Raw genomic sequence first — 111,830 nt, 5'->3', positions numbered from 1 at the left:
CCAGGCCCTGCGGCCGGCTCAGTGCGCGGCGACGTCCCAGTCGGACCCGTGGCCCACCTGCACCTCGAGCGGGACGCTCAGGTCGGCGGCACCCGCCATCCGGCCGCGGACGATCGCCTCGAGCGGCTCCTCCTCGCCGGGGGCGACGTCGAAGATCAGCTCGTCGTGCACCTGGAGGAGCATCCGAGAGCCGAGCCCCTGCTCGTCGAGGTCGGCCTGCACGCCGATCATCGCGCGCTTCATGATGTCGGCGGCCGAGCCCTGGATCGGCGAGTTGAGTGCCGCCCTCTCGGCGTTGTCGCGGAGGACGCGGTTCGCGCTCTGCAGGTCGGGGAACGGACGCCGGCGACCGAAGATCGTCTCGGTGTAGCCGGTCTCGCGGGCCTGCTCGACGACGCTGCGGAGGTAGTCCCTCACCGCGCCGAAGCGGACGAAGTAGTCGGTCATCAGCTGCTTGGCCTCGGCGCTCGAGATGCGCAGCTGCTTCGACAGGCCGAAGGCGCTCAGGCCGTAGGCGAGGCCGTACGACATCGCCTTGACCTTGTTGCGCATGGCCGAGGTGACGTCGCCCGGATCGACGCCGAAGATCCGCGACCCGACGAAGCGGTGCAGGTCCTCGCCGGAGTGGAAGGCCTCGATCAGCCCGGCGTCGCCGGAGAGGTGCGCCATGATCCGCATCTCGATCTGCGAGTAGTCGGCGGTGAGGAGGGTGCTCGCGTCCGCTCCGTGGACGAAGGCGGTGCGGATGCGGCGGCCCACCTCGCTGCGGACGGGGATGTTCTGCAGGTTCGGGTCGTTGGAGGAGATCCGGCCGGTGGCCGTGCCGGTCTGGTCGTAGCTGGTGTGGATCCGGCCGTCGGCGGTGACCGACTTCTCGAGCGTCTCGATGATCTGCTTGAGCTTGGTCGCGTCGCGGTGCTCGAGGAGCAGCCCGAGGAACGGGTGCGGGTGGGACTCCTGCAGGTCGGCGAGGGCGGAGGCGTCGGTGGTGTAGCCCGTCTTCGTGGCCCGGGTGCGCGGCATGTCGAGCTCCTCGAAGAGGACCTGCTGCAGCTGCTTGGGCGAGCCGAGGTTCATCTCGTGGCCGATCTCGGCGAACGCGCGGCTCGCGAGGTCGGCGGCCGAGACGGTCAGCTCGGCGCGGAGGCGCGCCAGCACGTCGGCGTCGATCGCGACGCCGGTGAGCTCCATCGTCGCGAGGACCTGGACGATCGGCAGCTCGATGTCGACGAGCACCGAGAGCATCCCCTCGCCCAGCCGCTCGCGCAGCGGAGCGACGAGCCGGTACGCGTACCAGGCCTCGGTGGCGGGCCCCATCGGCTCGACGGTGGGGACCAGCTGGTTCGGGTCGCCCTGCGCCATGGTCTCGTCGAGGTGCTGCGCGACCTGCGCCGCGAGCGTGGCCGGATGCCCGGTGGGCTGCACCAGCCAGGAGGCGACGCGGGTGTCGAACGCGAGCCCCGCGACGGGGAGTCCGGCCCTCCGCAGCGCCTTGATCTGGGGCTTCGCGTCGGCGAAGTACTTGGGGGCGGGCCCGGCCAGCCACTGCTCGAGCGCGGTGTAGTCGGGCCGCTCGGCGGCCCACGGGACGAACGCCGTCTCCTTCTCGACCGCGAGGCCCACACCCTCGAGCCCGCCGGCTCCGAGCAGGACCTGCACGGCAACCGGCGCGGTGCCCTTCGCCGACACGCGGTCGAGCCAGTGCGCGAGCTCCTCGTCGACCAGGGTGCGGACGGCGGGTGCGGAGGTCGTGACCACGTCGCCCGCCAGGGCCGCGGCAGCGCCGTCGACGCCCTCCTCCGCGGCGATCGTGAGGACCCGCTCCTGCAGGGTCTTGAACTCGAGGCGGCTGAAGATCTCGCGGACCGCGTCGGGATCGATCGGACGGCGCGTCAGATCGTGCGGCCCGAGGGGGAGCTCGACGTCCGTCACCAGCCGGTTGAGGCGGCGGTTGCGGAGCGCGTTCTCCTTCTGCTCGCGTAGCTTCTCGCCGACCACGCCCTTGATCTCGTCGGCGTGGGCGATGATGTCGGCGACCGTGCCGTACTGGTTGACCCACTTCGCGGCCGTCTTGGGGCCGACCTTGTCGACGCCGGGCAGGTTGTCGCTGGTCTCGCCGACGAGGGCGGCGATCTCGGGGTACTGGTGCGGCTCGACGCCGTACTTCTCGAACACCTTGTCGCGGTCGTAGCGGGTGAGCTGCGAGACGCCCTGGGTGGAGGGGTAGAGCAGGGTGACGTCCGGGGTCACCAGCTGGATGGTGTCGCGATCGCCCGAGACGACCAGCACGCGGAAGCCGGCCTCGGCCCCCTGGCGCGCGAGCGTCGCGAGGATGTCGTCGGCCTCGAAGTCCTCCTTCGAGACGGTCCGGATGTTCATGGCGTGCAGCGCCTCCTCGAGGAGGGGGACCTGGCCCTTGAACTCGGGCGGCGTCTCGCCGCGGGTGCCCTTGTACTCCGGGTACTCGCGCGTGCGGAACGAGTAGCGGGAGATGTCGAACGCGACGCCGAGGTGGGTCGGCTTCTCGTTCTTCAGCAGCAGGATCAGCATCGAGAGGAAGCCGTGGATGGCGTTCGTGTGCTGGCCCTCGCGGGTCTGGAAGCTGTCGACCGGGAGCGCGTAGAACGCCCGGAACGCCAGGGAATGGCCGTCGACGAGCAGGAGGGTAGGCTGTTCCGGATCTGACACAGGGCCAGACTACACAGCGCCTCCGACACCGGATCGGCCCGCTCGCGCCCGCCGGTCAGGGCCGCTCCGAGGCTCCAGCGCGAGGAGCGACGTGACCGAGCCGACCCCCACCACGACCGCCTGGATCCGCCCGCCCGCGCTCGACCTGGTCGCCGGGATCGGCCGCGGCATGGGCGAGCTCGCCGAGCGGATGGGGATCCTCTGGCACGAGCTCACCCCGCAGCACTCGGTGGCCTCGATGCCCGTCGAGGGCAACCGGCAGCCGGTCGGCATCCTGCACGGCGGCGCGCACGTCGTGCTCGCCGAGTCGATGGGCTCGATCGCGGCGAACGTGCACGCCGGCGCGGGCCGCCTGGCGATGGGCATCGAGCTGAACGCGAGCCACAGCCGGTCGGTCCACTCGGGCTTCGTGATCGCCACCTGCGACGCGATCCACCTGGGCTCCACCCTCACCACCCACGAGATCGTCGTGCGCGACCAGGAGGGGCGCCGCCTCTCCACCGTGCGGATCACCAACATCATCCGCGACGCCCGCTGACGGGAGCGGACGGGTCCCCCTCGCGGGAGCGGAGGGCGACGACCGCGCCCAGGACCGCGACCGCCGTCGGGACCGCCCGCGCCTGCGAGCGACGGGGGATCGACCGGTCGGCCGCGCCGCTCGGGGACCCGGCACCGCGGCGAGCGGCACTGTCAAGCGACGGCGCGCGACTGTGCCCGGTGGTGCCCGAAGGGCGACACTGAGCGGATGAGCCTTCGCCATCTCCTCAAGAGCCTCCCGTCCATGCCCTCCGAGCTGCCCTCGTTCGATGCGGAGGCGGCTCCGGCCGATCCTCTCGAGCTGTTCGCGCAGTGGCTCGAGGAGGCGAAGGACGCGGGCCAGCTCCTCCCCCACGGCGCCACGCTCTCCACCGCCTCCGACGACGGCACGGTCTCGGCGCGCGTGCTCGTGCTGCGCGAGATCGACGAGGCGGGCTGGGCGTTCTCCACCCATGCCACCAGCCCCAAGGGACGCGCCATGGAGGAGAACCCGCACGCCGCGCTGACCTTCTTCTGGCCGGTCCAGGGCCGTCAGGTCCGGGTCGAGGGCCGGGTCGAGCGCGCCTCCGCGCAGGAGTCGGCCGACGACTTCCGCCGCCGCTCCGAGGCCGCTCGCACCGCCCTGCTCGTCGGACGCCAGAGCGAGCCGATGCGCAGCGCGCAGGACTTCGGCCTCGTCACGCTCCAGACCAGCGTCGCCGTGGGCTGCTCGCCCGCGACGCTCGACCGGGAGTGGGCCGTCTACCGCGTCGTGCCCGAGCGCATCGAGTTCTGGCAGGGCTCGACCGCGCCGGAGCAGGATCACACCCGTCTCGAGTACCGCCCGGGAACGACGGAGGCGGGCGGCTCCCCGTGGGAGCGCACCCGCCTCTGGCCCTGAGGCCGTGGGCCCTCGGGCCCGGCCTCGCGCTAGGCCTTCTTCGTGCTCAGCTGCTCGATGATCGCCTGCGCGACGTCGTGCATGGTGAGCCGGCGGTCCATGGAGGCCTTCTGGATCCAGCGGAACGCCTCGGGCTCGGTGAGCCCCATCTTCTCGTTGAGCAGGCCCTTGGCGCGGTCGACGAGCTTGCGGGTCTCGAAGCGCTCGACCATGTCGGCGACCTCGGCCTCGAGGGTGAGGATCTGGGCGTACCGCGAGAGGGCGATCTCGATCGCGGGCAGCAGGTCGTTGGGCGTGAAGGGCTTCACGACGTAGGCGAGCGCTCCGGCCTCGCTGGCGCGCTCGACGAGCTCCTTCTGGCTGAAGGCGGTGAGCAGGACGACAGGCGCGATGTGCGCCTTCGAGAGGCGCTCGGCCGCCGAGATGCCGTCGAGCTGGGGCATCTTGACGTCCATGATGACGAGATCGGGGCGCAGCTCGGTGGCGAGGGCCACAGCGGTCTCTCCGTCGCCGGCCTCGCCGACGACCTCGAAGCCGTTGTCGCGGAGGATCTCCACGATGTCGAGGCGGATGAGGGATTCGTCTTCGGCGACGACGACCCGACGGGGTGCGGTCGACGAGGGTTCCTGGTCAGTCACGCCGATGAGCCTACGGTATTCTCGACGGGCTGGTGATGAGCCGGTGTGGCGGAATGGCAGACGCGGGGCACTCAAAATGCTCTGTCCGAGAGGGCTTGTGGGTTCGAGTCCCACCACCGGTACCCGCCTGGTCGCGCGGTGCGCGCCTCCGCTCGCTAGCGTCGTCTGATGAGCACCGACCCCTGGCCCCTGTTCTCGCTGGAGCTGCGCACGCCGCGGCTCGAGCTGCATCCGGTCCGCGACGCCGACCTCGGCCCTCTCGCCGAGGCAGCCCTCGCGGGCGTGCACGAGAGCGGCCGCTCGCCGTTCCCCTCCCCCTGGGCCGAGGCGCCGGCGGAGCGCCTGCCCGGCGAGCTCGCCCGCTTCCACTGGTCGCAGCGCGCGCAGACGACGCGGGAGTCGTGGCGCGTCGCGTTCGCCGTGGTCGAGGACGGCCGGGTCGTCGGCTGCCAGGACGTGGTCGCCGAGTCCTTCGCCGCCACCCGCACCCTGACCTCGGGCTCGTGGCTCACCCGCTCGGCGCAGGGCCGCGGCCTCGGGCAGGAGATGCGCGCCGCCGTGCTCCTCCTCGCCTTCGACCACCTCGGAGCCGAGGTCGCCGAGAGCGCCGCTCTCGCCTGGAACACCCGCTCGATCCGGGTCTCGGAGGCCCTCGGCTACCGGCCGAACGGGACGCACCGGATCGTCGGTCCGGACGGTGCGCCGGTCGAGGAGCTGCGGTTCCGCGTCACACCGGAGACCCTGGTGCGGCCGGAATGGACGCTGGAGGCCTCGGGGATCGACGCCGCACGAGCGGTCCTCGTCCAGGACCCGCTCGGTCCGCCCTCCCCCGTCTGATTCACCAGAACATCGTGCCCGGCGAGCCCTTGAACGGACCGACCACGCGCGAGGTGATCCAGCCGCCGTAGAAGTCGCCCGGCTGCGGCTGGACCGCCTCGCCGTCGACGGTGCAGGAGTCCATCCGGGCGGGGTAGAGGGCGACCGTGTCGACGAGGGCCTCGAAGCCGTCCATCGGCTCGGGGTACGTCCAGCCCGCCGCCTCCGCGACCGCTCCTCCTCCCCCGCGCACGGTGAGGTAGGAGGCCGCGCCCTTGAACTCGCAGATGCTGCGGCCGGGCGCGGGCTCGAGCGCCCCGGGCGCGAACGAGGACACGGGGAGGTAGTAGACGGGAGGGTGGCTCGTCTCGAGGACGCGGAGAGCGTCGCGGGTCTCGGCGACGACGACGCCGCCCAGCCGCACGACCACGTGCTCGGTGGTGGTCTCGACCCTCGGGGGTCGCGGGTAGTCCCAGACGGATTCCTGGCCCTCGGCGGGCGGCACGCGCTTCATCCCGCTCACGCTACGCGGCGGGGAGCGGTGCTCCGGCGCCTCCCAGAGGATGCCCGGGCGGACGCCGCGGCCCCGCGGATCGCCGCCGCCGGGACGCGCGAGGGCCCCGGTCGCGTAACGTCGTCCCTGCGGAGGAACCCCGAGCCCGCGCGCAGAAGGAATCCAGAGTGCCCACCGAATGCATCCACGGCCTCGACATCGCGCTCTGCGACGTCTGCACCCCGAAGAAGCTCCCCGAGCAGGTCGGCCGTGCCACCCGCGCCCCCGCGCGCGTGCCCGGGACCTCCCGTGCGGCCACCGCCCGTGCCGCCGCCCGCGGCACGGCGCGCGAGAAGCCCCTGCCGAAGGTCGACATCGCCGCGCAGCGGATCTACCACGTCACCCACCTCGACAACCTCGAGGCGATCGTCGCCGCCGGCGCGATCCTGGCGGACCAGCAGCTCCAGGAGCGCCCCGCGATCGACGTCAGCGCCGAGACCACCCGCGAGCACCGCCGTGCCGTGCAGGTGAAGGACGGCGTCAGCGTCGCCGGCTTCGTGCCCTTCTTCCTCTCCCCCGACGCCGCCCTCTGGGCCGACCTGCGCGGCGAGCGGGTCGCTCCGCACTGGTCGCCGAGCGCCCACGAGACCACCGCTTCGCAGTACGTCGTCCTGGTGGGCTCGCTCGCCTCCGCCCCGGTCCTGAGCGACGGCGACGCCTCCCACGTCCTCACGCGCTTCACCGAGGGCGACGCGCTCGTGCGCACCTTCGCGCGCCTCCTGGTCGACGAGCCGGCCCTGCGCAGCGCCGAGGCGCTCGTGCCCGAGCGCTTCCCGCTCGAGGGCGTCGCGACGGTCGGCGTGGCGTCGGTCGCCGCCCGCAACCGCGTCAAGGCTCTCTTCGAGGGCATCGACGCCTCTCCCCGCGTCGCCGTCTACCCGCCGTGGTTCCACCCGGTGGCCGAGGAGGAGTGACCCGGCGCTAGTCGGCCTCGAGGAGGTCGAGGCGGTCGGCCAGGTACCGGCGCAGCGGCATCAGTCCCTGCTCTCCCAGACCGGGCGCCCAGCGCACGAGCACCTCGGAGCCGTGCAGTGCCAGCGGCTCCTGGCCCGACTCGAGCGCTGCGGCGTCCAGTGCGAGGCGCCGGCAGCCGTAGTTGACGATCTCGCCCTCCTGGAACGGACCGTCGAAGGCGGCGCGCCGGATCTCGCGGCGCGCCTCCTGCGACTCGGACTGGTTGTTGGCGTGCAGCGGAGCGACGGCACGCGTGACAGAGCCCGTCGCGAGGAGCTCTCCCTCGCGTCCGAGGAGGAGCACGCCGAGGCGCCACGCGCGGGTCACCGGCGCCATCACCGGCTTGCGGTGGAAGCCGAGGATCGCGCGCGGCGTCCGCAGCTCGGCGACGGCCTGGTCGGCGATGCCGCGGGCGTCGAGCTCGGCGGAGACCTCGCGCAGGAGCGCAGCCAGATCGGCAGCGGCCTGCTCGGCCCCGGGTGCTGCGGGCATCGCTCCTCCTCGGCTCGTCCCGCCAGCCTACGGGCGCGAGGTGCACCGGCCACCCTGCTCCGCACCGCTAGCATCGCCTGACGACACCGAGGAGGACGAGCGATGCGCGTCATCATGATGGGCCCGCCCGGCGTGGGCAAGGGCACCCAGGCGGCCGTGCTGTCGCGCGAGCTGGGGGTGCCGGCGATCTCCACCGGCGATCTGTTCCGCGCGCACGTCGCCGACGGCACCGACCTCGGACGGCGTCTGCGGGCGCTCGTGGAGGCCGGCGAGTACGTGCCGGACGAGCTGACGAACGCCCTGGTCGCCGAGCGCATCGCCGAGGAGGACGCCCGGGACGGGTTCATCCTCGACGGCTACCCGCGCACGCTCGCCCAGGTGGACGCGCTGGCGGAGCTCCTCGAGGAGCGGGGTACACCGCTCTCGTGCGTCGTGCTGCTGACGGCCGACGTGGACGTGGTCGTCGAACGGCTGCACGTGCGGGCGCAGGAGCAGGACCGCGCCGACGACGACCCCGAGGTGGTGCGGAACCGGATCGAGGTCTACGAGCGCGAGACGGCTCCTCTGGCGGAGGTCTACGACGAGCGCGAGCTCCTGGTGCGGATCGACGGCTCCGCCTCGCAGGACGAGGTCGCCGCGAGGATCATCGCGGCGTGCCGGCCCGAGTGAGCCGACCCGCCGCGACGCGGGGTCAGATCGCCGAGGCGAGGACCTCGTCGAGCTTGGCCGAGGCCTCCTCGTCGGTGCCCTTCAGGGCGAGCGAGAGCTCCGACACGAGGATCTGACGCGCCTTGAGGAGCATCCGCTTCTCGCCGGCCGAGACGCCGCCCGCCTGCTCGCGGCGCCACAGGTCGCGGACGACCTCGCTGACGCGGTACACGCTGCCGCTGGCCATCTTCTCCTGGTTGGCCTTGAAGCGGCGGGACCAGTTGCTGGCCTCCTCCGCGACGTCGCTGCGCAGGACGTCGTAGACCGCCTGGACTCCGGCGTCGTCGATGATCTCGCGGACGCCGACGAGCTCGGCGTTCTCGACGGGGAGGGTGATGGTGAGCTCGCTGGTATGCACGTTCATCGTCATGAACGTCTTCTCGACGCCCTTGACCGAGCGCTTCTCGAGCCCGGTGATCGTCACCGCTCCGTGGTGCGGGTAGACCAGGGTCTCGCCGACCTCGAATGTCATCATGTCGTGCCTTTCGTCGTGGGGCGTGGTGGGAGTGAGGAGTCCAGGGGGCGCAGCGGCGCAGCGGCGAGCCAGGCCGGGAGCAGCGCGACGAGGTGCTCGACCAGCTCCTCGTCGGTGCCGTCGAGGGAGCCGGCGAGCCAGGCGCCGACCACGGAGAGGACGCCGCCGGCCGCGAAGACCGCGGTGAGCTCGGGGTCGACCGCTGCGGGGACGTCGACCCGGGCGAGCACCTCGCGGTGCAGGGCGAGCGCCGTGTCGAGCACGGCGTCGTCGGAGGCGACCCGGGCGGAGGCCCGCGCGCGGAGCCGGGCATGGAAGGCGTGGCGGTCGACCAGCCGCTCGACGAGCCGCGAGTAGCCGCGCTGCAGGGCGTCGGCTCCGGAGCGGTCGGCGGGATCGCCCTCGGCGACGTCGGCGACCACGAGGTCCTGGCGGAGCAGCGCGGAGGCGACTCCCGCCGCGTCGTCGAAGTGGGCGTAGAACGAGCTGCGGCTGATCCCGGCCTCGCGCACGATGTCGCTCACCGCGATGCCCTCGGCCCTCTCGCCGTCGCTCTGCATGACGAGCCGCTCGACCGCGTCGAACACGCGGCGGCGGGTGCGCCGGGCTCGCGGATCGGCGGAGCCGAGCGCCGAGGGGGACTCCGCCGCGGGCACGGAGGCGAGGCGGGCGGGAGTCATCGACGTCAGTCTACCACTTCCCGGACAGGTGTACGGGAAGAGCGTCAGGCGCCGGTGCGAACCTGGTCGAGGCCGGCGATGCGGTCGATCGCGGCCTGCTCGCTCGGCGAGACCCGGCCGAGATACCGGCCCAGGAACACGAACAGCAGGCGGTTCGCCGTGATCGCGGGCCACCACGGGCGCCGGAGGCCTAGGAGCCTCCGCACCTCGGGGCTGAGCGAGGCGACCGCGCCGGCGAACAGCAGCGGGTAGACCACGCCCGCCTCGCCCGGCAGCCGGATGTCGCGGAGGAACCCGACCGCCTCGTGCACGCGTGCGTCGGGCTTGAGCTCGCCCGCGAATCCGGCGAGCTGCGCGCGGAGCTCCGCGACGCTCTCGGGCGGATCCTGCACTCCGAGCAGCCGGCCGGAGGCGGCCCACTCGCGCACGTAGGCGTCGGGGCCGCCGGGGATCCGTCCGCCCCAGATCTCGTGGGCGCCGAGGAACGCGTCGGTGAAGGCGTCGTGCACCCAGAGCAGCAGGCGGGGGTCCTGCGCCGAGTAGGAGCGCTCACGCCCGCCGGCGTCCTCGTAGGAGCCGACGATCCGCTCGTGCACGCCGGTCACCCAGCGCGCCGCTCCGCTCGCCGCGGCGGTGTCGCCGAAGCTGGTGGTCAGGACCCAGCGGACCGTGTTGTCGAGGCGGCCCATCGGGTCCTCGCGGTAGCGGGAGTGGTCGTGCACACCGGCCATCGCTCCGGCATGGAGGGTCTGCATGAGCAGAGCCCGCACTCCGGCGATCATCGTGGGCAGGCCGCCGTTGACCGCCCAGACCGCGCTGCCCGGTCCGAAGAGCCCGGCGTCGTCGCCCTTCTCGAGGGCGACGATCCAGTCGGCGCGGGGGCGGGGGCGGCGGCGTCTCATCCGCTCAGTGTGCGCTCGGATCCTGGGCCGCGGCTGGCCGTTCTGTCACCCTTCGTGGGGCCGTGGTCACTCGGCCAGCAGTTCGCGGACGTCGTCGGCCGACAGCGCCCGGGCGAAGAGCTCGCCCTCGTCGAGCACCGCCGTGCTGAGGCGGCCCTTGCGCTCCTGGAGGCGCACGATCTTCTCCTCGATCGTGTCCGTCGCCACCAGCCGGTACACGTTCACCCGCCGCTCCTGGCCGATGCGGTGCGCGCGGTCGACGGCCTGCGCCTCGGCCGCCGGGTTCCACCACGGGTCGAGGATGAAGACGTGGTCGGCCTCGGTGAGGGTGAGCCCGGTGCCGCCCGCCTTCAGGCTGATCAGGAAGACGGGCGCGGCTCCCGAGCGGAACTCCTCGATCACTCCCGCGCGGTCCCGCGTGGAGCCGTCGAGCTGCACGAACGGGATGCCGCGCCGACGCAGCCGCTCCCCCGCCCGCTCCAGGTACGAGGTGAAGGTGCTGAAGACGAGGGCCCGACGGCCTTCCGCGATCACGTCGTCGAGCTGCTCGACGAGCACGTCGAGCTTCGCGGACGGGACGTGCCGGTAGGCCGGGTCGACCAGGGACGCGTCGAGCGCGAGCAGGCGCAGGAGCGTGAGCGATCGGAACACCGTGAAGCGCTGCCGGTCGAGGTCGTCGACCAGGCCCAGGAGCTTCCGCCGCTCGCGCTGGAGGTAGCCGTCGTAGAGCACCCTGTGGGCGGGCGTCAGCGCGACCTCGATCGTCTGCTCCTGCTTCTCGGGGAGCTCCGGCGCCACCGCCTCCTTGGTGCGGCGGAGCAGGAACGGACGCAGTCGCCGGCGCAGTCTCTCGAGGCGGCGGCGCGCGCCCTCGGTGTGGCTGACGGTCCGTCCCTCGGACAGATCGGGCGAACCGATGCCGACGGGCGCCTCCGCGTGCAGGATCGGCCGGGTGTACTCCTCGCGGAAGCGGCGCAGCGGCGGCAGGAGCCCGGGCGCCACCAGGGCGAGGACCGCCCAGAGCTCGTCGAGCGAGTTCTCCAGCGGTGTGCCGGTGAGCGCGAGCGTGACGGGCGCGCCGACCCCGCGGGCGGCCCGGTGCGTCTGTGAGGCGGGGTTCTTGACGAACTGGGCCTCGTCGAGGATCAGCGCCGACCACGTCCTCGACGCCCAGCGCTCGCCGCCGAGGCGCAGGACCGCGTAGCTGGTGAGGACCACGTCCGCGTCGCCCGGGATCGCGTCGAGCGCGCCCTCCCGCGAGCTCGCGACGACGTGGACGCGCAGGGCGGGCGCGAAGCGCTCGGCCTCCGAGCGCCAGCCCGGCACGACCGAGGTGGGGGCGACCACGAGGAACGGCGCGCGGCGGATCCCGGCGCGGCCCGCCTCCTCGACCGCGTCGAGCATCATGGCCAGCGCCTGCAGGGTCTTGCCGAGGCCCATGTCGTCGGCCAGGATCCCGCCGAGCCCGTGACGGAGGCGGTGGACGAGCCAGGCGTAGCCCGCCCGCTGGTACGGGCGCAGCCGGGCGGTCAGTCCCTCCGGCGGCTCCACGTCCTCCGGCGACCCGGCGGCCAGCGCGGAGTCGAGCACGGCGCGCCACGCGTCGGAGGGGACGCTCTCGTCGGCGAGCTCCTCCAGCTCGTTCCACAGCCCGGTCTGGTGCCGGCCGAGCCGCGGTCCCGTCTCCCACTCCACGAGCTCGTCCGCCCGGGTCAGCAGCTCCCGGAGCCGGTCGAGGCCGGGGTGCGCGAGCGAGAGGTAGGAGTGGTCGACCAGGCGGATGCGGTCGCCGCCCGCGGCCAGAGCGCGGAAGAGGGGCAGGAACGGCACGGTCGCGTCGCCGATGGTCACGACGACGCCGAGGTCGAACCAGTCGGCGCTCTCGGTGTCGACCGCGGTGATGGTGAGCGTGAGCGGTCCGGTCAGCAGGCGGTAGTCCGGGGCCGCGCCCTCGCGCTCGATCCGGACCCCGCCGATCCCCTCCAGCTGCGGGAGCTGCTCCACCACGAACACCGCCGCCTCGGCCCCGCGCAGGACCGCACTCGTCCCCGGCTCCGGCACGAGAGCGGACCCGGCCTCGCCGAGCACCGAGCGCACCCGGCGGAGCACCGCGCGCTCGAGAGCGGCGTCGGCCGTGCCGTCGAGCTCGCCCGCGCGATCGGCCGAGCGGCGCCAGTGCCAGCCCACGCTGACGGCGCGCCGCGGCTCGAACGAGACCGTGCAGACCAGGCGCGGGGGCTCCGGATCGTCCAGGACGAGGTCGACGCCCTCCTCGCGCACCGCGACGCGGCCGCGGAGGGCGGGGAGGTGCTCGCCGACGAACTCGGGCACGTCCTCCGCCGGGACCTCCGTCTCCTCGGGGTGGTCGAGGAGCCGCAGCTCCTCGTCGTCGAAGGGCAGGGACGCGGGCGCGAGCAGGAGCGAGGACGGATCGCCGCCCTCGACCGCGTAGACGCCGTGCCGGGCGACCGGACGCGCCGACTCGGGTGCGTGCTCCGCGCCGTCGATCCGCAGGACGGGCCGCAGCCGCAGGCCTCCCGCCTCCGCCGAGACCGTCACCGCCACATGGGCGGGACCGGCGAGGCGGACCGCGCCCTTCTCCGGGGCGAGCAGCGGGATCCCGACGGCCTGCGCCTGCTCGAGCAGCCGCCAGAGCAGCGGGCTCTCGTAGTCGTCGAGGTGGATCCAGTCGGGGTCCTGCCCCAGGTGGACGGTGCGCGTGGCGCGGTGCAGGGCCGCGAACTCGGCGAACCAGCGCTGGTGAGCGGGGTCGAGCGAGAGCCGGTGGGTCTGGAAGTTCAGCGACTTCCAGGTGAGGGTGGTGCGGTTCCAGGCGCCCCCGCGCCCGCGGACGACGGGGCGGGTGGCCAGACGGTGGTCGCGGCGCTCGGCGGCGTCGTAGGTCTTCGCCGTGACGCGCGCGCTCGCCGGCGCCCGCCAGGGATCGTCGGCCCGGCGCACCAGCCGGCGCAGCTCGAACTGCAGCCCGATCGGAGTGAGGACGGGCGGCGACTCGGCCTCGGCGGGTCCGCTGAGCTCGCCGACGCGGGCGCGCCAGGAGGAAGGGGTCGACTCGGGAGGCACCGCCCCATGCTGCCACGCGCCGCCGACACCCCCGCCCGCACCGCGTGACGGGCAGAATCGGAGGATGACCAGCAGCGACTCCCCCGCGCCCACCGTCCTCACCCTCGGCAGCGAGAGCCTGCGCCTCGCCTTGACGACCGCCGGGGCCGAGATGACGTCCCTCCGCGACGACGAGGGCCGCGAGTACCTGTGGCAGGCCGGCCCGGAGTGGCGCCGGCACGCTCCCGTCCTGTTCCCGATCATCGGCCGCCTCCCCGGCGACACGCTGCACCACGACGGCGCGGACCACCGGATGGGGCAGCACGGCTTCGCGCGGGACCGGGTCTTCGAGCTCGCGGGCGTCTCGGCGGACGAGGCGGTGTTCCGGCTCCGGAGCGACGACGCCACGCGCGCGGTGTTCCCCTTCGACTTGACGCTCCTCATCGCCTACGCCGTGACCGGCGCCTCGCTCCGGATCACCCAGACCGTCGAGAACAGGGGTCCCTCTCCGCTGGGCTTCTCGCTCGGCAACCACCCGGCCTTCGCGCTGCCGCTGCCCGAGGGCCGCGGCGAGCACCGCATCCGCTTCGCGCAGCCCGAGCCGGAGGGGTACCGCCGCGCTCCGGAGAACCTGCTGCTCGAGGCGCGCCACCCGGCGCCGCTCGAGGACGGGGTCCTGACAGTGGACGACGCGCACTTCGAGGAGGGCGTGATGATCTTCGACGAGCCGCGCCGGCGGACCCTCCGGCTCGAGGCCGACGGCGCCGCCCGCGCGATCGTCGTCGACACCGGGGACTTCGACGTGGTCGGCGTGTGGAAGCCCGTCGGGGCCCCGTTCGTCTGCCTCGAGCCGTGGCGGAGCGTCCCGACCCCCGAGGGCTGGGACGGCGACATCGTCGACAAGCCGCGCCAGGTCGTCCTCGAGCCGGGCGGCCGACGGTCGCTGTCCTACAGCATCGCGCTGAGCTGAACGTCCGCGCGCTGGATCTGCGCATCGAGCAGCTCGAAGCGGCGGATGATCAGCCCCTCGCGGGTGGCCCAGGGGCAGATCACCAGCGTCTCGATGCCGAGGGCGTCCATGGCCGCCTCCGCGACGAGAGCGCCCGCGAGCAGCTGCGGAGCCCGCAGAGCGGAGACGCCGGGCAGCGCTGAGCGATCGGCCGCGCCGATCGCGGCGAGGCGGGCGGACCACAGCCGGAGGTCGACCAGGTGCAGCTCGCGGCGCACCAGCGGACCGGCGGCGCTCGGAGCGGCGCCGGTGATCCGCGCCAGAGACCGGAAGGTCTTCGACGTGCCTGCGACCAGGTCGGGGCGCCCCAGGGCGAGGAAGCCGCGGACGGGCTCCGCGAGCACCTCGCGGGCGTGACGCCGGGCGGCCTTCACGCTCGTGGCCGAGGCGGGATCGCCGACCAGCAGGTCCCGCGTCACCCGCCCCGCTCCGAGCGGGACCGACACGGCGAGCTCGGGCACCTCGTCCACGCCCATCGAGAGCTCGAACGAGCCGCCGCCGATGTCGAGGTCCAGGATCGAGCCCGCGCCCCAGCCGAACCAGCGGCGCACGGCGAGGAAGGTGGCCGACGCCTCGGCCTCGCCGCCGAGCTCCTGGAGGTGCACGCCCGTCTCGGCGCGGACCCGGTCGAGGACCGCCGCGCCGTTGCCGGCCTCGCGGATCGCCGAGGTCGCGAACGCCAGCAGGTCCTCCGCGCGGTGCTCGCGGGCGACCTCGGCGGCCTCGGTCACGAACGCGATCAGCTCGCGCTGGCCACGCTCGGTGATCTCCCCCGCCTCATCGAGGTGCGCCACGAGAGCGAGGCTCCGCTTGTGCGAGCGGTAGGGCACCGGGCGGGCGCCGGGGTGCGCGTCGACGAGGAGCAGGTGGACCGTGTTGGAGCCGATGTCGAGCACGCCGAGTCGCATGGGTCCACGGTATCCGCCCGCGGAGGCGCGTCCCGCCACGCGGGCCGCCGGGGAACGCCGGAGGGCCCGGCCGCTCGCGCGACCGGGCCCTCCGGAGGGTGCTGGACTCAGTGGTCCCAGTTCTCGGCCCTGTCGGCCGAGCTGGACGAGCCGACGATGTGCACCCGCATGTCGTTCGTCGTGCCGGCGCGCCCGGGGGGCGATCCGGAGACGACGACCACGGTCTCGCCCGCCTGGGCGAGGCCCTCGCGGAGCAGCACCGCGTCCACCTGCGCGAACATCGCGTCGGTGTGGTTGACGCGCGGCGTGACGAAGGACTGGACGCCCCAGTTCAGCGCCATGCGGCGGCGGACGGCCGGCTCGGGGGTGAAGCCGATGATCGGGATGCCGTGGCGCAGGCGCGTCATGCGGCGGACCGAGTCGCCCGACTCCGTGAACACGCAGAGGAACTTCGCCTCGACGAACTCCGCGACCTCGGCGGCGGCCAGCGTGACGGATCCGCCCTGGGTGCGGGGCTTGCTCCCCAGCGGGGGGATGCGCTCCAGGCCGTGCTCCTCGGTGGACTCGACGATGCGGGCCATGGTCTGCACGGTGACGACGGGCCAGGCTCCGACGCTGGTCTCGCCCGAGAGCATGACCGCGTCCGCGCCGTCGAGGATGGCGTTCGCGACGTCCGAGGCCTCGGCCCGCGTGGGGCGGGGGCTCTCGATCATCGACTCGAGCATCTGGGTCGCGACGATGACCGGCTTCGCCCAGCGGCGGGCGAGCTCGACGGCGTGCTTCTGCACGATCGGCACCGCCTCGAGGGGCAGCTCGACGCCGAGGTCGCCGCGGGCGACCATGATGCCGTCGAAGACGTCGATGATCTCCTGCAGGTTGTCGACCGCCTGCGGCTTCTCGATCTTGGCGATGACGGGAGCCTTGCGGCCCTCCTCCGCCATGATCTCGTGCACGCGCTCGATGTCGCTGGCGTTGCGCACGAAGGAGAGGGCGATGATGTCGGCGCCGAGGCGGATCGCCCAGCGGAGGTCGTCCTCGTCCTTCTGGGAGAGGGCGGGGACGTTGACCGCGACACCGGGCAGGTTGATGCCCTTGTTGTTCGAGACGTTGCCGGGGACGACGACCTCGGTGACGACCCGGGGGCCCTCGACGGCGGTGACGCGGACAGCGACCTTGCCGTCGTCGATGAGGAGCATGTCGCCCGGGTTCACGTCGTCCGGGAGGCCCTTGAACGTGGTGCCCGAGAGCTCGCGCGTGCCGAGGACGTCCTCGGTGGTGATGGTGAAGACGTCGCCCTCGGCGAGGGCGTACGGGCCGCCCTCGAACTTGCCGAGGCGGATCTTCGGACCCTGCAGGTCGACGAGGATCGCGACCGCGCGCCCGGCGTCGTCCGCGGCCTTCCGCACGATGCGGTAGATGCCTTCGTGGACGTCGTAGCTTCCGTGACTGAGGTTCATGCGGGCCACGTCCACGCCGGCGTCGATGATCGCACGAATGGTCTCGTACGACGACGTTGCCGGGCCGAGGGTGGCGACGATTTTCGCTCGTCTCATTGAGGGGGTGCTCCGTTGTTCTGCGCCCGGAGGCGCGTCGTTAGCGGGGAGGGTGAGCTGATTGCTGGCGGGCCGAGACTATCGCGTCCCGGGGACTAGAGCGTGAAGCCCCGGTCGTTGGGGCCGACCGGCGCCGGCAGCTGGGTCGTGCCCTCGAGGTAGCGGTCGACCTCGGCCGCGACGGAGCGGCCCTCCGCGATCGCCCAGACGATCAGGGACTGGCCGCGCCCGGCGTCGCCGGCCACGAAGACGCCGGGGACGGTGGTCTCGAAGGCGTCGCCGCGCGCGACGTTGCCGCGCTCGGTGAAGGGGACGTCGAGCTGGCGGCCGAGGTGGTCCGCCTCCGGGCCGGTGAAGCCGAGGGCGAGCAGGACCAGGTCGGCCGGGATCTCGCGCTCGGTGCCCGCCTTGGGGACGCGGCGTCCGTCGAGGTACTCGGTCTCGGCCACGCGCACCGCGCGGACCTCGCCGCCCTCGTTCGCGAGGAACTCCACGGTCGACGCGAGGAACATGCGCTCCCCGCCCTCCTCGTGGGCGCTCGAGACCTCGAACACGGTCGGGTCCATCGGCCAGGGCTGGCTGTCCGGGCGCTGCGACGGCGGCTGCTGCCCGATCGCCAGGTTCGTGACCGACGCGGCCTTCTGGCGGTGGGCGGTGCCGATGCAGTCCGCTCCGGTGTCTCCTCCGCCCAGGACGACGACGTGCTTGCCCTCGGCCGAGATCTGCTCGAAGACGCGGTCGCCCGCGATCGCGCGGTTCGACTGCACGAGGTACTCCATGGCGAAGTGCACGCCGTCGAGGTCGCGACCCGGGATCGGCAGGTCGCGCGGCACGAGAGCACCGGTGGCGACCACGACCGCGTCGTAGCGCGCCCGCAGGTCGTCCCAGGTGATGTCGGAGCCGATGTCGACGCCCGCGCGGAACCGGGTGCCCTCGGCCTTCATCTGGTTCAGGCGGAGCTCGAGGTGCTTCTTCTCCATCTTGAAGTCCGGGATCCCGTAGCGCAGGAGACCGCCGATGCGGTCGTCGCGCTCGTAGACCGCGACGGTGTGCCCGGCGCGGGTGAGCTGCTGAGCGGCGGCGAGCCCCGCCGGGCCGGAGCCGACGACCGCGACGGTCTTGCCGGTCAGGCGCTCCGGCGGGTGCGGCTGCACCCAGTCGTTGCCGAAGGCCTGATCGATGATCGAGACCTCGATCTGCTTGATCGTGACGGCGGGCTGATTGATGCCGAGCACGCAGGACGACTCGCACGGCGCCGGGCAGAGCCGGCCCGTGAACTCCGGGAAGTTGTTCGTCGCGTGCAGGCGCTCGATCGCCTGGCGGCCCTCGCCGCGCCACATCAGGTCGTTCCACTCGGGGATGAGGTTCCCCAGCGGGCAGCCCTTGTGGCAGAACGGGATGCCGCAGTCCATGCAGCGGCCCGCCTGCCGGCGCAGCACGGCGGAGTCGCCCTGCTCGTAGACCTCTTTCCAGTCCATCAGGCGGACGGACACGGGACGCCGCTTGGGCAGCTCCCGGTCCTGCACCTTCAGGAACCCCTTGGGATCAGCCACCGGTCACCTCCAGAATCCGTCCCCAGACGACGTCGCCGTCGGGGTCGAGCCCCTCCTCCACAGCGGATGCGCGCGTCGCGAGCACCGCGGCGAAGTCGCGGGGCAGTACCTTGACGAAACGCGAGACCGTTCCGTCGAAATCGTCGAGCATCCCCTGGGCCAGGGTCGACTCGGTCTCCGCGACGTGCCGCTCGAGCAGGTCGCGCAGGATCTCCACGTCGGCGCTGCCGAGCTCGGAGAGGGTCAGCTCGCCGGAGGCGATCGCGTCGCGGTTCACGAGCTCGCGGCGCAGGCCGTGGATGTAGGCCGTGCCGCCCGACATGCCGGCGCCGAGGTTCCGCCCGGTCTCGCCGAGGATCACCGCCAGGCCGCCGGTCATGTACTCGAGCGCGTGGTCGCCCACTCCCTCGACCACCGCGGTGGCGCCGGAGTTGCGGACCAGGAAGCGCTCGCCGACCATCCCGCGGATGAACATCGTGCCCTGGGTCGCCCCGTAGCCGATCACATTGCCCGCGATCACGTTCGTCGAGGCGTCGAAGGTGCTGCGGCGGTCCGGCCGCACCACGATCTGGCCGCCCGAGAGGCCCTTGCCGACGTAGTCGTTGGAGTCGCCCTCGAGCCGCAGCGTGATGCCGGCGGGGAGGAACGCTCCGAGCGACTGCCCGGCCGAGCCGCGGAGCGACACGACGATGGAGTCGGCCGGCAGGCCGTTCTCGCCGAATCGGACGGTGACCTCGTGGCCCAGCATGGTGCCGACGGCGCGCTCGGTGTTCTTGATCTCGCGCTCGATCCGCACGGTGCCGCGGTGGTCGAGCACGTTCGCCGCGAGGCGGATCAGCTCGTTGTCGAAGTGGTGCTCGAGCTCGTGCTCCTGCGCGCGGCCGTGGCGGCGAGGCTCCTCCGCCGTGAAGACCGGTCCGACGAGGATCGGCGTCAGGTCGAGCCCGCTCGCCTTCCAGTGCTCGATCGCCTGGTCGACGTCGAGCAGCTCGCGGTGGCCGACGATCTCGTCGACGCTCCGGAAGCCGAGCTGCGCGAGGTACTCGCGCACCTCCTGGGCGATGAACTCGAAGAAGTTGACGACGAACTCGGGCTTGCCGGAGAACCGCTGGCGCAGCTCCGGGTTCTGCGTCGCGACGCCCACCGGGCAGGTGTCGAGGTGGCAGACGCGCATCATGATGCAGCCCTCGACGATCAGCGGAGCCGTCGCGAAGCCGAACTCCTCGGCTCCGAGCAGCGCGCCGATGACGACGTCGCGACCGGTCTTCATCTGGCCGTCGACCTGCACGACCACGCGGTCGCGCATGCCGTTGAGCATCAGCGTCTGCTGGGTCTCGGCCAGGCCGAGCTCCCAGGGCGTGCCCGCGTGCTTGAGCGAGTTCACCGGGCTCGCGCCGGTGCCGCCGTCGTGACCCGAGACGAGGATCACGTCGGCGAGGGCCTTCGCGGTGCCGGCGGCGACCGCTCCGATGCCCGACTGGCTGACCAGCTTCGCGTGGATGCGCGCCGACGGGTTCGCCCGCTTGAGGTCGAAGATCAGCTGCTTCAGGTCCTCGATCGAGTAGATGTCGTGGTGCGGCGGCGGCGAGATCAGGCCGACACCGGCGGTCGCGTGCCGGGTGCGCGCGATCCACGGGTACACCTTCGTGGGCGGCAGCTGACCGCCCTCGCCGGGCTTGGCGCCCTGGGCGAGCTTGATCTGGATGTCGTCGGCGTGGGTGAGGTACATGCTCGTGACGCCGAAGCGGCCCGAGGCGACCTGCTTGATCGCGGAGCGACGCTCCGGGTCGAGCAGCCGCTCGGTGTCCTCGCCGCCCTCGCCCGTGTTCGACTTGGCGCCGAGGCGGTTCATCGCGATGGCGAGCGTCTCGTGCGCCTCCGGCGAGATGGAGCCGTAGCTCATCGCGCCCGTCGAGAAGCGCTTCACGATCGCCTCGACCGGCTCGACCTCGTCGATCGGGATCGGCGTGCGCCCCGCGGTGTCGAGCTTGAACATGCCGCGGAGGGTCATCAGCGAGCTCGCCTGGTCGTCGACCATCTTCGTGTACTCGCGGAAGACGTCGTAGCGGCGGTTGCGCGTCGAGTGCTGCAGGCGGAACACCGTGTCCGGGTTGAACAGGTGCGGGGCGCCGTCGCGGCGCCACTGGTACTCGCCGCCGACCGCCAGGCGCTCATGCGCGACGATCGCGCCGTCCTCGGGGTACGCGGCGCGGTGACGCGCGGCGTTCTCCTCGGCGACGACGTCGATGCCGATGCCGCCGAGCTTCGAGACGGTGCCGGTGAAGTACTGGTCGACGAACGCCTGGCTGAGGCCGACGGCCTCGAAGGTCTGCGCCCCGGCGTAGCTCGACACGGTGGAGATGCCCATCTTGGACATGATCTTCAGCACGCCCTTGCCGAGCGCCTTGATCACGTTCTTCACGGCCTTCTCCGGCGAGACGTCCGACAGCATGCCGCTGCGGACGAGGTCCTCGCAGGTCTCCATCGCCAGGTACGGGTTGACCGCGGAGGCGCCGTAGCCGATGAGCGTCGCCACATGGTGCACCTCGCGGACGTCGCCCGCCTCGACCACGAGCCCCACTCGCATCCGGTTCTCGGTGCGGATGAGGTGGTGGTGCACGGCGGCGAGCATCAGCAGCGAGGGGATCGGCGCGAGGTCCTTGGTGGAGTCGCGGTCCGAGAGCACCAGGAACTGCGCTCCCGCGGCGATGGCCTCGTCGGCCTCGTCGCACATCTCGTCGATGCGGTCCTGCATCGCGCGGGGTCCCGCGTCGACGCGGTAGAGGCCGCGGATCGTCGTGGTGATGTGGCTCAGCGGGCGCGGCGCGATGTGCTGGATCTTCGCGAGCTCGTCGTTGTCGATGACCGGGAAGTCGAGGACGACCTGGCGCGCGTGCTCGGCACCGGCGGTCAGCAGGTTGCGCTCGGGGCCGAGGCCCAGGCGGAGCGAGGTCACGACCTCCTCGCGGATCGAGTCCAGCGGCGGGTTCGTCACCTGCGCGAAGGCCTGCGTGAAGTAGTCGAAGAGCAGGCGGGGGCGCTTGGACAGGACGGCCACGGGGGTGTCCGAGCCCATCGCTCCGAGCGGCTCCGCACCGGCGCGCGCCATCGGCAGCAGGAGGAGGCGGACCTCCTCCTCGGTGTAGCCGAAGGTGCGCTGGCGGCGGTTGACCGAGGCGGGCGTGTGCACGATGTGCTCGCGCTCGGGGAGGTCCTTGAGGTTGATGCGGCCCTTCTCGAGCCACTCCTCGAACGGACCGGAGGCGGCGAGCTGCCCCTTGATCTCCTCGTCCTCGACGATGCGGCCCTGCTCGGTGTCGACCAGGAACATGCGGCCGGGCTGCAGGCGTCCCTTGCGGACCACCTTCGCGGGGTCGATGTCGAGCACGCCGATCTCGCTGGCGAGCACCACGAGCCCGTCGTCGGTGACGACGTAGCGGCCGGGTCGGAGCCCGTTGCGGTCGAGGGTGGCGCCGACGAGCTCGCCGTCGGTGAAGACGATCGCGGCCGGGCCGTCCCACGGCTCCATGAGCATCGAGTGGTACTCGTAGAACGCGCGGCGCTTCGGGTCGAGCGCGCCGTCCTGGTTCTCCCAGGCCTCCGGCACCATCATCATGACCGCGTGCGGGAGCGACCGGCCGGCCAGATTGAGCAGCTCGACGGTCTCGTCGAACGAGGCGGAGTCGCTGCGGCCGGGCGAGACGATCGGGAACAGCGGGGCCAGGTCGCCCAGCTCGCGGCTCTTCAGCTGCGACTGGCGCGCGCGCATCCAGTTGCGGTTGCCCTGCACCGTGTTGATCTCGCCGTTGTGCGCGATCATCCGGAACGGCTGAGCGAGCGGCCACGAGGGGAAGGTGTTGGTGGAGTACCGGGAGTGCACCAGCGCGAGCTTCGACGCGAAGCGCTCGTCGGACAGGTCCGGGTAGAACGGCTCCAGCTGGAGCGTCGTCACCATGCCCTTGTAGACGAGCGTGCGGCTCGAGAGCGACATGAAGTAGACCTCGAGCTCGCGCTCGACGCGCTTGCGCAGGCGGAAGGTCAGGCGGTCGAGGCGCACGGAGGAGAGGGGCGTGCCGCTCTCGTCGGTCAGCTCGCTCCGGATGAACAGCTGCTCGATCGCCGGCATGGCGGCCCGGGCGAGCGTGCCGATCTCGTCGGGCTGCACGGGCACGGACCGCCAGCCGACCACGGCGAGGTTCTCCTCGCGGGCTATGTCGGCGATCGTCGACTTGACCCGCTCGCGCTCGAACACGTCCACCGGGAGGAAGGCGTTGCCCACCGCGTACTGGCCCAGCGGCGGGAGCTCGAAGGGAGCGACCGCGCGGAGGAACTCGTCCGGGATCTGCGTGATGATCCCCGCGCCGTCGCCCGTTCCCGCGTCGGAGCCGACGGCGCCGCGGTGCTCGAGGTTGCGCAGCGCGTTCAGCGCGGCGTCGATGATGTCGTGGCCGGCGGTGCCGCGCATGGTGGCGACCATCGCGAGACCGCACGCGTCCTTCTCGGCGGCCGGGTCGTACATCCCCTGCGCCGGCGGCATGCCCAGGAAGGGCACGGCGCGGGCCGGGGTCGAGGGCTGGGCGGAGGCCATGGGAACCGTCCTCACGGGGGTGATGGCTGATCGGGACGTCGCTGGCCCGCGGTGGTGGAGGAGGAGCGGCTCCCCGATCGGGAGGGCCGCAGGGTTCTGCCGTGGCGCGAGCGTCGCGCGCCGCCGGCGGTGCCTGCACGACGACCCGCCCGCGGCAGCGCTCGTGGCTGCGCCGCGATGGGGCGGTCGTGGAGGTGTCGGGCACCCGGGAGGCGGTCGCGGAGGCTCCGCGACCTCCGTCAGGTGCGGGAGACCGTCGGCTTCTCGGCGTCGGTGCCGGAAGCAGGGGTGGTGGTGTCGTCGGAGTCGGACTCGACGTCCTCGAATTCTACCGCAGCCGGGGCGGGCGTCCACTCGCGACCCGGCCGGTAGGCCGAGGGCTCGGCGCCCGGGTGCTCGCGCTTCTGGATCACCACGAGGACCAGGCCGATGACCACGGCGATGAGCGCGGCCCAGACGTTGGTGCGGATGCCCCAGAAGAACTCGCTCGGGTCGATCCGGATGGACTCGAACCAGACGCGGCCGATCCCGTACCAGATCAGGTAGGCGGCGAAGACGGTGCCCCACTGCAGCTTGAGACGGCGCTCGAGCAGGAGGATGACCGCGATGCCGACGACGTTCCAGAGGATCTCGTAGAGGAAGGTCGGGTGGAAGAGCGTGCCCGCCGGGAGGCCGACGGGGAAGGCCGGGTTGGTGGTCTCGATCTCGAGGCCCCAGGGCAGGGTCGTGGGCAGGCCGAAGAGCTCGTGGTTGAACCAGTTGCCCAGGCGCCCGAGCGCCTGAGCGGCGAGCATGCCGGGGGCGAGGGCGTCGGCGAAGGTCCAGAAGCGCACTCCTGTCCAGCGGCAGCCGATGAACGCGCCGACCGCGCCTCCGATGAGCCCGCCGAAGATGGCGTTGCCGCCGTTCCAGATGCGGACGACCTCCCACGGGTCGGCGCCGTCGTAGAAGTAGTCGCCGGGGTGGGTGAGCACGTGGTAGGCGCGGGCGCCGACGATGCCGAGCGGCACCGCCCAGATGATGATGTCGAGCACGACCCACGGCTCCGCGCCGCGGCGCTTGAGGCGCTGGTTCGTCATGATCGTCGCCACGATGATCCCCGCGAGGATGCAGAGCGCGTAGGTGTGGATCGCGAGCGTGAAGGTGCCGATCGTGAGGTCGTACTGACTCCACGCGTCGGGGGGGCTCGGAATGCTCAGCGGTACGGACACCGGTACTCGACCTTTCGAAGGAGGGGGTCCCCCGGGCGCGGCTCGGCCGCGCCCCGGTGGGCATCCCGATTGTAGCGGGAGGGTGTCAGCGCGCGGAGCGCAGGCGGGTGCCCTCGGCGAGGCCGCGGGAGGTCTCGGCGACCGCGTCGACCCCGCCGGACGCCAGCGCCCGCACCAGGGCGGATCCGACGATGGCGCCGTCCGCGTAGGCGAGGATCTCGGCGACCTGCTCGCCGGTCGAGATGCCCAGGCCGACGCACGCGCTCTCGGAGCCGGCGGCGCGGAGGCGGTCGACCAGGGTGCGGGCCGCGGAGTCGACATCGGTGCGCGCGCCGGTGATGCCCATCGTCGAGACCGCGTAGACGAATCCACGGCTCGAGTCGACGGCCTGGCGCAGGCGCGTGTCCGTCGAGGACGGTGCCGCGAGGAACACGCGGTCGAGTCCGAGCCGCTCGGAGACGGCGAGCCACTCGGCGCCCTCGTCCGGGATCAGGTCGGGCGTGATGAGGCCGGACCCGCCGGCCTCGGCCAGATCGGTGGCGAAGCGCTCGACCCCGTACTGCAGGACGGGGTTGTAGTAGGTCATCACCAGGACCGGCACGTCGACGCGCGCCCGGATCTCGCGGACGGCCTCGAAGCCGTGGCGGAGGCGGAAGCCGCCCGCGATGGCGGCCTGGGTCGCCTCCTGGATGACGGGTCCGTCCATCACCGGATCGGAGTAGGGCAGACCGAGCTCGATCGCGTCGACGCCGTTCTCGGCCATGGCCACGGCGGCGTCGATGCTGGTCGGCAGGTCGGGGAAGCCGACGGGGAGGTAGCCGATCAGGGCGCCCGCCGCCTCCTCGTTCCGGCGCCGGACGGTCTCGGCGACGCTCGGTCCGCGGCCGCTCACGACTGCACCGCGCCCTGGTCCATGAGGCCGAAGTAGTGCGCAGCGGTCGTCATGTCCTTGTCGCCGCGGCCCGAGAGGTTGACCAGGATGGTGGCCTCGGGGCCGAGCTCGCGCCCGAGCTCCAGCGTGCCGGCCAGCGCGTGCGCGGACTCGATCGCCGGGATGATCCCCTCGGTGCGGCTGAGCAGCATGAGCGCGTCCATCGCGGCCGAGTCGGTGACCGCGCGGTAGTCGGCGCGGCCGATGCTCGAGAGCCACGCGTGCTCCGGGCCGATGCCCGGGTAGTCGAGGCCGGCCGAGATCGAGTGCGACTCGACGGTCTGGCCGTCCTCGTCCTGGAGGAGGAAGCTGCGGGCGCCGTGCAGGACGCCGGGGCGGCCCTTGCTGATGGTCGCCGCGTGGCGGGGGGTCTCGATCCCGTCGCCGCCGGCCTCGAAGCCGACGAGGCGGACCTCGGGGTCGTCGAGGAAGGCGTGGAAGATCCCCATCGCGTTGGAGCCGCCGCCGACGCAGGCGGTGACCGCGGTGGGCAGCGAGCCGGTGAGCTCGAGGACCTGCTCGCGCGCCTCCTCGCCGATGATCTTCTGGAAGTCCCGGACGAGGGCCGGGAACGGGTGCGGGCCCGCGACGGTGCCGAAGATGTAGTTCGTGGTGCCCACGTTCGTCACCCAGTCGCGCATCGCGTCGTTGATCGCGTCCTTGAGGGTGCGCGAGCCGGTCGTCACGGGGATCACCTCGGCGCCGAGCAGGCGCATGCGGGCGACGTTGAGGGCCTGGCGCTCGGTGTCGACCTCCCCCATGTAGACCACGCAGTCGAGGCCGAACAGGGCGGCGGCCGTGGCGGTCGCGACGCCGTGCTGGCCCGCTCCCGTCTCGGCGATGACGCGGGTCTTGCCGATCCGCTTGGTGAGCAGCGCCTGGCCCAGCACGTTGTTGATCTTGTGCGAGCCGGTGTGGTTGAGGTCCTCGCGCTTGAGGATGATCCGCGCTCCGCCGGCGTGCTCGGCGAACCGCGGCACCTCGGTGATGATCGACGGACGGCCGGTGTAGCTGCGGTGCAGCTCCATCAGTTCTGCCGCGAACGCGGGGTCGACCTTCGTGCGCTCGTACTCGGCGCTCAGCTCGTCGAGGGCCTCGACGAGGGACTCGGGGACGTAGCGTCCGCCGAACTCGCCGAAGTAGGGGCCGAGTTCATCCCGGAGTGCCATGGGGGTACCGCCTATCGGAGTGGTCAGTGCGCCAGGAAGCCGGCGAGGGTGGAGACGGGGTCGCCGCCGGTGACGAGAGCCTCGCCCACGAGGACGACGTCGGCTCCGGCGCCGCGGTAGTGCGCGACGTCGTCGGCGGTGAGGACGGCCGACTCGGCCACCTTCACCGCGTCGTCGGGGAAGCGCTCGGAGAGGCGGCCGAAGAGGTCGCGGTCGAGCTGGAAGGTGGAGAGGTCGCGGGCGTTCACGCCGATGAGCCGCGCGCCGAGGTCGGCGGCCCGCTCGAGCTCGTCGGCCGAGTGCGTCTCGACGAGCGGGGTCATCCCCAGCTCGAGGACGAGGGCGTGCAGCTCGGCGAGCAGGGGCTGCTCGAGCGCGGCGACGATGAGGAGGACCAGGTCGGCTCCGGCCGCGCGGGCCTCGAGGACCTGGTACGGCTCGGCGACGAAGTCCTTGCGCAGGACGGGGATCGACACGCGCTCGCGGACCGCCTCGAGGTCCGCCAGGGACCCCTTGAAGCGGCGCTCCTCGGTGAGGACGCTGATCGCGCTCGCTCCCCCGAGCTCGTACTGTCCGGCCAGCTCGGCGGGGACGGGGATGTCGGCGAGGGCTCCGCGCGACGGGCTGGCGCGCTTCACCTCGGCGATGATCCTGACGCGCTCGGCGGGGGCCAGAGCGGCCAGGGCGTCGAGGGCGGGCGCCTGGGCGAGCGCGCGGCGCTCGACGGCTTCGAGCGGGGCGCTCTCGCGGCGCCGGGCCGCGTCGGCCAGGGCGCCGGCGGTGAGGTCGGCGAGCACCTAGGCGCGCGCCTTCGGGTTCGCCTTCGCGCCGTTGACGCCGTAGCCCGCCTTGGCCATGCCCATGCCCACGAGCAGACCCACCACGACCAGGCCGGCCGAGAGCCAGACCACCACGGGCACGTCGAACCAGAACGCGATCGTGCCGATCGTGAATCCGACCAGCATGATGACGACGGCCGTCCACGCTGCGGGCGAGTGGCCGTGGTTGTCGTCGTCGTGCTCGGTGCTCATGGGTCTCCTCCTGGGGGTGCATCGGGACCAGAGCAGTCTAGCGTGAGGCGCCTGAGCGCCCGGCCCCGGACTCGCCTGCGCAGCCCCTGCAGGAGGCGGGGATGCCGGACCGCCGGACACGTCCCCGGCCGGTGTCAGCGGCCCGAGGTGGGGTCGTCGCCGCGCGAGAGCTCGTCCCACGAGATGACCGGATCGATGTCGCCGTCGTCCGTCTGCACGGTCGACGCGCCGTGGCCGTAGCCGTCGGCGGGCTCGAAGCGGGACGCGCGCTTCCGCGCCGCTCCCGGCCAGCGGCGCGAGGTCGCGAGGACGCCGATCCCGAGCAACGCGGTGAGCACGCCGCAGACCAGGGCGACGACGGGCCAGGCCGTCGCGGAGGACGAGGCCACGAGCGCGGCGACGGACTGCTCCCCCGCGATGGCGGTCGCCTCGGTGACCAGCGAAGCGCCGGCGCGCGCGGGGTCGCCCAGTGCCGTCGCGGCCGTGAGCACCACCGAGGCGCCGAGGACGGCCTGCAGCAGACCGAGCACGATCCGGAAGACGGGGCCGGCGATGGCGAGGGCCGCGGCGAGAGCGAGGCCCGCGAGCGCCAGGGCGGAGAGCGCGGGCGCGGCGACGGTCCCGGCCACGTCGATCCGCTGGCCCTCCCCCTCGATCGCGGCCAGGGTCAGCGTGGACCAGGTCTGAGTGGAGGAGGTCAGCTCGAGCGCGGCGAGGAGCACGACCCCGAGGATCGCCGTGTACTTCAGCCGCCGTCCGCTCATGCTCACTCCGCCGGGCCGAGGCCGGTGAACGGCACGAGGGGGTCGACGTCGAAGCAGGCGTGCTCGCCCGTGTGGCAGGCTGCGCCGATCTGCTCGACCTGGACCAGCAGAGTGTCGGCGTCGCAGTCGAGGGCGGCACCCCGCACGTACTGCGCGTGCCCGGACGTGTCGCCCTTGCGCCAGTACTCCTGGCGCGAGCGCGACCAGAAGGTGACGCGGCCCTCGGTGAGGGTCCGCCGGAGCGCCTCGCGGTCCATCCAGCCCATCATGAGCACCTCGCGGGTGTCGTGCTGCTGGATGATCGCGGGCAGGAGCCCGGTCGGATCGAAGGCGGCGCGGTCCAGGACGGCGTCGAGCTCGGCGGGGGTCATCGGATCTCGATCCCGGAGGCCGCGAGCGAGCGCTTGACGTCGCCGATCGTCAGCTCGCGATTGTGGAAGACGGAGGCGGCGAGCACGGCGTCGGCCCCCGCGTCGACGGCCGGAGCGAAGTGCTCGACGGCGCCGGCGCCTCCAGAGGCGATGACGGGCACGGAGCTCAGCTCGCGCATCGCGGCGATCAGCTCGAGGTCGAAGCCTTGCTTGGTGCCGTCGGCGTCGATGGAGTTGACCAGGAGCTCCCCGGCGCCGCGCTCGACGGCCTCGGCCGCCCAGGCCAGGGCGTCGAGCTCGGTCTCGCGGCGTCCGCCGTGAGTGGTGACGACGAAGCCGGACGGCGTGGCGTCGCTCCGCTTGACGTCGAGCGAGAGCACGAGCACCTGCGCGCCGAAGACGTCGGCGATCTCGCCGAGGAGCTCGGGCCGGGCGATCGCGGCGGAGTTGACGCCCACCTTGTCGGCGCCGTGCGCGAGCAGTCGCGAGACGTCCTCGGCGCTGCGCACGCCTCCGCCGACCGTGAGCGGGATGAAGACCTGCTCGGCGGTCGCCCGCACCACGTCGTAGGTGGTCGAGCGGTCGTCGACCGTGGCGGTGACGTCGAGGAAGGTCAGCTCGTCGGCGCCCTGCTCGAAGTAGAGGCGGGCGAGCTCGACGGGGTCGCCCGCATCGCGCAGGTTCTGGAAGTTGACGCCCTTCACGACGCGGCCGGCGGCGACGTCGAGGCAGGGGATGACGCGGACGGCGAGACTCATCGGCTCCCCCTCTACAGGCGCGCGGCGTGGATGGAGGTGACCAGGATCGCGCGGGCGCCCAGGTCGTACAGGCGGTCCATCACCTGGTTCATGTCCGAGCGCGGCACCATCACGCGGACCGCCACCCACTCGGCGTCGTGCAGCGGCGAGACCGTCGGCGACTCGAAGCCCGGGGCGATCGCCGTGGCGCTCTCCAGGAGCGCGACGGGGCAGTCGTAGTCGAGCAGCACGTACTCGCGGGCGACCAGCACGCCCTGCAGGCGGCGCAACAGCACCGGGATGCCCTCGGGCTCCCCCGCGGCGGAGACCAGGACGGCGGTCGAGTCCAGGATGACCGGCCCGAAGATCTCGAGGCCGGCCTTGCGGAGCGTGGTGCCGGTCTCGACGACATCGGCGATGACGTCGGCGACGCCGAGCTGGATCGCGGACTCGACCGCGCCGTCGAGGCGGATCAGCGTCACCTCGACGCCGTGCTCCCGGAGGAAGCGGCCCACGAGGCCCGGGTAGCTGGTCGCCACGCGGAGGCCGTCGATCTGCGCGAGCTCGTCGTAGCGGCCTGCGGGCCCGGCGAAGCGGAAGGTGGAGTTCGCGAAGCCGAGGCTCGCGATCTCGCGCGCCTCGGAGCCGGAGTCGATCAGGAGGTCGCGGCCGGTGACCCCGACGTCGAGAGCGCCGGAGCCGACGTAGGTGGCGATGTCGCGCGGGCGCAGGTAGAAGAACTCGACCCCGTTGCGCTCGTCGACGACGTGCAGCTCCTTCGGGTCGCGGCGGCCGGTGTAGCCGGCCTCCGCGAGCATCTGACCGGCGGTCTCCGAGAGGGAGCCCTTGTTGGGGACGGCGACGCGCAGGAGCGCCGGGGCGGGGGTGGTGGTCACGGGACGTCCTTCATGACTCGACGGCTGTTCAGGGGGCGGCACGGCTCCTCGGGGAGCGTGCGGGCGCGACGGCGCGGAGCGGAGGCGCACCCCGGCGAGCGGGGCGGGGCTCACAGATGCCGGTAGACGTCGGCCGTCGTCAGTCCCTTGGCGAGCATGAGCACCTGCAGGTGGTAGAGCAGCTGCGAGATCTCCTCGGCGGTGCGCTCGTCGCCCTCGTACTCGGCGGCCATCCACACCTCGGCTGCCTCCTCGACGATCTTCTTGCCGATGAAGTGCACGCCGGCGTCGAGCTCGCGGACGGTGCCCGAACCCTCGGGACGGGCGGCGGCCTTCTCGCCCAGCTCAGCGAAGAGGTCGTCGAAAGTTTTCACCGGGGAAGTCTATACGGCGGCCGGGCGCGGGACGCCTCAGTGCCGGTGCAGGTGAGCGGTCGCCGTCTCGCGCAGCGACGCGATCGCGGCCTCCGGGTCGTCCGCGCCGAAGACCGCGGAGCCCGCGACGAAGGTGTCGGCTCCCGCCTCCGCTGCGATCTCGATCGTGCCGGGTGCGATCCCGCCGTCGACCTGGAGCCAGACGTCGAGCCCGGTGCGGTCCACCACGTTCCGGAGCGTGCGCAGCTTGGGCATCGTCTCCTGCATGAAGGACTGGCCCCCGAAGCCGGGCTCGACCGTCATCACGAGGACCTGGTCGAACTCGGGCAGGAGGTCGAGGTAGTCGTCCACCATCGTGCCCGGCTTGAGCGCGATCCCCGCCCGCGAGCCGATCCCGCGCAGGCGCCGCGCCAGGGCCACGGCGTCGCGCGCGGCCTCGGCGTGGAAGGTCACGGAGAAGGCGCCGGTCTCGGCGTAGTCGGGGGCCCACCGGTCGGGGTCGTCGATCATCAGGTGCAGGTCGAGCGGGCGGGGCGAGACGTCCTGGAGGCGCTGGACCATGTTCAGCCCGAAGGTGAGGTTCGGCACGAAGTGGTTGTCCATCACGTCGACGTGCACGAGGTCGGCCCCGGCGATGCGCTGCAGCTCGGCCTCGAAGTTCACGAAGTCGGCGGAGAGGATGCTGGGGTTGATCCGTGCGGGCATGCGTCCAGCCTAGATCGGAGCGTCCTCGGCGTCCGCCCGGCTGAGCACGCTCCCGCTCCGGAGGGGTCAGGCGTCTCCGGACGCCGCCTCGAGGGGCCGGCGGCGGCGGAGGAGCTGGACGAACATGGCGTCGGTGCCGTGCCGGTGCGGCCAGAGCTGCACGTGGAGGGGGCCGTCCGGCAGCGGGAGCGGGTCCGCCGTCACCGCGCGCAGCACGGCCGGCGTGTCGACGAGCTCGAGCTCGTGCCGCTCCTGCGCGAGGGCGAGCACGCGCCGGGTCTCGCCGAGGTGCGGCGAGCAGGTCACGTAGGCCAGCAGCCCGTCGGGAGCGAGAGCCCGGACCGCGGAGTCGAGCAGCTCGCCCTGGAGGGCGGCCAGCGGCTCCACGTCGGCCGCGGACTTGCGCCAGCGCGCCTCGGGCCGACGCCGCAGCGCACCGAGACCGGTGCACGGCGCGTCGAGGAGGACGCGGTCGAACGAGCCCGGCTGCTCGTCGCCCAGGTCGCGCCCGTCGCCGGTGCGCACCTCGACCGACGGGTCGACGGCGGCCAGCGCCTGCCGCACCAGGCCCGCGCGGCCCGGGACCACCTCGTTGGCGAGCAGCGCCGCCCCGCCTGCGCGCGCCTCCGCCGCGAGCAGCGCCGCCTTGCCGCCGGGTCCCGCGCACAGGTCGAGCCAGCGCTCGCCCGGGCGGACCGGCCGTGCCCGGGAGAGCGCCAGAGCGGCGAGCTGGGAGCCCTCGTCCTGCACGCGCACGCGGCCCTCGTGCACCGCGGGGACTGCCTCCGGGTCGCCGCCGGTGCTGGTCATGCCGACCGGCGAGAAGCGGTCGGATTCGGCGCCGGCGATCTCGCCGGGAGACGCCAGGCCCGGCAGAGCCACCAGGTTCACCCGCGGAGCCGCGTTGTCGGCGGCGAGCAGCGCGTCGAGCTCGTCGGCCGCCCCCTCCGCCGCCAGCGCCCGTCGCAGGGCGCGCACGATCCACACGGGGTGGGAGCTCAGCGCGGCGATCCGGTCGTCGCCGGAGACCGCGGCCGCGGAGACCCGCTCGCGCCACTCGCCGGCGCCCGAGCGCGAGACCGCGCGCAGCACGGCGTTGGCGAAGGCCACCGCTCCCCGCGAGGAGCCGGCCGCGACGAGCGCGACGCTCTCGTTCACCGCGGCGTGCGGGGCCACGCGGGTCGCGAGCAGCTGGTGCACGCCCAGGCGCAGCGCGTCGAGCACCGGCGCATCGATGCTCTCGACGGACCGGCCGGCCGCGAGGGCGATCACGCGGTCGTAGTAGCCGGACATCCGCAGAGTGCCGTAGCAGAGCTCGGTGGCCAGTCCCGCGTCGGCGGGCGAGAGGCCGGCGGCGCTGATCCGCGCGGGCAGGACCAGGTTGGCGTAGGCGTCCGACCCGCTCACCGCGAGCAGGACGTCGTAGGCGACCCGCCGGGCGGGAGCGGCCTCGCGACGGGCGCTCACGCGAGCACCGTGCTCTCGCGCAGGCCGCGGGCCCAGGCGGCGCCGGCCATCGGGGTCCTGCCGGCGGGCTGGACGGTGACCAGCTCGACCGCTCCGTCCGCGGTGCCGACGAGGGCGCGCCCCGAGTCGAGGCGGACGACGCCGGGAGCGAGGTCCCCCTCGGCCGCGCGGACCGCGAGCACCTTGAGGCGCGCGTCCCCCACCGCGGTCGAGGCTCCGGGCTCGGGAGTCGTTCCGCGCACGAGCGCGAGGACCCGCGCGGTCGGGAGGCTCCAGTCGATCCGGCCGTCGGCGGCGTCGAGCTTGGGAGCGGGGGTCGCCTCTCCGGCCTGCGGAGTCGCGACGGCCGTGCCCTCCTCCAGCGCGTCGACCACGCCGAGGGTGAGGCCGGCGCCGCTCGCGGCCAGCTCCGTCAGCAGCTCGCCCGCGGTGCGCTCCCCCGCGTCGACGGCGAGCTCGGCGTACACGTCACCGGCGTCGAGCTCGGCGACCAGCTGGAAGACGCTCGCGCCGATCCGCGTGTCGCCCGCCATCAGCGCCCGCTGGACGGGAGCCGCCCCGCGCCAGCGCGGCAGCAGGGAGAAGTGCAGGTTGATCCAGCCCAGGCGCGGCACCGCCAGCAGGCGCTGCCGGACGAGGCCGCCGTAGGCCACGATCACGCCGAGGTCGGGGGCGAGCTCCGCGATCCGGTCGGTCACGTCCTCGTCGAGGCGGTTCGCCCGGATCACCGGGATCCCCAGCTCCTCGGCCACGACGGCGACCGGCGAGGGGGTGAGCACGCGCTTGCGTCCCACCGGGGCGTCCTCCCGGGTGACCACGGCCACGACCTCGTGCGCGGAGGCGGCGAGGTCGCGGAGGGTCGGAACGGCGGCGGCGGGCGTGCCGGCGAAGACGAGGCGCACGGGGGTCTCCTGGGGAGTCAGAGGATGTCGGGGTCGTCGAGACGGACCCGGAGCCGGGGGGCCGGCCGGAAGCGGCCGGGCGTGGTCGGCGGGCGACGACGGCGCGTGGCGTTGCGGATCACGGCGGAGCGGAGGCGCGCGGCCACATCCGCACCGCGAGCGTAGTCGAACCGGACGATCGCCCGGACGGAGCCGTCCTCGAGCCCGACAGGACCGAGGACCTCGTGCCGGTCGTCCTCGTCGAGCGCCTCGAGCGCCTCCTCCACCGCGTGCGCGTCGCCGCTCACCGTGGCCAGGCGCACCGCGGGCGGGAAGCGCAGAGCGCGCCGCTCCTGGAGCTCGGCCCGGAGGTACTCGGCCTGCCGCCAGGTCGCCAGGGCGGTCGCGAGCCGGCCGCCGACCCCGACCAGGAGGACCGGCGCGCCCGGGCGGGCCAGCGCCGCGGCGTTCGACCAGGTGCGGAGCGCGTCGTCGGCGACCCGCAGGCTCTCGCGGGCCAGCATCCGCTCGCCGTCCAGCAGCAGGACGGCGTGGTAGCCGCCGTCGGCCCGCGGCTCCGCCCCGCGCGTGGCCACGACGAGCGCGGGCTCGTCGGGGAGGGTGAGCACGGGGCGCTGCCCGTCGGCGACGATCACCTTGGCACCCGGGAAGGCGCGTCCGAGCTCCTCCGCGGTGCGGCCCGCGCCGAGGGAGACGAGGCGCAGAGCCGTCGCCTCGCAGACGGAGCAGGTCCAGTCGGCCGCGATCAGGCCGCACCAGCCGCAGCTCGGCCGCCCGCCCTCGGAGTGCACGCCGAGCGGACCCTGGCAGCGGTTGCAGCGTGCGACGGTCCGGCAGCGGGCGCAGGCGACCACCGGCGCGTAGCCGGGGCGCGCGACCTGGACGAGCACGGGACCGGAGTCGAGGGCCTTCCGCGCCTCCCGCCAGGCGGAGGAGGGGATGCGCGCTGCCGCGTCGTGCTCGTCGGCCGCCCACTGCTGGGCGGTCGGCACGACGTGCGGGCGGCGGCTCGGCCGCGGCTCCACCTCGGTCGCGAAGCCGATCTCGACGAGCCGCTCGACCTCGACCGTGCGCGTGTTGCCGAGCAGGACGAGGCCGGCGCCGCTCTGCTCCTGCCGCACCAGGGCGACGTCGCGCGCGTGCGCGTAGGGCGCGAGCGGCTCGGCGAAGAGTGGATCGCCGTCGTCCCAGAGCCCGATCAGGCCGAGGGCGGAGGAGGGCGCGTAGAGGACGGAGCGGTTGCCGACGACGACCCGCGGCCCGGGATCGAGGCAGCGGACGAAGGCGGAGTAGCGCTCGGCGCCCTTCTGCCGCGCATCGAGGCGCACCACCGCCTCCGCGGGGACGAGGGCGGCGAGGGCCAGCTCCAGCTGCTCCTGGTCGCGGTAGTCGGGGACGGCCAGGATCGCGTCGCGGCCCGCGGCGAGCGTGTCCCGGGCGAGCTCGGCGAGCGTGACGGCCCAGCCGCCGACCCACGCGCCCGAGTCGAGCCTCACGGGAGCCGGCACGGCGCCGACCGCCAGCCGGGCCCCCTCGGCGAGTCCCGCGAAGGAGGCGTCGGGGTAGCCCGTCACGCCGCCCGCCTCGACCGCGGGCGCCGCAGGAGCGGGACCCGCGGCGAGTCGCGCCTTCTCGACGCGGACGTGGCGGCGCGGCACGGCCAGGCGCAGCACGTCGCTCGCGCCTCCGGAGGCGCGGTCGGCCACCCGGCGGGCGAGGGCCCAGACCTCCGGGGTCAGCACGACGAGCGGCGAGACCAGCTCCTCGATGCCGCTGAGCGCTCCGGCGTGCTCGGTCCCCTCCCCCGTCTCGACGACGAACGCGTCGGCGATCCGGCCTCCGGTCCGCAACGGCACCCGCACGCGCACGCCGGGGACCACCTCGCCGCGCAGCGCCTCCGGCACCGCGTAGTCCAGGAGCCGGTCGAGCTGCGGGAGGGGCGAGTCCAGGAGCACGCGCGCGACGGCTCCGCTCGTCGCCATCGCCGCCGCGCCCGCTACGAGAGGCCCGCGGCGGAGCGCAGGTCGTCGACCCGGTCGAGGCGCTCCCAGGTGAAGTCGGGCAGCTCCCGGCCGAAGTGGCCGTAGGCCGCGGTCTGCGCGTAGATCGGGCGGAGCAGGTCGAGTGCGTGGATGATCGCGGCCGGGCGCAGGTCGAAGACCGAGCGGATCGCCTCGGTGATCGTCTCGTCGGAGACGGTGCCGGTGCCGAAGGTCTCGACGTAGAGGCCGACCGGGGCCGCCTTGCCGATGGCGTAGGCGACCTGCACCTCCAGCCGCGAGGCGAGCCCCGCGGCGACCGCGTTCTTGGCGACCCACCGCATGGCGTAGGCGGCCGAGCGGTCCACCTTCGACGGGTCCTTGCCCGAGAACGCGCCGCCGCCGTGGCGGGACGCTCCGCCGTAGGTGTCGACGATGATCTTGCGGCCGGTGAGCCCGGCGTCGCCCTGAGGGCCGCCGATCTCGAAGCGGCCCGTCGGGTTGATCAGCAGGCGCACGGCGGAGGAGTCGAGGTCGACCGTCTCGAGGACGGGGCGGATGACGTGCGCCGCGATGTCCGCGTGGATCGTCTCGGTGCTGACGTGCTCTGCGTGCTGGGTGGACAGGACGACGGTGTCGATGGTGGACGGCGTCGTGCCGTCGTAGCCGATGGTGACCTGGGTCTTGCCGTCGGGTCGGAGGTAGTCGAGCTCGCCCGACTTGCGGACGGCGGCCAGGCGCTCGGCGAGGCGGTGCGAGAGCCAGCTCGGCAGCGGCATGTACTCGGGGGTCTCGTCGGTCGCGAAGCCGAACATCAGGCCCTGGTCGCCCGCGCCCTGGCGGTCGAAGGCGTCCTCGCCCGCCTCGGAGGAGCGGACCTCGAGCGCCGTGTCGACGCCCGCCGCGATCTCGGGCGACTGCTGGCCGATCGAGACCGAGACGCCGCAGGAGCGGCCGTCGAAGCCCTTCTCCGAGGAGTCGTAGCCGATCTCGACGATCGTGTCGCGCACGATCTTGGGGATCTCGACGTAGCCGCTCGTGGAGACCTCGCCCGCGACGTGCACGAGCCCCGTCGTGACCAGCGTCTCGACGGCGACCCGGCTGTGCGGGTCCTCGCGGAGCAGGGCGTCGAGGATGCGGTCCGAGATCTGGTCGCAGATCTTGTCCGGGTGGCCCTCGGTGACGGACTCGGAGGTGAACAGGCGGAGGGGACCGGAGGTCATGCTTCTCTTCTCGTCCCGGCTCGTGCGGACCGGGGTCGTTCGTACCGGGAGTGGCCTGGCGGGCGCGATGCCGGGCGGCAGGCGATCGGCGCCTGGGCGGGCGGACCGGCGGGGCTAGCGCACGACCGCGTCGAGGACGCGATCGGCCACCTCCGCCTTGCTGCCCGAGGCCTCGCCAACTATATCGCCGGCCCGATCGAGGACCACGACGGCGTTGCTGTCGCTCTGGAAACCCTCGGCCCAGCCCACCCTGTTGAGGACGAGCAGGTCGCAGCCCTTCCGGGCGATCTTGGCGCGGCCGAGGGCGAGCATCGCGTCCCGGTCCGGCTCGGTCTCCGCGGCGAAGCCGACGACGATCTGCCCCTCCCGCCGGGAGGCGGAGATCTCGGCGAGGACGTCCGGGTTCTTGACGAGATCGAGGACGAGACGGTCGCCCTGCTGCTCCTTCTTGATCTTCGCGTCGGCGACCGCGGCGGGCCGGTAGTCGGCGACGGCCGCGGCCATGATCACGACGTCCGCGCCGGGGGCCGCGGCGAGGGCGGCCTCGCGCAGCTCGAGCGCGGTGCCCACCGGGAGGACCGTGACGCCCTCCGGCGCCGGCACGTCGAGGTTCGCGGCGAGGAGGGTGACCTCCGCGCCCCGGGCCGCAGCGGCCAGCGCGAGCGCGACGCCCTGCCTGCCGCTGGAGCGGTTGCCGACGAAGCGCACCGGGTCGAGGGGCTCGCGGGTGCCGCCGGCGGTCACGAGGACGCGCACGCCCGCGAGGTCGCGGCGGGCGGAGGCGGAGCGGGCGTGGACGGCGAGGGCCTCCGCCACGATCGTCTCGGGCTCCTCCATGCGGCCGGGGCCCGAGTCGGCGCCGGTGAGGCGGCCGACCGCGGGGCCGACGACGTGCACGCCGCGGGAGCGGAGCACCGCCGTGTTCGCGACGGTGGCGGCGTTCGCCCACATCTCGGTGTGCATCGCGGGGGCGACCACGAGCGGGGCGGTGCTCGCGAGCACCGTGTTGCCGAGCAGGTCGTCGGCGAGGCCGGCAGCGAGTTTGGCGAGCGTGTGCGCCGTCGCGGGCGCGATCACTATGAGGTCGGCGGCCTGGCCGATGGCCACGTGCCGGACCTCGGCGACGCCCTCGTAGAGCTCGGTGTGCACCGGGTTCCGCGAGATGGCCTCGAGGGTGGGCTTCCCGACGAAGCGCAGCGCGGCCTCGGTCGCGACGACGTGCACGTCGTGCCCCGCGAGGACCAGCGCGCGGACGACTCCGACGGCCTTGTACGCGGCTATGCCGCCGGTAATGCCGACGACGACGTTGAGCCGTCGGCCGGCCTCGAGAGAGGAGCCCACCCGGAGGGGACTACTCGGCGAGGGGCTTGGCGACGAGCTTGTCCTCGTTGATCTCGTGCAGTGCGACCGAGAGGGGCTTGTCGTCGATGGTGGAGTCGACCAGCGGGCCGACGTTGTCGAACAGGCTGCCCTCGTGGAGGTCGGCGTAGTAGTCGTTGATCTGGCGGGCGCGCTTGGAGGCGAAGATCACCAGCGCGTACTTGGAGTCGACCTTCGAGAGGAGCTCGTCGATGGGCGGGTCGATGATGCCGAGGTTGTTGGCCATGGGTGTCTCCTTGCAGGCGCATCAGCGCCGATCTGCGGCTCCGGAGCAACACGGCGCGCGGGCTCCGAGGGGCGTGTGCCCGGTGGGACCCGGGGCGTCGGCCCGGAGGTGGTCGGTGGCCCGGTGTCAGCGGCCCGGGTCAGCGGGCGCGCCGTCGGCACGAGGCGACATCAATTCTACGACCTCGCGGGCCGCTTCGGGCACGGTGCTGTTGACGACGGCGAAATCGAACTCGTCCTGCGCGGCCAGCTCCACCTTCGCGGTGGCCAGACGGCGCTCCTGCTCCTCCGCGCTCTCGGTGCCGCGGCCGACCAGCCGGCGGACCAGCTCGTCCCAGCTCGGCGGCAGGAGGAAGACCAGCCGCGCGTCCGGCATCCGCTCGCGCACCTGGCGGGCACCCTGGATGTCGATCTCGAGCATCACCTGCCGGCCCTGCTCCAGCGCGGCGTCGATGGGGCCGCGGGGCGTGCCGTAGCGGTGAGCGTTGTGGACGACGGCGTACTCGAGGAACTCCCCCGCCGCGACCATCCGGTCGAACTCGGCGTCGTCGACGAAGTAGTAGCTGACGCCGTCCACCTCGCCCGGACGCGGGGCCCGGGTGGTGGCCGAGACCGAGAGCAGGACGTCCGGGTAGTTCTCGCGGATGTAGGTCGACACGGTGCCCTTGCCGACCGCGGTCGGACCGGCGAGGACGAGCAGGCGGTTGCGGCCGGGGCGGCGCTGCCGCGACTCCCGCTCCTCGAGGAACGACGCCAGGCCCTCGACCTGGCGCCGGCCGAGCCCGCCGAGGCGCTTCGACTCGGCGATCCGCAGCTGGTCCATCACCCGGGGCGTCTTCACCACGCCGAGTGCGGGCACGGCGCGGAGCAGCTCGCTGACGCGCATCCGCCCCTCGACTCCGAGCGGCTCGGCCTGGGCCGCCGCGAGCACGGCGGTCGCGGGGCGGCGTCCGGCGGCGACGGCCTTCTTGACGGCGGCGCGGGCACGGCGCGCCGCGATCGCGGCCTCGGAGGCGGCGCGCCGGTCGACCTCGGGCGGCGAGGGACGGCGCACGGCCTCCGGGCGCGAGGAGGCGCCGGGATCGGGGCTGACGGTTTCAGCGGACAAGGGTCTCCTGGATGTCGGTCGCGCGGCGGGTGATCTCGGCCGCGATCCCCGAGGGGCCGGCGCCGAGCACGCTGCGCGACTCGCTGACGATGGTGGCGGCGCTCAGCGCGCCGAACAGCCGCTGCGCGTCCGCGACGGCTGCGCCCTGGTGGCCGAAGCCGGGCGCGAGCACCGGAAGTGCGGGGTGCAGCGGCTCGTCGATGCCGATGCCGAAGTCGCCCAGGGCGACAGTGGCGCCGAGCACCACGCCGACCGAGCCGATCGACGCGCGAGCGTGAGCGTCGTTCCAGGATGCCACGTCCGCCACGACCGCGCGTGCCACGGTGGATCCCGCCCGGCCGCCGTCCTGCACGAGGGCGCGCTGCACGGGGCGGGCCTCGGGGTTGGAGGTGGCTGCGAGGACGAACACGCCCTTGCCCGCCTCCTCGGCGAGGGTCAGCATCCCCTCGAGGGAGCCGAGCCCCTGGTAGGCCGCCGCGGTCATGGCGTCCGCCTCGAGCGGCGAGCCGGGCCGGAGCCACGCCTCGGCGTAGGCGGTGACGCTCGTGCCGATGTCGCCGCGCTTGACGTCGGCGATCACCAGCAGTCCGGCCTCGCGGGCGTCGGCGAGCACGCGCTCGAGCGCGGCGTAGCCCGCCGAGCCGTGCCGCTCGAAGAACGCGATCTGCGGCTTCACCACGCCAGCACGGCCGGCCGCCGCCTCGACGACCGTTCGGCCGAAGCTCTCGAGCCCGGCCGCGTCGTCGGCGAGGCCCCACGCGTCGAGCAGGTACGCGTGCGGGTCGATCCCGACGCAGAGCCGGCCGTGCGCGGCGAACGCCGCCTCGAGGCGCGAGCCGAAGGAGGCGGTGCCCGCCGCGCCGCCGCTCACGCGGTGCGCTCCGCGCGGCGCAGGGCGTAGTCCTGCAGGCTCGTCACCTCGAAGGGCTCGTTCGCCGCGTCGAGCGAGGCGACCGCCGCCGCGAGCTGGGCGATCGTGGTGAACAGCGGCTTGTCCGCGGCGACCGCGGCGGCGCGGATCTCGTAGCCGTCGGCGCGGGTCGCTCCTCCGCTGGGCGTGTTGATCACCACGTCGACCTCGTCGCGGGCGATCAGCTCGACGATGGAGGGCGCGTCGCCCTCGGCGGTCTCGCTGTACTTGCGGACCACGCGGGCCTGGATCCCGTTGCGGTTCAGCACCTCGGCCGTGCCCTCGGTCGCGAGGATGTCGAAGCCGAGCTGACGCAGGCGCAGCGCGGGCAGGACGATCGAGCGCTTGTCGCGGTCGGCGACCGAGATGAAGACGGTCCCGCTCGCCGGCATGCCGCCGTACGCGGCGTCCTGGCTCTTCGCGAAGGCGCGCGGGAAGTCGCGGTCGATCCCCATGACCTCGCCAGTGGAGCGCATCTCGGGCCCGAGCAGCGAGTCGACGATCTGGCCCTCCTTGGTGCGGAAGCGCTTGAACGGCAGGACCGCCTCCTTCACCGCGATGGGAGAGTCCATCGGGACGTCGGAGCCGTCGCGCTCGGGCAGCAGGCCCTCGGCCTTCAGCGCGGCGATGGTCTCGCCCACCATCAGGCGCGACGCGGCCTTCGCGAGCGGGATGCCCAGCGCCTTCGACACGAACGGCACGGTGCGCGAGGCCCGGGGGTTCGCCTCGAGCACGTAGAGCACGCCCTGGCCGATCGCGAACTGGACGTTCAGCAGTCCTCGGACGCCGACGCCCTGCGCGATCGCGAGGGTCGCCTCCCGCACCTGGTCGATCTGGCGGCGGCCGAGCGTCACCGGCGGGAGCGTGCACGCCGAGTCGCCGGAGTGGATGCCGGCCTCCTCGATGTGCTCCATCACTCCTCCGATGTAGAGCTGCTCGCCGTCGAAGAGCGCGTCGACGTCGATCTCGATCGCGTCGTCGAGGAAGCGGTCCACCAGCAGCGGGTGCGCCTCGTCGATGATCCCCTCGCCGGCCATCCGCTCGAAGTAGTCCTCGAGCTGGGGCGTGCCGTAGACGATCTCCATGCCGCGCCCGCCGAGGACGAACGACGGACGGACGAGGACCGGGTAGCCGATCTCCACCGCGACCTCGCGGGCGCCGTCGAGGTCGGTCGCGGTGCCGTTGCGCGGAGCGAGAAGTCCCGCCTCGTCGAGGATCCGCGAGAACGCGCCGCGCTCCTCCGCGAGGTCGATGTTCGCGGGGGTGGTGCCGAGGATGGGCACGCCGGCCGCCTCGAGGCCCGCGGCGAGCCCGAGCGCCGTCTGGCCGCCCAGCTGCACGACGACGCCGACGAGCTCGCCGGACTGCGACTCCGCGTGGATGACCTCGAGCACGTCCTCGAGAGTCAGCGGCTCGAAGTAGAGGCGGTCCGAGGTGTCGTAGTCGGTCGAGACCGTCTCGGGATTGCAGTTGATCATGATCGTCTCGAAGCCCGCGTCCGAGAGCGCGAACGAGGCGTGCACGCAGGAGTAGTCGAACTCGACCCCCTGGCCGATGCGGTTGGGGCCGGAGCCCAGGATGACGACCTTGCGGCGGTCGGCGGCGACGACCTCCGTCTCCTCGTCGTACGAGGAGTAGTGGTACGGCGTGAGCGCCGGGAACTCGCCCGCGCAGGTGTCGACGGTCTTGTAGACCGGGCGCACGTCCAGCGCGTAGCGGGTGCGGCGGACCTCCGCCTCGTCGAGCCCGCGGAGCTCGGCGATCTGCGCGTCCGAGAAGCCGTGGTCCTTCGCCAGGCGGAGGAGTCCGGCGTCGAGGCCGTCGTGCTCGCGCACCAGGTCGGCGATCTCGTTGATCAGCACGATCTGGTCGAGGAACCAGGGGTCGATCTTCGTGGACTCGAACGCCTGCTCGACCGTGGCTCCCAGGCGCAGCGCCTGCTGCACGGTGACGATGCGGCCGTCGGTCGGGGTCCTCGCGATCTCGAGGAGCTCCTCGACCGAGCGCTCCTGCGCGCCCCAGTGGAACGACGAGCCGCGCTTCTCGAGCGAGCGGAGCGCCTTCTGCAGCGCCTGCGCGTAGTTGCGGCCGATCGCCATCGCCTCGCCCACCGACTTCATGGTCGTGGTCAGCGTCTTGTCGGCGGCCGGGAACTTCTCGAACGCGAACCGCGGGACCTTCACGACCACGTAGTCCAGCGTCGGCTCGAAGCTCGCCGGCGTCACCTTGGTGATGTCGTTCGGGATCTCGTCCAGGCGGTAGCCGATGGCGAGCTTCGCGGCGATCTTGGCGATCGGGAAGCCGGTCGCCTTGGAGGCGAGGGCGGAGGAGCGGGAGACGCGCGGGTTCATCTCGATCACGATGATCCGGCCGTCCGCCGGGTCGATCGCGAACTGGATGTTGCAGCCGCCGGTGTCCACGCCCACGTCGCGGATGATCCGGATGCCGATGTCGCGCAGCTTCTGGTACTCGCGGTCGGTGAGGGTCAGCGCCGGTGCGACGGTGATCGAGTCGCCCGTGTGCACGCCGACGGGGTCGACGTTCTCGATCGAGCAGACGACGACCGTGTTGTCGGCCGTGTCGCGCATCAGCTCGAGCTCGTACTCCTTCCAGCCGAGGATCGACTCCTCCAGGAGCACCTCGGTGGTGGGGCTCTGGTGCAGGCCGTCGCCGACCATCCGCACCAGCTCCTCGCGGGTGTAGGCGAAGCCGGAGCCCAGGCCGCCCATGGTGAACGACGGGCGGATGACGAGGGGATAGCCCAGGTCCTCGGCGTACTCGATCGCCTCGTCGACGGTGTGCGCGATGTAGGACTTCGCGACGTCGGCGCCCGCGTCCAGCACCAGCTGCTTGAAGATCTGCCGGTCCTCGCCGCGGTTGATCGCCTCGAAGCTCGCGCCGATGAGCTCGACGCCGTACTTCTCGAGGATCCCGAGGTCGTGCAGCTGGATGGCCGCGTTCAGGGCCGTCTGCCCGCCGAGGGTCGGCAGGATCGCGTCCGGCTTCTCCTTGGCGATGATCGCCTCGATCGCCTTGGGCGTGATCGGCTCCACGTAGGTGGCGTCGGCGAAGTCGGGATCGGTCATGATCGTCGCCGGGTTGGAGTTGACGAGGATCACGCGCACCCCCTCGGCGCGCAGCACGCGGCAGGCCTGGGTGCCGGAGTAGTCGAACTCGACGGCCTGTCCGATGACGATCGGGCCGGAGCCGATGACCAGGACGCTCTGGATGTCTTCCCTGCGCGGCATTACTTCTGCTCTCCGATGCTGCTGGTCGTGGGGATGTCGGTGGGCTCCGAGGCCCCGCGCCCGGCCGTGCGCTGCACGACCATCTCGCGGAAGCGGTCGAAGAGGTGGTTGGAGTCGTGCGGGCCGGCCGCCGCCTCCGGGTGGTACTGCACCGAGAAGGCGGGGATGTCGAGGCAGCGCAGGCCTTCCACGACCGAGTCGTTGAGGGAGTAGTGGCTGACCTCGACGCGGCCGAAGCCCTCGGGCGAGTCCAGCTCGCCCTCGATCGGCGCGTCCACGGCGAACCCGTGGTTCTGCGAGGTGATCTCCACGCGGCCGGTGAGCTTGTCGAGCACGGGCTGGTTGATCCCGCGGTGGCCGAACGGGAGCTTGTAGGTGCCGAAGCCGAGAGCGCGCCCCAGCAGCTGGTTGCCGAAGCAGATGCCGAAGAACGGCAGGTCGGCGCGCAGGGTGGTGCGCAGCAGCTCGACGTGGCGGTCCGAGGCCTCGGGGTCGCCGGGGCCGTTGGAGAAGAAGAGCGCGGACGGGTCGAGCGCGAGCACCTGCTCGGCGGTCACCGACTCGGGCAGCACGTGGACGTCGAAGCCGCGCTCCGCGAGGTAGTTGACCGTCGAGGTCTTCACCCCCAGGTCGATGACCGCGACCGAGCCGACGCGCTCGCCGCGGGCAGGCACCGTGTACTGCTCGTCGGTCGAGACCGAGGAGGAGAGGTTGAGCCCCTGCATCTGCCGGCCGCCGAGGACCAGCGCGAGCTGCTCCTCCTCGGGGAGGGCGAGGTCCTCGCCGGAGAACACGCCGGCGCGCATCGAGCCGGCCGAGCGGATGTGGCGGGTGATCGCCCGGGTGTCGACGCCGGAGATCCCGACGATGCCGTCGGTCTCCAGGTCGTCGCCGAGGGAGCGCTGCGCGCGGAAGTTGGAGACGACGCGGGAGGGGTCGCGGACGACGTAGCCGGCGACCCAGATGCGGCGCGACTCCATGTCCTCGTCGTTGGTCCCGGTGTTGCCGATGTGGGGCGCGGTCTGCACGACGATCTGGCCGGCGTAGCTCGGGTCGGTCAGCGTCTCCTGGTAGCCGGTCATGCCGGTGGCGAAGACGATCTCGCCCAGGGTGCGGCCTCGGGCGCCGTAGGCCTGTCCCCGGAATCGTCGTCCGTCCTCGAGGACGAGGACGGCGGTGGGTTCGGTGCTGAGGCGTGTCGTTGGCACGGACTAGGAGCCCTTCTGGGTCGTGTCGGGGCCGCCGTCGGCGGCTCCGGGGTGGGAGGGGGAGGAACGGGGGCCGGCGAGGCGCTGCAGCTCGGCGACCAGGTGCGCCCGGAGGGCGGGCTCGGCCACGCGGAGGTAGCTGTCGACGGTCTCGTCGCCGCGGGGCGACCAGGAGATCACGAGCAGGCCGCCCTCCTCGACGACGCGGTCGATCACGTAGCTGCCCTGGCCCGCTCCGCGCAGGAGGGAGGCCGGGATCACCGTCTCGCGCTCGCCGACGGGGGCGATCACGACGCCGCGCTCGTGGAGGCGCAGCACAGCGTTGCCGCGGAAGCCGAGCCCCGGCAGCACGACGCGCTCGAGCGGCTGCTCGAAGCGGGTCGTGGCCACGTACGGGAGGTCGACGCGCTCGACCTCGGCGCCCAGCGAGGACGCGGGCACGGGCTCCGGCGCGAGGGCGGCCGAGCGGCGGCGCCGCGCGCGCCAGGAGAGCAGCATGCCGACGAAGACGAGGACGACGACCGCGGCGATGACGATCGTGATCGCGGCCCTATCCACGGGAGGCCTTCGCGGAGGCGGCGACGACCGCCGCGTCGACGAGCTCGCCGTCCAGCACGGTCGGGAAGCCCCGGTGGAGGGTGGCGACGACGCGGCCCGGCAGCTCGCGACCGAGGTACGGGGAGTTGCCGCTGCGGCCGCGCAGGTCCTCGACGGAGAAGCGGCGTCGCGCCTCCGGGTCGTAGAGCACGACGTTCGCGGCGGCCCCGACGGCGAGGCCGCGGTCGTAGCCGTCGAGCCGGCCGATGCGGGCGGGGGCGGAGGAGAGCACGCGCGCGACGTCGGACCAGCTCATCCGCCCGTCCTCGACGACGGCGGCGTGCACCACGCTCAGCGCGCTCTCGAGGCCGACCATGCCGAACGCCGCGGCGTCCCACTCGCAGTCCTTCGCCTCGACCGGGTGCGGCGCGTGGTCGGTGGCGACGATGTCGATGGTGCCGTCGGCGAGGGCCTCGCGGAGGGCGAGCACGTCCTCGTCGCGGCGCAGCGGCGGGTTCACCTTGAAGCGGGCGTCGTAGCTCGGCCCGTCCTGGCCGGCGACGGCCTGCTCGGTGAGGAGCAGGTGGTGGGGGGTGACCTCGGCGGTCACGTCGATCCCCCGGGCCTTCGCCCAGCGGATGACGTCGACCGAGCCCGCGGTCGAGACGTGGCAGACGTGCAGGCGGGAGCCCACGTGCTCGGCGAGGAGCACGTCGCGGGCGATGATCGCCTCCTCGGCCACGGCGGGCCAGCCCTGCAGGCCGAGGGCGCTGGAGACGGCGCCCTCGTTCATCTGCGCGCCGACGGTGAGCCGCGGCTCCTGCGCGTGCTGGGCGACGACTCCGTCGAACGCCTTGACGTACTCGAGAGCGCGGCGCATCAGCAGCGCGTCCGAGACGCACTTCCCGTCGTCCGAGAAGACCCGCACGGCCGCGCGGCTGCGGGCCATCGCGCCGAGCTCGGCGAGCGACTCCCCCGCCAGACCCACGGTCACCGCGCCGATCGGGCGGACCGTCGCGTAGCCGGCGTCCTCGCCCAGGCTCTGCACCTGCTCGACCACGCCCGCGGTGTCCTGCACCGGCGAGGTGTTCGCCATCGCGAAGACGGCGGTGAAGCCTCCGGCAGCCGCAGCTCGCGTGCCGGTGAGGATCGTCTCGCTCTGCTCGAACCCCGGCTCGCGCAGGTGCGTGTGCAGGTCGACCAGGCCGGGTAGCGCCAGCAGGCCGTCGGCGTCGATCACGCGGGCCCCGCGCGAGTCGAGGTCGGCGCCGATCTCGACGATCACGCCCCCGTCGATCAGCAGGTCGGCGGTCGACTCGTCGGCGAGCGTCGCTCCCGAGATCAGGATCCGCTCCGGCGCCGTGCTCTGAAGCGGCTGGGCAGTGCTCATCAGTGGACCTCCCGTTCGCCGGACAGCAGCAGGTAGAGCGCGGCCATCCGGACGGACACTCCGTTCGTGACCTGTTCGAGCACCGTGGAGCGGCTCGAATCGGCGGCCGCCGAGGAGATCTCGACGCCCCTGTTCATGGGTCCGGGGTGCATGACGATGGTATCGGGACCCAGCCGGGCGAGCCGCTCGTCGTCGAGGCCCCAGATCCGCGCGTACTCCCGGCCGTTGGGGAAGAACCCGCTCGACATCCGCTCGAGCTGGATGCGCAGGAGCATCACGACGTCGGGGAGCCCGGTGTCGATCGCCTCGTCCAGATCGAAGCGGATGGTCGCGGGCCAGTCGCGCGTGTCGACCGGCACGAGGGTCGGCGGTGCGACCAGCGTCACCTCGGCGCCCAGCGCCGTCAGCAGCCAGACGTTCGAGCGCGCCACCCGCGAGTGCAGGACGTCGCCCACGATCGTGACCGCGACGCCGTCGAGGCTCTTGCCGCGGGACGCGGAGGCGCCGTGCAGGCGCCGGCGGATGGTGAACGCATCCAGGAGCGCCTGGGTCGGGTGCTCGTGGGTCCCGTCGCCGGCGTTGAGGATCGACGCGTCGATCCAGCCGCTCGCCGCCAGAACCGCGGGGGCTCCGGAGGCGCTGTGGCGGATGACCACGCCGTCGGCGCCCATCGCGGCGAGCGTCTGCGCGGTGTCCTTCAGGCTCTCGCCCTTGGAGACGCTGGAGCCCTTCGCGCTGAAGTTGATGACGTCGGCCGAGAGCCGCTTCGCCGCCGCCTCGAACGAGATCCGCGTGCGGGTGGAGTCCTCGAAGAAGAGATTGACCACGGTCTTCCCGCGCAGGGTCGGCAGCTTCTTGACCTCGCGGTTCTGCACGTCCGCCATGTCCTCGGCGATGTCGAGGAGTGCGATCGCGCTCGTGCGGTCGAGGTCCCGGGTCGAGAGCAGGTGCTTCACGGAGCCGTCTCCTCGCCGGTGGCCTGCGACTCGATCGCGACCAGGTCCTCACCGTCCGTCTCGACGAGCCGGACGTTGATCCGCTCGCTCAGGCTGCTCGGCAGGTTCTTGCCGACGAAGTCCGCCCGGATCGGGAGCTCGCGGTGTCCGCGGTCGACCAACGTGGCCAGCCGCACGGCTCGCGGACGGCCGATGTCGCTGAGGGCGTCCAGGGCGGCGCGGATGGTGCGGCCCGAGAAGAGGACGTCGTCGACGAGGACCACGGTTCGGCCGTCGATGCTCGCGGGGACGGCGGTGCGCGCGGGGGTGCGGACCGGGTGCCGGGAGAGGTCGTCGCGGTACATCGTCACGTCGAGGGAGCCGGCGAAGACGGGGGGCCCGTCCGGCTCGATCCGCGCGATCGTCTCGGCGATGCGCCTCGCGAGGGCGACGCCGCGCGTCGGGATGCCGAGGACGACCAGCGACTCGGGGCCGCGGTTCGACTCGAGGATCTCGTGGGCGATGCGCGTGAGCGCTCGCGTGATGTCAGCGCCGTTGAGCACGATTCGTGCCGTCACACCGACCTCCTTCCCCGCCTCACAGGACGGCTGTTAAAGGAAAAGCCGTGTCGAGTATAGGGGCCGTCACGCGGCCCGCCGGACGGGCAGCCCGGGAACGACTTCGGCCCGCCCGATCACGGGGATCCGGCGGGCCGAGCAGGTCTCCGGGGCGGGTCAGGCCGTCGTGCGGGACTCCGCGACGGAGGCGAGGAGCCCGTTGATGAAGCCCGCCGAGTCGTCGGTCGACAGCGACGTGGCGGCCTCGACGGCCTCCGAGATGGCGACGCCGTCGGGCACCGCGTCGTTGTGCAGGATCTCCCACACCCCGATCCGGAGGATCGCGCGGTCGACCAGCGGCATGCGCGAGAGTGTCCAGCCCTGGGCGAGCCGGGCGATCAGCTCGTCGATCTCGTCGGCGTGGTCGATGACCCCGTCGACGATCTCGCGGGCGTAGAGCCACGAGGCCTCACGGGCCGGCTCGTTCGCCGCTCGCTCGGCCTCGGCGCGCAGCGACTGGGCGAAGCTGATCTGCCGGACGTCGGCGTTGTAGAGGATGTCGAGGGCGCGCTTGCGCGCCTTCGTGCGAGCACTCACGGGAGGCCCGGCTCAGCTGACGCGGCCGAGGTAGTCGCCCGTGCGGGTGTCGACCTTGACCTTCGTGCCCTGCTCGAGGAAGAGCGGGACCTGGATCTGGTAGCCGGTCTCGACCGTCGCGGGCTTGGTGCCGCCGGTCGAGCGGTCGCCCTGGAGGCCCGGCTCCGTGTAGGTGATCTCGAGGACGACCGAGGCGGGGAGGTCGATGTAGAGCGGGTCGCCGTCGTGCAGGGCGAGGGTCACGTTCTGGTTCTCGAGCATGAAGTTCGCCGCGTCGCCGACGACCGCCTCGGGGACGGTGATCTGGTCGTAGTCGCTGGTGTCCATGAACACGAAGTCCGCGCCGTCTCGGTAGAGGTACTGGAAGTCGCGGCGGTCGACGTTGGCCGTGTCGATCTTGGCGCCCGCGTTGAAGGTCTTGTCGACGACCTTGCCCGTGAGGACGTTCTTCATCTTGGTGCGGACGAAGGCGCCGCCCTTGCCCGGCTTGACGTGCTGGAAGTCGATGACGTTCCAGAGCTGGCCGTCGATGCTGAGGACGGTGCCGTTCTTGATGTCGGTGGTAGAGGCCATGCGAAGGGGGATCCGTTTCGGTGGAAGTCTGCGCCGGCGAGCCCGGTACGCGGGCGCGGCGATATCGGCCGGTCCGGCTGACCCGTCGAGTGTAGTCGACGCGGCCCCGTCGGCAGAGGAGTCTGGACGCCGCATGCGAATCGCCCCAACGGCGCCGCCCGGGCTCAGCCGAGTCGGACCTACGATCCGATCTCCTGGTACGCCGCGAACAGCAGCGACGTCTCCGGCCCCTGCAGGATGCTCGGGCGGGCGATGTCGTCGAGGACCACGAAGCGGAGCATGCCCGCACGGGTCTTCTTGTCGCGCTGCATCGCGGCGAGGAGCGTCTCCCACCGTCCGAGCGGGTAGCTCGTCGGCAGGGTCAGCGACTCGAGGACCCGGCGCTGGCGGTCCACGACCGCGTCGCTGAGCGATCCGGTCAGGCGCGAGAGCTCGGCCGCGAACATCATCCCGACGGAGACGGCCGCGCCGTGGCGCCACTGGTAGCGCTCGGCGTGCTCGACCGCGTGCCCGAGGGTGTGCCCGTAGTTCAGGATCTCGCGCGGGCCCTTCTCGGTGAAGTCCTCGCCGACGACCCGCGCCTTGATCCCGATCGACAGTTCGACCAGGCTGCGGAACTCCTCCGACGTCGGGTCCGTGGCCAGGTCGATGTCGGACTCGATGATGTCGAGGATGCGCGGCTCGGCGATCATCCCGTACTTCACGATCTCGCCGAAGCCGGCCAGGATCTCGTTGCGCGGGAGGCTGGTCAGCACGTCGAGGTCGGCGACGACCGCCCGCGGCGCGTGGAAGGCGCCGACGAGGTTCTTGCCCTCGGCCGTGTTGATGCCGGTCTTCCCCCCGACGGCCGCGTCGACCATCCCGAGCACGGTGGTCGGCACCTGCACCAGGTCGACCCCGCGGAGCCAGGTGGCGGCGACGAAGCCGGCCAGGTCGGTGATCGCGCCGCCGCCGAAGCCGACGACCACATCCGTGCGGGTGAAGTCCGACTGCCCCATCACCTGCCAGCAGAAGGCCGCCACCTCCACGCGCTTCGCGGCCTCGGCGTCCGGGACCTCGGCGAGCAGCACCTCGTAGCGCTCGAGCAGGCTCTCGCGGATCTCGGCGGCGAGGACCGCGAGGGTCGGCGGGTGCACGATGAGCACCTTCGCGGCCCGGGGGCCGATCGCGTCGGCGAGGCCGTCGAGGAGTCCGCGCCCGACGTGGATGTCGTAGCCGTTCTCTCCGGCGACGGGGATGGCGGTGGTGCCGTCGTTCATGACTGTCTTCCGCTCGGGCGGCTCGTGGCCGCCGGGTCCGATGGTGCAGGGGTGGCGGAGGGGCGCTGCGCGCGCACCCACTCCGCGATCTCGGCGGCGATCAGGGTGATCGGCCGCCGGGAGGTGTCGACCACGGTGTCCGCGAGGGACTCGTAGACCGGGCGCCGCTCGTCGAAGATGCGGACCCAGTCGCCGACCCCGCCGCGCACCAGCGGGCGGGAGCCGGAGCCGAGCCGGTCGCGGACGGCCTCGGCCGTGGTGGTGAGGAGCACGACGGGCACGTCCGCGAGGTCGGCGCGCGTCGCGGGATCGAGCACCGCTCCCCCGCCGAGGCTCAGCACCACGTCGCGACGGACGGCGCGCTCGACGACACGGCGCTCCTCCCGGCGGAAGGCCGGCTCGCCGTGGGCGTCGAAGTAGGGGGCGATCGGGCCGTGGGTGCGCACGAACTCCGCGTCGGAGTCGACGAACCCGGCGCTCAGCGCCTTCGCGACCCGCTTGCCGATCGTCGTCTTGCCGGCGCCCATCGGGCCGATCAGGACGAGGCGGGCGCGGGCCGCGCCGGTATCGTGACCCGCCATCAGCGGGCCGCCGAGGACGCGGCCATCAGGCGAGCCCGAGAGCCGGGTCGCTCGCGGCGGCCGTGCGGAGCTCGTCGGGGATGGCGGCGAGGTAGCCCTGCAGGTTGCGGCGGGTCTCGGTGACGCTGTCGCCGCCGAACTTCTCGAGCACGGCGTTCGCGAGCACCAGGGCGACCATCGCCTCCGCGACGACACCGGACGCCGGCACCGCGCAGACGTCCGAGCGCTGGTGGTGGGCGCCGGCCGCCTCGCCGGTGGCGACGTCGACGGTGCGCAGCGCGTGCGGCACGGTCGCGATCGGCTTCATGCCGGCGCGGACCCGCAACACGGTCCCCGTGCTCATCCCGCCCTCGGTGCCGCCGGCCCGGTCGCTGGACCGGGAGATGCCGGCGTCGGACTGGAAGAGCTCGTCGTGCGCCTCCGAGCCGCGGCGGGTGGTGGTGAGGAAGCCGTCGCCGACCTCGACGCCCTTGATCGCCTGGATCCCCATCAGGGCCGCCGCGAGCTGGGAGTCGAGACGACGGTCCCAGTGCACGTAGGAGCCGAGTCCGGGCGGGAGATCGTACGCGAGGACCTCGACCACGCCGCCGAGGGTGTCGCCGTCGTCGTGGGCGCGGTCCACCTCGGCGACCATGAGGGCGCTGGTCGCGGCGTCGTGGCAGCGCAGCGGATCCGCGTCCAGGGCGGCGACGTCGGCCGGGCCGGGCAGCGGCGAGCCCTCGGGCACGCGGAGCGGCCCGATGGCGAGGGTGTGGCTGACGAGCGAGACGCCGAGCTCGCCGAGGAAGCGGCGGGCGACGGCACCGAGGGCGACGCGGGCCGCGGTCTCGCGGGCGGAGGCGCGCTCGAGCACGTTGCGGGACTCGGGGAAGCCGTACTTCTGCATCCCGACGAGGTCGGCGTGGCCCGGGCGGGGCCGTGTGAGCGCGGCGCCGCGGCCCTTGGGCAGGCTCTCGGGGTCGCGGGGCTCCGCCGACATGACGTCGACCCAGCGCGGCCACTCCGTGTTGCCGATGCGCAGGGCGATGGGGCTGCCCATCGTCGCTCCGTGCCGGACGCCGGAGGAGATCGTCAGCTCGTCCTGCTCGAAGTTCATCCGGGCTCCGCGGCCGTAGCCGAGCTTCCGGCGCGCCAGATCGGCGCGGATGTCGTCGAGGGAGACGGGGACGCCCGCCGGCAGTCCTTCGAGGACGGCGACGAGTTCGGGACCGTGGGATTCCCCGGCCGTGAGCCAACGGAGCATCCTCCGATTCTGGCACACGAGGTCAGTGCGCCGGACCCGCCGAGACGGCTCGGCGCATCGCAGCGAGCACCTCGTCCTCGCGATCGAGAGGCAGGACCGGGTCGCCGCCGACGAAGATCCGCACCTGCACGAGTGCCTGGTGGAGCAGCATCCCGAGCCCGGAGACGACCGGGGAGCCGCCCTGCTCCCAGCGCCGGGCGAGCGCGCTCGGCCACGGGGAGTACGCCACGTCGAACAGGGTCGAGCCCGCGACCGCCGCGTCGGGCACGTCGAGGCCGTCCGCCGCGCCGCCGGGGAGCGTCGAGATCACCAGTGGCGCTCCGGTGGACCAGTCGGCGAAGGAGCGGACCGAGAGCGGGACGCCGAGCGACTCCGCGAGCGGAGCGAGCTCGACGGCCCTCGACGCCGTCCGCAGGACGAGGTCGACCCGCGCCGCGCCGAGCTCGGCGGCGGCGGCCAGGGCGGAGGCGGCGGTCGCTCCCCCGCCGAGCACCTGGACGCGCTCCGCCGAGACGATGCCCGCCTCGGCGAGGGCGCGCACGATGCCCGCGACGTCGGTGTTGAACCCGCGGAGGCGGGGTGCCGGGCCGGAGCGGTCGACCAGCACCGTGTTGACCGCGCCGGTGACCCGGGCGACCGCGTCCTCCTCCGCCAGCAGCGGGCGCACCGCGTGCTTGAGCGGCATGGTCAGCGACAGTCCGTGCCAGGGCTCACCGGACACGACCTCGGAGAGGGTCGCCTCCGTCGTCTCGACGGCGCGGTAGCTCCAGTCGAGTCCGAGCACCCGGTAGGCGGCCGCGTGCAGCGCGGGCGACTTCGAGTGCGCGATCGGCGCGCCGAGGACCGCGAGGCGGTACCCGGCGGCCGTCACTGGTACTCCGGGTGGTCCCGCATCCAGGCCTGCCACTGGTCGACGGCCGCGTTGTGCTCGGCGTCGGTGGTGGAGTAGACCGTCTCGCCCGTCTCGAGGTTCACCGTGACGAAGTACATCCAGGTGCCGTCCGCGGGGTGCATGACCGCGTCGATCGCCACGTCGCCCGGGTTCGAGATCGGCGCGGGCGGCAGGCCGTCGCGCTGGTAGGTGTTGTAGACGTTGCCGGCGTCGTTCCGCTCGGCGTCCGTGGTCGAGACGCGGTCGGTCGCGCCGGTGCCGTACGCCACGGTCGCGTCCGACTGCAGGCGCCACCCCTGGTCGAGGCGGTTCTGGAACACGCGCGCGACCTTCGGGAAGTCCTCGGCGACGCGGGCCTCGCGCTGCACGAGGGACGCGAACACCACGACGCGGTAGCGGTCGTCCACCGGGACACCGGCCTGGTCGAGCGACTGGTACATCCGGTCGACCAGCGTCTTCAGGATGTCGTGCGCCGGCGTCGACGGGTCGATGTCGTACGTCGCGGGGAACAGGAACCCCTCGAGGCTCGTCGCCCCGGCCGGGAGCCCGAACGAGCCCCAGTCGGCGGCGGCCGCCTCGAGGTCCGTCAGCGCGACCCCGGTGCCGTCCGCGATGAGAGGCAGCGCCTCCTTGAGCGCCGTCCCCTCGGGGATGACGAAGGTGTTCGCGAGGCGCGTCGACTCGGAGTCGAGCAGCGCCGACAGTGCGGCCTTGGCGCTCATCTCGGCCTTGAGCGAGTACGCGCCGGGCTGGAAGACGGGCTCCGGGCTCTGAGCGAGGAGCAGGTCGTAGAAGGGGTCGTACGACTTGATGACCCCGTCCGAGACGAGGTTGTTGGCGATGTCGCTGCCGCCGTCGCCCTGGTGGATCGTGAACAGCACCTCGCTCGAGCCGGTGCCGGTGAAGTCGGTCGGCTCGGGCTCGGCGAACAGGCCGCGCACGGGCTCGAGGAAGATCGTCACGGCGATGGCGACGAGCGCGGCGAAGACGCCGAAGGCCAGAAACCCGCCGATGAGCCCGCGGCGGCTGCGGCGCTTCTTCGCGCCGCCCGTCGCGGGAGCCGCGCGGCGCCGCTTCGGGCGCGCGTCCGGGTCGAACGCGGCCGCGTCGTCGCGGCCGCGGGGCTCGGGCACGTCGGGCCCGGTGAAGAGGCGGCCCAGCGGATCGTGCGCCTCAGTCGGCGCGGGCTGCTGCTCCGGAGTCGGGTCGGGCGGAGTCGGCTGCGCCTGCTCGGCGGCGCGGGCGTCGCGGCGGCTCGGGGGGACGTCGGTCACGGGGAGGTCCTTCGTTCGGTTCGAGCAGGACTCCGGCCGGGGTGCCGGCCGAGCGCTCGGAATCGATGGCGTGCTGCAGGATCACCACGGCGGCGACCTGGTCGATCACGGCTCGGGAGCCGCGGGTGGTGCGTCCGGAGCGGTGCAGGGCGCTCTGAGCGGTGACCGTCGACAGCCGCTCGTCGACGAGCCGCACCGGAGCGGTGGGCACCGCCTCGGCGAGCAGTCGAGCGAATCCGCGCGCGTCCTCCGTCGAGGCCGTCTCGGCCCCCGACAGCGACAACGGCAGTCCGACGATGATCGCCTGGGCATCGTACTCGGCGGCGAGGTGCGCGATCCGGGAGACGTCCGAGGATCCGCCGTCAGTGCCCGCCCGCGCGACCGTCTCGACGGGCACCGCGAGCAGGCCGTCGGCGTCGCAGCGGGCGACCCCGATGCGGGCGCGGCCCACATCGATGCCGAGCCGGACGCCGAACCGGCCCATTCAGCTGGTCGCTTCCTGCACCACGGCCTCGAGCGCCGCGCCGATGGCGGAGACGTCGGAGCCGCCGCCCTGGGCGAGGTCGTCCTTGCCGCCTCCGCCGCCCCCGAGGATCCCGGCGGCGCGCCTGGCGAGCGCACCCGCGCGGCGGCCCTGGTCGCGGGCGGCCTGGTTGGTGGCGACGATCACCGCGGGCTTGCCCGAGACGTCGGCGGCCAGCGCGACGACGGCCGGCTCCTGGCCGAGCCGCTCACGGACGGAGGTCACGAGGGAGCGCAGCTCGTCGGTCGATCCCGCGGTGCCGATGCTCTCGGCGACGACGGTCGTGCCGCCCACCGTGCGACGGGTCGCGGCGAGGGCGGGCACCCGGTCGGCGAGGGCCTTGGCCTCGAACGCGGCGATCCGCTTCTCGGCGGCCTTGAGGCTCGCGACGAGCTCGCCGATCCGCTCGGGCAGCTGCTCGCGCGGGGTCTTCAGCGAGGACGAGATCGTGCTGACGAGGGCGCGCTCGGCGGCGAGCTCCTGGAAGGCCTCGCGGCCCACGAGCGACTCGACGCGGCGGTTGGTCGATCCGACCGAGGACTCGCTGACCAGGCTGATCACGCCGACCTCCGACGAGCGCCCGACGTGGGTGCCCGCGCAGAGCTCGCGCGACCAGGGCCCGCCGATGTCGACCACGCGGACGACGTCGCCGTACTTCTCGCCGAAGAGGGCCATCGCGCCGAGCGCCTTCGCCTCGTCGATCGGGAGCTCGCGCGTGACCACCTCGAGGTTGTCCCGGATCGCCGTGTTGGCGATCTCCTCGATCTCGCTGCGGGTCTCGAGCGAGAGGGCCTGGTTCCACGAGAAGTCCAGGCGCAGGTAGCCCGCCTTGTTGTAGGAGCCGGACTGGTGCGCCTGCGGGCCGAGCACCTGGCGCAGCGCGGCGTGGATGAGATGGGTGCCCGAGTGCGCCTGCGTGGCGCCCCGGCGCCAGTCGCGGTCGACGACGGAGGTGGCGGCGTCGCCCACTCCGACCTCGCCGCTGGCGACCTGGACCTTGTGGCTGATGAGACCCTTGACGGGCTTCTGCACGTCGAGGACCTCGAGATCGAAGCCGGAGCCGACGATGCGGCCGGCGTCGGCCTCCTGGCCGCCCGACTCCGCATAGAGGCTGGTCGCCTCGAGGATCACCTCGGCGATGTCGCCCGCGACCGCCTTCGTGACGGAGTGCCCGCCGACGATGAGGCCGAGGATGCGCGTCTCGGTGTCGAGCACGTCGTAGCCGGTGAACAGCGTCTCGCCGTGGGCGCGGAAGTCGGCGTAGACCGAGAGATCGGCCAGCGCCGACTTCTTCGATTTCGCGTCGGCCTTCGCACGCGTGCGCTGCGCGGTCATGAGGGAGTCGAACGCCTCGCGGTCGACCGTCAGACCCGACTCCTCGGCGATCTCGAGGGTGAGGTCGATCGGGAACCCGAAGGTGTCGTGCAGGAGGAACGCGGTGTCGCCCGGCAGCGTCGGCGACTCGGCCTTCTTCGTCTTCAGGACCGCGAGGTCGAGGATCTCGGTGCCGGCCGCGAGGGTGCGCAGGAACGCCTCCTCCTCGCCGTAGGCGCTGGTCGAGAGGCGCTCGAACTCCGTGGACACCTCGGGGTAGGCCGACGCCATCGCGTCGCGCGAGGCGGCGAAGAGCTCGGGGAACGTCGCGGTGTCCACTCCGAGCAGGCGCATTGCGCGCACCGTGCGGCGCATCAGGCGGCGGAGGATGTAGCCGCGCCCCTCGTTGGACGGCGTCACGCCGTCCGACAGCAGCATCAGCGAGGAGCGCACGTGGTCGGCGATGACGCGCATGCGGACGTCGTCCTCGTGGACGGCTCCGTAGCGGCGGCCCGAGAGCTCGGCGGCGCGATCGAGGACCGGACGGACCTGGTCGATCTCGTACATGTTCTCGACGCCCTGCTTGAGGAAGGCGACGCGCTCGAGGCCCATGCCGGTGTCGATGTTCTTGCGCGGCAGCTCGCCGAGGATGTCGAAGTCGACCTTGCTCGTGCCCTCGCCGCGGAGGTACTGCATGAAGACGAGGTTCCAGATCTCGACGTAGCGGTCGTCGTCCGTCGCCGGGCCGCCGTCGATCCCGTAGGCGGGTCCACGGTCGAAGAAGATCTCGGAGCAGGGGCCCGCGGGGCCGGGCTGGCCGGTCGACCAGTAGTTGGTGTCCTTGTCCAGGCGCTGGATGCGCTCGTCCGGCAGTCCCGCGATCGTCTTCCAGAGCGCGATCGCCTCGTCGTCGTCCTTGTAGACGGTGACCCAGAGGTCCTTCTCGTCGAAGCCCAGTCCCCCGTCGCTCTCGGCGCCGGTGAGCAGCTCCCAGGCGTAGCCGATCGCCCCCTCCTTGAAGTAGTCGCCGAAGGAGAAGTTGCCGTTCATCTGGAAGAAGGTGCCGTGACGAGGCGTCTTGCCGACCTCCTCGATGTCGTTGGTGCGGATGCACTTCTGCACGCTGGTGGCACGCGGGTAGGGCGCGGGGACCACTCCGGTGAGGTAGGGCACGAACGGCACCATGCCGGCGACGGTGAAGAGGAGGCTCGGGTCCTCGCTCACGAGGGAGGCGGAGGGGACCACGGTGTGGCCGCGGCTCCCGAAGAAGTCGAGCCAGCGGTTGCGGATGTCTGCGGTCTGCATGGGTTCCGTTACGGTTCGGTCGGTGACGACGCGGATGTCGGGCGGCGGGGCGTCAGCCCTCGCCGATGGCGGCCTTCAGTTCGGCCTCGCGCTGGTGGTAGCCCTCGGAGACGGCCTCGCCGAGCTCCTTCGCGGTGCGGTTGATGTCGGCGAAGAGCCGGGCGCCCGCCTCGGTGCGCGAGACCTGGTGGGCGACCGCGAATCCGAGGCCGATCCCGATGACGATCAGGAGGATGTTCTTCACGGGGTGTCCTTCCACAGCGGCGGGGCGGGCGCGACGGCGCGGCGACCCGTTCGATTCTAGGGCGCGGGCGCGGCGCTACTTCGAGCGCGGGCGCTTCGTGCGCTTCGCGGCGGAGCGGCCGACCGCGGCTCCGGCCTTGTCGGCCGTCCGTCCGGCGACGAGCACGGCGCGGACTCCGGCGGTGAAGCCGGCGAGCTTGATGAGCGGACCGCCGACGGTCGCGGCCGTGAGGGCGACGAGCGCGTTGACGTTGCCGGTGACCTCGGCGACGTCCTTGGTGATCGTGTCCACCCGCGCGAGCTGGTGGTTGGCCTCGCGGAGGGTGGAGGCCGACTCGTCGAGGATCGGCGTCAGTCCGTCGCTGGCCTGCTTGATGGCCTCGCTCGTGCTGTCGAAGACGCGTCCGAGCTTCCAGAGCGGGACGGCGGTGATCGCCACCAGGATCGCGAACACCCCCGCGGCGATGAGCCCTGCGATGTCTCCACCGGTCACGGTGACCTCCGTTCGATGCCGCCCAGCGCGGCACTCCAGCCTACCGACGGGCCGCGAGAGGGTCGGACGCGGGGACGGGCGCTCGGCTCGGGCGCGACGGCCGGATCGGGCGCAGCGCGGGACTCTCGGAGCGCGGCGGGCACTCCGGATCGCGACCCCGGGAACGGGAAAGGCCCCGGTGCGGACACCGGGGCCTTTCTCTGCGGGGCTGGACTCAGCGGGCCGCGTAGTACTCGACGACGAGCTGCACTTCGCAGGTCACGGGGACCTCGGCGCGCTTCGGGCGGCGCAGGAGCGTCGCCTGCAGCTTGTCGATCTCGACCTCGAGGTAGCCCGGGGTCTTGGGGAGGACGTCGACGTGTCCACCGGCGGCGGCGACCTGGAAGGGCTCGGTGCCCTCGGAGCGGGTCTTGACGTGGATGACCTGGCCCGGCTTCACGCGGAAGGAGGGGCGGTCGACCGTCTTGCCGTCCACCATGATGTGGCGGTGGGTGACGAACTGGCGGGCCTGCGCGGTGGTACGGGCGAAGCCCGAGCGCAGGACGAGGGCGTCGAGGCGCATCTCGAGGAGCTCGACCAGGTTCTCACCGGTCAGGCCCTGGGTGCGGCGCGCCTCCTGGAAGGCGATGCGGAGCTGCTTCTCGCGGATGCCGTACTGGGCGCGCAGACGCTGCTTCTCACGCAGGCGGACCGCGTAGTCGGAGTCGGCCTTGCGCTTCGAGCGGCCGTGCTCGCCGGGAGCGTAGGGACGCTTCTCGAGGTAGCGGGCGGCCTTCGGGGTCAGGGGGATGCCGAGGGCGCGCGAGAGGCGCGTCTTCGAGCGGGTACGGGACGTGGTCGACACAGTGGTCCTTCCAAGGTCTGAGAGGTTCGGTCGCAGCTCTCGACCGCCGGCTCCGGGAGGAGGGCGGACGCCGCGGTCGTGTCCTCCGCGGGTGCGGGGGAAGGGTGACCGCAGTGGCGGGCTGCGCGATTCAGAGGGATGCGCTGCTCCGCTCGGCTACAGAGCGGTGGGCAACCTCGCAAGACTATCAGGCCACGGCCTCCCGTGCGGGTCGCGCGAGTTCGCGGTCGGCGCGGTCAGCCCCGGTCGCCGCGGATGATGCGCAGGAGCTTCGCCAGTCGTGCGGAGACGTCGCGCTCGTTGCCGTGCTCGGTGGGCCGGTAGTACCGCGCGCCCTGGAGCGGGTCCGGGAGGTACTGCTGCTCGAGGACGCCGAGGTCGGCGTCGTGCGGGTACCGGTAGCCCTTCCCGTGGCCGAGCTTCTTGGCGCCGGGGTAGTGCGCGTCGCGCAGGTGCGCCGGCACCCGGCCCGCGCGGCCAGCGCGCACGTCCGCGATGGCCGCGTCGATGGCGGAGTAGGACGCGTTCGACTTCGGGGCGGTCGCCAGGTGCACGACCGCCTGGGCGAGCGGGATGCGCCCCTCCGGCATGCCGATGAACTGCACGGCGTCGGCCGCGGCGATCGCGACGACGAGCGCCTGCGGGTCGGCCATGCCGATGTCCTCGGACGCGGAGACGATGATGCGGCGGGCGATGAACCGCGGATCCTCCCCCGCCTCGATCATCCGGGCCAGGTAGTGCAGCGCCGCGTCGACGTCCGAGCCCCGGATGGACTTGATGAAGGCGCTGATGACGTCGTAGTGCTCGTCGCCGTTGCGGTCGTAGCGCAGCAGGGCTCGGTCGACGGCGCGCGCGACGACCTCGGTCGTGATCACGGGGAGCGCGGGCTCCTCGGCGGCGGCCTCGACGGGAGCGCCCTCGTCGTCCTCGTCCTCCTCGTCCGGGTCCTCCGCGGCGGCGGCGCGGGCGGCCCGGTCGGCCTCGCGGGCCTCCGAGCGGGCGGAGGTGGCGGCGGCCTCGAGCGCGGTCAGCGCCCGCCGGGCGTCTCCGGAGGCGAGCCGCACGATGCTCGCCCGGGCCTCCTCCTCCAGCGTCACCGAGTCGCGCAGACCCCGCTCGTCGTGCAGGGCGCGGTCGACCAGGACGCCCAGGTCGTCGTCGCTGAGCGGCTCGAGGGTCAGCAGGAGCGAGCGCGAGAGCAGCGGCGCGATCACCGAGAACGAGGGGTTCTCGGTCGTGGCCGCGATGAGGATGACCCACCCGTTCTCGACCCCGGGCAGCAGTGCGTCCTGCTGCGCCTTGGTGAAGCGGTGGATCTCGTCGAGGAAGAGCACGGTGGACGTGCCGTAGAGGTCGCGGGTGGAGAGCGCCTCCTCCATCACCTGCCGCACGTCCTTCACGCCCGCCGTGACGGCGGAGAGCTCGACGAAGCGGCGGCCGCTGGAGTGGGCCACCGCCTGCGCGAGCGTGGTCTTGCCCGTGCCGGGAGGGCCCCAGAGGATCACGGACACCGCTCCCCGCTCCCCCGTCGTGTCGGCGGCGAGGGCGACCAGGGGCGAGCCGGGCGTCAGGAGGTGGCGCTGGCCGGCGACCTCCTCGAGGCTGCGCGGCCGCATCCGCACGGCGAGCGGAGTCGCCCCGGAGCGGAGTCCGGCCTGCTGCATGGTCATGCCCCCAGCGTAACGACGGCCTCCGACAGAGCCCCGGCCCGACTGCCCGGCGCGACGGAGCGGCGTTTGTCGCGCCTCCGGCGGTTCTCGTAGGCTCGACGCGGCCTGCGTGCGCGGGCCGCCGCGCCGAAGCCGCGCGGACGAGGACGTCGGAGGAACACGTGGCCCAGGGCAAGTCGAACGACCGCGAGGCGCGCACCCGGCTCCGGGCCTACCAGGCCCGTCAGAGCCTCCACCGCTCGAGGCAGAAGCGGCGCGTGCGCGACAACGTGATCGCGGCGATCGCCGCCGTCGTCGTGATCGGGCTCGCGGTCGTCGCCCAGATCCTCTACTTCTCCGGCGGCCCCGGCACCCCGGTCGCCGAGCCGACCTCCTCCTCCTCCGCGACCCCGACGCCCGAGGCGACGGGGGCGAACACCGGCGACGTCCCCTCCTCCGACATCGCCGAGGGCCGCGACTGGACGGGCACGCTCACGATCGGCGAGGACCCGCTGGGCATCACGCTCGCCGGCGCCGCTGCCCCGCAGGCGGTGTCCTCCTTCATCTCGCTGACGCAGTCCGGCTTCTACGACGGCGTCTCCTGCCACCGCCTCACCACGGAGGGCCTCTACGTCCTCCAGTGCGGCGACCCGGACGGCGACGGCACCGGCGGCCCCGGCTACAGCTACGGTCCCGTCGAGAACGCGCCCGAGGACGGCGTCTACCCGGCCGGGACCATCGCGATGGCCCGGCAGGGCGGCAACGGCTACAGCCAGGGAAGCCAGTTCTTCGTCGTCTACCAGGACACGACCCTGCCCGCCGACGCGGCCGGCGGGTACACCGTGCTCGGGCAGGTCACCTCGGGACTCGACGCCCTCGTCAGCGACGTCGTGTCGAAGGGCACGGCCGACGGATCGGGTGACGGCGCCCCCGCCGAGCCCGTGACCATCACCTCCGTCTCCGTCCAGTAGCCGCACCCGCGGCGTCGTCACGGTCCGCCCGCGCGGGGAGTGCAATAGGCTTGTCGTCACTGCCCGTTCGCGGCCGAGCGCGGTCTTCGGCCCTCCGGCCGTCGAGCCCCACCGGCCGACGACGCGACGGGCACCGAGAAGCACGACATCGAACAGCAAGGTGAGGCTCCGAGCGATGAGTGACCAGCAGCCGTGGGGACGGGTCGGCGACGACGGGACGGTCTACGTCCGCGTCGGCGACGGGGAGCGAGAGGTCGGCCAGTACCCCGATGCGACTCCCGAGGAGGCGCTCGCCTACTACGAGCGCAAGTACACGGAGCTCGCCGGGCAGGTCTCCCTGCTCGAGCAGCGCGCCAAGCGGGGCGCGCCCGCCGGAGACGTCGCCCGCACGGTGCAGTCGCTGTCCGCGGCCATCGCGCAGGCGAACGCCGTCGGCGACCTCGAGTCGCTGCAGACCCGGGTCGACGCGCTGAGCGGCTCCGTCGAGGATCTGACCGAGCAGCAGGCGGCCGAGTCGAAGGCCGCGCTGTCCGAGGCCCTCGCCCACCGCGAGGCCATCGTCGCCGAGGCCGAGGCCCTGGCGGCGGTCGACCCGGCGAAGACGCAGTGGAAGCAGGCCAGCGCCGCGATCGACGACCTCTTCGCCCGCTGGCAGAACCACCAGCAGCAGGGCCCGCGCCTTCCCAAGAACGACGCGAACGAGCTGTGGCGCCGGTTCCGCGGAGCGCGCACCACGATCGAGCAGAACCGCAAGGCGTTCTTCGCCGACCTCGACTCCGCGCACCGCGAGGCCAAGCAGGCCAAGCAGGCGCTCATCGACCAGGCCGAGGCGCTGGTGCCGCAGGGCGCCGATGCCATCCCGGACTACCGCGCGCTCCTGGAGCGCTGGCGGGTCGCAGGCCGCGCAGGCAAGCGGTTCGACGACGCGCTCTGGGCGCGCTTCAAGGCCGCCGGCGACGCGATCTACGGCGCCAAGGCCGAGATCGTCGCGCAGGAGAGCGTCGAGTACACCGAGAACCTCGACCTCAAGCTCGCCCTCCTCGAGGAGGCGGAGCCGCTCCTGCAGGAGCAGGACCGCGAGAAGGCCAAGCGGGTGCTGCTCTCGATCCAGGAGCGCTGGGACGCCGTCGGCCGCGTGCCGCGCGAGCAGGTGCGCACCGTCGAGGACCGCCTCCGCAAGGTCGAGGCGCACGTCCGCAAGCTCGACGAGGAGCACTGGAACCGCAGCAACCCGGAGCGCAAGGCCCGCTCCGAGGGTCTCGCCTCGCAGCTGACCGCCGCGATCCAGAAGCTCCAGGACGAGCTCGACGAGGCGAAGGCGCGCGGCGACCGCGACGCGATCGCCCAGGCTCAGGAGGCGCTCGACGCCCGCAAGGTCTGGCTCGACGCGATCGGCTAGACCCGCGCCGGCGGATCCCTCCACAGATCCGCTCGCGACGCTCCGGAGGGGAGGCGCATCGGCCAGCATGGCCGGATGCGCCTCCCCTCCGTGCTCCTCCCCGGGCACCTCCCTCTCGCGGAGCTGTGCGCCGCCCGCCTCGACGGCGAGCTGGTCGCGCTCGACGAGGGCTTCCTCGTCGCGGACCTGCCCCTGGGGGCGTCCGAGCGGGCCGCCTCCCTGCGCTCGTTGCTCCCCCGCGGCGCCGTCGCCGATCGTCTCTCCGCCGCATGGGTGCACGGGGCGACGCACGGCCCGCCGCCGGTGCACAGCGCCTCGATCGACCGGCGGAAGCGCCGACAGGCGCCGTCGAACCCCCGCCTGCGCTGCCACGAGGTCCTGCTCGACGAGGACGACGTCGTCCTCCTCGGCGGCGCGCCGGTCACGTCGCCTGCTCGCACGCTGATCGACCTCGCCCGGACGGAGGACGCGGGCGCGATCCTCCGGGCGCTCTCTCGGAGCACCCGGACCGGCCTCGACGCCGTCCTCGCGAGGCTGGAGGAGGGCAGCGCCGTCGCCGGACGGAGGATCGTCGGACGACGGCTGCGGGCGGCGCTCGGCGAGGCGCCGCCCGGGGATCAGCCCGCGTTCACCCGGTAGACGTCGTAGACGGCGTCGATCCGGCGCACGGCGTTCAGCACGCGGTCCAGGTGGGTGGTGTCGCCCATCTCGAAGACGAACCGGCTGATCGCCAGCCGGTCGCTCGAGGTGGAGACCGTCGCCGAGAGGATGTTGACGTGGTGCTCCGAGAGCACGCGCGTCACGTCGCTCAGCAGGCCCGAGCGGTCCAGCGCCTCGACCTGGATCTGCACGAGGAAGATGCTCTTGGAGGACGGCGCCCACTCGACGTCGACGATCCGCTCCGGCTCCTTCAGCAGCTCCTGCACGTTGTGGCAGTTCGCCTGGTGCACGGAGACGCCGGCTCCCCGCGTCACGAATCCGACGATCTGATCGCCCGGAACCGGAGTGCAGCACTTCGCGAGCTTCACGAGGATGTCCGGCGCGCCCTTCACGAGGACGCCCGACTCGCTGCTCCGGCTCCGCGGCCGGGGCGAGCGAGGGAGGGTGACCTCGTTCTCGTCCGACTCCGGATCGCCCTGGATGGAGGAGACGACCTTCTCGAGCACCGACTGGGTCGAGACGTGGCCCTCGCCGACGGCCGCGTAGAGCGCCTCGACGTCGTTGTAGCGCAGCTGGCTGGCCACCTCGGTGAAGGTGTCCTGGCTCATCAGCTTCTGCAGCGGCAGGTTCTGCTTCCGCATCGCCCGGGCGATGGAGTCCTTGCCCTGCTCGATCGCCTCGTCGCGCCGCTCCTTGGTGAACCACTGCCGGATCTTGTTGCGGGCCCGCGGGCTCTGCACGAAGTGGAGCCAGTCCTGGCTCGGTCCCGAGTCGGGGTTCTTCGAGGTGAAGACCTCGACCACGTCGCCCGTCGTCAGAGCCGACTCCAGCGGCACGAGGCGCCCGTTGACCTTGGCGCCCATCGTCCGGTGCCCGACCTCGGTGTGCACCGCGTAGGCGAAGTCGACCGGGGTCGCACCGGTCGGCAGGCCGATCACGCGTCCCTTCGGGGTGAAGACGTAGACCTCCTTGGCGCCGATCTCGAAGCGGAGGGAGTCGAGGAACTCGTTCGGGTCTGTGGTCTCCGACTGCCAGTCCGAGAGGTGCGCGAGCCAGGCGAGGTCGGTGTCGTTCGATCCGGAGGTGGGCACCTTGCCGGTGGCCATCTGCTCCTTGTACTTCCAGTGCGCCGCGATGCCGAACTCCGCGTGCTGGTGCATCTCGTTGGTGCGGATCTGGATCTCGACCGCACGCCCCTTCGGCCCGACGACCGTCGTGTGCAGCGACTGGTAGAGGTTGAACTTCGGAGTGGCGATGTAGTCCTTGAACCGGCCCGGCATCGGCGTCCAGCGGGCGTGGATCGAGCCGAGCACGGCGTAGCAGTCGCGCACCGAGTTCACGAGGACGCGGATGCCGACCAGGTCGTAGATCTCGTCGAACTCGCGACCGCGGACGACCATCTTCTGGTAGATCGAGTAGTACTGCTTCGGCCGGCCGACGACACGACCGCGGATCCGCCCGGCCCGCAGGTCCTCGCTGATCAGGTCGATGACGTTCTGCACGAACTCCTCGCGCTGCGGCGTCCGCCGCTTCACCAGGCTCTCGATCTCGTTGTAGATCTTGGGGTAGAGCACCGCGAAGGACAGGTCCTCGAGCTCCCACTTGATCGCCTGGATGCCGAGGCGGTGCGCCAGCGGCGCGTAGATCTCGAGAGTCTCGGTGGCCTTGCGGGCCGCGGACTCGGCGGGGACGAAGCCCCAGGTCCGCGCGTTGTGAAGGCGGTCGGCGAGCTTGATGATCAGGACGCGGATGTCCTTCGACATCGCCACGATCATCTTGCGGACGGTCTCGGCCTGCGCGCTGTCGCCGTACTTGACCTTGTCGAGCTTGGTGACGCCGTCGACGAGCATCGCGACCTCGTCGCCGAAGTCCGCGCGGAGCTCGTCGAGCTGGTAGTCGGTGTCCTCGACGGTGTCGTGCAGCAGCGCGGCGGCGATCGTCTTCGAGCCGATGCCGAGGTCGGCGAGGATCTGCGCGACGGCCAGCGGATGAGTGATGTAGGGCTCGCCGCTGCGGCGCTTCTGGTTCGCGTGCGCCCGCTCCGCGACCGAGTACGCGCGCTCGATCAGCGCGATGTCGCTCTTCGGATGGTGCATCCGGACGGTGCGGACGAGGGTGTCGACAGCACCGGAGGGCTGCGCGCGCGAGAAGATCCGCGGGACCAGTCTGCGCAGGGCAGCGGTCGAGGACGTCGTCGTCGTTTCCGTCACGCGAGGATCTCCATCGCCCCATTATCGCCCGTGCGGACGGCGCCGATGACCGTTCCGCCCGGGGCGGACGGCGCCGGCGTCAGCCGATGCGTCCCGGGCGCCCCTCGCCGTCGACCACGTCGCCGCCCGCCGCGGCCCAGGCGGTCATGCCGGCGTCGACGTTGGCGACCTCGTATCCGGCGCCCTCGAGGGCCTGCGTCACCATCGCGGAGCGGACTCCGGAGTGGCAGACCACCAGGATCGCCGTGTCGGCCGGGAGCTCGTCCTGCCGGGCGCCGATCTCCCCCATCGGGATGTGATGGGCGGCCGGAGCATGCCCCGCCGCCCACTCGTGCGGCTCCCGGACGTCGAGCAGCCAGACCTCGTCGCGCTCTACGAGTCCGACGGCGTCGGCCGCCGTGACCTGGGCGTAGTCGGCCACGGCTCAGCCCTGCACGGCCGGCGCGGCCGGAGCGGTCGCCTTCGCCCGGGCCGACTCCACGCGCTTGTCATGCTTGGAGATCTCGGGCTCCCGGCTGCGCAGCTGGGCGTACAGCGGCGCCGCGACGAAGATCGTCGAGTACGTGCCGACGATGATGCCGATCAGCAGGGCGAGGGAGATGTCGCGGAGAGTGCCCGCGCCGAGGACGAACGCGCCGATCACGAGGATCGCGGCCACCGGGAGGGCGGCGACGATCGAGGTGTTGATGGAGCGCACGAGAGTCTGGTTCTCGGCCAGGTTCACCGTCTCGGAGAAGGTGCGGGTCGTGCTGCCGAGCGCCTCCACGGTGTTCTCGCGGATCTTGTCGAAGACCACGACCGTGTCGTAGAGCGAGTAGCCGAGGATCGTCAGCAGTCCGATCACCGCCGCCGGCGACACCTCGGTGCCGGTGATGCCGTAGACGCCCGCCACGATCACGAGGTCGTGCAGGAGCGCGACGATCGCCGCGAGCGACATCTTCCAGGTGCGGAAGTACGCCCACATGGCCAGGGCCGCGAGGACCACGAAGATCACCAGGCCGCGCAGGGCCTGCTGAGTCACGTCGTTGCCCCACGCCGCTCCGATGAAGGAGGAGGCGACCTGGTCGGTGGGCACGTCGTACGCCTCCGACAGGGCGTTCCGCACCGCGGTCGACTCGTCGGTCGAGAGCTGGCCGGTCTGCACGCGGATGGAGTCGTCGCCGACGATGGACACTCGCGGCACGGTCTCGGGAGCGACCGAGGTCACCGCATCCGTCGCCGTCGCCTGCTCGAGGCTCGACGGCGAGGACACCGTGAACTGCGAGCCGCCGGTGAACTCGATGCCGAAGTTGAAGCCGCCGCGGGCGACCGTCCCGAGCAGCGTGATCAGGATCAGGGCGAGCGAGACGAGGTACCACGTGCGGCGCCGGCCGACGAAGTCGATCGATCGCGCACCGGTGTAGAGGTCGTTTCCGAACTGCGAGAAGCTGGCCATCACGCGTCCTTCCCGTTCGAGTCGTTGGAGTCGCGCAGGCCGGCCGCCTCGGCGGCCTTCCGCTCGGCGATGGTCTGGCGCTTGGCCGCCTCGCGGGACGCGGAGGCGCGCTTGCCGGCGACCACCTGGTCCTGCGGACGGAAGGCGGCACGGCCGCGGTAGACGGCCCCGAGCGCCCGGGGATCCAGGCCCGAGGCCTTGTGCCCCTCGGCGAAGAACGGTCTCGTGGCCATCAGCTGCAGGATCGGGTGGGTGAACAGCGCCACCACGATCAGGTCGATGATCGTCGTGATCCCGAGGGTGAGCGCGAAGCCGCGGACACTGCCGACGGCGAGGAGGAAGAGGACCACCGCGGCGAGCAGGTTCACCATGTCGGACGCGAAGATGGTGCGCAGCGCGCGCCGCCAGCCGGACTCGACGGCGGACTCGAGGCCGCGTCCGTCACGGAGCTCGTCGCGGATGCGCTCGAAGTACACGATGAACGAGTCGGCCGTGATGCCGATCGCGACGATGAGACCCGCGACTCCTGCGAGCGAGAGGCGCAGTCCCTCCCGCCAGGACAGCAGCGTGACGACGAGGTAGGTGACGATCGCCGCGACGAGCAGCGAGGCGATCGTGACGGCTCCGAGAACGCGGTACTGCGCGATGGAGTAGACGATGACGAGGATCAGGCCGATGAGGCCGGCGAGCAGGCCGCTGGCGAGCTGGGCGGAGCCGAGCGTCGCCGAGATGCTGTCCGAGCTCTGGACCTGGAAGCCGATCGGCAGCGCGCCGTACTTGAGCTGGTCGGCGAGCGTCTTCGACGACTCCTGGGTGAAGGAGCCCGAGATCTGCGCGTTGCCGTCGGTGATGGCGGCGTTCGTCGACGGGGCCGAGATGACCCGGCCGTCGAGGACGATCGCGAACTGGTTCTGCGCACCCTGCAGCGCCACGAGGCGCGAGGTCACGTCGCCGAAGGCCTGCGTGCCCTGGTCGTCGAACGAGAGGTTGACGGCCCAGGTGCCGGTGCTGGCGCCGGAGGAGGTCGTCATCAGGCCGTTCGAGGCGTCCGAGATGTCCTCGCCGGTGATCTCCACCGGGCCGAGGACGTACTTCACCGTCCCGCTGTCGTCGCAGGTGATGAGCGGCTGGTCGGCCGGGGCGAGGTTCGGGTCCTGGCCGTTGAGGAACGCGCAGTCGAACGAGGTGTACTGGGCCTCGAGCGCCGGCGTGAGGTAGGCGAGGTCGCTCGCGTTCGTCGGCGAGGCGGTCGGCTCCGTCGCGAGCGACGGGTCGACGGGCGTCGGCGTGGGCGAGGACGTCGCGTCGCCGCCGACCGAGCTGTTGGTGGCCTGGCTCGCGACGAGGACCGGGCGGAAGTCGAGCTTCGCCGAGGCCTCGATGCGCTGGAGCGTCTCGTCGTCGGGCGTGCCCGGGATCGAGACGACGATGTTGCTCGAGCCCTGGGTCGTGATCTCGGCCTCGGAGACGCCGGACGCGTCGATGCGCTGGCGGATGATCGAGACGGCCTGCGTCAGCTGCTCCGACGAGACGGTGTCGCCGTCGTTCAGCTGCGGCTGCAGGACGATCTGCGTGCCGCCCTCGAGGTCGAGGGCGAGCTTCGGCGTCCAGGAGCCGCCGCCCCAGAGGACGGCCGCCGTGTTGAGTCCGACGAGAGCGAGGATCAGGACACCGAGCCAGCTCAGGGAGCGGCGGGCCTTCCGGACGGGGGTTGATGCGGCCACCCAGGGCTCAGCTTTCTCTTCGGTCGACGGTGATCGGCCCGGGGTCGCCCGGGCGTGGAGAAGGGCGGGCGGGCGCCGATGCGCCCGGCCCGACCAGGAGACTACTGCGCGTCGGGGCGGCGGTCGCGCTCGACCGGGTCCACCAGCGGGTCGCGGTGCGCGGAGTCGCGCTCGCCGAACTCGGGCGATCCGGTCGCGGTCAGCGGGTCGGCCTCGTCCTCGGTGTCGACGGCGACGGCGTTCTCGCTCGGGTCGATGAGGCGGGCGATCGCCTGACGGTGGATGGTCAGCAGCGTGCCGGGGGTCGACTCGATGACGATCTTGTTCGCCTCGTCGTCGATCGACACGACGGTGCCGAAGAGGCCGGAGCCGGTCATGAGCTCCACCCCCGGCTGGAGGTTGTTCTTCATGCTCTCCGCGTCGCGCTGGCGCTTCTTGTTGTTGCGGAACATGAAGATGATCATCACGGCGAGCAGCAGGACGAGCAGGATGATCGTCGGATCCATGGGTGGGCCTTCCGGAGTGGATGGGCGATCCGCCGCGCGGCCTCAGGTCGAGGCGGAGCGGATCGAGCGGCCCGTCGGGCCTAGAGAATCATAGATCATCGGGGAACAGGGGCGGCTGAGCCGCCGTCCCCCGGGGGTCGATGCCGAAGTGGCGGTAGGCGGCGGGGGTCGCCACGCGGCCGCGCGGCGTCCGGGTCAGCAATCCGATCCGCACGAGGAACGGCTCGACGACGGCCTCGACCGTCTCCGCCTCCTCCCCCACCGACACGGCGAGGGTGTTCAGGCCGACCGGCCCGCCGTCGAAGCGGGTCAGCACGATCTCCATCACCGCGCGGTCGAGCCGGTCGAGTCCGAGCGCGTCGACGTCGTAGAGCTCCAGCGCCGCGCGGACGGCGGTCACGTCGGCCCGTCCGCCGTGGACCAGGGCGAAGTCCCGCACCCGCCGGAGCAGGCGGTTGGCGATGCGCGGGGTGCCTCGGCAGCGGCCGGCGATCTCGGCGATCGCGTCCGCGTCGATGTCGAGCTCGAGCAGCCGTGCCGCCCGGGCGAGCACCTGCCGCAGCTCGTCCTCCGCGTAGAACTCGAGGTGCGCGGTGAAGCCGAAGCGGTCGCGGAGCGGATTGGGCAGCAGGCCGGAGCGGGTCGTGGCGCCGACGAGCGTGAACGGGGCGAGATCCAGCGGGACGGACGTCGCTCCCGCCCCCTTGCCGACCATGATGTCGATCCGGAAGTCCTCCATCGCGAGGTAGAGCATCTCCTCCGCGGAGCGCGCCATGCGGTGGATCTCGTCGATGAAGAGGATCTCGCCGGGCAGCAGCGAGGAGAGGACGGCGGCGAGGTCGCCCGCGTGCTGGATCGCGGGGCCGCTGGAGAGCCGCAGGGGCGAGGAGCTCTCCTCCGCCACGATCATCGCGAGGGTCGTCTTGCCGAGACCGGGCGGGCCCGCCAGGAGGATGTGGTCCGGGGTCCGGCCCTGCATGGCCGCGGCCTTGAGCAGCAGCTCGAGCTGGCCGCGCACCTTGCGCTGGCCGACGAACTCGCTGAGGTTCCTGGGCCGCAGAGCGCCCTCGAAGGCGACCTCGGCCTCCGATGCGACCTCGGCGCCCAGCACCTCGTCGCTCACGAGCGGGCCGCCGGACCGAGGCGGGCGAGGGCGAGCCGGAGCAGCGCCTGCACGTTCGCGGCGTCGGAGGCCTGCGCGTCGAGCAGGATCTCGTCGACCACATCGGCCGCGGTGCGCTCGGGCCAGCCCAGGCCGACGAGCGCCGCGAGCACGTTCTGCGCGGCGGTGGCGGCGGGACCGGAGCCGCGGGCGGCGCGCGGACGGACGGTCACCTTGCCGGCGAGCGACAGGATGATCAGCTTGGCCGTCTTCGGGCCGATGCCGCTGACCTTCCGGAACACCCCGTCGTCCTCGTCGGCGACCGCCTGCGCGATCCGGTCCGGCTCGACCGCGCCGAGCACGCCGAGGGCGGACTTCGGGCCGACGCCGGTCACGCCGATCAGCAGCTCGAAGATCTCGAGCTGCTCCTCGTCGGGGAAGCCGTAGAGGGTGAGCGAGTCCTCGCGGACGACGAGCACGGTGCTGACCGTGGTCTCGTCGCCGACGCGCATCTCGAGCGCGTGCTGCGGGGTCACGTTCACCGCGTAGCCGACGCCGTGGACGTCGAGGACGGCGAGGCTCCCGCGGGCGGAGAGGACGGTGCCGCGGAGGGAGGATATCACCGCGTCAGTCTAGATGCTCGAACAGGCGTTCGACTCGCGGCCTCGGCGGCGCGCCACGCCCGCTGCGCTGCTGTGCCGCCCGCCGCTCCGTCGGCACCGGCTCCCGCCGACCCGGAGGACGACGTGAGAGGGGCCCGCCAGGCGTGGCAGACGGCCAGGGCGAGAGCGTCGGCCGCGTCGGCCGGCCGCGGCGGGGCGTCGAGCCGGAGGACGCGCTGGATCATCGCGGTGACCTGGCGCTTGTCCGCGGCTCCGTAGCCGGTGACGGCGGCCTTCACCTCGCTCGGCGTGTGCATCCCGACCGGGAGCCCGCGCCGGGCCGCCGCGACGAGGGCGATGCCGCTGATCTGCGCGATGCCCATCACGGTGCTGACGTTGTTCTGCGCGAAGACCCGCTCGATCGCGACGGCGTCGGGGCGGTGCTCGTCGAGCAGCGCCTCGAGCCCGTCGCCCAGGGCCAGCAGGCGGCGCTCCAGCGCGTTGTCGGGCGGTGTCCGGAGGACCGTCACGTGCACGAGGGTCGCGCGGCGGTCGCGCGAGACGTCGACGATGCCGACGCCGCAGCGGGTGAGCCCGGGGTCGATCCCGAGGACGCGCATCAGGCCGCCCTCCGGGATCGGGCCGGGCTCACCGCGTCACTCCTCGTTCTCGAGCTCGGCGCGCACCTCGGCCGTGATGTCGAGGTTGGTGTAGACGTTCTGCACGTCGTCCGAGTCCTCGAGCGCGTCGATCAGGCGGAAGACCTTGCGGGCCGTCTCGGCGTCGGCCTCGACCTGGAGGGAGGCGACGAACTCGATGTCGGCGGAGTCGTAGTCGATGCCCGCCTCCTGCAGGGCCGAGCGGGCCGGGACGAGCTCGCTCGGCTCGACGCGGACCTCGAAGCTCTCGCCGTGGTCGAGCACGTCGTCGACGCCGAAGTCGAGGACCGCGCCGAGCACGTCGTCCTCGGTGACGCTCTCTCCGTGGGGCACAGAGATGACGCCCTTGCGCGCGAAGTTGTAGGCGACGCTGCCCGGGTCGGCCATGGTGCCGCCGTTGCGGGTCATCGCGGTGCGGACGTCCGCCGCGGCGCGGTTCTTGTTGTCGGTGAGGCACTCGACGAGCAGCGCGATGCCGTTAGGGCCATAGGCCTCGTACATGATCGTCGTGTAGTCGATGACCTCGCCGGTGAGGCCGGCGCCGCGCTTGATCGCGCGGTCGATGTTGTCGTTCGGCACCGAGGTCTTCTTCGCCTTCTGCACGGCGTCGACGAGCGTCGGGTTGCCGGAGAGGTCGGCGCCGCCGATCTTGGCGGCCACCTCGATGTTCTTGATCAGCTTGGCGAAGGACTTCGCGCGGCGCGAGTCCTTGATCGCCTTCTGGTGCTTGGTCGTGGCCCACTTGGAATGCCCGGACACGGTGCTCCCTCGGAAATCTCGTTGCGTGCGGCCCCCGAGGGCGCCGCTGATGGCAGGGGCCAGTCTATTCGAGAGCCGGTCCGCGCCCGTCTCGGCCCGAGCACCGAGCCTTCCGCGCCCTCCTCGCCGGAGACGAGCCGCCGTCTCGGCAGCCCCCGCACCGCCGAACCAGTGATCCGCGTGCCAGCGGATCGCTGTAGGCGGACGCGACCCGCTCCACCCGCCCCGCCAACTCCGAGAGCCGACCGCGGCGAGCCGGGCAGGGACCGGCTCCCACAAGCACCGCCGAACGCACGATCCGCGTCCCAGCGGATCGCGCTAGGCGGACGCGACCCGCTCCACCCACCCAGCCACCCCCGAGAGCCGACCGCGGCGAGCGGGGCAGGGACCGGCTCGCCACAAGCACAGCCGAACCAGTGATCCGCGTGCCAGCGGACCGCTGTAGGCGGACGCGACCCGCTCCACCCGCCCCGCCATCTCCGGAAGCCGACCGCGGCGAGCCGGGCGAGGACCGGCTCGCCACAAGCACAGCCGAACCAGTGATCCGCGTGCCAGCGGATCGCTGTAGGCGAACGCGACCCGCTCCACCCGCCCCGCCATCTCCGAAAGCCGACCGCGGCGAGCCGGGCAGGGACCGGCTCGCTACTTGATCAGCCGCGACAGCAGCCGGTCGGCGAGGATCCTGCCGTCGGTCTGGCAGGTGGGGCAGTACTGGAGCGTGGAGTCGTGGAAGACCACCTGGCGGATCGTGTCGCCGCAGACGGGGCACGCCTCTCCTGTGCGGCCGTGGACGCGCATGCCGAGCTTCTTCTCGCGCTTGAGGTCGGCCGCGTGCAGGCCCTCGGCGCGGGCGAGCGCCTCCTCGAGTGTGTAGCGGAGGGCCGCATAGAGGCGGTCCAGCTCGTCGGCGGTGAGCGCGGCGGGCTTGAAGGGCGACATGCGCGCCACGTGGAGGATCTCGTCGGAGTAGGCGTTGCCGATGCCGGCGATGCGGGACTGGTCGCGGAGGACGCCCTTCACCTGCGCCCTGCCCGCCGTGGCGAGGATCGCGCCGAGGATCTCCTCGGTGAACTCCGGGTCCAGCGGATCGGGACCCAGCCGGGCGACGCCCGGGACGTCGAGCGGATCGGCGACGATCGAGAGCGCGAGGCTCTTCTTGGTGCCGGCCTCCGTCACGTCGAACCCCGACCCGTCGTCGAGGACGAGCCGCGCGGCGAGCGGTCCCCGGCCGGGCTTCGCCGGCGCCGTCGGCCGCTCGGGCCGCCAGCGGACCCAGCCGGCGCGGGCGAGGTGCAGGAGGACGTGGGCTTCGCCGACTGCGATGTCGAGGAACTTGCCGTGCCGCGATACTCCGTGGACGGTCTCGCCGGACAGAGCCGACGGCGGGATGGCGACGGTCTTGAGCGCGGAGATCGCGAACACGTCGAGCCGCTCGAGGACGCGTCCGCCCAGGCGCGCGTCGAGATCGAGGGCGAGGGCCTGGACCTCGGGGAGTTCGGGCATGCGACCACCCTGGCCCGCGGGTCCCGCACCGTCCACCCCTGGCGGAGGGGACGGCAGCGGGTCAGTCGCCGAAGCGCGTCGCCGCGACCTTCCGCAGGAACAGCTCGTGGAACCGGTAGTCGCCGGTGATCTCGGGATGGAACGCCGTCCCGAGGAGGTTGCCCTGCTCGACCGCGACCACCCGCCCGTCGGCGACACTGGCGAGCGCGGTCGCCCGCTCGCCCAGCTCCTCCACGACCGGTGCGCGGATGAAGACCGCGTGCACCGGCGGATCGCCGATGGCCGGCACGTCGAGATCGGTCTCGAAGGAGTCGAGCTGGTTGCCGAACGCGTTCCTCCGGACCGACACGTCCAGGCCGCCGAAGCTGCTCTGGCCGTCGATGCGGTCGAGGACCCGGTCGGCGAGCATGATCAGCCCGGCGCAGGTCCCGTAGACGGGCATCCCCGCACTGATCGCCTCGACGACCGGCTCCGCGAGGCCGAAGAGGCGCGACAGCTTGTCCATCACCGTGGACTCGCCGCCCGGGATGACCAGCCCCGCGACGGTGGCGAGCTCCTCCGGGCGTCGCACCAGCACCACCTCGGCGCCCAGCTCGCGCAGGACGTGCGCGTGCTCGCGGAAGTCGCCCTGCAGCGCGAGGACCCCGACGCGGAGCCCCTCGAGGGACTCCCGCGTCGATCCTGCGCCGGCGAGCGGCGCGTCGGCGCTACCAGCCACGCTCGGCGAGGCGGTGCGGCGCGGGCACGTCGGCCACGTTGATGCCGACCATCGCCTCGCCCAGGCCGCGCGAGGCCTCCGCGACGACCTTCGCGTCGTCGAAGAAGGTGGTCGCCTTCACGATCGCGGCCGCGCGCTTGGCGGGCTCGCCCGACTTGAAGACGCCGGAGCCGACGAACACGCCGTCGGCGCCCAGCTGCATCATCAGCGCCGCGTCGGCCGGGGTCGCGACCCCGCCGGCGGTGAAGAGGACGACGGGGAGCTTGCCGGTCCGGGCGATCTCGACGACCAGGTCGTAGGGGGCCTGCAGCTCCTTGGCGGCGACGTAGAGCTCGTCCTTGGTCATCGCCTTCAGGCGGTTGACCTCGCCGGAGATCGTGCGGATGTGCTTGGTCGCCTCGGAGACGTCGCCGGTGCCGGCCTCGCCCTTCGAGCGGATCATCGCTGCGCCCTCGGTGATGCGGCGCAGCGCCTCGCCCAGGTTGGTCGCTCCGCAGACGAAGGGGACGGTGAAGTTCCACTTGTCGATGTGGTTCACGTAGTCGGCGGGCGAGAGGACCTCGGACTCGTCGATGTAGTCGACGCCGAGCTCCTGCAGGATCTGCGCCTCGACGAAGTGGCCGATGCGCGCCTTCGCCATGACGGGGATCGACACGGCGGAGACGATGCCGTCGATCAGGTCGGGGTCGCTCATGCGTGCGACGCCGCCCTGCGAGCGGATGTCGGCGGGGACGCGCTCGAGCGCCATGACGGCGACCGCGCCGGCGTCCTCCGCGATGCGGGCCTGATCGGCGTCGACGACGTCCATGATGACGCCGCCCTTGAGCATCTCGGCGAGACCGCGCTTGACGCGGCTCGAGCCGAACTGCTCGGGAGCGGACGAGGACGGAGTGGTGGTGTCGGTCATGTTCGCGAGTCCTGTTCTGTGCGGCGACTTCCGCCGACGGCAGCTCCGAGTCTACGAGACGGCGCCCGCCGTCCGCGGCGCTGGACAGGGGGCCGGGCGGCGGTCTAGAGGCTCGGCCAGGCCGCCGCGAGGCTCGCCCGCACGTCGCCGAGCAGCTGCGGGAGCGCCTTCGTGCGGGCGATGATCGGGAAGAAGTTCGCGTCGGTCGCCCAGCGCGGAACCACGTGCTGGTGCAGGTGCGCGGCGATCCCCGCTCCCGCGACCGCGCCCTGGTTCATCCCGAGGTTGAAGCCGTCGTTGTTCGAGACCGAGCGGACGACGCGCATGGCCGTCTGCGTGAGCGCTCCGATCTCGGCCACTTCCTCGGGAGTGGCCTCGTCGTAGAGCGGGATGTGCCGGTACGGGCAGACCAGGAGGTGGCCGGAGTTGTACGGGAACAGGTTCAGCAGGACGTAGGCGTGCTCCCCGCGGGCGACGATGAGGGCCTCCTCGTCGCTCAGCGTCGGCGCCACGCAGAAGGGGCAGTCGTCGGCTCCGGGCTGCCCCTTCTGGATGTAGACCATCCGGTGCGGCGTCCACAGGCGCTGGAACTCGTCGGGAACCCCGGCGAGGTGCGCCGAGCCCTCCGCTCCCTCGGGCACGCAGCCGTCGCTCACGCTCAGACCTGCGCCTTCGAGGCGACGGCCTCGCGGATGCGCGCGACGGCGTCGGCGACCGGGATCCCGTTCTCCTGCGTGCCGTCGCGGAAGCGGAAGCTGACGGCTCCGGCGTCGCGGTCCTTCTCCCCCACGATCATCTGGAAGGGCACCTTCTGCAGCGTGGCGTTGCGGATCTTCTTCTGCATCCGGTCGCTGGAGTAGTCGATCTCGGCGCGGATGCCCGACCTCTTGAGCTCGCCGACGACCTCCTCGAGGTAGGGCAGGTACTCGTCGGCGATCGGGATGCCCACGACCTGGACCGGCGACAGCCAGACCGGGAACGCCCCGGCGTAGTGCTCGGTGAGGATCGCGAAGAAGCGCTCGATGGAGCCGAAGAGCGCGCGGTGGATCATCACGGGCCGCTTCTTCGAGCCGTCCGAGGCCGTGTACTCGAGCTCGAAGCGCTCGGGCTGGTTGAAGTCGAGCTGGATGGTCGACATCTGCCAGGTGCGGCCGATGGCGTCGCGCGCCTGCACCGAGATCTTCGGACCGTAGAAAGCCGCTCCTCCCGGATCCGGAACCAGCTCGAGACCGGAGGCGACGGCGACCGCGCGCAGCGACTCGATCGCCTCCTCCCACTGCTCGGGCGCACCGACGAACTTCGGGTTGCCCTCCTCGTTCGTGGACAGCTCGAGGTAGAAGTCGTCGAGGCCGTAGTCGCGCAGCACCTGCAGCACGAACTCGAGGTTGCGGGTCAGCTCGGCCGACACGTCCTCCTGCGCGACGTAGATGTGGGCGTCGTCCTGGGTCAGGCCGCGCACGCGGGTGAGGCCCTGCAGGGTGCCGCTCTTCTCGTAGCGGTACACGGTGCCGAACTCGGCCAGGCGCAGCGGGAGCTCGCGGTAGCTGCGGCCGCGCGAGCGGAAGATCAGGTTGTGGAACGGGCAGTTCATGGGCTTGAGGTAGTAGTCCTGGCCCTGGCGGGTGACGTTGCCGTCCTCGTCCTGCAGCTCGTCGAGGTGCATCGGGGGGAACATCCCCTCGGAGTACCACTGCAGGTGCCCGCTCGTGAGGAACAGGTCGCCCTTGGTGATGTGCGGCGTGTAGACGAGCTCGTAGTCGTGGGCGAGCAGCTGCTCGCGCATGTACTGCTCGATCTCGTAGCGGATGATCCCGCCCTTGGGGTGGAAGACCGCGAGGCCGGAGCCGATCTCGTCCGGGAAGGAGAACAGGTCGAGCTCGTGGCCGAGCTTGCGGTGGTCGCGGCGCGCCGCCTCCTCGAGGCGGGCCTGGTGCTCGCGCAGCTCGTCCTTCGTGGGCCACGCGGTGCCGTAGACGCGCTGCAGCTGCGGGTTCTTCTCCGAGCCGCGCCAGTAGGCGGCAGCGTTGCGGGTCAGGGCGTAGCCGTTGCCGATCATGCGGGTGTTGGGCAGGTGCGGGCCGCGGCAGAGGTCCTTCCAGACCGTCTCGCCGGAACGCGGGTCGACGTTGTCGTAGATGGTGAGCTCGGCGCCGCCGACCTCGACGCTCTCGTGCTCGGCTCCCCCGCCCTTGATCCCGATCAGCTCGAGCTTGTAGGGCTCGCCGGCGAGCTCGGCGCGCGCCTCCTCCTCGGAGACGACGCGGCGCACGAACCGCTGGCCCTGGCGGACGATGCGGTCCATCGCCTTCTCGAGCGCCTTCATCGCCTCGGGCGTGAAGGGCTCCTCGACGTCGAAGTCGTAGTAGAAGCCGTCGGTGACGGGCGGGCCGATGCCCAGCTTCGCCTCCGGGTTGATCTGCTGCACCGCCTGTGCGAGCACGTGGGCCGCGGAGTGGCGGAGGATGTTCAGCCCGTCCGGCGAGGAGATGAGCACCGGCTCGATGCGGTCGCCCGGCACGACGTCGGCGGCGAGGTCCTTGAGCTCCCCGTTGACGCGGATCGCGACCACGGCCCGGTCGGTGAAGTGCGTGAATCCCGTGCCCGCCTCGGTGACGACCGAGTGGGACTCGTTCTCTGCGGGATTCGACGGTTCGTTCGACACGTGCGGGCACTCCTCGGGCTCGGTTGACCCCTCGACTGTAGTCGGCGGCGGCCTCTACCCGAGCGCGTCGAGCACGCGGACGCCGAGCGCGCGCAGAGCGGAGGCGAGCTCGTCCCGGTCGGCGCCGGGGAGCACGAGCGAGCTGCGCTCGAGCTGGTGCAGGAGGACCTCCTCCAGGCCGGGCGGCAGGGAGTCCACGGCGAGCGCCCCCTCGAGTGCGGCGAGCACGGCGACGACGGCCACCGCGTCGCGTGCCGCGAGTCTGCGTGCGCTGATCTCCATGCGTCTCCGTCCGTGTCGTCCGACCCCGTCACCCTGCCGACAGGACGTGCCCCGGAGAGGGGCGCGGGGGCGACCGGTGCGCAATCCGTCCAGGTGGCATCCTGGTCCGATGGGTGCCGGTCCTGCGCTGCAGCGCTTCACGCGCTCCGGGGCCGACCTGGAGGAGGCGCGGCGCTTCTACTCGGACGGCTACGGCGGGTCGGGATTCCGGACGGAACCGGTCGAGCGGCCCTTCTCCTTCCGCTACGACGTCTCCGGGAGCGAGGGCGTGAGCCTGCGGACGTCTGTTTTCCGGGGCTCCGTGTCCGGGGGGCTGCGTCCGGCGGGCGAGTACGTCGTCTCGTGGTTCCTCTCCGGCACGAGCGTGGTGGACCCGGAGGGCGATCGGATCGTCCACCTGCCGGGGCGGCCGGTCGTGTTCCCCAGCGCGCGTCCGTTCGAGTTCGTCAGCCGCGACTTCCAGCAGCGGCTCGTGCACGTGGCCGCCGGACTCCTCGAGCAGGTCGCGTCCGAGGCCGGCGACGGCGTGCCGCTGCCGCTCGTCTTCGACCACCGCTCGATCGCCTCCGCGTCGGCACTCCCGGGCTGGTGGCGGGCGGTCGACGACTTCGCGGGCGTCCTCCGGTCGGGCCGCGAGGCGACAGCGCTGCAGCTCGTGGCGGCCGAGCGCGGCGTCGCTCTGCACCTGCTCGCGACCTTCGCGCACCGGCCGGTCGTCGTTCCGGCGCAGGTGCTGCGGCCGGGGCTCGAGCACCTGCTGCGTGCCGCCGAGTTCCTGCACGCGTTCGCCGCGTCGCCCGTCACCGTGTCCGACATCGCGACAGCGGCGGGGCTCACTCCGCGGGCGCTGCAGGCCGCGTTCCGGAGGCACTTCGGCGACACTCCGCTCGGCTACCTGCGCGGCGTGCGTCTCGACCGGGCGCGCGTCGAGCTGCGCGAGGGCGCTCCGGGCGAGGAGACCGTGCGCGCCGTCTCCGCGCGCTGGGGCTTCCTCAACCAGGGCCGCTTCTCGGGGGCGTACCACCGCCGCTTCGGCGAGTACCCGGTGGAGACCCTGCGCCGCTGACGCTCAGGCGCCGGGAGCGAGATCGCGGGCGTAGCAGACCGAGTGCTCGGACCCGATGTAGGCGCCGAACGGCGGGATGGCGTGGTAGCCCTCCCGGAGGTAGAACCGCATCGCGTCGGGCTGGAGCGTCCCGGTCTCCAGCACCAGGCGCGTCGTGCCCAGAGCGGCCGCCCGCGCCTCGAGCGCGCGCAGGACGGCCGTGGCCGCTCCGGTGCCGCGGGCGGCGCGGTCGGCGAACATCCGCTTCACCTCGATCGCCCCCGGTCCGAGGACGTCGTCGTCGAGAGGCCGCAGTCCGCCGCAGGCCACCGCCGTGCCGCTCGCGTCGCGGGCGACGAGGAAGACGGGCACGTCGTCGGCCGAGGGCGGCGTGCCGGGCTCGTGGTCGTCGTTGCCGTAGCGCTCGTCGAGCTCGCGCCGCTGCGCGTCGCGCAGACGCTCGGCGTCCGCGTGGGTCCACGCCACCTCGTCGATGGTCCAGCTCATGAGGGCTCCTCCCGGCCGCGCGGCGGGCACGGCCGAGGCCATTCTGCCGCGCCCGACCCCCTCCGGCCCGCCCGGTGGCAACCCCTTCCGCGCCGGGCCGCAGCGGGCGTCGACTGGAGGCCCACCGACGAAAGGACTCACCGTGCTCTCCGACTCCCCCATCGGCCCCGTTCTGCTCTCCCGCGACCTCGCCGCCTCCCGCGCCTTCTACGCCGGCTCCCTGGGACTGGAGGTCCTCGAGGAGAGCGAGTCGGCGATCGCCTACTCCTGCGGCGGCACGCGGCTCACCGTCACCTCCAGCACCACGGGCTCGAAGGACGAGCAGACCAAGGCCGCCTGGCGGGTGGCCGACCTGCGCGCCGAGCTGGACTCGCTGGCGGCTCGGGGCGTGGCTCCGGAGGACTACGACAGCGACGAGCTGCGCACCGAGAACGGCGTGGCCGACCGCGGCAGCGTCTGGGCGGCCTGGATCCTCGATCCCGACGGGAACGCGCTCGGCATCGAGCAGCCGAAGAGCTGATCGGCGCCGCTCTAGACTCGCCCCATGCCCGACGACTCCGCTCCGCTGCCCGCGCCCGGGTGGTACCCGCACCCGGCCGACCTCGGCTCGGAGCTCTACTGGGACGGCGCGGCGTGGACGGACCGGTCCCGTCCGTCCTCCTCGGCGCCCGCTCCCGCCTACGGCACGCCCCCGGGCGCTCCGGAGCAGGAGCTGTACGCCTATCCGTCCGCCCCGTCCTCCGCGGCGGGCCGCAACCCCATGGCGATCGCGAGCCTCGTGCTCGGCGTCCTGAGCCTGCTGATCAATCCGCTGCTGATCCCCTCGATCCTCGCCATCGTCTTCTCGGCGAAGGGCCGGGCGGCCGCACCGCTCGTCGGAGGCGGTCGCGGGCTCGCGACGGCCGGACTCGTCACCGGGATCCTCGGTCTGGTGTCGGGCGTCTTCACCATCGTCGGCAACCTCTCGGCCGGGGTCCCCGGCCTGACCGGCTGACCGGGGTGCCGCGGCCCTCGACGCCCCGATGACCGCGCGCCGGAGCGCTCCCTGGCTCCTCGTCGTGGCGGTCGCCCTGGTCGCGCTGGTCCTGCGCGGTCCGATCGTCGCCGTCGCGCCCATCATCGACGCGGTGCGCGAGGACCTCGCGCTGTCCGCGGGCCAGGCGGGGATCCTCACCAGCATCCCCGTGCTCTGCTTCGCCCTGGCGACTCCGCTCGCCCTCCTGGTGATCCGCCGCGCGGGACCCGACGCCGCCGTGACCGTCACGGTGATCGGCGTCGCGCTCGGCACGATCGTCCGATCGATCGGCGACGTGGGACCGGCCGTGGCGGGCACCATCCTGATCGGCGTCTCCATCACGATCGGCAACGTCGTCCTCCCCGTCGTGATCCGGCGGGACGTCGCTCCCGAGCGCGTCGACCTCACGACGGGCGTCTACACCGCGGCCCTCAACATCGGCTCGACGATCACCTCGCTCGGCACCGCTCCGCTCGCTCTAACCCTCGGCTGGCGCGGCGCCCTGCTCGTCTGGCTCGCCCTCAACGCCCTCGCTCTGGCCGGCTGGCTCGTGGCCGTGGGGCCTCGGGCGGCCCTGCGTCCGACTCCCCGCCCGTCCCGCGCCGACCGCGCACCGGCCGCACCGGCTCCGCGGATCTTCCGCAGCGCGACCGTGCTGGCGCTCGCGCTCTGCTTCTCGAGCCAGGCGTTCTCGTACTACGGAGTGACGGCGTGGCTCCCCTCGCTGCTCGTCGACCGCAACGGCTTCTCGATCGCGACCGCGGGCGCGAGCGCCTCGGTGTTCCAGCTCGCCGCGGTCGCCGGCGCCCTCGGCGTCCCGCTCCTGGTCCGGAGGCTCGGACCGCTGGGGAGCATCGTGCTCGTCGGCCTCCTCTGGTGCACGGTGCCGGCGGGGCTGCTGCTCGCGCCGCAGCTCTGGGCGCTCTGGTGCGTGCTGGGCGGCGCGGCCCAGGGCGGAGGATTCACGGTCGTCTTCGTGCTCGTCGTGCGGCTCTCCCGCTCCGATGCCCACGCGTCGCGGCTCTCGGCCACGGTGCAGGGGATCGGCTACGCCGTGGCCGCCACCGCCCCGACCGTCATCGGCTTCGCGCACGACGCGAGCGGCGGCTGGGAGGCTCCCCTGCTGACCGTCCTCGCCGCGACCTGCTCCTTCCTCCTCTTCGGCACCCTCGCCGCCGCGCGCCAGCGCCGGGCCTGACCCGCGACACGACCGGCCGCGCCGTCAAGGGGGCCGTCCGACGACTGTCGGCCCCGTAGCGTGTCCGCATGGCCGAGCAGAGCACGACCCGCGAGAAGACAGCGCCCGATCCCGACGATTCCCGGAAGCCCGACGACGTCACCGACATCACCAAGCGCTCCTGGTTCTACGTCCTCAAGAAGACGGCCCGCGAGTTCGGCGCGGACCAGTGCACCGACCTCGCCGCCGCGCTCACCTACTACGCCGTGCTCGCGCTCTTCCCCGCCCTGCTCGCGATCGTGTCGGTGCTGGGGCTCTTCGGCCAGGCGCAGGCCACCACCGATCTGGTGCTCGACCTGATCGGGAACCTCGCGTCGAGCGAGGTCGTCGACCTGCTGCGCGACCCGATCCAGGCGCTGACCAGCTCCTCCGCCGCGGGTCTCGCCTTCGTGACCGGTGTCGTCGGAGCGATCTGGTCCGCCTCCGGCTACGTCGGCGCCTTCGGCCGGGCGATGAACCGCGTCTACCAGATCGACGAGGGGCGCCCCTTCTGGAAGCTCCGCCCGACGATGCTCGGCGTGACCGTGGTGACGGTCGTCCTGATCGTGATCGCGGCGCTCATCCTCGTGCTCAGCGGACCGGTCGCGACCGCCGTCGGCGACGTCGTGGGCCTCGGCCCCGCCGCCCTCACCGTGTGGAACATCGCGAAATGGCCGGTGCTCGTGGTCATCGCGATCGTGATCGTCGCGATCCTGTACTACTGGGCGCCCAACATCCGCCAGCCGAAGTTCCGCTGGATCAGCATCGGATCGATCGTCGCCCTGGCGATCTGGCTGATCGCCTCGACCGGCTTCGCGTTCTACGTGGCCAACTTCTCCAACTACAACAAGACCTACGGCTCGCTCGGCGCCGTGATCGTCTTCCTCCTCTGGATCTGGATCACCAACATCGCCCTGCTCTTCGGCGCGGAGTTCGACGCCGAGCTCGAGCGCGGACGCGAGCTGCAGGCGGGCATCGAGGCGGAGGAGACCATCCAGCTCCCCCCGCGCGACACCGCCGCGAGCGACAAGAAGGCGGCCGTGCACGAGAAGGACGTCCGCGACGGACGCTGGCTGCGCCTGGCGAGCGAGAACCGCAGCGACGAGGGCGCGGCCCAGGACGACGAGGCCGCGAAGAAGAAGTGACTCAGGACTCGGACGACCAGAGCGCGCGGTAGTAGGCCGCTCGCTCGTCGTCCGGATCCGCTCCATACTCCGCGAGGAGCAGCGGGGTGTGGCCGGGGCCGTAGTTCCAGCCGAGGCTGACCGCGGCGACCGCCAGATCCGCCCAGCGGTCGCCCATGCCCAGGTCGCCGACGTCGACCGTGCCGCTCCAGCGTCCGTCGTCGTCGACGAGCGTGTTCGGAGCGCACGCGTCGCCGTGCACCACGACGGGGTCCACGAGCTCCGGAGCCGCGCCGAGCGCCGACGGCCGGCGCGCGAACCAGGAGTCGCCGCGCAGCTCCTCGGGTACCGCGTCGACGGGGAGCGCGTGGACCGCCCGCAGGCCGGCCGCGATCGCGCGAACGGCCTCCTCCGGCCGGGCTGTCCACTTCGGATCGACGGCGCTCCGCCCGGGCAGCGGTGCGGTGAGGAGCCACTGCCCCTCGTCGTCCTCGCCCGCCTCCAGGATCCGGGGCACGTCGATCCGCCCCTCCAGCCAGCGCAGACGCGCGATCTCGCGACGGAGGTCGAGGCCCGTGGACCGGGGATTCCACTTCAGGTACCCGGCGTCCACGCGGAAGGTCAGCCCGTCGAGCTCGTTGCGCCAGACGAGCGCCGGATCGGTGCCGCCGTTCAGGCGCCTCGCCGGCGACGGGATCCGGACGCCCTCGAGCGAGGACTGCCGTGCGAGGTCCGGACCGCTCATGCCCTCAGGGTAGGCGCTTCGATCCTGAGAGGATCCGCATGCCGCGGACCGCGCCACCCGCCTCCTCCGAGCAGAGCGCCCTTACCCTGACGGGCGTGCCGGAGCAGCCGCCCGGCGCGATCCGGTGACGAGGGAGCCCCCGTGACGCAGAGCGACGACGACCGCGGGCACGCGCAGCCCGACTTCTCGAAGGAGCAGGAGGGCTACCGTCCCGGGCTCAAGCCCCGGCAGCTGCAGATGATCGCCATCGGCGGCGCGATCGGCACCGGCCTCTTCCTCGGCGCGGGCGGCCGACTCGCCACCGCCGGTCCCTCGCTCGTCGTCGTGTACGCGGTCTGCGGCGTCTTCGCCTACCTGATCCTCCGCGCGCTCGGCGAGCTGGTCCTGCACCGGCCGAGCTCGGGCTCCTTCATCTCCTACGCCCGCGAGTTCCTGGGCGAGAAGGCCGCCTTCGTCGCCGGATGGATGTACTTCCTGAACTGGGCGATGACCGCGATCGCCGACGTCACCGCGGTGGCCCTCTACGTGAAGTACTGGTCGCTCTTCTCCTCCGTGCCCCAGTGGCTCCTCGCACTCATCGCCCTGGTCGTCGTGCTCTCGCTGAACCTCGTCTCGGTCAAGGTCTTCGGGGAGCTGGAGTTCTGGTTCGCGCTCATCAAGGTCACGGCGCTGGTGGTCTTCCTGGTGATCGGCGTCGTCGTGCTCGCCGCGGGCTGGCCGCTGCAGTCCGGCGGCGTCGCCGTGGACCCCGGGATCAGCCTCTGGAACGACAACGGCGGCATCCTGCCCGGCGGCCTGGTCGCCAGCGTCCTGGTCGTCCAGGGCGTGGTGTTCGCCTACTCCGGAGTCGAGCTTGTCGGCACGGCGGCGGGCGAGACCGCGGAGCCGGCGAAGGTCATCCCGCGCGCCATCAACTCGGTCATCCTGCGCATCGCCGTCTTCTACGTCGGCTCGGTGCTGCTGCTGACGCTGCTGCTGCCCTACACGGCCTACTCGAAGGGCGAGAGCCCGTTCGTCACGTTCTTCAGCTCGCTGGGCGACGGCTCCTCGGGCGAGATCGCCGGATCGATCATGAACTTCGTCGTGCTGACGGCCGCGCTCTCCAGCATCAACGCCGGGCTCTACTCGACCGGCCGCATCCTCCGCTCCATGGCGCTCAACGGCTCCGCCCCCGCCTTCACCGGCCGGATGAACAAGCAGGGCGTCCCCTACGGCGGCATCCTGCTCACGGCGAGCATCACCCTGATCGGGATCGTGCTGAACCTCTTCGTGCCGTCCGAGGCCTTCGAGATCGTCCTCAACGTCTCGGCGCTGGGCATCGTCACGGGCTGGGGCATGATCGTCCTCTGCCAGATGCAGCTGCAGCGCTGGGCGGCCCAGGGGCGCCTGGAGCGCCCGTCCTTCCGGATGCCCGGCGCCCCGGTGACCTCGTGGCTCACCCTGGCGTTCCTGGTGATCGTGGTGGTCCTCATCGCCGTCGACTTCCCGACCGGCACCTGGACCGTGGGGATCGTCGCGGTGGTCGGCGTGCCCGCCCTGATCGTGGGCTGGCACGTCGCGAAGCCGCGCATCCTGGCGATCGCGTCCGCCCGGGACGGCTTCACCGGCGCCCACCCCGTGATCGCCGCCCGTCCGGCCTCCGAGGCCAAGCGCGACGGGAACGAGCGGCGCCGCGAGTAGGGCGGGTCAGCGCCGGCGGAGGTAGCGCAGGAGCAGCGTGTCGCCGGCGCTGAGCACGTGCGCCAGGTGCTGCGGGCGCGGTCCGGGGACGTCGCCGCGGGCGAGCCTCCCGGAGTCGCCTGCCTCGAGCGTCGCGGCGACGGTCAGGCAGAGCTCGTCGACGGCGTCCGCGGCGAGCAGGGTCCCGAGCAGCGACGGACCGCCCTCGCAGTGGATCCTGCCGAGCCCCCGCTTCGCGAGCTGCGCCCGCATCCGCGTCGCGTCGAGCTCTGCGTCGCCGCAGACGAGCACGTCGGCGACCTCGGCGAGCTCCGCGCGGCGGCGGGCCGGCGAGGAGCCGGTGGTCACGACGATCGGGCGCACCGGCGCCTCGGTGAAGATCCGCGAGGCGGGATCGAGGTCGAGCGACCCCGAGACGATCGCGAAGACGGGCTGCGGGGCGCGCCCGGTGCCGAGCCGCGCCCGCACGGACTCGTCGCTCAGCACCATCGGACCGTAGCCCTCGGTCCGCACCGTGCCGGCCGCGACGAGCACGACGTCGGCGAGCCGGCGGAGCAGGTCGAACACGCGCAGGTCCGCCGCTCCCCCGAGATCGCCCGAGACGCCGTCGCGGGTGACCGCTCCGTCGACGCTCGCGACGAAGTTGACCCGGAGCCACTGCTCGCCGGCCCCGTCCGCGTAGAGGGCCAGCAGAGCCTCGTCGGACAGGTCCTGCCCGGCCGGCGACAGGCCGTCGATGCGGGCGCTCACGCCGCCGGCTCCACGTTGTGGCGGAGGAAGGCGGGCGCCCGCCAGCCCAGCACCGCCTCCGTCATCCGCACGGCGTCCACCGCCTGGCGCACGTCGTGCATGCGCACGATCCGCGCACCGTTCAGGATGCAGATCACCGCGGCGGCGAGGGAGCCCTCGAGGCGCTCCCCCTGCGGCCGGTCCAGCGCCTCGCCGATGAAGTCCTTGTTGGACACCGCGGCGAGCACCGGGAAGCCGAGCGCGGCCACCTCGCCCAGCCGGCGGGTGAGCTCGAGCGTGTGCAGGGTGTTCTTGTTCAGGTCGTGACCCGGATCGACGATGATCCTCCCGGCAGGCACTCCACCCGAGAGCGCGCGATCGACGCGGCTCCGCAAGTGGTCGACCACGGTGGCCACGACGTCGTCGTACTCGGGTCTCTCCGGCTCGCTGCGGGGAGCGCCCACGCTGTGGGTGATGACGAGCTGGGCGGAGGAGGAGGCGACGACCTCGAGCATCCGGGGGTCGTGCAGCCCGCTCGTGTCGTTGACGACGGAGGCGCCCGCGGCGATGCTCGCGCGCGCGACCTCGGCGCTCGTCGTGTCCACCGAGACGACCACGTCGCTCCGCTCCGCGATGCCCGCCACGACGGGGACGACCCGGTCGAGCTCCTCCTGGAGCGTGACAGCGGGGCCGCGGCCGAACGGCACTCCGCCGATGTCGACCCAGTCGGCGCCGAGCTCCGCGGCGCGCACGGCGGCCGCGATGGCGCTGTCCAGGGCGAAGGTGGAGCCCTTGTCGTAGAAGGAGTCGGGCGTGCGGTTCACGACCGCCATCACGGCCACCTGCCGCTCGAAGTCGAACTCTCGTCCGCCGATGTGCCGCGTGGTCATGGGCGCGTCCCTCCCGCTCGGAGCGCCGGGAGAAGGCCGGCGCCGCTCACCCTAGACGAGCGGAGTCGGCGGAGGCTGGAGCGGGCCGCCCTCGAGCAGCGCCTGGAAGAGGACGTGGTCCTGCCACTCCCCGGCGATCCGCAGGTAGCGCCGCGCGACGCCGATCCGCTCGAAGCCGTTGCGCTGCAGCACGGTCTGCGATCCGACGTTGTGGAGGAGCGTCCCGGCCTGCACGCGGTGCAGCCCCAGATCCTCACGCGCGGTGCGCAGGACGGCTCCGACCGCGCGGGTCATCACGCCGCGGCCCTGCAGACCGCTGTCGAGCCAGTAGCCGAGATCGCCGCTGTCGAAGGCGCCGCGGACGATGTTCGCGAGAGTCAGCCGACCGACGATCACGCCGCCCGCGTCGAGGACGAGCGGGAGGACGCTGCCGGCCCGGTGCGCGGCGAGCGCGTCCGCGACGGCGTCGGTCTGGCCCCCCGCCTCGAAGAAGCGGGTCGAGCGCGTCGGCTCCCAGGGCGCGAGGTGCCGGCGGTTGCGCCGGTACGCGGCGGCGAGGGCCGGTCCGTCGTCCCGCGAGACGAGCCGCAGGAGGGTGCCCTGGTCGTCGACGGGGATCGGGGCGGGCATCCTGCGAGGGTAGCGCCGGAGCCGGGAACGACAGAACCCCCGGCCAGGGGCCGGGGGTTCTCGTGGTGGGCGATACTGGGATCGAACCAGTGACCTCTTCCGTGTCAGGGAAGCGCGCTACCGCTGCGCCAATCGCCCGTTGCTCCGTGCGGAGCGCCTCGTTCGGTGAACGATCGAGGTGGATACGGGATTCGAACCCGTGTATACGGCTTTGCAGGCCGCTGCCTCGCCTCTCGGCCAATCCACCGTGTACGGGATTCGGTGTCGGCGGCCCGAGGGCCGACCAGGTGGGAGGCACCCGAGGGTGCCGTCCCGATGACGCCGGTCCGAGGACCGGTGTTCGAGCGGATGACGAGATTCGAACTCGCGACCCTCACCTTGGCAAGGTGATGCGCTACCGCTGCGCCACATCCGCATGTAAGTCGTACTGGTGTTGCCGTCTTGCGTGTCGTGCTGTCTTGCTGTCTGTCCGGCGCTTTCGCTGCCCGGCTCGACCTAGAAGAATGTATACGACAGCGACGCCTGAATCCAAATCGAGCGGACGCCGATCCCGCCGCTCGGAGTCCGATCCGCGTCTTTCCGCGCGAAACCGGCTCGTCGCCGTCCGTTCACCCGGGCGTGGCGGGCGTCGGCGGTGCATCCGGGCCCCGCGGATCCGCTACGATCGTCTCTCGGGTCGTCCAGCACGTCCCCCTGGGCGATTGGCGCAGTTGGTAGCGCGCTTCCTTCACACGGAAGAGGTCATCGGTTCGAGTCCGGTATCGCCCACCCTCACCCCCGGTCCGTGCTCACGCACTCGGCCGGGGGTTCTCTCGTCCCGCCGCGGTCGTCCTCCGGCCTCGCAGCGCCCAGTCGAAGGAGCCGACCCGCGATGATGGGCCGCTCGCACGCCGTCTCCGGTGCGCTCGCCTGGGCCGTCGCCGCCTCCGTGCCCGCCGTCGCCGGGCCCCTCGGCCTCGCGGGTCTCCCGCTCGACCTCCGACTGGTCGGCCTCGGAGTCGCCGCCGGCTGGGCCCTGGTGCCCGACGCGGACCACGCGAGCGCGACCGTCTCCCGCTCGGCGCCGGCCGCCTCCCTGCTCACCGCGACCGCGGGCCGGATCAGCGGAGGGCACCGGCACGGGATGCACTCGCTGCTCGCGGTCGCCGTCGTCTGGTACCTGGTGCCGGTGCTCACGGCGCTGCGCTTCCCGGTGCCGGTCGTCGGTCCCGTCGCCGTGGCCGCCGTGCTCACGCTGCCCGCCCTCGCCTTCGCCGCGAAGGCCGTCCGGGCCGCCCCCTCCTGGCGCATCGCCTGGGCCGGGGCGACGGTCGTCACGGTCCTGCTCGTCGCGCTCGCCGACGGCACCTGGGCGTGGCTCCGGGTCGCCGCGACGCTGGGCTACCTCGTGCACGTGGCCGGCGACGCCCTCACGACCGGCGGGATCAACTGGCTGTGGCCGCTGCGCGTGCGCCTGCCGCGGCGCCTGCGCCGGACACCGCTGCGCCACGTCTGGACCACCGGAGGCTACGCCGCGCTGCCCGTCCTGGGCTCCTCCGGGTCCTGGCGCGAGACGGTCCTCTACTGGCTCATGTCCGCGGCGACGATCGTGCTCACCGCCTCGATGATCACGGCCGAGCTGCGGTAGCCCGGGGCGCCCTCCTCAGAAGACCTTCCCCGGGTTCATGATCCCCAGCGGGTCGAACACGGCCTTGATCTCGCGCTGGAGCGCCAGCGAGTCCTCGCCCAGCTCCTCCGCCAGCCAGCGCTGCTTGAGCAGTCCCACGCCGTGCTCGCCCGTGAGCGTGCCGCCGAGGGCCAGGGCCGTGCGGAAGAGCTCCGCGGCGGCGTCCCAGACGTCCTCCCCCACGGGTCCGTCCCCCGCGGGCAGCACGAAGTTCGGGTGGAGGTTCCCGTCCCCCGCGTGGGCGACGGTGGGGATGCTGAGCCCCGTCCGCTCCTCGATGCCGCGGATCGCCGCGAACATCGCCGGCAGCGCGGAGCGGGGCACGCAGACGTCCTCGATCAGCACGCGGCCCTCCGCCTCGAGCGCCGGGTGGAAGGCCCGGCGGACGGCCAGCAGAGCCTCGCCCTCGGCCGGGTCCTCGGTCGCCTCGGCGGCGCCCCCGGAGGCGGTCACGATCTCGAGGACGCGCTGCGACTCCTCCGCCGCTCCTCCGCCGTCCGTCTGGACGAGGAGGTAGGCGGCACCGCGGTCCAGGGCCGCTCCGGTGTAGCGCGAGATCGCGGCGAGCGCCGCCTCGTCCATCAGCTCCATCACCGCGGGACGGAGCCGCGCGGCGGTGATCGCAGCGGAGGCGGCGGCCGCGGCGACGACGCTCGGGAAGTACGCGCCGACCGTGACCACGCGCCCGGTCGGGATCGGGCGGAGCTTCACGGTGGCCTCCACGATGACGCCCAGCGTCCCCTCGGAGCCGGTCAGGAGCGCGGTGAGGTCGTACCCGGTGACTCCCTTCACGCTGCGGCGGCCGGTGCGGAGCAGTCGCCCGTCGGGGAGGACGACCGTCAACCCGAGCACCGCCTCCCGGGTCACGCCGTACTTGGCGCACAGCAGCCCCCCGGCGTTCGTCGAGATGTTGCCGCCGATGCTCGAGATCGCGCGGCTCGCGGGGTCGGGCGAGAACACGAGGCCGTGCGGAGCGACAGCGTCCGACAGCGCCTGATTGATGACCCCGGGCTCGACGACCGCGAGCTCGTCCTCGAGCGACACCTCGAGGATGCGGTCCATCGCGGCGGTCGAGAGGACGAGCGCTCCCTCGCTCGCCACTCCCCCGGCAGCGAGGCCCGTTCCCGCTCCGCGCGGCACGACCGGGAGCCGGTGCTCCGTCGCTATGCGCAGCGCCGCCTGCACGTCCTCGACCGAGCGGGCAGCGACGAGCGCGAGCGCGCGACCCGGTGCGGAGAAGCCCGACTTGTCGGTGTGCACGGCCTCGAACCCGGGGCCCTCGGTCAGGACCGCGTCTCCGAGCGCGTCGCGCAGCTGTCGGAGGATCTCGTGGTCGTGCATGGTTCACTCCGTGCGGTCGCGGGCGGGTCCTGCCGATCCTTCCACGGGCGCGGGGCAGGATGGCGGGATGACCGGAGAGACGCGATGGCCGCGGTGACGAGCGCGGGGATCCTGCTGCACCGCGAGGGCCCCTCCGGCACCGAGGTGTTCCTCGGGCGGATGGGCGGCCCCTTCTGGACCCGGCGCCCCCGCGCGTGGACGATCCCGAAGGGCGTGCACACGGGCGACGAGACGCCGTTGGACGCCGCGCGCCGCGAGTTCGAGGAGGAGACCGGCGCTCCTCCGCCCGTCGGGGAGCTGACCCTCCTCGGCGCGTTCCGGCAGAGCGCGGCCAAGACCGTCACGGTCTTCGCCGGGCGCGGACACGCGGACACCGCCTTCGTCGCGAGCAACACCTTCGAGCTGGAGTGGCCGCGGGGCTCCGGCGTGCTGCGCAGCTTCCCCGAGCTGGAGGACGCCCGGTGGCACCCGCTCGACGAGGCCCGCTCGCTGGTGGTGGCCGGGCAGGTCGCCGCCCTCGACGCGCTGGCCGAACTGCTGGCGGATCCGGACGGCGGGGACCGGGCCGGCACCGCCCCCTAGTCCGCGGTCGCGTAGACCCGCAGGCCCAGCGGCACGATCCGCACCACGGCCTCGTCGAATCCGTCGCGGGAGCCGTCGAAGCGCTCGGTCTCGCCGTCGTGCGCCCACTCGGGGTCGTCCCCCGCGGGTCGGCGCGCGCCGACGGTGATCTCCGGCGTCGAGAACGACTCCACCACCGGTGCCCGCCAGCCGGGCACACGGCCGACCACCGGGGTCGCCGTACGGCCGAGCAGGAGCGAGAACGCTCCCCGGGTGCGAGGAGTCCGTCCTGAGTGCAGGATGCGCACGTCGAGGTGGCCGTCGTCGAGCCGACGCCGGGCGAGCGGGGCGGCCGTGCGCGGGTGCTCCTGGTTCACCCCGACGAAGTACGACCAGACGAGCTGCGTGCGCCCGTCGCGTCGGAGCTCGAACGGATCGGTGCGCCGCACGACCGAGAGGGCCGCGATCACGGCGGCGAGCGGCTTCCCGATCCGCTTCTCGCGCTTCTCGCGGGCCGCGACGAACTCCGGGTAGACGCCGATCGAGACCGTGTTGAGCACCGTGACCGGGTCTCCCCCGTCCGCGACGACCTCGGCCACGTCGACGTCGCGGCGCTCGCCGATCGTCGCCGCGTCGAGCGCGTCCTGGACGGTGAGCAGCCCCAGCGCCTTCGCGAAGTGGTTCATGGTCCCGCCCGGCAGCACGAGCAGCGTCATCCCCTCGGCGCGGGCGAGAGCGGCACCGACCGACATGGTCCCGTCCCCGCCGTAGATCCCGAGCACCCGGGGCGGAGAGTCCCCCGAGCGCGCCTCGCGCACCACGTCGGCGAGGTCCTCCCCCTCGGTCAGCCGGTGCACGCGCGCCTTCGGGAACCGGGCTCGGACCAGCGGCTCGGGATCGGGGCGGTGCGAGTCCCGGCCCGCGCCGGGGTTGAGGACCACGAGGAGGGCGGCGCCGTCCCCCAGCGGGCTGCGGTCGACGGGGGGCCGGGTCGCGCGCTCCGAGACGGGCACGTGGCGCGGCTCGGCCGGCAGGACGGCTCGGCCGACGACCGCGACCGCCGCGCCGAGCGCCGCGCCGCCGAGGACGTCCGAGAGCCAGTGGACGCCGACGTGCAGGCGGGAGAAGGCCACGGCGGCGGCGAGCGGGGCGACCGCCGCCCCCACTCGGGGCGACTCGAGCGCGACCCCGGCGGCGAAGGCAGCGGCGCTCGCCGCGTGCCCCGAGGGGAAGGACGCCGACGTCGGCACCGTCGCCAGGCGCCGGCCGACCGGGACGTCGACGAGGAGCGGCCGGTCGCCGCCGAACACGCGCTTGCCGACCAGGTTCGCGAGCGCGCTGGCCGCGGCGAGCGAGGCGGTCCCCCGCAGAGCCTCGCGGGGACGGCCCGCCAGGAGCAGCAGGACGCCGACGCCGGCCCAGAGGACTCCGTGGTCCGCGGCCCGGGAGAGCCCCACGAGCGCCCCGTCGACGACGGGCGACGGGCGACGGGCGTTCAGCCGCCGGGCCGCACGAGCGTCCGCCCGGCGCACGACGCGCGGGACGGTGACGAGTCGGCGGAGCAGGACAGACGGGGGTCGGGTTCCGCGGAGGGCCATGCGCTCAGCGTAGGAGGAGGCGCCTCCGCGGTCCCTGGACCGGTCGACGGCGCGCTACACCTCGCCGAAGCCCGACTCGACCAGATCGCCGAGCCGGCCGACCGCCTCGTGGGCCTGCGGCCCCGACGCCGAGAGGACGACCTCGTCCCCGCGGTCGAGCCCCAGCGACATCACGCCGAGCAGGCTCGTGGCGTCCTTGCCGTTCGCGTCGATCCGGGCGTCGAAGGTGGCGGCGAGCGTGACGAAGTCGGCCGCGGGACGGGCGTGCAGGCCGTTCGGGTTGATGAGGCGGACGCGGCGCTGCACGCGCTCGTCACCGGGCGAGGCCTCCTCGGCGGGAGCAGCGAGCGTCTCGACCCGGGCCGACTCCGCGGCGGCGAGCACCTCGTCCAGCGACGCCCCCGTGCCCGCGGCGACGGCGGCCGCGACCGCCCCCTCCACCAGCGGGGCGTCGGCGATCCGGACCCGGGCGCGCGCGTCGTCGTCGAGGAACTCGACCGCGGTCTCCGCCGTCATGATCGCCGAGCCGAGGTCGCAGAGGACGACGACCCCCTCGCCGGAGTCCGCTTCCGCCAGGGCCGCCGTGATGCGGTCGAAGCTGGTGCCGATGCCGCCGTCGTCCGTCCCGCCCGCGGCGACCAGCGCGACCGAGGCCGCCATCTGCTCCGCGAGCTCGACCAGCCCCTCCGCCAGCTGCGCGCTGTGCGAGACCAGGACCAGCCCGACGCTCACGCCGCCGCCTCGGCTGCTGCGCGGAGCAGGAGAACGGTCGACACGCTGCCGGGATCTCGGTGCCCGATGGCGCGCTCGCCGAGGTAGCTGGCGCGTCCCTTGCGGGCGACCAGCGGGTCCGTCGACTCCGCTCCCTTCTGCGCCGCCTCCGCCGCCGCGGCGAGGACGTCGGCCGGAGCCGCTCCCTCCTCGGCGGCGGCCGCGGCCGCGTCGACCGCCGGCGTCCACGCGTCCACCATCGTCTTGTCGCCCACCTCGGCCTTGCCGCGGAGCACGATGCCGTCCCTCGCCGCGGCCAGGAGAGCTGCGACGTCAGCGCCCTCGAGCGCGTCCTCGCCCGCGACCGCGGCGGAGGCCTTCAGGAACGCCGTGCCGAACAGCGGGCCCGAGGCGCCGCCGACGGTGGAGATGAGCGTCGTCGCGACCAGCTTGAGCACGTCCGCCGGGAGCCCCTGCTCCGGCGCCCCGTCCAGCTTCGCGACCACGGCCTGGAAGCCGCGGTCCATGTTCTCGCCGTGGTCCCCGTCGCCGATCGCCCGGTCGAGCGTGATCAGCTCGACCCGGTGCTCCGCGATCGACTCGGCGGCGCGGCGGATCCACGCCGTCGCCCACGCCGCGTCGAGCCCGGCTCCCTGTGCGTCCTGCATGGTCGTCTCCTCCTCGTGGGCCGCTCCTGCGGCTGTCGTTCCGGTCATGGTGTGCGCGCGGGCGCTCAGCGTCCCCACCGCAGCGCCGCGGTCTGCACCGGGGAGTCCCACAGCTCGGTCAGGGCGTCGTCGAGCTTGAGGACGGTGAGCGAGAAGCCCTGCATCTCGAGCGACGTCGTGTAGTTGCCGACGAGGCTGCGTGCGACGGTGATCCCCTTCTCGGCCAGCGCCTCGGCTGCGCGGCGGTAGGCGAGGTACAGCTCGATCTGCGGCGTGCCGCCCATGCCGTTCACCAGGAGCAGCACCTCGTCCCCGGAGGAGAACGGCAGGTCCTCCAGGATCGGGCCGAGGATCCGGTCGACGATGCGGTCGGCCGGCTCCAGCGCGATCTTCTCCCGGCCGGGCTCGCCGTGGATGCCGATGCCGATCTCGATCTCGTCCTCGCCCAGCTCGAAGCTCGGCTCGCCCGCGTGCGGGACGATGCACGGCGTGAGGGCGACGCCCATCGAGCGCACGTTGGCGATCACCGTCTCGGCGATCGTCGCGACCTCGTCGAGGGAGTCGCCCCGCTCGGCCGCCGCGCCCGCGATCCGCTCGACCAGCACGGTGCCGGCCACGCCGCGGCGGCCCGCGGTGTAGAGCGAGTCCTTCACCGCGACGTCGTCATCGACGATCACGCTGCGCACCTCGATCCCCTCGGCGCCGGCGAGGTCGGCCGCGGTCTCGAAGTTCAGGACGTCGCCCGTGTAGTTCTTCACGATGTGCAGCACACCCGCGCCGCCGTCGACGGCCTGCGTGGCCGCGACGATCGGGTCGGGCGTGGGCGAGGTGAAGACGGGACCGGGGACGGCGGCGTCCAGCATCCCGAATCCGACGAAGCCCGCGTGCAGCGGCTCGTGCCCGCTGCCGCCTCCGCTGACGATGCCCACCTTGCCCGAGCGGGGCGCGTCGGCCCGCACCACGAACAGGGGATCCGACACCACCCGGACCAGGTCAGCGTGCGCCAGGCCGAAGCCGGCCACCGACTCCGTGACGACGTTCTTCGGGTCGTTGATGAGCTTCTTCATCGAGGTCTCCTCCAGGATCGGGCCACCACTCGGGCGTCCCGTGACCTGCGGGCGATCCGGCGCGTGGTGGATCGCCGCCCGCACCGTCGCGGACAGCAGCCCCACGTTACGCCCTGCGCTCGCGCCTACGGCAGCGGGACGACGGCGCGCTGCGTCTCGCGGACCCACTCCTCGAGCTTGGCCGTGGCGGCCCCGGAGTCGACGGCCTCCGCCGCGCGGTCCATCGACGTCCGCAGGCGCTCCAGGACGGGCGTGCGCACCAGGTCCGGGTCGCGCGCCAGGTCGAACGCCGCGAGGCCCGCGGCCGCGTTCAGAAGGACGATGTCGCGGACGGGGCCGCCGTCTCCCGCGAGCACCGAGCGCACCACGCTCGCGTTGTAGGCGGCGTCGCGGCCGCGCAGCTCGTCGATCCGGGCGCGGGGCAGGCCCAGGTCGCGCGGATCGAGGTCGTGCTCGACCACGGAGCCGCGCGACACCTCCCAGATGTGGCTGTGACCCGTGGTCGTGAGCTCGTCGAGGCCGTCGTCCCCGCGGAACACCAGAGCCGTCGCCCCGCGCGTCCGGAACACGCCGACGACCAGCGGCACCCGGTCGAGGTGCGCCACCCCGACCGCAGAGGCCTCGGGACGGGCCGGATTGCAGAGCGGGCCGAGGAAGTTGAACACCGTCGGCACGCCCAGCTCGGCGCGCACCGGACCGGCGTGCCGGAAGCCGGGGTGGAAGAGGGACGCGAAGACGAAGGCGATCCCCGTCCGCCGGAACACCTCGGCCACCCGCTCGGGGGAGAGGGAGAGGTCGACCCCGAGTGCCGCGAGCACGTCGGAGGAGCCGGAGGAGGAGGACGCGGCCTTGTTCCCGTGCTTCACGACGGGCGTGCCGGCGGCGGCCGCGATGATCGACGCGGTGGAGGAGATGTTGACGGTCCCGAAGCGGTCCCCGCCCGTCCCGACGATGTCCAGGGCCATCGGGTCCACGTCCAGCGGCACCGCGTGGTCGAGGATCGCGTCGCGGAAGCCGACGATCTCGTCGACGGTCTCGCCCTTCGCCCGGAGGGCCACCAGCAGTCCGGCGAGCTGCGCCGGAGTCGCCGCGCCCTCCATCACCTGCTCCATGGCCCACGTCGCCTCGGAGACGCTCAGATCGGAGGACTCGAGGAGTGCGCTGAGAACGTGCGGCCAGGACAGGGTTTCCGACATGGCTCCCAGATTATGCGACGAGGATCGCCTCCCGGCTAGTGCGACTTCCCTCCCCTGCCATCGGCCATAATGGTCTGTGTGACGAGCACCTCTCTCTCCCCCACGGCCACCGCGCCCGTAGTGAACCGACCCAACCCGGTCGCGGTCGGAACGATCGTCTGGCTGGGCAGCGAGGTCATGTTCTTCGCGGGCCTCTTCGCGATCTACTTCACCCTGCGCAGCACCTCGCCCGAGCTCTGGGGCGCCGAGACCCAGATCCTCAACGTCCCCTACGCGGGCGTGAACACGGTGATCCTCGTGGCCTCGTCGTTCAGCTGCCAGTTCGGCGTGTTCGCCGCCGAGCGCCTGCAGCCGCGTGCGACGGGCCTCAGCCCGTTCAAGTGGGGCATGGTCGAGTGGTTCTTCCTCACCTACGCCCTGGGCGCGGTCTTCGTCTCCGGCCAGGTGCTCGAGTACGCGACCCTCGTCTCCGAGGGCGTCACGCTCTCCAGCAACGCCTACGGCTCCGCCTTCTACCTGACGACCGGCTTCCACGCCCTGCACGTCACCGGCGGCCTCATCGCGTTCCTCCTCGTCATCGGCCGTGGCTTCGCGGTCAAGAACTTCGGCCACAAGGAGGCGACGAGCGCCATCGTCGTCTCGTACTACTGGCACTTCGTCGACGTCGTCTGGGTCGGCCTGTTCGCCGTCATCTACTTCCTCAAGTGACGCGCCCGCCGATGCCCCACTCCACTCCCGACCCCCGCAGGAAGGACGCCTCGATGGCCTCCCCGAAGACGAAGAGCCGAGCCAAGAAGGGTCGCCGCCACCCGCTCGCCACCCTGGCCCTGATCGCCATCGGCCTCGGGCTCACCGGCGGGACCTACGCCGCGGTCGGCGTCGCGACGTCCGCCTCGGCGGAGACGTCGTCCACCAGCCAGCAGACGATCGACGAGGGCTCGAAGCTCTTCGCCGCGAACTGCGCCACCTGCCACGGCCTCGACGCCGCGGGCACCGACAACGCTCCCTCCCTCATCGGAGTGGGCGCGGCGTCGGTCGACTTCCAGGTCGGCACCGGACGCATGCCGATGCAGATGCACGGCCCCCAGGCGCTCGAGAAGCCGGTGCAGTTCACCGACGAGCAGGTAGGCGAGCTCGCCGCCTATGTCGCGTCGCTGGCCCCCGGCCCCGCGATCCCCGAGGGCGAGGTCCTCGACGGACAGGGCGACGCGGCGAACGGCGCCGAGCTGTTCCGCATCAACTGCGCGATGTGCCACAACGTCGCCGGAGCCGGCGGCGCGCTCACGGAGGGCAAGTTCGCTCCCCCGCTGGGCGGCGTGACCGAGGCGCACATCTACGAGGCGATGGTCACCGGCCCGCAGAACATGCCGGTCTTCAACGACCTGAACATCTCGCCCGAGGACAAGCGCGACATCATCTCGTACCTCAAGTACATCGAGGCCAACCCGTCCCCGGGCGGATTCGCGCTCGGCTCCCTCGGGCCGGTCGCAGAGGGCCTGTTCCTCTGGATCTTCGGCCTCGGCGCGATCGTGGCCCTGACGGTGTGGATCACCGCCCGATCCAACTAGACGACTGCAGCGCCCTGACGGGCGCGACTGACCCACGGCACCGACTGGTGCCGACACGGCGTGAAAAGGAGAACCATGGCAGAGCACGATGAGGGTGGCACGGACCTCGCCACCTCGTCGGCCACCGGGCACGGAACGGCTCCGGCCGGCACCGCGGTCGTGACGCGGGACCGCGTCCAGGACCCGGGCCTCCCGCCGCACCGCCCCCGGATGACCGACCTCGACCCCAAGGTCGAGAAGCGTGCCGAGCGCACGGTGTACACGCTCTTCTACCTCTCCTTCGCGGGCTCGATCTTCGCGGTAGCCGCCTACATGGCGTTCCCGATCACCGAGGACGTCGCGTCGGTCCGGCTGAACACGCTGTTCATCGGCCTGGGCATGTCCCTCGCGCTCCTGGGCATCGGCATCGCCGCCGTCCATTGGGGCAAGCAGCTGATGTCGGACCACGAGGGCATCGACATCCGCCACCCCGTCCGCAGCGCGGAGCCCACCCGCGCCCGTGCGCTCGAGATCTTCGACCAGTCCGACAAGGAGTCCGGCTTCGGCCGCCGCTCCCTCGTCCGGAACAGCCTGATCGCCTCCCTCGTCGTGTTCCCCCTGCCCGCCGTGATCCTGTTCCGGGGCCTCGGCCCGCAGGACCAGAACCCCGTCGCCCTCCTCAAGACCACCCTGTGGGAAGAGGGCACGAGGCTCACCCTGGACCCGTCGGGAGCGCCGATCCTCGCATCGGACGTCACCCTCGGATCCGCCTTCCACGTCATCCCCGAGGGCCTCAACGACGCCGAGGGCAAGCTGGAGGAGAAGGCCAAGGCCGCCGTCCTCCTGATGCGCCTGAAGCCGGAGGACCTCATCGTCAGTGAGGGTCGCGAGACCTGGAACTACGACGGAATCGTCGCCTACTCCAAGATCTGCACGCACGTCGGCTGCCCCGTGGCGCTGTACGAGCAGCAGACCCACCACCTGCTGTGCCCGTGCCACCAGTCGCAATTCGACATCACGCGCGAGGCCGCCGTCATCTTCGGCCCGGCGAAGCGTCCGCTTCCGCAGCTCCCCATCACCGTCGACGCCGAGGGTTACCTGGTCGCCAGAAGCGACTTCACGGAGCCCGTCGGACCGTCCTTCTGGGAGCGATGACTCACATGTCCACCACCACCCCCTCACGCCCCTCCAGCTCCCCCGCGGAGCCCGAGGACGGCGTCATCCTCGGATCCGGCAAGTTCCAGAAGGGGTACGTCGGAGCGGCGTCGAACTACATCGACGAGCGCACGAGCATCTCCGCGGTCGTCAAGGAGTTCGGTCGCAAGATCTTCCCCGACCACTGGTCCTTCCTCCTCGGCGAGGTCGCGCTCTACAGCTTCGTCATCATCCTGCTGTCGGGCACGTTCCTCACCTTCTTCTTCCAGGCCTCGATGGTCGAGACGCACTACGAGGGCAGCTATCTGCCCCTCAAGGGCATCGAGATGTCGGCGGCGATGTCGTCCTCGCTCGACATCTCCTTCGACATCCGCGGCGGCCTGCTGATGCGGCAGATCCACCACTGGGCGGCGCTGTTGTTCGTGGCCTCGATCGGCCTGCACATGCTGCGCATCTTCTTCACCGGTGCGTTCCGCAAGCCCCGCGAGCTCAACTGGGTCATCGGCTTCGTCCTCTTCATCCTCGCGATGGCCGAGGGCTTCACCGGCTACTCGCTCCCCGACGACCTGCTCTCGGGCAACGGCCTCCGCATCATCGACGGCATGGTCAAGGGCATCCCGATCGTCGGCACCTGGATCTCGTTCCTGCTCTTCGGCGGCGAGTTCCCGGGCACCGACATCGTCGGCCGCCTCTACACGCTGCACATCCTGCTGCTGCCGGCGCTGGTGCTCGCGTTCATCGCCCTGCACCTCGTGTTCGTGGTCGTCCACAAGCACACCCAGTTCCCCGGTGCGGGCAAGACCGAGCAGAACGTCGTCGGCTACCCGGTGCTGCCGGTCTACGCCGCGAAGGCCGGTGGATTCTTCTTCATCGTCTTCGGCGTCGTCGTCCTCATCGCCTCGCTGTTCACGATCAACCCGATCTGGAACTACGGCCCGTACGACCCCTCGCCCGTCTCCGCGGGAACCCAGCCCGACTGGTACATCGGCTTCGCCGACGGCGCCCTGCGCCTCGTCCCGCCGGGACTCGAGTGGGCCATCCCGGGCATCGGAACCCTGTCGTTCAACATCCTGATCCCGCTCGTCGGTCTCGGACTGTTCATCGCCGTGGTCATGCTCTACCCGTTCCTCGAGGCGTGGATCACCGGTGACAAGCGCGAGCACCACCTGCTCGACCGCCCGCGCAACGCCGCGACCCGCACCGCGATCGGCGCCGCCGGAGTCAGCTTCTACGCCGTCCTCTGGGCCGCCGCCTCGTCCGACCTCATCGCGACGCACTTCCACCTCACGATGGAGGGCGTGATCCACAGCCTGCAGTTCCTGCTCATCGCGGGTCCGTTCATCGCGTACTTCATCACCAAGCGCATCTGCCTGGCGCTGCAGAAGAAGGACCGCGAGATCGCGCTGCACGGCTTCGAGTCGGGCCGCATCGTCCGCCTCCCCGGCGGCGAGTTCATCGAGGTGCACCAGCAGCTCGACGAGTACGAGCGCTGGAAGCTCGTCGGTCAGGACGAGTACGAGCCCCTGATGATCCGTCCGGACTCGCGTGGCCGCATCACCGCCCCGCAGCGCGTCCGCGCCGGCCTCTCCCGCTGGTTCTTCGAGGACCGGATCACCCCCGTCACCCAGAAGGAGCTCGAGAGCTCGCACAGCGAGCACTGATCCTCCCCCGAAGGGCCCGGACGTTCGTTCGTCCGGGCCCTTCGTCGTTCCCGCAGCGGGGCGGCGCCTGTCCTCCGGCGCGGTGGAGGTCGTCGGTGCACCGAGAGCCGGTGAGACCGGATCACAGCGCCTCGACGGCGACAAGCCGGCAGGAACGTGGGGCGATACTCCGGACCTCGAGACCTCCGCTCCTTGAATCACGAGACGCCGTCTCACCGCCGAGCTGGAGACGTCCGCCGCCATCCGATCATGGAGTGAGCCAGCCCCTCTGCGTGCTCGCAGTGTGGTCGTCCGGTGAGGTCCCCGGTCCCCGTACACGTCGAGACGCTCCGGATCGGTTCGAGGGTACCCATTCCCAGCAGGACTATCAGGACTGCCCTCCCCCCCCACTCACGGTCGAACCCTCTGTGATCGGCGACGGCGACGCTCGCCGGTGAGACCGAGGATGCGACCTCCGGACATCGACGACCGTCGCTGCAGCGGCGTCTCAGGCTCCCTGGCGTCGCGCCGACCGGCACACAACCCGCTAGCCGTATCGAGGAGCTCCGAGAGCCGCAGGGGCGCGCGCGGTTCCGCCGGGGTGCGGGCTCCGCTGGGTTCGGAACGGTGTGCAGACGTCCGCAGGGCGGCGCAGGCGCCAGAACAGGCGCAGCAGCCCCACTACAGCCGCAGGCGCAGCAGTATCCGCGATCCGTAGCGCGCCAACCGCCGTCGGCACGCCCATAGGCGCACAGGAGAGCCCCCACAGGCGTAGCCCGCTCACCCGCGACCGGAGCAGGAGCCGTCGCAGCGCGGACCCGTAGGGGTGATGACGCCGGCCGACGCTCCTGCTCGGCGCCGCCCGCTGCACTCGCCTGCGAGCTTCCGCGTCGCGGGCCGTCGGGAGGTGCCCAGACGAGTTCCTCCGCGCGAGACGCCTCTGTGTCCCGCCAGCAGGACACCGAGACAGATCCCGCTCAGCTCGTCATCCCTCACTGAGCGGTCCCGGTCCTCACCGGGAGGTCCCGGCTCTCACCGGGAGGCTTGATCCGCCACCGATCGGCGAGTGACGCCCCTGCACGCAGCCGAACGGCCGAGCCGATCGGGTCCCAACCACGCGCGCTTCCTCCTGACTACACGAAAGGGCCGGGTGCACGGAGCCGAAGCCCTCGTGCACCCGGCCCTCGGCCGTGCGATGCGCCCTAGCGGGCGAAGTACCCGCGGTAGTACTCGTACACCCAGCCAGCGATGGCGACCAGGAAGAGTCCGACGGCGATGTAGGTGATCCAGAACCCCACGGCCAGGCCGAGGAATCCGAGGGCCGCGGAACCGCCCAGGATCAGCGGCCACCAGCTCCACGGGCTGAAGAAGCCCAGCTCGGGGTCTCCGTCATCGATGTCCGCATCGAGGCGATCCTCGGGGAGCTCGGCACCCTGCGCCTTGTGGACGCGGCCGACGTAGAACGCGATGAACGCGCCCAGCACGGCCGAGAGGCCGATGCCGACGGTGCCGACCCACTCCACCTGGCCCGTGTCGAGCAGCGACCACACGATGTACGTGATGTCGGCGAGGAGGAAGAAGCCCGCGAGGAGCCAGAAAAGATTGACGTTGGCGCGCATGGCCCTACTTCACCGTGCCTTCGGACTTGTCGTACGTGGGGGCGTCCGGAGCGTCCTTCGCCGGACCGATACCGACGGGGATGCCGGCCTCGGGGTGGTTGAGGTCGAACGCCGGGGCCTCGCTGCGGATGCGCGGGATCGAGGTGAAGTTGTGGCGGGGCGGCGGGCACGAGGTGGCCCACTCGAGCGACCGGGAGAAGCCCCACGGGTCGTTCACCGTCACCTTGGGCGCCTTGCGGGCCGTGATGTACACGTTCAGGAAGAACGGGATCAGCGACACCGCGAGGATCATCGCTCCGACCGTCGACACCTGGTTCATCCAGGTGAAGCCGTCCTCGGGCAGGTAGCTGGCGTAGCGGCGGGGCATGCCGACGACGCCCAGCCAGTGCTGGATGAGGAAGGTGGTGTGGAAGCCGATGAACAGCAGCCAGAAGTGCCACTTGCCCAGCGTCTCGTTGAGCATCTTGCCGGTCCACTTGGGCCACCAGAAGTAGAAGCCCGAGAACATCGCGAAGACGACGGTTCCGAACACGACGTAGTGGAAGTGCGCCACCACGAAGTACGAGTCCGAGACGTGGAAGTCGAGCGGGGGCGACGCGAGGATGACGCCGGTGAGTCCACCGAAGGTGAAGGTGATCAGGAAGCCGATCGCCCAGATCATCGGGGTCTCGAAGGTCACCGATCCGCGCCACATGGTGCCGACCCAGTTGAAGATCTTCACGCCGGTCGGAACCGCGATGAGCATGGTCATCAGCGAGAAGAACGGCAGCAGGACCGATCCGGTGACGTACATGTGGTGCGCCCACACCGTCACGGAGAGGGCGGCGATCGCGATGGTCGCGTAGATCAGCGTCTTGTAGCCGAAGATCGGCTTGCGGCTGAAGACCGGGAAGACCTCGGACACGATGCCGAAGAACGGCAGCGCGATGATGTACACCTCGGGGTGGCCGAAGAACCAGAACAGGTGCTGCCAGAGCAGGACACCGCCGTTGGCCGCGTCGTAGATGTGGGCGTCGAACACGCGGTCGGCGCCGAGGGCGAACATCGCGGCGGCGAGCACCGGGAACGCGAGCAGCACGAGGATCGACGTCACCAGGATGTTCCAGGTGAAGATCGGCATGCGGAACATCGTCATGCCGGGGGCGCGCATCGTGATGATCGTCGTGATGAAGTTCACCGCGCCGAGGATCGTGCCGAAGCCCGAGAGCGCGAGGCCGAAGACCCAGAGATTGCCGCCGAGCCCTGGTGAGAACGTCGTGCTCGACAGTGGCGCGTACGCGAACCACCCGAACGACGCCGCACCCTGCGGGGTGACGAATCCGGCGACCGCGATGAGCGAGCCGAAGCTGTAGAGCCAGTACGCGAAGGCGTTGAGGCGGGGGAACGCGACGTCGGGGGCGCCGATCTGCAACGGCATCAGGACGTTGGCGAACCCGGCGAAGAGCGGCGTCGCGAACATCAGCAGCATGATCGTGCCGTGCATCGTGAACAGCTGGTTGTACTGCTCGCGCGTCTCGACCACGTTCAGGCCGGGCTCGAACAGCTGGGCGCGGATGACGAGTGCCATCACGCCGGCGATGCAGAAGTAGATGAACGACGTGATCAGGTACATGTACCCGATGACCTTGTGGTCGGTCGACGTCATCCAGCGGACGAGGACGTTCGCCTTGCGCTGGACCGGCGGAGTGCCGGCGGTGCGCGTCGGGCGGGGTGCCGTGGCGGTGCTCATGCTCCCTTACTCCTCGTTCTCGCGGGCCGGCGCGCCGGTTCCGGGAAGGTTCGAATTGCGGTTGTACTCGGCTCCGAGCTGGCCGGTCTGGCCCGCGTCGCGCAGCGACTGGATGTAGTCGTCGTACTCGCCCTGCGAGACGACCTTGACGTTGAAGAGCATCGCGGAGTGGTACTCGCCGCAGAGCTCGGCGCACTTGCCGGCGTAGGTCCCCTCCTTGAGCGGCGTGACGTACATGTAGTTCGTCTTGCCGGGGATCATGTCCTTCTTGTAGAGGAAGTCGACGACCCAGAAGGAGTGGATCACGTCGCGCGCGTCGAGCTGGATCTTGATCTTCTGTCCGACGGGCAGGTAGAGCGTGGGGATCTCGGACTCGACGAGCGAGCCGGCGGCGTCCCCGCCCTCCTGGTACTGGCCCTGGATGCCGGCGGAGTAGACGTCCTCGTCGACGTAGTTGAAGTCCCACGCCCACTGCTTGCCGTACACCTGGATGGTCTCGTCCGGGTCGTCGTAGGGCTGCTCGATCGCGGCCTGGTCGCGCGCGGTGAAGGCGAAGAAGCCGATCACGAGGATCAGCGGCACGATCGTGTAGAAGATTTCGATCGGCATGTTGTAGCGCAGCTGGACCGGCAGGCCGGTCTGCCCCTTGCGACGGCGGTAGACGACCACCGCCCAGATCGTGAGACCCCACGTGACGACGCCGACGGCGAGCAGGACGATCCAGGAGGTGACCCAGAGTCCGATGACGCGGTCGACGTGGTTCGTCGTGCCGGGTTCGGTGGGGAGCCAGCCCTGGAGCTGCTCTTGCGTGCAGCCCGCGAGGACGAGGGCGAGGGCTCCTGCGACGGGGGCAGCGACCCATCTGCGGATTCGGCGATTGAAGCGCACCGGTGACCTTTCGGAAGACTGGGGACCAGTTCACACGAAACTGTATTAGACCGGCCCCAGCCTACCCTTCCGCTCCGGCGGCCCGGTGCACGACGACCCGCTCTTGACGTCCCGGCCGAGTGGTGCAGTCATGACGAACGGCGCCCGACGGGCCACCGGAGTGGACTGTCGGACGCCGTTCGGAGGCGCTGCGGCCCGGGGCCGCGTGGCGTCAGTGGAAGCTGTCGCCGCAGGCGCAGCTGCCGCCCGCGTTGGGGTTGTCGATGGTGAAGCCCTGCTTCTGGATGGTGTCCTCGAAGTCGATCGAGGCGCCGTCGAGGTAGGGGACGCTCATCTTGTCGACGACGAGGCCGACGCCCTCGAACTCCACCGCGGCGTCGCCGTCGAGGGTGCGCTCGTCGAAGTAGAGCTGGTAGATGAGGCCGGAGCAGCCGCCGGGCTGCACCGCGACGCGCAGGCGCAGGTCGTCGCGGCCCTCCTGCTCGAGCAGGCTCTTGACCTTGGCGGCGGCGGTCGGGGTCATCGAGACGCCGTGGGCCGCGCTGGGCGGGGTGGCGAGGGGGGTCGCCGTCTGGTCGGTCAGTGTGTCTGACATGTCACTCCTCAGGGGACGGGCGGAACGGTCGTCGTGCCTTCCGGGATTCTACGGCTGCAACCCGGGTGGTCACCCGGTTATTCCACGACCGGTGGTCAGTCGCGGTGAGCGGCGGCGCGGAGCAGGAACAGCGCCTCGGTCTGCGCGGCGCGCTTGAAGACGCCCAGGTGCAGCGACTCGTTGGGGCTGTGCGCGCGCGAGTCGGGGTCCTCGACACCGGTGACGAGGATCTGCGCCTCGGGGAACTCGCGCACGAGGTCGGCGATGAACGGGATGCTCCCGCCGATCCCGGTCTCGAGAGGCTCGCGTCCCCAGGCGTCCGCCATCGCGCCCTTCACCAGGTCCACGGCCCAGCCGGTCGCGGCGACCAGGAACGGGCTGCCGGTGTCGACGTCCTCGATCGCGAGGTGGGCGCCGAACGGGGAGTTCGCCCGGAGGTGGCTCTCGATGGCGGCGAACGCCTCCTCCGCGTCCTGGCCGGGGGCGATGCGGGCGCTGATCTTCACGCGCACGGACGGGACGAGGGTGTTGGAGGCGTCGACGACGCTGGGCGCGTCGATCCCGGTGACCGTGACGGCCGGCTTCGACCACAGGCGCGAGAGGATCGCGCCGGTGCCGATCGGCGAGACCCCGTCGAGCAGCCCCGAGTCGCGGCGGAGGTCCTCCTCGGTCGTCTCGGGCACCGCTCCGTCGTGCTCGGTGAGGCCGGCGACGGCGACCGAGCCGTCCTCGTTCCAGAGCGTCGCGAGCAGGCGGACCGCCGCGAGCATCGCGTCCGGGACCGCTCCGCCGAGCATGCCCGAGTGCGAGGCGTGCGCGAGAGTGCTGATGGTGAGGGTGAAGGTGACGTTGCCGCGCAGGCCCACCGTCAGCGCGGGGGTGTCGACGTCCCAGTTGTCGCTGTCGGCGACGATGATCGCATCCGCGCGGAGGGCGTCGTGGTGCTCGCGGAGGAAGGTGGGGAACGAGCGCGACCCGAACTCCTCCTCCCCCTCGATGAAGAGGACGAGCCCGAGGTCGTGGTCCTCGCCCGCGACCTCGCGGAGTGCGCGCACCGCGGCGAGGTGGGACACGACTCCCGCCTTGTCGTCGGCGGCACCGCGCCCGTACAGGCGGTCGCCGCGCACGGTCGGCTCGAACGGAGGCGTCTCCCACGCCGACTCCGCGCCCTGCGGCTGCACGTCGTGGTGGGCGTAGAGGAGGACGGTCGGCGCTCCGTTGCGGGCGGCGCGGGTGGCCAGGACGGCCGGCTGGCCGAGCACGTCGGTGCCGTCGATCGTGGCGCTATGGATCGCGACGTCGTCGAAGACGCCCGTCTCGCGCGCGAGCTCGGCGATGGCCTCGGCGCTGGCGGCCACGCGGGTGGCGTCGAAGCCGTCCCACGAGACGGACGGGATCCGCACGAGCTGCCCGAGCTGGGCGAGCGAGCGCGGCAGATCGTCGCGGACGGCGGCGAGGACGGCCTCCTCGTCGGAGGAGAGTGCGGGCGGAGTCGGAGCGTCGTGAGCCATGGAGGTAATCTTAAGAGACCCCCGATTCCAAGGACGTTCCCCGTGGCCAAGCACCCGATCGCAACCGACACGCCCGACGACGCCGGCTCCCCCGGCTCCGGGAAGGGCCGGCCGACGCCGACCCGGCGCGAGCAGGAGCTGGCCCGCAAGCGTCCGCTGGTCGTCACCGACCGCAAGCAGGCCGCCCGCGACGCCCGCGAGAAGGCCGCCGTGTCACGCGAGCAGGCCCGCATCGGCCTGGCCGCCGGTGACCAGCGCTACCTGCCGCTGCGCGACAAGGGTCCTCAGCGCAAGTTCGTGCGCGACTGGGTCGACGCGCGCTTCAGCCTCGGCGAGTTCCTCATCCCGGTGATGGTCGTCGTCCTGCTGCTGAGCTTCTTCCCGCAGCCGGAGCTGCAGTACGCGACGCTGGTCATCCTCTGGGTGTTCTTCCTCCTCGCGGTGATCGACTGCATCCTCCTCGGCATGCGGATGCGCCGGAAGCTCGCCGAGCGCTACGGCGCCGACAAGGTCGAGAAGGGCATCCGCTGGTACGCCGCGATGCGCGCCCTCCAGCTGCGCGTCATGCGACTGCCGAAGCCCCAGGTCAAGCGCCGCGCCTTCCCCGAGTAGTCGGACGGCGGACCACGAAGGGCCCCTGCGGTCACGCCTCGCGCGGCTCCGGGGGCCCTTCGTCGTGCACGGCGGGTCAGGAGGCGCGGGCCAGTCCCCGGTTGATGTCCCGAGCCCACAGGGGCCCGCGGTAGATGAAGGCGGTGTAGCCCTGGACGAGGGTGGCGCCCGCGTCGAGGCGCTCGCGCACGTCCTCGGCCGTCTCGACTCCTCCGACGGAGATCACGCAGAAGGCCGCGGGGACGACGCCGCGGATCACGCGGAGCACCTCGAGCGAGCGCGCGGCCAGCGGGGCACCGGAGAGGCCGCCGGCGCCGGCCGCCTCAACCAGGGCACGATCGGTCGAGAGGCCCTCCCGGGAGAGCGTCGTGTTGGTCGCGATGATCCCGTCCAGACCCAGGCGGACGGCGAGCTCGGCGACCCGGCCGACCTCGTCGTCGGAGAGGTCGGGGGCGATCTTGACCAGCAGGGGCGTCGTGTCGGCGGCGTCCTTGACGGCCGCGAGGAGCGGCTCGAGGCGGTCGATCTCCTGCAGGCCGCGGAGCCCGGGGGTGTTCGGCGAGCTGACGTTCACGACGAGGTAGTCGGCGAGCGGCGCGAGAAGGCGCGTGCTGATCAGGTAGTCCTCGATCGCGTCGTCCACCTCGACCACCCGGCTCTTGCCGATGTTCACGCCGATCACGGGGCGGCGGCGCGCGCTGCGCAGCCGGATCAGCCGCTGCGCCGCGGCCTCGGCGCCGTGATTGTTGAAGCCCATCCGGTTGACGACGGCGCGGTCCGCGATCAGCCGGAAGAGGCGCGGCCGGTCGTTGCCCGGCTGCGCCCGAGCGGTCAGGGTCCCGACCTCGACGTGTCCGAAGCCGAGCGCGCCGAAGCCCAGGACCGCGGTGGCGTCCTTGTCGAAGCCGGCCGCGACGCCGAACGGGGTCTCGAAGCGGAGGCCGAGCGTCTCGACCGCGGGCGTTCCGCGCGGGACGGTGGTCCGGCGCAGGACCGGAGCGAGGGCTCCGAGGGCCCGGATCACCGGGAAGCTCAGGTGGTGCGCCCGCTCCGGGTCGAGGCGGCGCAGGACGGTGCGGAACAGGAGCGGGTACACCCGGGCCTCAGATCTCGTCGGCGCTGTGGGGCACGGAGGTGCGCTCGGCGCGGAGCAGGGTGATCGCAGACTCGAAGTCGTCCAGCGAGTCGAACGCCTGGTAGACGCTCGCGAAGCGGAGGTAGGCGACCTCGTCGAGCTCGCGCAGCGGCGGCAGGATGGCGAGGCCGATGTCGTTCGCGTCGATCTGCGACGCGCCCGTGGAGCGGATGCTCTCCTCCACCCGCTGCGCGAGGACGGCGAGATCGGTGTCGGTGACGGGCCGGCCCTGGCAGGCCTTCCGGACGCCGCTGACGATCTTCTCGCGGCTGAACGGCTCCACGACTCCGCTGCGCTTGATCACGACGAGGCTCGCGGTCTCGGTCGTCGAGAAGCGCCGGCCGCACGACGGGCACTGCCGGCGGCGGCGGATCGAGAGGCCGTCGTCGCTCGTGCGCGAGTCGATCACTCGGGAGTCGGGGTGCCGGCAGAAGGGGCAGAACATCGAGGGCCTCTCGGTCTCAGGCGAAGCGGGCGTCGACGGCGTCGCCGTGGGCGGGCAGCGCCTCGGCGTCGCTGAGAGCGCGGATGTGCGGGGCGACGCGCTCGAGCGCACCGCGGTCGTACGAGATCAGCTGCTGCGGCCGGAGGAAGGTGTAGGCGCCGAGCCCGGAGGAGAAGCGCGCCTGCCCGAGGGTCGGGAGCACGTGGTTGGAGCCGGCGAGGTAGTCGCCCAGGCTCACCGGGGTGGTCGGACCGAGGAAGATCGCGCCGGCGTCGTGGATCCGCTCGGCCGTCGCGACGGGGTCGGCCGTGTGCAGCTCGAGGTGCTCGGGGCCATAGGCGTCGCTGAACGCGCAGGCGAGCTCGAGGTCGTCGACGATCACGAGCGCGGACTGCGGGCCGTCGAGTGCGATGGCCACGCGCTCCGCGTGGTGGGTGGCAGCGGCCTGGGCGGCGACCTCGCGCTCGACGGCGGCGGCGAGCTCGGCGCTGTCGGTGACCAGGACCGCGGAGGCGGCCTCGTCGTGCTCGGCCTGGCTGACCAGGTCGGCGGCGACAAGGCGCGGGTCGGCGGAGTCGTCGGCGATCACGAGGATCTCGGTCGGGCCCGCCTCGGAGTCGATGCCGACCTGGCCGAGCACCTGGCGCTTCGCGGTGGTGACCCAGACGTTGCCCGGCCCGGTGATGATGCTGACGGGATCCAGCCCGATCGAGTCGACGCCGTAGGCCAGTGCGGCGACGGCTCCGGCGCCCCCGACCGCGTAGACCTCGTCGATGCCGAGCAGAGCGGCCGCCGCGAGGATCGTGGGGTGGACGGAGCCGCCGAACGCCTTCTGCGGCGGCGAGACCAGGGCGATGGAGGCGACTCCGGCGGCCTGCGCGGGCACGGCGTTCATGACGACGCTCGACGGGTAGACCGCCTTGCCGCCGGGGACGTACAGCCCGGCGCGGGCGACGGGCTGCCAGCGCTGGGTGACCGTGGCGCCGTCGTCGAGCTCGGTGGTGCGGGGCGGGGGGATCTGTGCGGCGCTGGCGCGGCGGACGCGCGCGATCGCCTCCTCGAGTGCGCTGCGGATGGCCGGGTCGAGGCGGTCGAGCGCCTCGGCGATCTGCTCGGCGGGCACGCGGAGGTGCGGGGGGCGCACGCCGTCCAGCCGCTCCGCCTGGTCGAGGAGCGCCTCCGCGCCGCGTTCTCGGACGTCGGCGATCAGCTCGGCGACGACGGGCCCGACGGAGGCGGACGTGCCCGGATTGCGGGGCACGAGGGCGAGGAGCTCGGCGGAGGAGGGACGACGGCCGCGGAGGTCGAGAGTCTGGATCATGGCCGCCCCAGTCTACGCGCCGCCCTCGTCCAGGGCTACACCGCCTTCATCTACCGCGGGCCCCTGTGGGCTCGGGACATCAACCGGGGACTGGCCCGCG

General features: G+C 72.4%; 105 protein-coding genes, 5 tRNA genes and 2 pseudogenes. 25 read left to right on the top strand and 87 right to left on the bottom strand.

Going from position 1 to position 111,830, the window contains the following annotated elements; all coding sequences use genetic code 11:
- Positions 1–18: 18 nt before the first annotated feature.
- On the bottom strand, positions 19–2,688 hold the full coding sequence (polA, locus tag C5C36_RS01785) for a DNA polymerase I (protein ID WP_104273125.1): 2,670 nt from the start codon (positions 2,686–2,688) through the stop codon (positions 19–21).
- A 91-nt stretch (positions 2,689–2,779) separates the two neighbouring features.
- Between polA and C5C36_RS01780 the strand changes: the two genes are divergently transcribed.
- Positions 2,780–3,226 carry a PaaI family thioesterase gene (locus C5C36_RS01780; protein WP_374953047.1) on the top strand — a complete coding sequence of 149 codons (447 nt, stop codon included), beginning with the start codon at positions 2,780–2,782 and terminating at the stop codon, positions 3,224–3,226.
- 207 nt (positions 3,227–3,433) lie between these two features.
- On the top strand, positions 3,434–4,105 hold the full coding sequence (locus C5C36_RS01775; protein ID WP_104232645.1) for a pyridoxal 5'-phosphate synthase: 672 nt from the start codon (positions 3,434–3,436) through the stop codon (positions 4,103–4,105).
- Positions 4,106–4,134: 29 nt separating this feature from the next.
- On the opposite strand, the gene C5C36_RS01770 is transcribed toward C5C36_RS01775, so the two are convergent.
- Positions 4,135–4,743, bottom strand: a complete 609-nt coding sequence (locus C5C36_RS01770; protein ID WP_104221889.1) for an ANTAR domain-containing response regulator — start codon at positions 4,741–4,743, stop codon at positions 4,135–4,137.
- Positions 4,744–4,782: 39 nt separating this feature from the next.
- On the opposite strand from C5C36_RS01770, the gene C5C36_RS01765 reads away from it, so the two are divergent.
- Positions 4,783–4,865: transfer RNA gene (locus tag C5C36_RS01765), tRNA-Leu, on the top strand.
- Between the two features lie 46 nt (positions 4,866–4,911).
- The gene (locus tag C5C36_RS01760; RefSeq protein WP_104309124.1) at positions 4,912–5,580 is read left to right on the top strand and encodes a GNAT family N-acetyltransferase; all 669 of its coding nucleotides are present in this window, start codon (positions 4,912–4,914) and stop codon (positions 5,578–5,580) included.
- A gap of 1 nt (position 5,581) precedes the next feature.
- On the opposite strand, the gene C5C36_RS01755 is transcribed toward C5C36_RS01760, so the two are convergent.
- Entirely contained in the window at positions 5,582–6,073 is a 492-nt protein-coding gene (locus C5C36_RS01755) for a DUF427 domain-containing protein (protein ID WP_104309123.1), read from the bottom strand.
- 167 nt (positions 6,074–6,240) lie between these two features.
- Here C5C36_RS01755 and C5C36_RS01750 point away from each other — a divergent pair, with 167 nt between their 5' ends.
- Positions 6,241–7,026 (top strand): DarT ssDNA thymidine ADP-ribosyltransferase family protein, encoded by a 786-nt coding sequence (locus C5C36_RS01750; protein WP_104221883.1) that lies wholly within the window; start codon positions 6,241–6,243, stop codon positions 7,024–7,026.
- Between the two features lie 7 nt (positions 7,027–7,033).
- Here the strand turns inward: C5C36_RS01750 and C5C36_RS01745 are convergent, their stop codons facing one another.
- Positions 7,034–7,558: a hypothetical protein gene (locus C5C36_RS01745; protein WP_104221881.1), complete on the bottom strand. Its 525-nt coding sequence runs from the start codon at positions 7,556–7,558 to the stop codon at positions 7,034–7,036.
- A 102-nt stretch (positions 7,559–7,660) separates the two neighbouring features.
- On the opposite strand from C5C36_RS01745, the gene C5C36_RS01740 reads away from it, so the two are divergent.
- On the top strand, positions 7,661–8,227 hold the full coding sequence (locus tag C5C36_RS01740) for an adenylate kinase (protein ID WP_104260728.1): 567 nt from the start codon (positions 7,661–7,663) through the stop codon (positions 8,225–8,227).
- A gap of 22 nt (positions 8,228–8,249) precedes the next feature.
- Here the strand turns inward: C5C36_RS01740 and C5C36_RS01735 are convergent, their stop codons facing one another.
- The 4 genes from C5C36_RS01735 to C5C36_RS01720 all read right to left on the bottom strand — a co-directional run bounded on the left by C5C36_RS01735 (position 8,250) and on the right by C5C36_RS01720 (position 13,407).
- Positions 8,250–8,738: a CarD family transcriptional regulator gene (locus tag C5C36_RS01735; RefSeq protein ID WP_068257183.1), complete on the bottom strand. Its 489-nt coding sequence runs from the start codon at positions 8,736–8,738 to the stop codon at positions 8,250–8,252.
- Positions 8,738–9,421: a TetR/AcrR family transcriptional regulator gene (locus tag C5C36_RS01730; protein ID WP_104221877.1), complete on the bottom strand. Its 684-nt coding sequence runs from the start codon at positions 9,419–9,421 to the stop codon at positions 8,738–8,740. Before C5C36_RS01730 ends, C5C36_RS01735 begins: the two co-directional genes overlap by 1 nt.
- Positions 9,422–9,465: 44 nt before the next feature.
- Positions 9,466–10,323, bottom strand: a complete 858-nt coding sequence (locus tag C5C36_RS01725; protein ID WP_104221875.1) for an oxygenase MpaB family protein — start codon at positions 10,321–10,323, stop codon at positions 9,466–9,468.
- 66 nt (positions 10,324–10,389) lie between these two features.
- Entirely contained in the window at positions 10,390–13,407 is a 3,018-nt protein-coding gene (locus tag C5C36_RS01720; protein WP_104309156.1) for a DEAD/DEAH box helicase, read from the bottom strand.
- Between the two features lie 64 nt (positions 13,408–13,471).
- Here C5C36_RS01720 and C5C36_RS01715 point away from each other — a divergent pair, with 64 nt between their 5' ends.
- Positions 13,472–14,356 (top strand): aldose 1-epimerase family protein, encoded by an 885-nt coding sequence (locus C5C36_RS01715; RefSeq protein WP_104309121.1) that lies wholly within the window; start codon positions 13,472–13,474, stop codon positions 14,354–14,356.
- On the opposite strand, the gene C5C36_RS01710 is transcribed toward C5C36_RS01715, so the two are convergent.
- From C5C36_RS01710 to C5C36_RS01505, 42 genes and pseudogenes are all read right to left on the bottom strand, one after another.
- The gene (locus tag C5C36_RS01710; RefSeq protein ID WP_104246791.1) at positions 14,335–15,303 is read right to left on the bottom strand and encodes an exopolyphosphatase; all 969 of its coding nucleotides are present in this window, start codon (positions 15,301–15,303) and stop codon (positions 14,335–14,337) included. The two genes, C5C36_RS01715 and C5C36_RS01710, sit on opposite strands and share 22 nt — an antisense overlap.
- A 107-nt stretch (positions 15,304–15,410) precedes the next feature.
- On the bottom strand, positions 15,411–16,856 hold the full coding sequence (pyk, locus tag C5C36_RS01705; RefSeq protein ID WP_104221869.1) for a pyruvate kinase: 1,446 nt from the start codon (positions 16,854–16,856) through the stop codon (positions 15,411–15,413).
- Between the two features lie 95 nt (positions 16,857–16,951).
- Complete coding sequence (locus C5C36_RS01700; protein ID WP_104246790.1) at positions 16,952–18,409, bottom strand: glutamate synthase subunit beta; 1,458 nt, start codon at positions 18,407–18,409, stop codon at positions 16,952–16,954.
- Positions 18,402–22,997, bottom strand: a complete 4,596-nt coding sequence (gltB, locus tag C5C36_RS01695; protein WP_104232656.1) for a glutamate synthase large subunit — start codon at positions 22,995–22,997, stop codon at positions 18,402–18,404. Before gltB ends, C5C36_RS01700 begins: the two co-directional genes overlap by 8 nt.
- A 239-nt stretch (positions 22,998–23,236) precedes the next feature.
- Positions 23,237–24,208: a prolipoprotein diacylglyceryl transferase gene (lgt, locus tag C5C36_RS01690; RefSeq protein ID WP_258059820.1), complete on the bottom strand. Its 972-nt coding sequence runs from the start codon at positions 24,206–24,208 to the stop codon at positions 23,237–23,239.
- A gap of 85 nt (positions 24,209–24,293) precedes the next feature.
- Positions 24,294–25,100, bottom strand: a complete 807-nt coding sequence (trpA, locus tag C5C36_RS01685) for a tryptophan synthase subunit alpha (protein ID WP_104232657.1) — start codon at positions 25,098–25,100, stop codon at positions 24,294–24,296.
- Positions 25,097–26,308, bottom strand: coding sequence for a tryptophan synthase subunit beta (gene trpB, locus C5C36_RS01680; protein WP_104225310.1), 1,212 nt, complete (start codon positions 26,306–26,308; stop codon positions 25,097–25,099). The genes trpA and trpB overlap by 4 nt, the downstream gene beginning before the upstream one ends.
- Before the next feature lie 23 nt (positions 26,309–26,331).
- On the bottom strand, positions 26,332–27,105 hold the full coding sequence (gene trpC / locus C5C36_RS01675; RefSeq protein WP_104309120.1) for an indole-3-glycerol phosphate synthase TrpC: 774 nt from the start codon (positions 27,103–27,105) through the stop codon (positions 26,332–26,334).
- Positions 27,106–27,339, bottom strand: coding sequence for a DUF6704 family protein (locus tag C5C36_RS01670; RefSeq protein WP_104309119.1), 234 nt, complete (start codon positions 27,337–27,339; stop codon positions 27,106–27,108).
- Between the two features lie 134 nt (positions 27,340–27,473).
- The gene (locus tag C5C36_RS01665; protein ID WP_104309118.1) at positions 27,474–28,103 is read right to left on the bottom strand and encodes a Trp biosynthesis-associated membrane protein; all 630 of its coding nucleotides are present in this window, start codon (positions 28,101–28,103) and stop codon (positions 27,474–27,476) included.
- Between the two features lie 2 nt (positions 28,104–28,105).
- Positions 28,106–28,474 carry a phosphoribosyl-AMP cyclohydrolase gene (gene hisI, locus C5C36_RS01660; RefSeq protein ID WP_104221855.1) on the bottom strand — a complete coding sequence of 123 codons (369 nt, stop codon included), beginning with the start codon at positions 28,472–28,474 and terminating at the stop codon, positions 28,106–28,108.
- Positions 28,471–29,232: an imidazole glycerol phosphate synthase subunit HisF gene (gene hisF, locus C5C36_RS01655; protein ID WP_104225312.1), complete on the bottom strand. Its 762-nt coding sequence runs from the start codon at positions 29,230–29,232 to the stop codon at positions 28,471–28,473. Before hisF ends, hisI begins: the two co-directional genes overlap by 4 nt.
- A gap of 11 nt (positions 29,233–29,243) precedes the next feature.
- Positions 29,244–30,107 (bottom strand): ATP phosphoribosyltransferase, encoded by an 864-nt coding sequence (gene hisG / locus C5C36_RS01650; RefSeq protein ID WP_104221851.1) that lies wholly within the window; start codon positions 30,105–30,107, stop codon positions 29,244–29,246.
- 110 nt (positions 30,108–30,217) lie between these two features.
- The gene (locus C5C36_RS01645) at positions 30,218–30,481 is read right to left on the bottom strand and encodes a phosphoribosyl-ATP diphosphatase (RefSeq protein WP_055791842.1); all 264 of its coding nucleotides are present in this window, start codon (positions 30,479–30,481) and stop codon (positions 30,218–30,220) included.
- 36 nt (positions 30,482–30,517) lie between these two features.
- Entirely contained in the window at positions 30,518–31,186 is a 669-nt protein-coding gene (rpe, locus tag C5C36_RS01640) for a ribulose-phosphate 3-epimerase (RefSeq protein ID WP_104263167.1), read from the bottom strand.
- A gap of 66 nt (positions 31,187–31,252) precedes the next feature.
- A complete protein-coding gene (locus tag C5C36_RS01635) occupies positions 31,253–32,653 on the bottom strand; it encodes an RsmB/NOP family class I SAM-dependent RNA methyltransferase (RefSeq protein WP_258072158.1) in 1,401 nt (466 codons plus the stop codon).
- Positions 32,650–33,555, bottom strand: coding sequence for a methionyl-tRNA formyltransferase (locus tag C5C36_RS17435; protein ID WP_181027104.1), 906 nt, complete (start codon positions 33,553–33,555; stop codon positions 32,650–32,652). Before C5C36_RS17435 ends, C5C36_RS01635 begins: the two co-directional genes overlap by 4 nt.
- Positions 33,556–33,572: 17 nt before the next feature.
- A complete protein-coding gene (locus tag C5C36_RS01625; RefSeq protein WP_104297627.1) occupies positions 33,573–35,537 on the bottom strand; it encodes a hypothetical protein in 1,965 nt (654 codons plus the stop codon).
- Between the two features lie 14 nt (positions 35,538–35,551).
- Positions 35,552–36,757, bottom strand: coding sequence for a methionine adenosyltransferase (gene metK / locus C5C36_RS01620; RefSeq protein ID WP_104221839.1), 1,206 nt, complete (start codon positions 36,755–36,757; stop codon positions 35,552–35,554).
- A 114-nt stretch (positions 36,758–36,871) separates the two neighbouring features.
- Entirely contained in the window at positions 36,872–38,098 is a 1,227-nt protein-coding gene (gene coaBC / locus C5C36_RS01615; protein WP_104309116.1) for a bifunctional phosphopantothenoylcysteine decarboxylase/phosphopantothenate--cysteine ligase CoaBC, read from the bottom strand.
- Positions 38,099–38,108: 10 nt separating this feature from the next.
- Positions 38,109–38,363, bottom strand: coding sequence for a DNA-directed RNA polymerase subunit omega (gene rpoZ, locus C5C36_RS01610; protein WP_104221835.1), 255 nt, complete (start codon positions 38,361–38,363; stop codon positions 38,109–38,111).
- A gap of 126 nt (positions 38,364–38,489) precedes the next feature.
- Positions 38,490–39,416 carry a guanylate kinase gene (gene gmk / locus C5C36_RS01605; RefSeq protein WP_104354723.1) on the bottom strand — a complete coding sequence of 309 codons (927 nt, stop codon included), beginning with the start codon at positions 39,414–39,416 and terminating at the stop codon, positions 38,490–38,492.
- Positions 39,417–39,459: 43 nt separating this feature from the next.
- The gene (pyrF, locus tag C5C36_RS01600) at positions 39,460–40,341 is read right to left on the bottom strand and encodes an orotidine-5'-phosphate decarboxylase (RefSeq protein WP_104246781.1); all 882 of its coding nucleotides are present in this window, start codon (positions 40,339–40,341) and stop codon (positions 39,460–39,462) included.
- Positions 40,338–43,628 carry a carbamoyl-phosphate synthase large subunit gene (carB, locus tag C5C36_RS01595; protein ID WP_104221829.1) on the bottom strand — a complete coding sequence of 1,097 codons (3,291 nt, stop codon included), beginning with the start codon at positions 43,626–43,628 and terminating at the stop codon, positions 40,338–40,340. The genes pyrF and carB overlap by 4 nt, the downstream gene beginning before the upstream one ends.
- Positions 43,628–44,836: a glutamine-hydrolyzing carbamoyl-phosphate synthase small subunit gene (carA, locus tag C5C36_RS01590; protein WP_104225321.1), complete on the bottom strand. Its 1,209-nt coding sequence runs from the start codon at positions 44,834–44,836 to the stop codon at positions 43,628–43,630. Before carA ends, carB begins: the two co-directional genes overlap by 1 nt.
- 3 nt (positions 44,837–44,839) lie before the next feature.
- A complete protein-coding gene (locus tag C5C36_RS01585) occupies positions 44,840–45,394 on the bottom strand; it encodes a hypothetical protein (RefSeq protein WP_104255383.1) in 555 nt (184 codons plus the stop codon).
- Positions 45,387–46,763, bottom strand: coding sequence for a dihydroorotase (locus C5C36_RS01580; RefSeq protein ID WP_104224748.1), 1,377 nt, complete (start codon positions 46,761–46,763; stop codon positions 45,387–45,389). The genes C5C36_RS01585 and C5C36_RS01580 overlap by 8 nt, the downstream gene beginning before the upstream one ends.
- On the bottom strand, positions 46,763–47,719 hold the full coding sequence (locus C5C36_RS01575) for an aspartate carbamoyltransferase catalytic subunit (RefSeq protein ID WP_104309115.1): 957 nt from the start codon (positions 47,717–47,719) through the stop codon (positions 46,763–46,765). Before C5C36_RS01575 ends, C5C36_RS01580 begins: the two co-directional genes overlap by 1 nt.
- Positions 47,716–48,276: a bifunctional pyr operon transcriptional regulator/uracil phosphoribosyltransferase PyrR gene (gene pyrR, locus C5C36_RS01570; RefSeq protein ID WP_104309114.1), complete on the bottom strand. Its 561-nt coding sequence runs from the start codon at positions 48,274–48,276 to the stop codon at positions 47,716–47,718. The genes C5C36_RS01575 and pyrR overlap by 4 nt, the downstream gene beginning before the upstream one ends.
- Positions 48,277–48,432: 156 nt before the next feature.
- A complete protein-coding gene (nusB, locus tag C5C36_RS01565) occupies positions 48,433–48,852 on the bottom strand; it encodes a transcription antitermination factor NusB (RefSeq protein WP_104224751.1) in 420 nt (139 codons plus the stop codon).
- A 12-nt stretch (positions 48,853–48,864) separates the two neighbouring features.
- Positions 48,865–49,425 carry an elongation factor P gene (gene efp / locus C5C36_RS01560; RefSeq protein WP_068210208.1) on the bottom strand — a complete coding sequence of 187 codons (561 nt, stop codon included), beginning with the start codon at positions 49,423–49,425 and terminating at the stop codon, positions 48,865–48,867.
- Between the two features lie 179 nt (positions 49,426–49,604).
- Positions 49,605–50,684 carry a 3-dehydroquinate synthase gene (gene aroB / locus C5C36_RS01555; RefSeq protein ID WP_104309113.1) on the bottom strand — a complete coding sequence of 360 codons (1,080 nt, stop codon included), beginning with the start codon at positions 50,682–50,684 and terminating at the stop codon, positions 49,605–49,607.
- Entirely contained in the window at positions 50,681–51,265 is a 585-nt protein-coding gene (locus tag C5C36_RS01550; protein ID WP_104225325.1) for a shikimate kinase, read from the bottom strand. The genes aroB and C5C36_RS01550 overlap by 4 nt, the downstream gene beginning before the upstream one ends.
- Before the next feature lie 25 nt (positions 51,266–51,290).
- On the bottom strand, positions 51,291–52,508 hold the full coding sequence (aroC, locus tag C5C36_RS01545) for a chorismate synthase (protein ID WP_104309112.1): 1,218 nt from the start codon (positions 52,506–52,508) through the stop codon (positions 51,291–51,293).
- Positions 52,509–52,530: 22 nt separating this feature from the next.
- Positions 52,531–53,379 (bottom strand): shikimate dehydrogenase, encoded by an 849-nt coding sequence (locus C5C36_RS01540; RefSeq protein WP_258063458.1) that lies wholly within the window; start codon positions 53,377–53,379, stop codon positions 52,531–52,533.
- Entirely contained in the window at positions 53,376–54,674 is a 1,299-nt protein-coding gene (gene mltG, locus C5C36_RS01535) for an endolytic transglycosylase MltG (protein WP_181131498.1), read from the bottom strand. Before mltG ends, C5C36_RS01540 begins: the two co-directional genes overlap by 4 nt.
- A 10-nt stretch (positions 54,675–54,684) precedes the next feature.
- A pseudogene (gene ruvX / locus C5C36_RS01530) lies at positions 54,685–55,158 on the bottom strand (Holliday junction resolvase RuvX); the annotation flags it as partial.
- On the bottom strand, positions 55,159–57,816 hold the full coding sequence (gene alaS / locus C5C36_RS01525) for an alanine--tRNA ligase (RefSeq protein ID WP_104269497.1): 2,658 nt from the start codon (positions 57,814–57,816) through the stop codon (positions 55,159–55,161).
- Positions 57,817–57,868: 52 nt separating this feature from the next.
- On the bottom strand, positions 57,869–58,060 hold the full coding sequence (locus tag C5C36_RS01520) for a hypothetical protein (protein ID WP_104225329.1): 192 nt from the start codon (positions 58,058–58,060) through the stop codon (positions 57,869–57,871).
- A 75-nt stretch (positions 58,061–58,135) separates the two neighbouring features.
- Complete coding sequence (locus C5C36_RS01515; protein ID WP_104224759.1) at positions 58,136–58,552, bottom strand: DUF948 domain-containing protein; 417 nt, start codon at positions 58,550–58,552, stop codon at positions 58,136–58,138.
- 214 nt (positions 58,553–58,766) lie between these two features.
- Positions 58,767–59,396: a 30S ribosomal protein S4 gene (gene rpsD / locus C5C36_RS01510; RefSeq protein ID WP_068210518.1), complete on the bottom strand. Its 630-nt coding sequence runs from the start codon at positions 59,394–59,396 to the stop codon at positions 58,767–58,769.
- Positions 59,397–59,632: 236 nt separating this feature from the next.
- Positions 59,633–61,066 carry a replication-associated recombination protein A gene (locus C5C36_RS01505; protein WP_104246774.1) on the bottom strand — a complete coding sequence of 478 codons (1,434 nt, stop codon included), beginning with the start codon at positions 61,064–61,066 and terminating at the stop codon, positions 59,633–59,635.
- A gap of 161 nt (positions 61,067–61,227) precedes the next feature.
- On the opposite strand from C5C36_RS01505, the gene C5C36_RS01500 reads away from it, so the two are divergent.
- The 3 genes from C5C36_RS01500 (at position 61,228) to C5C36_RS01490 (ending at position 64,054) form a co-directional block, all read left to right on the top strand.
- On the top strand, positions 61,228–62,016 hold the full coding sequence (locus tag C5C36_RS01500) for a peptidylprolyl isomerase (RefSeq protein WP_104233313.1): 789 nt from the start codon (positions 61,228–61,230) through the stop codon (positions 62,014–62,016).
- Positions 62,017–62,191: 175 nt separating this feature from the next.
- On the top strand, positions 62,192–63,415 hold the full coding sequence (locus C5C36_RS01495) for a DUF349 domain-containing protein (RefSeq protein WP_104233314.1): 1,224 nt from the start codon (positions 62,192–62,194) through the stop codon (positions 63,413–63,415).
- A 75-nt stretch (positions 63,416–63,490) separates the two neighbouring features.
- Positions 63,491–64,054: a type IV toxin-antitoxin system AbiEi family antitoxin gene (locus tag C5C36_RS01490; RefSeq protein ID WP_104225333.1), complete on the top strand. Its 564-nt coding sequence runs from the start codon at positions 63,491–63,493 to the stop codon at positions 64,052–64,054.
- On the opposite strand, the gene C5C36_RS01485 is transcribed toward C5C36_RS01490, so the two are convergent.
- The 15 genes from C5C36_RS01485 to C5C36_RS01415 all read right to left on the bottom strand — a co-directional run bounded on the left by C5C36_RS01485 (position 64,033) and on the right by C5C36_RS01415 (position 79,144).
- Positions 64,033–66,285: a bifunctional (p)ppGpp synthetase/guanosine-3',5'-bis(diphosphate) 3'-pyrophosphohydrolase gene (locus C5C36_RS01485; RefSeq protein ID WP_104225334.1), complete on the bottom strand. Its 2,253-nt coding sequence runs from the start codon at positions 66,283–66,285 to the stop codon at positions 64,033–64,035. The genes C5C36_RS01490 and C5C36_RS01485 overlap by 22 nt on opposite strands.
- Positions 66,286–66,364: 79 nt before the next feature.
- Positions 66,365–66,706, bottom strand: coding sequence for a rhodanese-like domain-containing protein (locus C5C36_RS01480; RefSeq protein WP_104233315.1), 342 nt, complete (start codon positions 66,704–66,706; stop codon positions 66,365–66,367).
- Between the two features lie 3 nt (positions 66,707–66,709).
- Positions 66,710–67,720 carry a protein translocase subunit SecF gene (gene secF / locus C5C36_RS01475; RefSeq protein ID WP_104233316.1) on the bottom strand — a complete coding sequence of 337 codons (1,011 nt, stop codon included), beginning with the start codon at positions 67,718–67,720 and terminating at the stop codon, positions 66,710–66,712.
- Positions 67,720–69,444 carry a protein translocase subunit SecD gene (secD, locus tag C5C36_RS01470; RefSeq protein WP_104246772.1) on the bottom strand — a complete coding sequence of 575 codons (1,725 nt, stop codon included), beginning with the start codon at positions 69,442–69,444 and terminating at the stop codon, positions 67,720–67,722. The genes secF and secD overlap by 1 nt, the downstream gene beginning before the upstream one ends.
- Positions 69,445–69,545: 101 nt before the next feature.
- Positions 69,546–69,950 (bottom strand): preprotein translocase subunit YajC, encoded by a 405-nt coding sequence (gene yajC, locus C5C36_RS01465; RefSeq protein WP_104224768.1) that lies wholly within the window; start codon positions 69,948–69,950, stop codon positions 69,546–69,548.
- An 88-nt stretch (positions 69,951–70,038) separates the two neighbouring features.
- Entirely contained in the window at positions 70,039–71,073 is a 1,035-nt protein-coding gene (gene ruvB / locus C5C36_RS01460) for a Holliday junction branch migration DNA helicase RuvB (protein ID WP_104224769.1), read from the bottom strand.
- The gene (ruvA, locus tag C5C36_RS01455) at positions 71,070–71,675 is read right to left on the bottom strand and encodes a Holliday junction branch migration protein RuvA (RefSeq protein ID WP_104225337.1); all 606 of its coding nucleotides are present in this window, start codon (positions 71,673–71,675) and stop codon (positions 71,070–71,072) included. The genes ruvB and ruvA overlap by 4 nt, the downstream gene beginning before the upstream one ends.
- Positions 71,672–72,274 (bottom strand): crossover junction endodeoxyribonuclease RuvC, encoded by a 603-nt coding sequence (gene ruvC, locus C5C36_RS01450; protein ID WP_104309110.1) that lies wholly within the window; start codon positions 72,272–72,274, stop codon positions 71,672–71,674. Before ruvC ends, ruvA begins: the two co-directional genes overlap by 4 nt.
- A gap of 36 nt (positions 72,275–72,310) precedes the next feature.
- Positions 72,311–73,072 carry a YebC/PmpR family DNA-binding transcriptional regulator gene (locus tag C5C36_RS01445; RefSeq protein ID WP_104224772.1) on the bottom strand — a complete coding sequence of 254 codons (762 nt, stop codon included), beginning with the start codon at positions 73,070–73,072 and terminating at the stop codon, positions 72,311–72,313.
- Positions 73,073–73,714: 642 nt separating this feature from the next.
- Positions 73,715–74,575 (bottom strand): Fpg/Nei family DNA glycosylase, encoded by an 861-nt coding sequence (locus C5C36_RS01440; RefSeq protein WP_104267372.1) that lies wholly within the window; start codon positions 74,573–74,575, stop codon positions 73,715–73,717.
- Between the two features lie 61 nt (positions 74,576–74,636).
- On the bottom strand, positions 74,637–75,209 hold the full coding sequence (pdxT, locus tag C5C36_RS01435) for a pyridoxal 5'-phosphate synthase glutaminase subunit PdxT (protein WP_244229657.1): 573 nt from the start codon (positions 75,207–75,209) through the stop codon (positions 74,637–74,639).
- 73 nt (positions 75,210–75,282) lie between these two features.
- A complete protein-coding gene (gene pdxS, locus C5C36_RS01430) occupies positions 75,283–76,200 on the bottom strand; it encodes a pyridoxal 5'-phosphate synthase lyase subunit PdxS (RefSeq protein ID WP_104224629.1) in 918 nt (305 codons plus the stop codon).
- A gap of 104 nt (positions 76,201–76,304) precedes the next feature.
- A complete protein-coding gene (locus tag C5C36_RS01425; RefSeq protein ID WP_244230646.1) occupies positions 76,305–76,856 on the bottom strand; it encodes an HIT domain-containing protein in 552 nt (183 codons plus the stop codon).
- Positions 76,857–76,858: 2 nt separating this feature from the next.
- Complete coding sequence (gene thrS / locus C5C36_RS01420) at positions 76,859–78,769, bottom strand: threonine--tRNA ligase (RefSeq protein WP_258066763.1); 1,911 nt, start codon at positions 78,767–78,769, stop codon at positions 76,859–76,861.
- 147 nt (positions 78,770–78,916) lie between these two features.
- On the bottom strand, positions 78,917–79,144 hold the full coding sequence (locus C5C36_RS01415; protein WP_104224631.1) for a hypothetical protein: 228 nt from the start codon (positions 79,142–79,144) through the stop codon (positions 78,917–78,919).
- Between the two features lie 109 nt (positions 79,145–79,253).
- Between C5C36_RS01415 and C5C36_RS17430 the strand changes: the two genes are divergently transcribed.
- On the top strand, positions 79,254–80,210 hold the full coding sequence (locus C5C36_RS17430; RefSeq protein ID WP_104327523.1) for an AraC family transcriptional regulator: 957 nt from the start codon (positions 79,254–79,256) through the stop codon (positions 80,208–80,210).
- A gap of 3 nt (positions 80,211–80,213) precedes the next feature.
- Here C5C36_RS17430 and C5C36_RS01405 read toward each other — a convergent pair whose 3' ends face one another.
- Positions 80,214–80,696, bottom strand: a complete 483-nt coding sequence (locus C5C36_RS01405; protein WP_104309109.1) for a GNAT family N-acetyltransferase — start codon at positions 80,694–80,696, stop codon at positions 80,214–80,216.
- A 142-nt stretch (positions 80,697–80,838) separates the two neighbouring features.
- On the opposite strand from C5C36_RS01405, the gene C5C36_RS01400 reads away from it, so the two are divergent.
- From C5C36_RS01400 to C5C36_RS01385, 4 genes are all read left to right on the top strand, one after another.
- Entirely contained in the window at positions 80,839–81,216 is a 378-nt protein-coding gene (locus C5C36_RS01400) for a VOC family protein (protein ID WP_104261678.1), read from the top strand.
- Between the two features lie 24 nt (positions 81,217–81,240).
- Positions 81,241–81,690: a DUF2510 domain-containing protein gene (locus C5C36_RS01395; protein WP_104224633.1), complete on the top strand. Its 450-nt coding sequence runs from the start codon at positions 81,241–81,243 to the stop codon at positions 81,688–81,690.
- Positions 81,691–81,718: 28 nt separating this feature from the next.
- The gene (locus C5C36_RS01390; protein ID WP_104269504.1) at positions 81,719–82,909 is read left to right on the top strand and encodes a CynX/NimT family MFS transporter; all 1,191 of its coding nucleotides are present in this window, start codon (positions 81,719–81,721) and stop codon (positions 82,907–82,909) included.
- A gap of 68 nt (positions 82,910–82,977) precedes the next feature.
- Positions 82,978–84,072, top strand: a complete 1,095-nt coding sequence (locus C5C36_RS01385) for a YihY/virulence factor BrkB family protein (RefSeq protein ID WP_104239455.1) — start codon at positions 82,978–82,980, stop codon at positions 84,070–84,072.
- Between the two features lies 1 nt (position 84,073).
- Here the strand turns inward: C5C36_RS01385 and C5C36_RS01380 are convergent, their stop codons facing one another.
- The gene (locus C5C36_RS01380) at positions 84,074–84,796 is read right to left on the bottom strand and encodes an aminoglycoside 3'-phosphotransferase (protein ID WP_104309108.1); all 723 of its coding nucleotides are present in this window, start codon (positions 84,794–84,796) and stop codon (positions 84,074–84,076) included.
- A gap of 141 nt (positions 84,797–84,937) precedes the next feature.
- Here C5C36_RS01380 and C5C36_RS01375 point away from each other — a divergent pair, with 141 nt between their 5' ends.
- On the top strand, positions 84,938–86,476 hold the full coding sequence (locus C5C36_RS01375; RefSeq protein WP_258072157.1) for an amino acid permease: 1,539 nt from the start codon (positions 84,938–84,940) through the stop codon (positions 86,474–86,476).
- Positions 86,477–86,482: 6 nt separating this feature from the next.
- Here C5C36_RS01375 and C5C36_RS01370 read toward each other — a convergent pair whose 3' ends face one another.
- The 6 genes from C5C36_RS01370 to C5C36_RS01345 all read right to left on the bottom strand — a co-directional run bounded on the left by C5C36_RS01370 (position 86,483) and on the right by C5C36_RS01345 (position 89,140).
- Positions 86,483–87,226: a pyrimidine reductase family protein gene (locus C5C36_RS01370; RefSeq protein WP_104309107.1), complete on the bottom strand. Its 744-nt coding sequence runs from the start codon at positions 87,224–87,226 to the stop codon at positions 86,483–86,485.
- The gene (folP, locus tag C5C36_RS01365) at positions 87,223–88,095 is read right to left on the bottom strand and encodes a dihydropteroate synthase (protein WP_104309106.1); all 873 of its coding nucleotides are present in this window, start codon (positions 88,093–88,095) and stop codon (positions 87,223–87,225) included. Before folP ends, C5C36_RS01370 begins: the two co-directional genes overlap by 4 nt.
- A 51-nt stretch (positions 88,096–88,146) precedes the next feature.
- A complete protein-coding gene (locus C5C36_RS01360; RefSeq protein WP_104225349.1) occupies positions 88,147–88,725 on the bottom strand; it encodes a GNAT family N-acetyltransferase in 579 nt (192 codons plus the stop codon).
- 63 nt (positions 88,726–88,788) lie between these two features.
- A tRNA-Val gene (locus tag C5C36_RS01355) sits at positions 88,789–88,863 on the bottom strand.
- 38 nt (positions 88,864–88,901) lie between these two features.
- Positions 88,902–88,972 (bottom strand) — tRNA-Cys (locus C5C36_RS01350).
- Between the two features lie 96 nt (positions 88,973–89,068).
- Positions 89,069–89,140 (bottom strand) — tRNA-Gly (locus C5C36_RS01345).
- Positions 89,141–89,420: 280 nt separating this feature from the next.
- On the opposite strand from C5C36_RS01345, the gene C5C36_RS01340 reads away from it, so the two are divergent.
- Both C5C36_RS01340 and C5C36_RS01335 read left to right on the top strand, forming a co-directional pair.
- Positions 89,421–89,493, top strand: a tRNA-Val gene (locus C5C36_RS01340).
- A gap of 103 nt (positions 89,494–89,596) precedes the next feature.
- The gene (locus tag C5C36_RS01335; RefSeq protein ID WP_104261617.1) at positions 89,597–90,352 is read left to right on the top strand and encodes a metal-dependent hydrolase; all 756 of its coding nucleotides are present in this window, start codon (positions 89,597–89,599) and stop codon (positions 90,350–90,352) included.
- 15 nt (positions 90,353–90,367) lie between these two features.
- On the opposite strand, the gene C5C36_RS01330 is transcribed toward C5C36_RS01335, so the two are convergent.
- The gene (locus C5C36_RS01330; protein ID WP_104309105.1) at positions 90,368–91,732 is read right to left on the bottom strand and encodes an FAD-binding oxidoreductase; all 1,365 of its coding nucleotides are present in this window, start codon (positions 91,730–91,732) and stop codon (positions 90,368–90,370) included.
- Between the two features lie 84 nt (positions 91,733–91,816).
- Between C5C36_RS01330 and C5C36_RS01325 the strand changes: the two genes are divergently transcribed.
- The gene (locus C5C36_RS01325) at positions 91,817–92,314 is read left to right on the top strand and encodes an NUDIX domain-containing protein (protein ID WP_104246759.1); all 498 of its coding nucleotides are present in this window, start codon (positions 91,817–91,819) and stop codon (positions 92,312–92,314) included.
- On the opposite strand, the gene C5C36_RS01320 is transcribed toward C5C36_RS01325, so the two are convergent.
- From C5C36_RS01320 to trpD, 5 genes are all read right to left on the bottom strand, one after another.
- Positions 92,311–93,891, bottom strand: a complete 1,581-nt coding sequence (locus tag C5C36_RS01320) for a bifunctional phosphatase PAP2/diacylglycerol kinase family protein (protein ID WP_104239316.1) — start codon at positions 93,889–93,891, stop codon at positions 92,311–92,313. The genes C5C36_RS01325 and C5C36_RS01320 overlap by 4 nt on opposite strands.
- Positions 93,892–93,945: 54 nt before the next feature.
- Positions 93,946–94,623: a dihydroxyacetone kinase phosphoryl donor subunit DhaM gene (gene dhaM / locus C5C36_RS01315; RefSeq protein WP_104261615.1), complete on the bottom strand. Its 678-nt coding sequence runs from the start codon at positions 94,621–94,623 to the stop codon at positions 93,946–93,948.
- Positions 94,620–95,270, bottom strand: a complete 651-nt coding sequence (gene dhaL / locus C5C36_RS01310; RefSeq protein ID WP_104261619.1) for a dihydroxyacetone kinase subunit DhaL — start codon at positions 95,268–95,270, stop codon at positions 94,620–94,622. Before dhaL ends, dhaM begins: the two co-directional genes overlap by 4 nt.
- 65 nt (positions 95,271–95,335) lie before the next feature.
- Positions 95,336–96,337, bottom strand: coding sequence for a dihydroxyacetone kinase subunit DhaK (dhaK, locus tag C5C36_RS01305; RefSeq protein WP_104224645.1), 1,002 nt, complete (start codon positions 96,335–96,337; stop codon positions 95,336–95,338).
- A gap of 125 nt (positions 96,338–96,462) precedes the next feature.
- Positions 96,463–97,533, bottom strand: a complete 1,071-nt coding sequence (gene trpD / locus C5C36_RS01300; protein WP_104225357.1) for an anthranilate phosphoribosyltransferase — start codon at positions 97,531–97,533, stop codon at positions 96,463–96,465.
- A gap of 69 nt (positions 97,534–97,602) precedes the next feature.
- Here trpD and C5C36_RS01295 point away from each other — a divergent pair, with 69 nt between their 5' ends.
- From C5C36_RS01295 to C5C36_RS01280, 4 genes are all read left to right on the top strand, one after another.
- Complete coding sequence (locus C5C36_RS01295; RefSeq protein ID WP_104224647.1) at positions 97,603–98,241, top strand: heme-copper oxidase subunit III; 639 nt, start codon at positions 97,603–97,605, stop codon at positions 98,239–98,241.
- A gap of 53 nt (positions 98,242–98,294) precedes the next feature.
- Complete coding sequence (locus C5C36_RS01290) at positions 98,295–99,101, top strand: c-type cytochrome (RefSeq protein WP_104224648.1); 807 nt, start codon at positions 98,295–98,297, stop codon at positions 99,099–99,101.
- A 75-nt stretch (positions 99,102–99,176) separates the two neighbouring features.
- Positions 99,177–100,235 carry a ubiquinol-cytochrome c reductase iron-sulfur subunit gene (locus C5C36_RS01285; RefSeq protein WP_104225358.1) on the top strand — a complete coding sequence of 353 codons (1,059 nt, stop codon included), beginning with the start codon at positions 99,177–99,179 and terminating at the stop codon, positions 100,233–100,235.
- Between the two features lie 5 nt (positions 100,236–100,240).
- The gene (locus C5C36_RS01280) at positions 100,241–101,896 is read left to right on the top strand and encodes a ubiquinol-cytochrome c reductase cytochrome b subunit (RefSeq protein ID WP_104224650.1); all 1,656 of its coding nucleotides are present in this window, start codon (positions 100,241–100,243) and stop codon (positions 101,894–101,896) included.
- Positions 101,897–103,077: 1,181 nt separating this feature from the next.
- On the opposite strand, the gene C5C36_RS01275 is transcribed toward C5C36_RS01280, so the two are convergent.
- The 5 genes from C5C36_RS01275 to C5C36_RS01255 all read right to left on the bottom strand — a co-directional run bounded on the left by C5C36_RS01275 (position 103,078) and on the right by C5C36_RS01255 (position 108,217).
- Positions 103,078–103,494 carry a cytochrome c oxidase subunit 4 gene (locus tag C5C36_RS01275; RefSeq protein WP_104224651.1) on the bottom strand — a complete coding sequence of 139 codons (417 nt, stop codon included), beginning with the start codon at positions 103,492–103,494 and terminating at the stop codon, positions 103,078–103,080.
- A 4-nt stretch (positions 103,495–103,498) separates the two neighbouring features.
- Positions 103,499–105,223 carry a cytochrome c oxidase subunit I gene (gene ctaD / locus C5C36_RS01270; protein WP_104224652.1) on the bottom strand — a complete coding sequence of 575 codons (1,725 nt, stop codon included), beginning with the start codon at positions 105,221–105,223 and terminating at the stop codon, positions 103,499–103,501.
- A gap of 6 nt (positions 105,224–105,229) precedes the next feature.
- Entirely contained in the window at positions 105,230–106,111 is an 882-nt protein-coding gene (gene coxB / locus C5C36_RS01265; RefSeq protein WP_104224653.1) for a cytochrome c oxidase subunit II, read from the bottom strand.
- 211 nt (positions 106,112–106,322) lie between these two features.
- Positions 106,323–106,706 (bottom strand): iron-sulfur cluster insertion protein ErpA, encoded by a 384-nt coding sequence (gene erpA, locus C5C36_RS01260; RefSeq protein WP_104224654.1) that lies wholly within the window; start codon positions 106,704–106,706, stop codon positions 106,323–106,325.
- A 95-nt stretch (positions 106,707–106,801) separates the two neighbouring features.
- On the bottom strand, positions 106,802–108,217 hold the full coding sequence (locus tag C5C36_RS01255) for a dipeptidase (protein WP_104309104.1): 1,416 nt from the start codon (positions 108,215–108,217) through the stop codon (positions 106,802–106,804).
- 42 nt (positions 108,218–108,259) lie between these two features.
- Here C5C36_RS01255 and C5C36_RS01250 point away from each other — a divergent pair, with 42 nt between their 5' ends.
- Positions 108,260–108,829, top strand: a complete 570-nt coding sequence (locus C5C36_RS01250) for a DUF3043 domain-containing protein (RefSeq protein ID WP_181027102.1) — start codon at positions 108,260–108,262, stop codon at positions 108,827–108,829.
- Positions 108,830–108,905: 76 nt separating this feature from the next.
- Here C5C36_RS01250 and C5C36_RS01245 read toward each other — a convergent pair whose 3' ends face one another.
- From C5C36_RS01245 to hisD, 3 genes are read right to left on the bottom strand one after another with little or no spacing between them, the layout of a single operon-like run.
- On the bottom strand, positions 108,906–109,925 hold the full coding sequence (locus tag C5C36_RS01245) for a quinone-dependent dihydroorotate dehydrogenase (protein ID WP_104225361.1): 1,020 nt from the start codon (positions 109,923–109,925) through the stop codon (positions 108,906–108,908).
- A 7-nt stretch (positions 109,926–109,932) separates the two neighbouring features.
- Positions 109,933–110,409 (bottom strand): transcriptional regulator NrdR, encoded by a 477-nt coding sequence (nrdR, locus tag C5C36_RS01240; protein ID WP_104224657.1) that lies wholly within the window; start codon positions 110,407–110,409, stop codon positions 109,933–109,935.
- Positions 110,410–110,425: 16 nt separating this feature from the next.
- A complete protein-coding gene (gene hisD, locus C5C36_RS01235; protein ID WP_104246755.1) occupies positions 110,426–111,730 on the bottom strand; it encodes a histidinol dehydrogenase in 1,305 nt (434 codons plus the stop codon).
- Between hisD and C5C36_RS17930 the strand changes: the two are divergent.
- A pseudogene (locus C5C36_RS17930) lies at positions 111,689–111,830 on the top strand (dihydroorotate dehydrogenase (quinone)); the annotation flags it as partial. The gene hisD and the pseudogene C5C36_RS17930 overlap by 42 nt on opposite strands.

It is taken from the genome of Rathayibacter sp. AY1G1, from assembly GCF_002932095.1.
Taxonomy (GTDB): domain Bacteria; phylum Actinomycetota; class Actinomycetes; order Actinomycetales; family Microbacteriaceae; genus Rathayibacter.
The sequence above is the reverse complement of the archived record's forward strand: the minus strand, read 5'-3'. Positions and strand labels throughout refer to the sequence as shown.

Excerpts from the sequence above, each read along its gene's own strand:
- C5C36_RS01715 (WP_104309121.1), top strand. The coding sequence starts at position 13,472 with ATGACCAGCAGCGACTCCCCCGCGCCCACCGTCCTCACCCTCGGCAGC.
- hisF (WP_104225312.1), bottom strand. The coding sequence starts at position 29,232 with ATGAGTCTCGCCGTCCGCGTCATCCCCTGCCTCGACGTCGCCGCCGGC.
- folP (WP_104309106.1), bottom strand. The coding sequence starts at position 88,095 with ATGACCACGCGGCACATCGGCGGACGAGAGTTCGACTTCGAGCGGCAG.
- C5C36_RS01735 (WP_068257183.1), bottom strand. The coding sequence starts at position 8,738 with ATGACATTCGAGGTCGGCGAGACCCTGGTCTACCCGCACCACGGAGCG.
- secF (WP_104233316.1), bottom strand. The coding sequence starts at position 67,720 with ATGGCCAGCTTCTCGCAGTTCGGAAACGACCTCTACACCGGTGCGCGA.
- C5C36_RS01395 (WP_104224633.1), top strand. The coding sequence starts at position 81,241 with ATGCCCGACGACTCCGCTCCGCTGCCCGCGCCCGGGTGGTACCCGCAC.
- trpB (WP_104225310.1), bottom strand. The coding sequence starts at position 26,308 with ATGGCACTCCGGGATGAACTCGGCCCCTACTTCGGCGAGTTCGGCGGA.
- C5C36_RS01760 (WP_104309124.1), top strand. The coding sequence starts at position 4,912 with ATGAGCACCGACCCCTGGCCCCTGTTCTCGCTGGAGCTGCGCACGCCG.
- metK (WP_104221839.1), bottom strand. The coding sequence starts at position 36,757 with ATGACCTCCGGTCCCCTCCGCCTGTTCACCTCCGAGTCCGTCACCGAG.
- C5C36_RS01550 (WP_104225325.1), bottom strand. The coding sequence starts at position 51,265 with ATGGCGGGTCACGATACCGGCGCGGCCCGCGCCCGCCTCGTCCTGATC.
- dhaL (WP_104261619.1), bottom strand. The coding sequence starts at position 95,270 with ATGCAGGACGCACAGGGAGCCGGGCTCGACGCGGCGTGGGCGACGGCG.
- C5C36_RS01295 (WP_104224647.1), top strand. The coding sequence starts at position 97,603 with ATGGTCTGTGTGACGAGCACCTCTCTCTCCCCCACGGCCACCGCGCCC.
- C5C36_RS01285 (WP_104225358.1), top strand. The coding sequence starts at position 99,177 with ATGGCAGAGCACGATGAGGGTGGCACGGACCTCGCCACCTCGTCGGCC.
- hisI (WP_104221855.1), bottom strand. The coding sequence starts at position 28,474 with ATGACCCCCGCCGAGCTCGACGCCGTCCTGGACCGCGCCGCCTTCGAT.
- C5C36_RS01495 (WP_104233314.1), top strand. The coding sequence starts at position 62,192 with ATGAGTGACCAGCAGCCGTGGGGACGGGTCGGCGACGACGGGACGGTC.
- C5C36_RS01440 (WP_104267372.1), bottom strand. The coding sequence starts at position 74,575 with ATGCCCGAACTCCCCGAGGTCCAGGCCCTCGCCCTCGATCTCGACGCG.
- aroB (WP_104309113.1), bottom strand. The coding sequence starts at position 50,684 with ATGAACGACGGCACCACCGCCATCCCCGTCGCCGGAGAGAACGGCTAC.
- C5C36_RS01390 (WP_104269504.1), top strand. The coding sequence starts at position 81,719 with ATGACCGCGCGCCGGAGCGCTCCCTGGCTCCTCGTCGTGGCGGTCGCC.
- alaS (WP_104269497.1), bottom strand. The coding sequence starts at position 57,816 with ATGCAGACCGCAGACATCCGCAACCGCTGGCTCGACTTCTTCGGGAGC.
- gltB (WP_104232656.1), bottom strand. The coding sequence starts at position 22,997 with ATGGCCTCCGCCCAGCCCTCGACCCCGGCCCGCGCCGTGCCCTTCCTG.
- C5C36_RS01730 (WP_104221877.1), bottom strand. The coding sequence starts at position 9,421 with ATGACTCCCGCCCGCCTCGCCTCCGTGCCCGCGGCGGAGTCCCCCTCG.
- aroC (WP_104309112.1), bottom strand. The coding sequence starts at position 52,508 with ATGCTCCGTTGGCTCACGGCCGGGGAATCCCACGGTCCCGAACTCGTC.
- erpA (WP_104224654.1), bottom strand. The coding sequence starts at position 106,706 with ATGTCAGACACACTGACCGACCAGACGGCGACCCCCCTCGCCACCCCG.
- C5C36_RS01745 (WP_104221881.1), bottom strand. The coding sequence starts at position 7,558 with ATGCCCGCAGCACCCGGGGCCGAGCAGGCCGCTGCCGATCTGGCTGCG.
- C5C36_RS01740 (WP_104260728.1), top strand. The coding sequence starts at position 7,661 with ATGCGCGTCATCATGATGGGCCCGCCCGGCGTGGGCAAGGGCACCCAG.
- C5C36_RS01325 (WP_104246759.1), top strand. The coding sequence starts at position 91,817 with ATGGCCGCGGTGACGAGCGCGGGGATCCTGCTGCACCGCGAGGGCCCC.
- rpe (WP_104263167.1), bottom strand. The coding sequence starts at position 31,186 with ATGCCCGCACGGATCAACCCCAGCATCCTCTCCGCCGACTTCGTGAAC.
- ruvC (WP_104309110.1), bottom strand. The coding sequence starts at position 72,274 with ATGCGCGTCCTCGGGATCGACCCCGGGCTCACCCGCTGCGGCGTCGGC.
- C5C36_RS01755 (WP_104309123.1), bottom strand. The coding sequence starts at position 6,073 with ATGAAGCGCGTGCCGCCCGCCGAGGGCCAGGAATCCGTCTGGGACTAC.
- pdxS (WP_104224629.1), bottom strand. The coding sequence starts at position 76,200 with ATGACCGACACCACCACTCCGTCCTCGTCCGCTCCCGAGCAGTTCGGC.
- C5C36_RS01415 (WP_104224631.1), bottom strand. The coding sequence starts at position 79,144 with ATGGAGATCAGCGCACGCAGACTCGCGGCACGCGACGCGGTGGCCGTC.
- hisD (WP_104246755.1), bottom strand. The coding sequence starts at position 111,730 with ATGATCCAGACTCTCGACCTCCGCGGCCGTCGTCCCTCCTCCGCCGAG.
- C5C36_RS01385 (WP_104239455.1), top strand. The coding sequence starts at position 82,978 with ATGGCCGAGCAGAGCACGACCCGCGAGAAGACAGCGCCCGATCCCGAC.
- nrdR (WP_104224657.1), bottom strand. The coding sequence starts at position 110,409 with ATGTTCTGCCCCTTCTGCCGGCACCCCGACTCCCGAGTGATCGACTCG.
- trpD (WP_104225357.1), bottom strand. The coding sequence starts at position 97,533 with ATGTCGGAAACCCTGTCCTGGCCGCACGTTCTCAGCGCACTCCTCGAG.
- C5C36_RS01405 (WP_104309109.1), bottom strand. The coding sequence starts at position 80,696 with ATGAGCTGGACCATCGACGAGGTGGCGTGGACCCACGCGGACGCCGAG.
- C5C36_RS01380 (WP_104309108.1), bottom strand. The coding sequence starts at position 84,796 with ATGAGCGGTCCGGACCTCGCACGGCAGTCCTCGCTCGAGGGCGTCCGG.
- C5C36_RS01580 (WP_104224748.1), bottom strand. The coding sequence starts at position 46,763 with ATGAGCACTGCCCAGCCGCTTCAGAGCACGGCGCCGGAGCGGATCCTG.
- C5C36_RS01330 (WP_104309105.1), bottom strand. The coding sequence starts at position 91,732 with ATGCACGACCACGAGATCCTCCGACAGCTGCGCGACGCGCTCGGAGAC.
- C5C36_RS01360 (WP_104225349.1), bottom strand. The coding sequence starts at position 88,725 with ATGCCCGCCCCGATCCCCGTCGACGACCAGGGCACCCTCCTGCGGCTC.
- efp (WP_068210208.1), bottom strand. The coding sequence starts at position 49,425 with ATGGCCTCTACCACCGACATCAAGAACGGCACCGTCCTCAGCATCGAC.
- pyk (WP_104221869.1), bottom strand. The coding sequence starts at position 16,856 with ATGAGACGAGCGAAAATCGTCGCCACCCTCGGCCCGGCAACGTCGTCG.
- C5C36_RS01275 (WP_104224651.1), bottom strand. The coding sequence starts at position 103,494 with ATGCGCGCCAACGTCAATCTTTTCTGGCTCCTCGCGGGCTTCTTCCTC.
- C5C36_RS01670 (WP_104309119.1), bottom strand. The coding sequence starts at position 27,339 with ATGAGCACCGAGCACGACGACGACAACCACGGCCACTCGCCCGCAGCG.
- C5C36_RS01335 (WP_104261617.1), top strand. The coding sequence starts at position 89,597 with ATGATGGGCCGCTCGCACGCCGTCTCCGGTGCGCTCGCCTGGGCCGTC.
- C5C36_RS01280 (WP_104224650.1), top strand. The coding sequence starts at position 100,241 with ATGTCCACCACCACCCCCTCACGCCCCTCCAGCTCCCCCGCGGAGCCC.
- ctaD (WP_104224652.1), bottom strand. The coding sequence starts at position 105,223 with ATGAGCACCGCCACGGCACCCCGCCCGACGCGCACCGCCGGCACTCCG.
- C5C36_RS01665 (WP_104309118.1), bottom strand. The coding sequence starts at position 28,103 with ATGAGCGGACGGCGGCTGAAGTACACGGCGATCCTCGGGGTCGTGCTC.
- C5C36_RS01725 (WP_104221875.1), bottom strand. The coding sequence starts at position 10,323 with ATGAGACGCCGCCGCCCCCGCCCCCGCGCCGACTGGATCGTCGCCCTC.
- carB (WP_104221829.1), bottom strand. The coding sequence starts at position 43,628 with ATGCCGCGCAGGGAAGACATCCAGAGCGTCCTGGTCATCGGCTCCGGC.
- C5C36_RS01290 (WP_104224648.1), top strand. The coding sequence starts at position 98,295 with ATGGCCTCCCCGAAGACGAAGAGCCGAGCCAAGAAGGGTCGCCGCCAC.
- yajC (WP_104224768.1), bottom strand. The coding sequence starts at position 69,950 with ATGGATCCGACGATCATCCTGCTCGTCCTGCTGCTCGCCGTGATGATC.
- C5C36_RS17430 (WP_104327523.1), top strand. The coding sequence starts at position 79,254 with ATGGGTGCCGGTCCTGCGCTGCAGCGCTTCACGCGCTCCGGGGCCGAC.
- C5C36_RS01505 (WP_104246774.1), bottom strand. The coding sequence starts at position 61,066 with ATGACCATGCAGCAGGCCGGACTCCGCTCCGGGGCGACTCCGCTCGCC.
- rpoZ (WP_104221835.1), bottom strand. The coding sequence starts at position 38,363 with ATGGCCAACAACCTCGGCATCATCGACCCGCCCATCGACGAGCTCCTC.
- C5C36_RS01710 (WP_104246791.1), bottom strand. The coding sequence starts at position 15,303 with ATGCGACTCGGCGTGCTCGACATCGGCTCCAACACGGTCCACCTGCTC.
- C5C36_RS01625 (WP_104297627.1), bottom strand. The coding sequence starts at position 35,537 with ATGGCGACGAGCGGAGCCGTCGCGCGCGTGCTCCTGGACTCGCCCCTC.
- C5C36_RS01320 (WP_104239316.1), bottom strand. The coding sequence starts at position 93,891 with ATGGCCCTCCGCGGAACCCGACCCCCGTCTGTCCTGCTCCGCCGACTC.
- dhaK (WP_104224645.1), bottom strand. The coding sequence starts at position 96,337 with ATGAAGAAGCTCATCAACGACCCGAAGAACGTCGTCACGGAGTCGGTG.
- C5C36_RS01490 (WP_104225333.1), top strand. The coding sequence starts at position 63,491 with ATGCGCCTCCCCTCCGTGCTCCTCCCCGGGCACCTCCCTCTCGCGGAG.
- C5C36_RS01255 (WP_104309104.1), bottom strand. The coding sequence starts at position 108,217 with ATGGCTCACGACGCTCCGACTCCGCCCGCACTCTCCTCCGACGAGGAG.
- C5C36_RS01775 (WP_104232645.1), top strand. The coding sequence starts at position 3,434 with ATGAGCCTTCGCCATCTCCTCAAGAGCCTCCCGTCCATGCCCTCCGAG.